This window comes from Mycobacterium sp. NGS66 (genome assembly GCF_059812225.1).
In genome coordinates, this window is sequence record NZ_JCALCG010000009.1 from 1 (window position 1) to 115,343 (window position 115,343).

General features: G+C 64.8%; 101 protein-coding genes and 5 pseudogenes (1 of these 106 running past the window's edge). 64 read left to right on the forward strand and 42 right to left on the reverse strand.

What is annotated here, in order from left to right; all coding sequences use genetic code 11:
• Positions 1–433: 433 nt before the first annotated feature.
• Both AC5Y2L_RS16925 and AC5Y2L_RS16930 read right to left on the reverse strand, forming a co-directional pair.
• A complete protein-coding gene (locus AC5Y2L_RS16925; protein ID WP_499937135.1) occupies positions 434–1,204 on the reverse strand; it encodes a YoaK family protein in 771 nt (256 codons plus the stop codon).
• 445 nt (positions 1,205–1,649) lie between these two features.
• Positions 1,650–2,462 carry an alpha/beta fold hydrolase gene (locus tag AC5Y2L_RS16930; protein WP_499937170.1) on the reverse strand — a complete coding sequence of 271 codons (813 nt, stop codon included), beginning with the start codon at positions 2,460–2,462 and terminating at the stop codon, positions 1,650–1,652.
• Positions 2,463–3,254: 792 nt separating this feature from the next.
• Between AC5Y2L_RS16930 and lpqS (AC5Y2L_RS16935) the strand changes: the two are divergent.
• From lpqS (AC5Y2L_RS16935) to AC5Y2L_RS16950, 4 genes and pseudogenes are all read left to right on the forward strand, one after another.
• Positions 3,255–3,347, forward strand: a pseudogene (gene lpqS / locus AC5Y2L_RS16935) (putative copper homeostasis (lipo)protein LpqS); the annotation flags it as partial.
• A 452-nt stretch (positions 3,348–3,799) separates the two neighbouring features.
• A complete protein-coding gene (locus tag AC5Y2L_RS16940; protein ID WP_499937134.1) occupies positions 3,800–4,906 on the forward strand; it encodes a PPE family protein in 1,107 nt (368 codons plus the stop codon).
• 2 nt (positions 4,907–4,908) lie between these two features.
• Positions 4,909–5,046: a hypothetical protein gene (locus AC5Y2L_RS16945; RefSeq protein WP_499937133.1), complete on the forward strand. Its 138-nt coding sequence runs from the start codon at positions 4,909–4,911 to the stop codon at positions 5,044–5,046.
• Positions 5,043–6,293 (forward strand): threonine synthase, encoded by a 1,251-nt coding sequence (locus AC5Y2L_RS16950; RefSeq protein ID WP_499937131.1) that lies wholly within the window; start codon positions 5,043–5,045, stop codon positions 6,291–6,293. The genes AC5Y2L_RS16945 and AC5Y2L_RS16950 overlap by 4 nt, the downstream gene beginning before the upstream one ends.
• A gap of 726 nt (positions 6,294–7,019) precedes the next feature.
• Here the strand turns inward: AC5Y2L_RS16950 and AC5Y2L_RS16955 are convergent.
• From AC5Y2L_RS16955 to AC5Y2L_RS16965, 3 genes are all read right to left on the reverse strand, one after another.
• Positions 7,020–7,310 carry a hypothetical protein gene (locus AC5Y2L_RS16955; protein ID WP_499937130.1) on the reverse strand — a complete coding sequence of 97 codons (291 nt, stop codon included), beginning with the start codon at positions 7,308–7,310 and terminating at the stop codon, positions 7,020–7,022.
• A 264-nt stretch (positions 7,311–7,574) separates the two neighbouring features.
• Positions 7,575–8,276 carry a cation efflux transmembrane domain-containing protein gene (locus AC5Y2L_RS16960; RefSeq protein WP_499937129.1) on the reverse strand — a complete coding sequence of 234 codons (702 nt, stop codon included), beginning with the start codon at positions 8,274–8,276 and terminating at the stop codon, positions 7,575–7,577.
• Entirely contained in the window at positions 8,276–8,605 is a 330-nt protein-coding gene (locus tag AC5Y2L_RS16965; RefSeq protein ID WP_499937127.1) for an ArsR/SmtB family transcription factor, read from the reverse strand. The genes AC5Y2L_RS16960 and AC5Y2L_RS16965 overlap by 1 nt, the downstream gene beginning before the upstream one ends.
• 372 nt (positions 8,606–8,977) lie before the next feature.
• Here AC5Y2L_RS16965 and AC5Y2L_RS16970 point away from each other — a divergent pair, with 372 nt between their 5' ends.
• The 7 genes from AC5Y2L_RS16970 to AC5Y2L_RS17000 all read left to right on the forward strand — a co-directional run bounded on the left by AC5Y2L_RS16970 (position 8,978) and on the right by AC5Y2L_RS17000 (position 16,383).
• A complete protein-coding gene (locus AC5Y2L_RS16970) occupies positions 8,978–9,256 on the forward strand; it encodes a DUF1490 family protein (RefSeq protein WP_499937125.1) in 279 nt (92 codons plus the stop codon).
• 8 nt (positions 9,257–9,264) lie between these two features.
• Positions 9,265–11,415: a manganese-exporting P-type ATPase CtpC gene (ctpC, locus tag AC5Y2L_RS16975; RefSeq protein WP_499937123.1), complete on the forward strand. Its 2,151-nt coding sequence runs from the start codon at positions 9,265–9,267 to the stop codon at positions 11,413–11,415.
• 286 nt (positions 11,416–11,701) lie between these two features.
• Positions 11,702–12,664, forward strand: a complete 963-nt coding sequence (locus tag AC5Y2L_RS16980; protein WP_499937121.1) for a cation diffusion facilitator family transporter — start codon at positions 11,702–11,704, stop codon at positions 12,662–12,664.
• A gap of 774 nt (positions 12,665–13,438) precedes the next feature.
• Positions 13,439–13,834, forward strand: coding sequence for a putative copper homeostasis (lipo)protein LpqS (gene lpqS / locus AC5Y2L_RS16985; RefSeq protein WP_499937119.1), 396 nt, complete (start codon positions 13,439–13,441; stop codon positions 13,832–13,834).
• Positions 13,835–14,076: 242 nt separating this feature from the next.
• Positions 14,077–14,328 (forward strand): hypothetical protein, encoded by a 252-nt coding sequence (locus AC5Y2L_RS16990; protein WP_499937117.1) that lies wholly within the window; start codon positions 14,077–14,079, stop codon positions 14,326–14,328.
• A gap of 17 nt (positions 14,329–14,345) precedes the next feature.
• On the forward strand, positions 14,346–15,428 hold the full coding sequence (locus tag AC5Y2L_RS16995; RefSeq protein ID WP_499937115.1) for a PPE family protein: 1,083 nt from the start codon (positions 14,346–14,348) through the stop codon (positions 15,426–15,428).
• 253 nt (positions 15,429–15,681) lie between these two features.
• Entirely contained in the window at positions 15,682–16,383 is a 702-nt protein-coding gene (locus AC5Y2L_RS17000; RefSeq protein WP_499937113.1) for a cation efflux transmembrane domain-containing protein, read from the forward strand.
• Between the two features lie 299 nt (positions 16,384–16,682).
• Here the strand turns inward: AC5Y2L_RS17000 and AC5Y2L_RS17005 are convergent, their stop codons facing one another.
• Positions 16,683–18,356 carry an Nramp family divalent metal transporter gene (locus AC5Y2L_RS17005; RefSeq protein ID WP_499937111.1) on the reverse strand — a complete coding sequence of 558 codons (1,674 nt, stop codon included), beginning with the start codon at positions 18,354–18,356 and terminating at the stop codon, positions 16,683–16,685.
• Entirely contained in the window at positions 18,353–19,708 is a 1,356-nt protein-coding gene (locus AC5Y2L_RS17010) for a magnesium transporter MgtE N-terminal domain-containing protein (protein WP_499937109.1), read from the reverse strand. Before AC5Y2L_RS17010 ends, AC5Y2L_RS17005 begins: the two co-directional genes overlap by 4 nt.
• A gap of 345 nt (positions 19,709–20,053) precedes the next feature.
• Between AC5Y2L_RS17010 and AC5Y2L_RS17015 the strand changes: the two genes are divergently transcribed.
• Positions 20,054–21,805: an NRAMP family divalent metal transporter gene (locus tag AC5Y2L_RS17015; RefSeq protein ID WP_499937108.1), complete on the forward strand. Its 1,752-nt coding sequence runs from the start codon at positions 20,054–20,056 to the stop codon at positions 21,803–21,805.
• A gap of 102 nt (positions 21,806–21,907) precedes the next feature.
• Here the strand turns inward: AC5Y2L_RS17015 and AC5Y2L_RS17020 are convergent, their stop codons facing one another.
• Together AC5Y2L_RS17020 and AC5Y2L_RS17025 are read right to left on the reverse strand one after the other, a co-directional pair.
• Positions 21,908–22,816, reverse strand: coding sequence for a cation diffusion facilitator family transporter (locus tag AC5Y2L_RS17020; RefSeq protein ID WP_499937168.1), 909 nt, complete (start codon positions 22,814–22,816; stop codon positions 21,908–21,910).
• 76 nt (positions 22,817–22,892) lie between these two features.
• Positions 22,893–23,249, reverse strand: a complete 357-nt coding sequence (locus tag AC5Y2L_RS17025) for a TFIIB-type zinc ribbon-containing protein (protein WP_499937106.1) — start codon at positions 23,247–23,249, stop codon at positions 22,893–22,895.
• A gap of 321 nt (positions 23,250–23,570) precedes the next feature.
• On the opposite strand from AC5Y2L_RS17025, the gene AC5Y2L_RS17030 reads away from it, so the two are divergent.
• Positions 23,571–24,173: a methyltransferase family protein gene (locus AC5Y2L_RS17030; RefSeq protein ID WP_499937105.1), complete on the forward strand. Its 603-nt coding sequence runs from the start codon at positions 23,571–23,573 to the stop codon at positions 24,171–24,173.
• 113 nt (positions 24,174–24,286) lie between these two features.
• Here AC5Y2L_RS17030 and AC5Y2L_RS17035 read toward each other — a convergent pair whose 3' ends face one another.
• The gene (locus tag AC5Y2L_RS17035; RefSeq protein WP_499937104.1) at positions 24,287–25,594 is read right to left on the reverse strand and encodes a calcium:cation antiporter family protein; all 1,308 of its coding nucleotides are present in this window, start codon (positions 25,592–25,594) and stop codon (positions 24,287–24,289) included.
• Between the two features lie 116 nt (positions 25,595–25,710).
• The gene (locus AC5Y2L_RS17040) at positions 25,711–26,085 is read right to left on the reverse strand and encodes an ArsR/SmtB family transcription factor (RefSeq protein ID WP_499937103.1); all 375 of its coding nucleotides are present in this window, start codon (positions 26,083–26,085) and stop codon (positions 25,711–25,713) included.
• 93 nt (positions 26,086–26,178) lie between these two features.
• Between AC5Y2L_RS17040 and AC5Y2L_RS17045 the strand changes: the two genes are divergently transcribed.
• Together AC5Y2L_RS17045 and AC5Y2L_RS17050 are read left to right on the forward strand one after the other, a co-directional pair.
• Entirely contained in the window at positions 26,179–26,805 is a 627-nt protein-coding gene (locus tag AC5Y2L_RS17045) for a class I SAM-dependent methyltransferase (protein ID WP_499937101.1), read from the forward strand.
• Complete coding sequence (locus tag AC5Y2L_RS17050; RefSeq protein ID WP_499937100.1) at positions 26,805–27,431, forward strand: methyltransferase family protein; 627 nt, start codon at positions 26,805–26,807, stop codon at positions 27,429–27,431. Before AC5Y2L_RS17045 ends, AC5Y2L_RS17050 begins: the two co-directional genes overlap by 1 nt.
• Before the next feature lie 384 nt (positions 27,432–27,815).
• Here AC5Y2L_RS17050 and AC5Y2L_RS17055 read toward each other — a convergent pair whose 3' ends face one another.
• The gene (locus AC5Y2L_RS17055; RefSeq protein WP_499944227.1) at positions 27,816–28,034 is read right to left on the reverse strand and encodes a PPE family protein, SVP subgroup; all 219 of its coding nucleotides are present in this window, start codon (positions 28,032–28,034) and stop codon (positions 27,816–27,818) included.
• Positions 28,035–28,118: 84 nt separating this feature from the next.
• Between AC5Y2L_RS17055 and AC5Y2L_RS17060 the strand changes: the two genes are divergently transcribed.
• The 7 genes and pseudogenes from AC5Y2L_RS17060 (at position 28,119) to ctpC (AC5Y2L_RS17090) (ending at position 34,795) form a co-directional block, all read left to right on the forward strand.
• Positions 28,119–28,367, forward strand: a complete 249-nt coding sequence (locus tag AC5Y2L_RS17060) for a hypothetical protein (RefSeq protein WP_499944242.1) — start codon at positions 28,119–28,121, stop codon at positions 28,365–28,367.
• Positions 28,368–28,598: 231 nt separating this feature from the next.
• On the forward strand, positions 28,599–28,958 hold the full coding sequence (cmtR, locus tag AC5Y2L_RS17065) for a Cd(II)/Pb(II)-sensing metalloregulatory transcriptional regulator CmtR (protein ID WP_499937096.1): 360 nt from the start codon (positions 28,599–28,601) through the stop codon (positions 28,956–28,958).
• Positions 28,959–29,031: 73 nt separating this feature from the next.
• Positions 29,032–29,310, forward strand: a complete 279-nt coding sequence (locus tag AC5Y2L_RS17070; RefSeq protein ID WP_499937095.1) for a DUF1490 family protein — start codon at positions 29,032–29,034, stop codon at positions 29,308–29,310.
• Positions 29,311–29,342: 32 nt separating this feature from the next.
• Positions 29,343–29,483: a DUF1490 family protein gene (locus AC5Y2L_RS17075; protein ID WP_499944228.1), complete on the forward strand. Its 141-nt coding sequence runs from the start codon at positions 29,343–29,345 to the stop codon at positions 29,481–29,483.
• A pseudogene (locus AC5Y2L_RS17080) lies at positions 29,467–31,819 on the forward strand (heavy metal translocating P-type ATPase). The gene AC5Y2L_RS17075 and the pseudogene AC5Y2L_RS17080 overlap by 17 nt, the downstream one beginning before the upstream one ends.
• A gap of 470 nt (positions 31,820–32,289) precedes the next feature.
• Positions 32,290–32,569, forward strand: a pseudogene (locus AC5Y2L_RS17085) (DUF1490 family protein).
• A gap of 9 nt (positions 32,570–32,578) precedes the next feature.
• Positions 32,579–34,795 (forward strand): manganese-exporting P-type ATPase CtpC, encoded by a 2,217-nt coding sequence (gene ctpC / locus AC5Y2L_RS17090; RefSeq protein WP_499937093.1) that lies wholly within the window; start codon positions 32,579–32,581, stop codon positions 34,793–34,795.
• A 79-nt stretch (positions 34,796–34,874) separates the two neighbouring features.
• Here the strand turns inward: ctpC (AC5Y2L_RS17090) and AC5Y2L_RS17095 are convergent, their stop codons facing one another.
• The 3 genes and pseudogenes from AC5Y2L_RS17095 to AC5Y2L_RS17105 all read right to left on the reverse strand — a co-directional run.
• Positions 34,875–35,132: a hypothetical protein gene (locus AC5Y2L_RS17095; protein ID WP_499937092.1), complete on the reverse strand. Its 258-nt coding sequence runs from the start codon at positions 35,130–35,132 to the stop codon at positions 34,875–34,877.
• 305 nt (positions 35,133–35,437) lie between these two features.
• Positions 35,438–36,820 (reverse strand): bifunctional DedA family/phosphatase PAP2 family protein, encoded by a 1,383-nt coding sequence (locus AC5Y2L_RS17100; protein WP_499937091.1) that lies wholly within the window; start codon positions 36,818–36,820, stop codon positions 35,438–35,440.
• 24 nt (positions 36,821–36,844) lie between these two features.
• Positions 36,845–37,105, reverse strand: a pseudogene (locus tag AC5Y2L_RS17105) (ArsR/SmtB family transcription factor); the annotation flags it as partial.
• 515 nt (positions 37,106–37,620) lie between these two features.
• On the opposite strand from AC5Y2L_RS17105, the gene AC5Y2L_RS17110 reads away from it, so the two are divergent.
• On the forward strand, positions 37,621–38,952 hold the full coding sequence (locus AC5Y2L_RS17110) for an ATP-binding protein (RefSeq protein WP_499937165.1): 1,332 nt from the start codon (positions 37,621–37,623) through the stop codon (positions 38,950–38,952).
• Here the strand turns inward: AC5Y2L_RS17110 and AC5Y2L_RS17115 are convergent.
• Complete coding sequence (locus tag AC5Y2L_RS17115) at positions 38,936–39,613, reverse strand: response regulator transcription factor (RefSeq protein ID WP_499937089.1); 678 nt, start codon at positions 39,611–39,613, stop codon at positions 38,936–38,938. The genes AC5Y2L_RS17110 and AC5Y2L_RS17115 overlap by 17 nt on opposite strands.
• 292 nt (positions 39,614–39,905) lie before the next feature.
• Here AC5Y2L_RS17115 and AC5Y2L_RS17120 point away from each other — a divergent pair, with 292 nt between their 5' ends.
• From AC5Y2L_RS17120 to AC5Y2L_RS17130, 3 genes are all read left to right on the forward strand, one after another.
• A complete protein-coding gene (locus AC5Y2L_RS17120) occupies positions 39,906–41,075 on the forward strand; it encodes a fatty acid desaturase family protein (RefSeq protein ID WP_499937088.1) in 1,170 nt (389 codons plus the stop codon).
• A 724-nt stretch (positions 41,076–41,799) separates the two neighbouring features.
• Positions 41,800–42,681: a DedA family protein gene (locus tag AC5Y2L_RS17125; RefSeq protein WP_499937087.1), complete on the forward strand. Its 882-nt coding sequence runs from the start codon at positions 41,800–41,802 to the stop codon at positions 42,679–42,681.
• Between the two features lie 41 nt (positions 42,682–42,722).
• On the forward strand, positions 42,723–43,496 hold the full coding sequence (locus tag AC5Y2L_RS17130) for an FHA domain-containing protein (RefSeq protein WP_499937085.1): 774 nt from the start codon (positions 42,723–42,725) through the stop codon (positions 43,494–43,496).
• 264 nt (positions 43,497–43,760) lie between these two features.
• On the opposite strand, the gene AC5Y2L_RS17135 is transcribed toward AC5Y2L_RS17130, so the two are convergent.
• From AC5Y2L_RS17135 to ricR, 4 genes are all read right to left on the reverse strand, one after another.
• Positions 43,761–44,093, reverse strand: a complete 333-nt coding sequence (locus tag AC5Y2L_RS17135) for a hypothetical protein (RefSeq protein ID WP_499937084.1) — start codon at positions 44,091–44,093, stop codon at positions 43,761–43,763.
• 75 nt (positions 44,094–44,168) lie between these two features.
• Positions 44,169–45,209 (reverse strand): Nickel transporter NicT, encoded by a 1,041-nt coding sequence (gene nicT / locus AC5Y2L_RS17140; protein WP_499937083.1) that lies wholly within the window; start codon positions 45,207–45,209, stop codon positions 44,169–44,171.
• 552 nt (positions 45,210–45,761) lie between these two features.
• Complete coding sequence (locus AC5Y2L_RS17145) at positions 45,762–46,550, reverse strand: DUF1326 domain-containing protein (RefSeq protein ID WP_499937081.1); 789 nt, start codon at positions 46,548–46,550, stop codon at positions 45,762–45,764.
• Positions 46,551–46,681: 131 nt separating this feature from the next.
• On the reverse strand, positions 46,682–46,972 hold the full coding sequence (gene ricR, locus AC5Y2L_RS17150; protein WP_499937080.1) for a copper-sensing transcriptional repressor RicR: 291 nt from the start codon (positions 46,970–46,972) through the stop codon (positions 46,682–46,684).
• A gap of 790 nt (positions 46,973–47,762) precedes the next feature.
• Here ricR and AC5Y2L_RS17155 point away from each other — a divergent pair.
• The 9 genes from AC5Y2L_RS17155 to AC5Y2L_RS17195 all read left to right on the forward strand — a co-directional run bounded on the left by AC5Y2L_RS17155 (position 47,763) and on the right by AC5Y2L_RS17195 (position 58,790).
• Complete coding sequence (locus AC5Y2L_RS17155) at positions 47,763–48,437, forward strand: TetR/AcrR family transcriptional regulator (RefSeq protein WP_499937078.1); 675 nt, start codon at positions 47,763–47,765, stop codon at positions 48,435–48,437.
• 526 nt (positions 48,438–48,963) lie between these two features.
• Complete coding sequence (locus AC5Y2L_RS17160; protein ID WP_499937163.1) at positions 48,964–49,680, forward strand: MlaE family ABC transporter permease; 717 nt, start codon at positions 48,964–48,966, stop codon at positions 49,678–49,680.
• A 1-nt stretch (position 49,681) separates the two neighbouring features.
• Complete coding sequence (locus tag AC5Y2L_RS17165; protein ID WP_499937076.1) at positions 49,682–50,548, forward strand: ABC transporter permease; 867 nt, start codon at positions 49,682–49,684, stop codon at positions 50,546–50,548.
• 5 nt (positions 50,549–50,553) lie between these two features.
• Positions 50,554–51,780: an MCE family protein gene (locus AC5Y2L_RS17170; protein WP_499937075.1), complete on the forward strand. Its 1,227-nt coding sequence runs from the start codon at positions 50,554–50,556 to the stop codon at positions 51,778–51,780.
• Positions 51,777–52,817 carry a virulence factor Mce family protein gene (locus AC5Y2L_RS17175; protein WP_499937074.1) on the forward strand — a complete coding sequence of 347 codons (1,041 nt, stop codon included), beginning with the start codon at positions 51,777–51,779 and terminating at the stop codon, positions 52,815–52,817. Before AC5Y2L_RS17170 ends, AC5Y2L_RS17175 begins: the two co-directional genes overlap by 4 nt.
• On the forward strand, positions 52,814–54,373 hold the full coding sequence (locus AC5Y2L_RS17180) for a virulence factor Mce family protein (RefSeq protein WP_499937072.1): 1,560 nt from the start codon (positions 52,814–52,816) through the stop codon (positions 54,371–54,373). The genes AC5Y2L_RS17175 and AC5Y2L_RS17180 overlap by 4 nt, the downstream gene beginning before the upstream one ends.
• Entirely contained in the window at positions 54,370–55,935 is a 1,566-nt protein-coding gene (locus AC5Y2L_RS17185; RefSeq protein WP_499937071.1) for a virulence factor Mce family protein, read from the forward strand. Before AC5Y2L_RS17180 ends, AC5Y2L_RS17185 begins: the two co-directional genes overlap by 4 nt.
• Positions 55,936–56,099: 164 nt before the next feature.
• Complete coding sequence (locus tag AC5Y2L_RS17190; protein ID WP_499937162.1) at positions 56,100–57,236, forward strand: MCE family protein; 1,137 nt, start codon at positions 56,100–56,102, stop codon at positions 57,234–57,236.
• Positions 57,237–57,239: 3 nt separating this feature from the next.
• Positions 57,240–58,790, forward strand: a complete 1,551-nt coding sequence (locus AC5Y2L_RS17195; protein WP_499937069.1) for a virulence factor Mce family protein — start codon at positions 57,240–57,242, stop codon at positions 58,788–58,790.
• A gap of 42 nt (positions 58,791–58,832) precedes the next feature.
• Here AC5Y2L_RS17195 and AC5Y2L_RS17200 read toward each other — a convergent pair whose 3' ends face one another.
• Together AC5Y2L_RS17200 and AC5Y2L_RS17205 are read right to left on the reverse strand one after the other, a co-directional pair.
• Complete coding sequence (locus AC5Y2L_RS17200) at positions 58,833–60,095, reverse strand: DUF445 domain-containing protein (protein WP_499937068.1); 1,263 nt, start codon at positions 60,093–60,095, stop codon at positions 58,833–58,835.
• The gene (locus tag AC5Y2L_RS17205; RefSeq protein WP_499937067.1) at positions 60,095–60,826 is read right to left on the reverse strand and encodes an Abi-alpha family protein; all 732 of its coding nucleotides are present in this window, start codon (positions 60,824–60,826) and stop codon (positions 60,095–60,097) included. Before AC5Y2L_RS17205 ends, AC5Y2L_RS17200 begins: the two co-directional genes overlap by 1 nt.
• Before the next feature lie 335 nt (positions 60,827–61,161).
• Here AC5Y2L_RS17205 and AC5Y2L_RS17210 point away from each other — a divergent pair, with 335 nt between their 5' ends.
• Entirely contained in the window at positions 61,162–61,740 is a 579-nt protein-coding gene (locus AC5Y2L_RS17210; protein ID WP_499937066.1) for a type II toxin-antitoxin system Phd/YefM family antitoxin, read from the forward strand.
• A gap of 114 nt (positions 61,741–61,854) precedes the next feature.
• On the opposite strand, the gene AC5Y2L_RS17215 is transcribed toward AC5Y2L_RS17210, so the two are convergent.
• The 4 genes from AC5Y2L_RS17215 to AC5Y2L_RS17230 form a co-directional block, all read right to left on the reverse strand.
• Positions 61,855–62,253, reverse strand: a complete 399-nt coding sequence (locus AC5Y2L_RS17215) for a hypothetical protein (RefSeq protein WP_499937064.1) — start codon at positions 62,251–62,253, stop codon at positions 61,855–61,857.
• A gap of 156 nt (positions 62,254–62,409) precedes the next feature.
• The gene (locus AC5Y2L_RS17220) at positions 62,410–63,255 is read right to left on the reverse strand and encodes an SDR family oxidoreductase (RefSeq protein ID WP_499937063.1); all 846 of its coding nucleotides are present in this window, start codon (positions 63,253–63,255) and stop codon (positions 62,410–62,412) included.
• 14 nt (positions 63,256–63,269) lie between these two features.
• Positions 63,270–63,770 carry an ester cyclase gene (locus AC5Y2L_RS17225; protein ID WP_499937061.1) on the reverse strand — a complete coding sequence of 167 codons (501 nt, stop codon included), beginning with the start codon at positions 63,768–63,770 and terminating at the stop codon, positions 63,270–63,272.
• Positions 63,767–65,320: an aldehyde dehydrogenase family protein gene (locus AC5Y2L_RS17230; protein WP_499937060.1), complete on the reverse strand. Its 1,554-nt coding sequence runs from the start codon at positions 65,318–65,320 to the stop codon at positions 63,767–63,769. Before AC5Y2L_RS17230 ends, AC5Y2L_RS17225 begins: the two co-directional genes overlap by 4 nt.
• A gap of 139 nt (positions 65,321–65,459) precedes the next feature.
• On the opposite strand from AC5Y2L_RS17230, the gene AC5Y2L_RS17235 reads away from it, so the two are divergent.
• The gene (locus AC5Y2L_RS17235; protein ID WP_499937059.1) at positions 65,460–66,110 is read left to right on the forward strand and encodes a TetR/AcrR family transcriptional regulator; all 651 of its coding nucleotides are present in this window, start codon (positions 65,460–65,462) and stop codon (positions 66,108–66,110) included.
• Here AC5Y2L_RS17235 and AC5Y2L_RS17240 read toward each other — a convergent pair.
• Positions 66,107–67,111, reverse strand: coding sequence for an alpha/beta fold hydrolase (locus AC5Y2L_RS17240; protein ID WP_499937058.1), 1,005 nt, complete (start codon positions 67,109–67,111; stop codon positions 66,107–66,109). The two genes, AC5Y2L_RS17235 and AC5Y2L_RS17240, sit on opposite strands and share 4 nt — an antisense overlap.
• Before the next feature lie 194 nt (positions 67,112–67,305).
• Here AC5Y2L_RS17240 and AC5Y2L_RS17245 point away from each other — a divergent pair, with 194 nt between their 5' ends.
• Positions 67,306–69,039, forward strand: a complete 1,734-nt coding sequence (locus AC5Y2L_RS17245; RefSeq protein WP_499937056.1) for an AMP-binding protein — start codon at positions 67,306–67,308, stop codon at positions 69,037–69,039.
• A gap of 19 nt (positions 69,040–69,058) precedes the next feature.
• Positions 69,059–70,453: a wax ester/triacylglycerol synthase family O-acyltransferase gene (locus tag AC5Y2L_RS17250; protein ID WP_499937054.1), complete on the forward strand. Its 1,395-nt coding sequence runs from the start codon at positions 69,059–69,061 to the stop codon at positions 70,451–70,453.
• Positions 70,454–70,463: 10 nt separating this feature from the next.
• Here AC5Y2L_RS17250 and AC5Y2L_RS17255 read toward each other — a convergent pair whose 3' ends face one another.
• A complete protein-coding gene (locus AC5Y2L_RS17255; protein ID WP_499937053.1) occupies positions 70,464–70,940 on the reverse strand; it encodes an SCP2 sterol-binding domain-containing protein in 477 nt (158 codons plus the stop codon).
• Positions 70,941–71,008: 68 nt separating this feature from the next.
• On the opposite strand from AC5Y2L_RS17255, the gene AC5Y2L_RS17260 reads away from it, so the two are divergent.
• The 6 genes from AC5Y2L_RS17260 to AC5Y2L_RS17285 all read left to right on the forward strand — a co-directional run bounded on the left by AC5Y2L_RS17260 (position 71,009) and on the right by AC5Y2L_RS17285 (position 78,710).
• The gene (locus tag AC5Y2L_RS17260; RefSeq protein WP_499937051.1) at positions 71,009–72,496 is read left to right on the forward strand and encodes a UbiD family decarboxylase; all 1,488 of its coding nucleotides are present in this window, start codon (positions 71,009–71,011) and stop codon (positions 72,494–72,496) included.
• Positions 72,493–73,053 carry a UbiX family flavin prenyltransferase gene (locus AC5Y2L_RS17265; RefSeq protein ID WP_499937050.1) on the forward strand — a complete coding sequence of 187 codons (561 nt, stop codon included), beginning with the start codon at positions 72,493–72,495 and terminating at the stop codon, positions 73,051–73,053. Before AC5Y2L_RS17260 ends, AC5Y2L_RS17265 begins: the two co-directional genes overlap by 4 nt.
• Positions 73,054–73,127: 74 nt before the next feature.
• Positions 73,128–73,559, forward strand: coding sequence for a hypothetical protein (locus AC5Y2L_RS17270; RefSeq protein ID WP_499937048.1), 432 nt, complete (start codon positions 73,128–73,130; stop codon positions 73,557–73,559).
• Positions 73,546–75,111, forward strand: a complete 1,566-nt coding sequence (locus tag AC5Y2L_RS17275) for a long-chain-fatty-acid--CoA ligase (RefSeq protein ID WP_499937047.1) — start codon at positions 73,546–73,548, stop codon at positions 75,109–75,111. Before AC5Y2L_RS17270 ends, AC5Y2L_RS17275 begins: the two co-directional genes overlap by 14 nt.
• Positions 75,112–75,196: 85 nt before the next feature.
• A complete protein-coding gene (locus tag AC5Y2L_RS17280) occupies positions 75,197–76,663 on the forward strand; it encodes a cytochrome P450 (RefSeq protein WP_499937046.1) in 1,467 nt (488 codons plus the stop codon).
• Between the two features lie 1,198 nt (positions 76,664–77,861).
• On the forward strand, positions 77,862–78,710 hold the full coding sequence (locus tag AC5Y2L_RS17285) for an adenylate/guanylate cyclase domain-containing protein (protein ID WP_499937045.1): 849 nt from the start codon (positions 77,862–77,864) through the stop codon (positions 78,708–78,710).
• A gap of 169 nt (positions 78,711–78,879) precedes the next feature.
• Here AC5Y2L_RS17285 and AC5Y2L_RS17290 read toward each other — a convergent pair whose 3' ends face one another.
• From AC5Y2L_RS17290 to AC5Y2L_RS17305, 4 genes are all read right to left on the reverse strand, one after another.
• A complete protein-coding gene (locus tag AC5Y2L_RS17290; protein WP_499937043.1) occupies positions 78,880–79,494 on the reverse strand; it encodes an aldehyde dehydrogenase family protein in 615 nt (204 codons plus the stop codon).
• On the reverse strand, positions 79,439–80,170 hold the full coding sequence (locus AC5Y2L_RS17295; RefSeq protein ID WP_499937160.1) for an aldehyde dehydrogenase family protein: 732 nt from the start codon (positions 80,168–80,170) through the stop codon (positions 79,439–79,441). The genes AC5Y2L_RS17290 and AC5Y2L_RS17295 overlap by 56 nt, the downstream gene beginning before the upstream one ends.
• A gap of 137 nt (positions 80,171–80,307) precedes the next feature.
• Complete coding sequence (locus AC5Y2L_RS17300) at positions 80,308–80,958, reverse strand: RES family NAD+ phosphorylase (protein ID WP_499937042.1); 651 nt, start codon at positions 80,956–80,958, stop codon at positions 80,308–80,310.
• Positions 80,955–81,542: a DNA-binding protein gene (locus tag AC5Y2L_RS17305; RefSeq protein WP_499937041.1), complete on the reverse strand. Its 588-nt coding sequence runs from the start codon at positions 81,540–81,542 to the stop codon at positions 80,955–80,957. The genes AC5Y2L_RS17300 and AC5Y2L_RS17305 overlap by 4 nt, the downstream gene beginning before the upstream one ends.
• A gap of 652 nt (positions 81,543–82,194) precedes the next feature.
• On the opposite strand from AC5Y2L_RS17305, the gene AC5Y2L_RS17310 reads away from it, so the two are divergent.
• The 8 genes from AC5Y2L_RS17310 (at position 82,195) to AC5Y2L_RS17345 (ending at position 89,403) form a co-directional block, all read left to right on the forward strand.
• The gene (locus tag AC5Y2L_RS17310) at positions 82,195–83,265 is read left to right on the forward strand and encodes a tyrosine-type recombinase/integrase (protein ID WP_499937039.1); all 1,071 of its coding nucleotides are present in this window, start codon (positions 82,195–82,197) and stop codon (positions 83,263–83,265) included.
• A 164-nt stretch (positions 83,266–83,429) separates the two neighbouring features.
• Positions 83,430–84,629, forward strand: coding sequence for a helix-turn-helix domain-containing protein (locus tag AC5Y2L_RS17315; protein ID WP_499937038.1), 1,200 nt, complete (start codon positions 83,430–83,432; stop codon positions 84,627–84,629).
• A 267-nt stretch (positions 84,630–84,896) separates the two neighbouring features.
• A complete protein-coding gene (locus AC5Y2L_RS17320; protein WP_499937036.1) occupies positions 84,897–85,484 on the forward strand; it encodes a helix-turn-helix domain-containing protein in 588 nt (195 codons plus the stop codon).
• Positions 85,481–86,113, forward strand: coding sequence for an RES family NAD+ phosphorylase (locus AC5Y2L_RS17325; RefSeq protein WP_499937034.1), 633 nt, complete (start codon positions 85,481–85,483; stop codon positions 86,111–86,113). Before AC5Y2L_RS17320 ends, AC5Y2L_RS17325 begins: the two co-directional genes overlap by 4 nt.
• A gap of 260 nt (positions 86,114–86,373) precedes the next feature.
• The gene (locus AC5Y2L_RS17330) at positions 86,374–87,327 is read left to right on the forward strand and encodes an ATP-dependent DNA ligase (protein ID WP_499937032.1); all 954 of its coding nucleotides are present in this window, start codon (positions 86,374–86,376) and stop codon (positions 87,325–87,327) included.
• A gap of 195 nt (positions 87,328–87,522) precedes the next feature.
• Entirely contained in the window at positions 87,523–87,882 is a 360-nt protein-coding gene (locus tag AC5Y2L_RS17335; RefSeq protein WP_499937158.1) for a helix-turn-helix domain-containing protein, read from the forward strand.
• A gap of 103 nt (positions 87,883–87,985) precedes the next feature.
• Positions 87,986–89,008, forward strand: a complete 1,023-nt coding sequence (locus AC5Y2L_RS17340) for a hypothetical protein (RefSeq protein ID WP_499937031.1) — start codon at positions 87,986–87,988, stop codon at positions 89,006–89,008.
• A gap of 245 nt (positions 89,009–89,253) precedes the next feature.
• The gene (locus AC5Y2L_RS17345) at positions 89,254–89,403 is read left to right on the forward strand and encodes a hypothetical protein (protein ID WP_499937029.1); all 150 of its coding nucleotides are present in this window, start codon (positions 89,254–89,256) and stop codon (positions 89,401–89,403) included.
• A 37-nt stretch (positions 89,404–89,440) separates the two neighbouring features.
• Here AC5Y2L_RS17345 and AC5Y2L_RS17350 read toward each other — a convergent pair whose 3' ends face one another.
• Entirely contained in the window at positions 89,441–90,646 is a 1,206-nt protein-coding gene (locus AC5Y2L_RS17350; RefSeq protein ID WP_499937027.1) for a hypothetical protein, read from the reverse strand.
• 628 nt (positions 90,647–91,274) lie between these two features.
• Positions 91,275–91,517 (reverse strand): helix-turn-helix domain-containing protein, encoded by a 243-nt coding sequence (locus AC5Y2L_RS17355; protein WP_499937026.1) that lies wholly within the window; start codon positions 91,515–91,517, stop codon positions 91,275–91,277.
• Between the two features lie 226 nt (positions 91,518–91,743).
• Between AC5Y2L_RS17355 and AC5Y2L_RS17360 the strand changes: the two genes are divergently transcribed.
• Positions 91,744–93,357, forward strand: coding sequence for a ParB/RepB/Spo0J family partition protein (locus AC5Y2L_RS17360; RefSeq protein ID WP_499937024.1), 1,614 nt, complete (start codon positions 91,744–91,746; stop codon positions 93,355–93,357).
• 18 nt (positions 93,358–93,375) lie between these two features.
• Here AC5Y2L_RS17360 and AC5Y2L_RS17365 read toward each other — a convergent pair whose 3' ends face one another.
• Positions 93,376–94,155 (reverse strand): coiled-coil domain-containing protein, encoded by a 780-nt coding sequence (locus tag AC5Y2L_RS17365; RefSeq protein ID WP_499937023.1) that lies wholly within the window; start codon positions 94,153–94,155, stop codon positions 93,376–93,378.
• A 474-nt stretch (positions 94,156–94,629) separates the two neighbouring features.
• Here AC5Y2L_RS17365 and AC5Y2L_RS17370 point away from each other — a divergent pair, with 474 nt between their 5' ends.
• Both AC5Y2L_RS17370 and AC5Y2L_RS17375 read left to right on the forward strand, forming a co-directional pair.
• On the forward strand, positions 94,630–95,178 hold the full coding sequence (locus AC5Y2L_RS17370) for a hypothetical protein (protein WP_499937021.1): 549 nt from the start codon (positions 94,630–94,632) through the stop codon (positions 95,176–95,178).
• Between the two features lie 132 nt (positions 95,179–95,310).
• A complete protein-coding gene (locus tag AC5Y2L_RS17375; protein ID WP_499937019.1) occupies positions 95,311–95,667 on the forward strand; it encodes a hypothetical protein in 357 nt (118 codons plus the stop codon).
• A gap of 221 nt (positions 95,668–95,888) precedes the next feature.
• Here the strand turns inward: AC5Y2L_RS17375 and AC5Y2L_RS17380 are convergent, their stop codons facing one another.
• From AC5Y2L_RS17380 to AC5Y2L_RS17390, 3 genes are all read right to left on the reverse strand, one after another.
• Positions 95,889–96,128: a helix-turn-helix domain-containing protein gene (locus AC5Y2L_RS17380; RefSeq protein ID WP_499937017.1), complete on the reverse strand. Its 240-nt coding sequence runs from the start codon at positions 96,126–96,128 to the stop codon at positions 95,889–95,891.
• Between the two features lie 73 nt (positions 96,129–96,201).
• Positions 96,202–96,429 (reverse strand): hypothetical protein, encoded by a 228-nt coding sequence (locus AC5Y2L_RS17385; RefSeq protein WP_499937015.1) that lies wholly within the window; start codon positions 96,427–96,429, stop codon positions 96,202–96,204.
• A 69-nt stretch (positions 96,430–96,498) separates the two neighbouring features.
• Positions 96,499–97,398, reverse strand: coding sequence for a hypothetical protein (locus tag AC5Y2L_RS17390; protein ID WP_499937013.1), 900 nt, complete (start codon positions 97,396–97,398; stop codon positions 96,499–96,501).
• 86 nt (positions 97,399–97,484) lie between these two features.
• Between AC5Y2L_RS17390 and AC5Y2L_RS17395 the strand changes: the two genes are divergently transcribed.
• The 5 genes and pseudogenes from AC5Y2L_RS17395 to AC5Y2L_RS17415 all read left to right on the forward strand — a co-directional run bounded on the left by AC5Y2L_RS17395 (position 97,485) and on the right by AC5Y2L_RS17415 (position 102,200).
• Positions 97,485–98,003: a hypothetical protein gene (locus tag AC5Y2L_RS17395; protein WP_499937011.1), complete on the forward strand. Its 519-nt coding sequence runs from the start codon at positions 97,485–97,487 to the stop codon at positions 98,001–98,003.
• A gap of 22 nt (positions 98,004–98,025) precedes the next feature.
• On the forward strand, positions 98,026–98,934 hold the full coding sequence (locus tag AC5Y2L_RS17400; RefSeq protein ID WP_499937009.1) for a phosphoadenosine phosphosulfate reductase domain-containing protein: 909 nt from the start codon (positions 98,026–98,028) through the stop codon (positions 98,932–98,934).
• 59 nt (positions 98,935–98,993) lie between these two features.
• On the forward strand, positions 98,994–100,820 hold the full coding sequence (locus AC5Y2L_RS17405; RefSeq protein ID WP_499937008.1) for a DNA cytosine methyltransferase: 1,827 nt from the start codon (positions 98,994–98,996) through the stop codon (positions 100,818–100,820).
• Between the two features lie 248 nt (positions 100,821–101,068).
• Positions 101,069–101,287, forward strand: a pseudogene (gene nrdH / locus AC5Y2L_RS17410) (glutaredoxin-like protein NrdH); the annotation flags it as partial.
• A 136-nt stretch (positions 101,288–101,423) separates the two neighbouring features.
• On the forward strand, positions 101,424–102,200 hold the full coding sequence (locus AC5Y2L_RS17415; RefSeq protein WP_499937006.1) for a hypothetical protein: 777 nt from the start codon (positions 101,424–101,426) through the stop codon (positions 102,198–102,200).
• 340 nt (positions 102,201–102,540) lie between these two features.
• On the opposite strand, the gene AC5Y2L_RS17420 is transcribed toward AC5Y2L_RS17415, so the two are convergent.
• Complete coding sequence (locus AC5Y2L_RS17420; RefSeq protein ID WP_499937004.1) at positions 102,541–102,924, reverse strand: hypothetical protein; 384 nt, start codon at positions 102,922–102,924, stop codon at positions 102,541–102,543.
• 348 nt (positions 102,925–103,272) lie between these two features.
• On the opposite strand from AC5Y2L_RS17420, the gene mobF reads away from it, so the two are divergent.
• The 3 genes from mobF (at position 103,273) to AC5Y2L_RS17435 (ending at position 110,732) form a co-directional block, all read left to right on the forward strand.
• Positions 103,273–109,092, forward strand: coding sequence for a MobF family relaxase (mobF, locus tag AC5Y2L_RS17425; protein ID WP_499937002.1), 5,820 nt, complete (start codon positions 103,273–103,275; stop codon positions 109,090–109,092).
• Positions 109,093–109,604: 512 nt separating this feature from the next.
• A complete protein-coding gene (locus AC5Y2L_RS17430; protein ID WP_499937001.1) occupies positions 109,605–110,258 on the forward strand; it encodes a TetR/AcrR family transcriptional regulator in 654 nt (217 codons plus the stop codon).
• Between the two features lie 126 nt (positions 110,259–110,384).
• A complete protein-coding gene (locus AC5Y2L_RS17435) occupies positions 110,385–110,732 on the forward strand; it encodes an STAS domain-containing protein (protein ID WP_499944231.1) in 348 nt (115 codons plus the stop codon).
• A 413-nt stretch (positions 110,733–111,145) separates the two neighbouring features.
• Here AC5Y2L_RS17435 and AC5Y2L_RS17440 read toward each other — a convergent pair whose 3' ends face one another.
• The 3 genes from AC5Y2L_RS17440 to AC5Y2L_RS17450 all read right to left on the reverse strand — a co-directional run.
• Positions 111,146–112,933, reverse strand: coding sequence for a hypothetical protein (locus AC5Y2L_RS17440; protein ID WP_499937000.1), 1,788 nt, complete (start codon positions 112,931–112,933; stop codon positions 111,146–111,148).
• A 474-nt stretch (positions 112,934–113,407) separates the two neighbouring features.
• The gene (locus tag AC5Y2L_RS17445) at positions 113,408–115,216 is read right to left on the reverse strand and encodes an AAA family ATPase (RefSeq protein ID WP_499936998.1); all 1,809 of its coding nucleotides are present in this window, start codon (positions 115,214–115,216) and stop codon (positions 113,408–113,410) included.
• A 6-nt stretch (positions 115,217–115,222) separates the two neighbouring features.
• A protein-coding gene (locus tag AC5Y2L_RS17450; RefSeq protein ID WP_499936997.1) for a hypothetical protein crosses the window boundary here: on the reverse strand, positions 115,223–115,343 show its 3' end. 1,991 nt of this gene lie beyond the right edge of the window; the window shows 121 of its 2,112 coding nt (coding positions 1,992–2,112); the start codon falls outside the window, past its right edge — the gene reads right to left on this strand; its stop codon occupies positions 115,223–115,225.

The following is a 115,343-nucleotide window of genomic DNA, read 5'->3' on the forward strand; positions in this document are numbered from 1 at the left end:
CTGTACCCCCTCCGGGTATCGTTACCCCGCGGGTACGGTATCAAACAGCCAGCAGTGTCAGCGAACCCGTCGCTTTCGTATCCCCATCTCTACGGTCGGGACTACGGCGGTGATCACGAGGTCCCTGAGTCCGCACAGCACATCAAGCTGTGCGGCCTGCTGCCGGGACAGCGCGGGCATGGTCGTCCAGCCGAACCGCCGCTCTCGTCTTCGACGAGCACAGTGACGGTCAGCAACCCGGGCTCGTCGGGCACCGTTGTGGCGCAACACAATTTACCCTCGAACGGTTCAGCAGGGCGATCACCGACCGATAGCGCCCACCGGAACCGGGTGCCATCGCGGACCGGCCGGTCCAGTGCCACATGCAATTCGGCGGGCTGGAACCGGCCACAAATAACAAGGGATGCTCAGAATCGAATCTGCCCCCCAACCGTCACCCGGAATTAGCCTGCATCAGTTCGGGCTTCGCAAGATCGAGCAATGTTCGCCGCCTGCGACTATGCAACGTGCTGGCCACTGCGACGGCCAGGCAGCCCGCCGCCGGGACGACCAGTGCATATCCACCGAGCCGATTGCCGATCAGCAGCCCAGCTACACCGCCGATAAGAAACAGCACCAACGTCGCTGTCAAGACGGCGGCCTTCCATTTGTCGATGCCATGCCGACGGCTACGGCCGAGCATCAGCCCGAGGTCAGTGACGGTGCCAGTGAAGTGGGTGGTGCGGATCGCCATACCACGCATGCTCGAGGTCAACCCATTTTGCAGGCCAAGGGCCGCGGCCGCGAACAGCGCCTGAACGACGCCTGGATGAATCCCGACCGCGGCGATCTGCGCCTTTACCGCGGTGTCCTCCAATCCGCCGGCGACAAAAAGCAGCAACCCGGCCTCTGCGATCAGGACAGCCGCATGCCGTGAGCCGGTCTGGGTTTGACTAACCGCGAGGATTGCGCCAGCCGCGGTGGTGCCGGCTAAAAATCCCAATAAAATTGCGGCCAGCACATGGCCCTCATAAAGCAACGGGTTGGCCGCGTCCATGCCTAATTGGGTGGTAACGCCGGTCACGTTACCCACCGGAAACGCCAACACCAGAACGCCCACCGCGTTGACGAAACCGGCAACCGAGGCGAGCAGCCCGCTGTAGCCGAGCAAAAGTGCCTGTGGTGGCAACCAACGTCCGAATCTACGCGTCTGTGGCAGCATCATCTCCTTCGGTCCTCGCCGGTACAAGAGGCGAGTCTAACGTGCGTGGCCCTCCAGTCAGCGCACCGAAAGTGTTGTGAAGGCTGTCGACGATCTATGACAGAGACGCTGTGCGGATCCGCGCGGCCGCCACCTCGATCGCCCGCGGCATGCCTTCCAGGCGCCGGCAGATCTCAGCGACCCACCCGAATTCTGTTCGGTTAAGCCCAAATCGGGACGCGCTGCGACGGACCCGGTCGACGAACAATTCCACGGTCGATGCCAGGCTGCCGACAATGGCCTCCGGTCACCTCACCGACCCAAGGAGGCGCACCGCATCATCGCAGACGCCCGGCAGCACGGACCGATCACGTCGGGTGCACTGCCACAACACCCACCACCACAACGCCGGCAACTACACCACCTGGTGACATGGTCAGCTAGTACTGATCGTTTTGTTGTCGACGGGCTAGTCGTGGACTGCCACCTTGCGGCGGTGGCCGGCGATCCGGGTGATCTCGTCAGCGACCAGTTGTGGTTCGGTAACGACCACTTGATGATTCGACCGCAGCGCCTTCACGTGACGCGCATCCAGTCGGGCTGCCGCCCGACGGTGCGCCGCCACGAACGCCTTACGGATGGACCTGTCGAAAATCGTCGACCTCATCCCTGAGATGACAGCGATCGGAATGTCGCCGAGCGCGGGCCGACTACGCCGCAGACTTCGCAGACCCTCGATGAAGAACCGTTCCTCCTCGTCGGCCGCCCGGACGGCACGCACGGTGAGGTCTTCGGTAACCAGATCGTGCACCACGTCCGCGGGCATTCCCGGCATGGCTCGCCGGACGGCCAGCGGTAGCAGACGCAGGCGCCTCAGGACGGCGAGCGCCGAGCGGCCGGCCAGCACGATCATCCGCAGGTGTTTTAGCGACGACCCGCAGCACACGTCGAGATGTTCATCAGCGTGGTCGATGAGCACTAGCCCTGCGATCCGGCACGGATTCGCGACGGCAGCAGCCAGGGCGATCGTTCCGCCGTAACTGTGCCCGGCCAGGATGTACGGGCCAGCATCCAGCGTCGACAGCAGCTGGTCGAGGTCGTCGGTGATGCGTTCCAGCGTGCGTGGTTCTGGGTCATCGTCACTGCGCCCCAGATTGGCCCGGTCATACACCACGGTCCGGAATCGTTGTGCCACAAGCGGTTGCACGAGTCCCCATTCCGATCGGGAAGCGCCTAAACCGGATTCGAACACCACGGTGGGGCTACCGGTGCCTGCCGTCATGTAGTGCAGGTTGCGGCCGTCGGAAAGGCGGACAAAATGACTGCTGCCCAGAGTAGGTGTCACCTATCTATTCCCGTCCAGAACGCTCCAGCCACCGTGGTAGCCCTCACTATGACTGCGACTATCGCTGGGGTCGTGCGCGCGGTGACTTTTGTGGTGGTGTTTCTGGTCGCGTCGGGGGAATCCGCCCATGATCCGCAGCATAGCGATGCTGTCGGAGCGCAAGAGTTGGACCATCTTTCGGCCAGATCAGGAAGGTGATGTCGAGGAGAATGACTGTGCGTAATTAATTGTGACGCTTGACGATTGCCTGCGCTGCCTGCGGACCACGTCACTCAAGGGATCCCAGTTTCATGGCATCACAAACGCGGCCGCCCCGGTAAACGCAGGCCACAACAAAGCAACACCTCTCCTCCAATCCACGCCCCCCGCCTGAGGCTCGTTGGGTCACCGAAGCGGAGTCGTGGCACTACGGCGCCGAAACACAAGCGTTGATTCCGTTGGGGACGGGGCAGATGGTAGCCTACCCTCTAGGGGTATCGGCCACATTCGATGGCAGTCGGATGTCCTTATTTTGCTTGCAGATCGCGGCGGTTGGCTGTCGCCGTGCTGGCGGGTGTAGGTGCCCCCGCCATCAATGCGGCCCAGCCGCAACTTGTGCAAGGGCTGCCCACATGCAAAGCGTCCCAATTGCTGGCGATAGCTGCGCTTGCCGAATCTGCGGCTGGGCCGCATCGGTTGCTTGGCGCCGTTTTAGCCCGACTGCTCGGAATGGGTTGGCTGGCGTAGCTTGTCGTGCCAGCGGGGCGGGGCCCGCCGGGTGCAGCGGCTGTCGCCCTCACCGGTCAAGATCTCTTGACGCGGTTCTGCCTAGCTCGTCGCTGACTGGTCAATATACGAGGCCAAGCCCACAAGCGCGATCAAAGGGGAGCTTAAGGACCGTGGTCCACGACCGCGCCTCGCGGGGACGTGCGGATTACCCCGATGAGCTCGATGCTCGTCGGCGTTTGCAGCGCAGCGCCGGTTTGACGTGCCTGGATTGCGGAGAGTACACGTCGTGAAAGGAAGTAATCCATGTCATTTGACACCATGGAGCCGCAGTTACATGCATCGTTGGCTAACACTCCGGACCGTACCGACCGCCGCAAACGCGGTTGAGGCACCAATTGCCCCCCGCCGACCGCACACCCATAAGGGGTCAGGCGGTCCGCTCGCCCGCACCGCAGGAATTGTCCGCCAGACCTTGGCGGTCCCCGGCCAGGACGACCCCAACGCGTATGCGAGATCCGACGCAGCGGCCGCATCGACGGTCCGCTGAGGCCACAGAAGGCACAGGAATGGACTTTGGGGCGTTACCGCCGGAGATCAACTCCGTACGGATGTATTTGGGTGCCGGCTCGGGGCCGATGTTGTTCGCGGCTGCGGGCTGGGATTTTCTCGCGGGCAAGCTTTACGCCGCAGCGACTTCCATTCGATCTGCAGTGGCCGGTCTGACAAGCGAACAAGGGCAAGGTCGCGCAGCGTCGTTGATGGCGGATGTGGCCACGCCGTACTTGACATGGCTCGCGGTCACCGCTGAGCGTGCTGAACAGGCAGCCGTGCACGCCCGGGCCGCAGTCGCTGCCTACGAAGCCGCACACGCGCTGACCGTGCCCCCCGCAACCGTCTTAGCCAACCGCAACATGTTGAAATCGCTGGTGGCCACGAACTTCTTGAGTCAAAACACACCGGCAATCGCGGTGGTCGAGGCCGACTACAGCGAAATGTGGGCCCAAGACGCCGCCGCGATGTACAGCTATGCAGCCCGCTCAGCGGCCGCTTGCCAGGTGACACAGTTCGTCCCGCCACCAGCGGAGTTGCTCGCTGAAACCCTGGCCCGACACGGCGCATGCCCTTTGGACGTGACGACCACAGAATCGGTGAGCAACACCGACTCCCAGGGGCCGCCCGCGGTGGCGTCCGCCCTGATGCGGCCCCTCTCGCCCCCATCGCCACCCGCCTTCCCTTCCTCGGCTTCAGAGACGCTGATTCCCACGGACGATCCGGTGCAGCCGGACGCCAACACCGACCCATCGGACTCCGATTCGGCGATGTCGACGGCGATGTCGACCACGCAATCGCTTACTGCGCCCGCGGTGCCTACGGACAGAAAACGCAGCGTCGACAGCAACCACCTTCGGCCAGGCGGACAATCCGTATCGATGCGCGCTTGGTTCGGAGGCGACCCTGCCGCCCGGCAAAGCCGAGAGCGCAGGCACCCTCGATGGACCGCTAAAGAGGCGGCACACCAAGACTTGGGCCCGGCCACCAGGATCGGCGAATTGTCGGTGCCGCAAACCTGGGCGGCAACGACCGGGGCACAAGCTGCCGCTGTTGCGGCGTGGCCGAAGGCCGCGGTGCGCGACACCTCGACAACAGGTACAAATGACGGCCCGGAGACCTAAACATGTTGAAAGATCCGCACGTCAAGATCCACCCGGTTGAGGTGGAAGAAATGATGGTCGCGGACGCCGGGGCGGTGACCGACAACGTGTGCGAGCTGTTCACGGCGCTCGACAGGAAATTCGCGGTGGCGCAGCTATGAACGCGCGTTATCTCGGGTTTCTCCGTTGTCCCCGATGCGGACGAGAAGCATCCGAAGAGCAAGCATCGTTCGGATGTCCCGACTGCGCCTGCCGCGGCATCGGCGTCAACCTCACCCCCGCATACACATTGACGGCCGGGTCCTTGCCGTGGGAGACCTCCCAGTGCGGCATCTTCGGCTTCCGCGGATTGTTGCCGTTGGCGCCCGACGACGTCCCGGTGAGCCTGGGCGAAGGCGCGACGCCCTTGGTTCCGTTGAAACGGCTGGGACCTCGACTGGGATTGCACAGACTCATGCTCAAAGACGAAGCGCGCAATCCGACGTGGTCATACAAGGACAGGCTCGCGGCGGTCGCCGTTACCAAAGCGGCGGCGTCGGGAGCTTCGACCGTCATTGTGTCCTCAACTGGGAACCACGGCGCAGCGGTCGCCGCCTACGCCGCCGCGGCGGGACTTGGCTGTGTGGTGCTCACCGTATCGTCCGTGCCGCGCGAGATGCGCGTACTCATGCAGGCATACGGCGCATGCGTGGTCGCGTACGAGAATGGCCCGGACCGGTGGACGGTGCTTCGCGCAGCGGTCGAGGCGTTCGGCTGGACTCCGATATCCGGGCTTGGAAGACCCCCGATCGGTTCCAACCCGTTTGGCATAGAGGGATACAAGACGATCGCCTACGAACTGTGGCGCCAACTCGGCCAGACCCCAGCGGTTGTGGTAGTGCCGACCGCCTATGGTGATGGGCTGGCCGGTATCCGCCGCGGATTTTCCGACCTCGTTGGTTTGGGTCTTACCAGCGGCATGCCCAGGCTGGTCGCGGTCGACCCGTTCGGCGCCTATGCCCGCGGATTGCAGTCCCCAGAGGGAAAGCAGCCAACCGTTGCCACACAGCCGTCACTCGCGTTCTCGGTTGCGGCGCGCGTGGCAACTTATCAGGGGTTGGACGCCGTGCGAGCCACAAACGGGACGGCAGTCGCCGAGCCAAGCAATGACGCGATCACCCGTATGCAACTCGAAATGGCCTCCACAGAAGGCCTTTACGCAGAAAGTGCGTCTGTGTTGACGGTGCTCGCCGCTCAACAACTCGCCGTGCGCAAGTGGATCGATCCGGATGAGAGCGTCGTGCTGCTGTCGACGTCGACCGGGTTGAAGGATCCCGGCTCGTCCCTGAGCCACCTGCCCGATCTCCCGGTTCTCGATCCCACGCTGGCCGCTCTCGAGCGGGCGCTTCCCCCGGGCATGTGCAGCTGACATACGGACGGCCTCGTCATCGGCTGGCCTCGAGATGCCGGAAGCGGCGTCGGCCCCGGGGCCGCCGTGGTAGCGGAGGTACTCGCTCTCGATGATATCTCGCACGCGGCCGTGACTTTGACCTATCGCGAATCGCTTAACCAGAGGCGGGCGATCAACGGGGGCGGCCGCCGAGCCGATTGGATCGGGCTGATCGGAGCCAAGTCTCTCGCGCTGCCGGCGTTGCTGAGGCGCACCAACAGGTACCGCCGGGGATGTTGTGGGTCGCGTGGCGTTCTCCTGAGGCGGGGTTGTCAGCCGAGTACGGGCTGCGACTGTCGGCGGGAGACTTTCACCACGGCCAAGATGTCGCAGACACAGGCCTCGCCCGCCGGCGCGGCGGGCGATGGCCGAACACAACTGCAGCCGCACCGGATCGGCCTGTGCCGCTCGAGGCGGATCATGCCGAGTCATCGCCGTGGTGTCGGCCGTGGCGCTCCCGCACGCCTTGAGTTTGACCGCCGCAACCGCTGCCGCCGCAGCCGACAGTGGCTCGCGGAGCAGCGCCTCGGGAGGCCAATAAATCGGATCAGTCCATAACTCCCACGACTTCGACATACGTCGATATTGAGAGACGTCGAATCGGCACTTGGCGGGGCCGGCGTGGTGTGACAGCGGCTCCCGCGCTGGCTCACACCCCCGCCGCCACTCTTCTCGAGACGCCCCCTGCCGCAGTCCAAGAGGCGGTCATTGCCAGCCGCGAAGTTGGTAGTAGCGGTCTCGCGGTTCGGCGGTGAGCGGGTGGATCTGATGGCGGTGGCACCACATGAAGTGGAATGTGGCGCCGATCAACGGCAGCGCGAACACCCACAGCCAGGTCCAGGGCCGGCCTACGGTTAGTTCGATAGCTAGCAGAATGGCCAAATAACTCAGCCATCGCGCAATGCGGGTCCACACTGGCGACCTGGCTTCGAAATGCCCGAAGAGCGGCGTCAATACGGCGATTAGCGCCGCCGCTGTCATCCATTCCGTTTCCACTTGGTTGTTTCTGCGTGGTGCGTCGATCTGGATCGGTTAGCCGACCGGCGGGCTCACGCGGCTCGCCGTAGAGCCGCGGCAAGGTCGGTCGCGAGGGCATGGGTGTCATCAGCCCGGCTGCCGTGCGCTCGTGTTGCCTTCCGGGGTAGCGAGGTGGCACAGCGGGCATCGGCAGTTTCCGAGTTGCGCGCTGCTGCCATTTCGTGCCGATATAGGTCGCGGTCCGCATCAATCATCTGGGTCACCGAAAAATTTCCTTGTCCGCTAGTCGTTGCAGCAGTTGCAGTCGTGCTCACCCGCAGTGCTGCCGGTGACGACCGGTGCCGGGCAGCAGGGCCGGCCCTTCCAGGCGTTGAGGCCTTCCCTGACCGCGATCACGGCGATTGCTAGGGCTGCGATCGGGTCGGCCCAGGACCACCCGAACAAGCTGTTGAGCAACAACCCGGCCAAAAGGATTGCTGACAAGTAGGTGCACAGCAGGGTTTGTTTGGAGTCGGCGACCGCGGACAAGGAGCCGAGTTCGCGTCCGGCGCGGCGTTGGGCCCACGACAGTATCGGCATGATCACCAGACTGGCCGCGGCCAAAGCGATCCCGGTCGGCGAAGGCCGAGCTTGGCTAAATCCGAACAGGCTGCGGATCGACTCGGCCGCCACGTAAGCGGCCAGCGCGAAAAACGACCACGCGATGATCCGCAGCGTAATCTTTTCGCGCGCTTGCGGGTCACGGCCGGCGAACTGCCACGCCACCGCGACCGCTGAGGACACCTCTATAACCGAGTCAAGTCCAAAGCCAATCAGCGCAGTCGAGGCGGCTCTGGTGCCCAACAAGAGCGCAATACCGGCCTCGATGATGTTGTAGGTGATCGTGGCGGCAACGACCAATCGGATTCGCTGCGATAACGCAGCCCGCCGCTGCGACGACAGTGCCCGCGGGGGCGGCGAGGGCGTGCCCAGGTTGAAGGACATCAGCAGCTTCCATCAGAACTGAAAGTTGAGCAGCGATCAGAATCGGCGGCCAACACCACCTGCACCAGATCATCGAGGGCGCGCGTCAAGTTGGGGTCGGCAAGTTCATAGCGGGTGCGCCTGCCTTCGGGCACCGCCACGACTAGGCCGCAGCCCCGCAGGCAGGCGAGGTGATTGGACATGTTCTGCCGTGACACCCCAGCGTAGTCGGCCAGTTCGGCCGGGTAGCGGGGGCCGTCTTTGAGCGCCAGCAGAATCTGGGTCCGGGTCTCATCCGCGAGGGCCTGGCCGAACCGGGCCAGGACTGACACCCGAGTCAGAGTTTCCACCCCACGCACGTTACACCCACTCCTGTATTCAGGATTCAATGAACCATAGCGGTGCAGTCACGCTCACCCGCTCGAACGAGGGATCGCCGTCGGAGTCGTTCGGCGGGCGGTCGTAGTCGATCCCAGCTGCCGTCGAACAATCACCGCATGCGGTGGTGATACGGCGACGGCGGCGGAAACCGGGCACCGTGCAGTTTCGAACTGCGTTCTTACCCGAGCAGAACGCGGCACAAGTAGAAGTGATAATCCGGATCCATGGCTGCAATCGCAAAGCGGCGCGACATATGTTGACATACTAATATGACGATGTTAGCGTGGGTTTGTATACGCAGAGACATACGCACCGAACTGGTACGGGAGGTTGGTTAGACCATGCTGCATGGACTTGTGGCGAAGGCGGGCGCTGCGGTGTTCACCGGACTCGTGGGGGTAAGTGCCTACGAGGTGCTGAAGAAGGCGGTGGGGAAGGCGCCGGTTCGCCGCAGCGCGGTCGCGGTGACGGAGTTGGGTTTGCGTGGGACTCGGCGTGCTGAGGTGGTAGCGGAGTCGGCGCGGTTGAAGGTCTCGGATGTGGTCGCCGAGGCGCGTGAGCGCATCGGGGAAGAAACGCCGCCCCCGGCCGCCGCCGATGTCCACAATCACGACCATTGATCGCTGGTATGACTGTTGCGCTCGACCCTGAGGTGGTCGTTGTCTCCGATGCTGCTGGGCGGATGCGGGCGTTGGTTCCGTGGGTCCGTTCGAACTCGCGGCGTGCCGTGGCTGTGGAAGAGTCGGTAGGCCGACAGCACGGTGTGCGGGCGGTCCACGCCTATCCGCGGACCGGATCTGTGGTGGTGTGGTATTCACCGAGGCGCTGCGACCGATCGTCGCTGTTGGCGGCGATATCTGCGGGTGCCGACATCGCCGATAATTTGATTCCGGCGCGCAGTCCCCGCTCTTCGGATGTCCGCAACACCGACGTGCTGCGGATGGTGATTGGCGGGGCCGCGCTGGCCGTACTCGGGATTCGGCGCTACGGCTTCGGGCGCCCACCGCTGCTGGGTGCGAGTGGTCAGCTCGTGGCAACGGGTGTGACGATCTTTACCGGGTATCCATTCCTGCGCGGCGCGCTGCGCTCGCTGCGTTCGGGTCGCGCCGGCACCGATGCGTTGGTGTCGGCGGCCACCATCGCCAGTTTGGTGCTGCGCGAAAATGTGGTCGCACTCACGGTGCTGTGGTTGCTCAATATCGGCGAGTATCTGCAGGATCTGACGGTGCGGCGCACGCGGCGGGCCATCTCGGAGCTGCTGCGTGGGACACAGGACACGGCCTGGATTCGGCTGGACGACGACACTGAGGTGCAAGTACCCATCGATACGGTGGAGATCGGCGACGCCGTGGTGGTGCACGATCATGTAGCGATCCCGGTCGATGGTGAGGTAGTCGACGGGGAGGCGATCGTCGACCAGTCCGCGATCACCGGGGAGAATCTGCCGGTCAGCATCGTGGTCGGTGCCCAGGTGCACGCCGGTTCGGTGGTGGTGCGGGGGCGACTGGTCGTGCGTGCCAGCGCCGTGGGCAGCCAAACCGTGATCGGACGCATCATCACCAGAGTCGAAGAGGCTCAGCATGATCGGGCGCCCATTCAGACGGTCGGTGAAAACTTCTCCCGCCGCTTTGTCCCCGCATCGTTCATCTTGTCGGCGATCACCTTGGTGCTCACCGGAGACGTCCGGCGCGCCATGACCATGCTGCTGATCGCCTGCCCGTGCGCGGTAGGTCTGTCCACTCCGACAGCAATCAGCGCCGCCATCGGCAATGGTGCGCGCCGAGGCATTTTGATCAAGGGCGGCTCGCACCTCGAGCAGGCCGGCCGGGTGGACGCGATCGTGTTCGACAAGACGGGCACACTCACGATCGGGCGGCCGGTCGTCACGAACATCGTTGCCTTGCACAAGGATTGGCAGCCAGAAGAGGTTCTGGCCTATGCGGCCAGTTCGGAGATCCATTCCCGTCATCCGCTGGCCGAGGCGGTGATCCGTTCCACCGAGGAACGCCGCATCACCATTCCGCCACATGAAGAATGCGAGGTGCTGGTCGGACTTGGCATGCGCACCTGGGCTGACGGGCGGATTCTGCTGCTGGGTAGCCCCTCGCTGCTGCGCGGCGAACGTGTCCGGGTGTCCAAGAAGGCAACCGAATGGGTCGACAAGCTGCGCAAACAGGCCGAAACCCCGCTATTGCTAGCCGTCGATGGCAAGCTGGTCGGGTTGATCAGCCTGCGTGATGAAGTGCGGCCCGAGGCGGCTGAGGTCCTAACCAAGCTGCGGTCCAAGGGGATACGCCGCATCGTCATGCTCACCGGCGACCATCCCGAGACTGCTGAGGCGGTCGCCAATGAACTCGGTATCGATGAGTGGCGCGCCGAGGTACTGCCCGACGACAAACTTGAGGTAGTGCGCGCCCTGCAAAGCGAGGGCTACGTGGTGGGCATGGTCGGCGACGGCGTCAACGACGCCCCCGCGCTGGCAACCGCCGATATCGGTATCGCGATGGGCCTGGCTGGAACCGATGTCGCCGTCGAGACCGCCGACGTCGCGTTGGCCAACGATAATCTGCACCGCCTGCTCGATGTGAGTGATCTCGGTGCCAGGGCTGTTGAAGTGATCCGCCAGAACTACGGCATGTCGATTGCGGTCAACGCCGCAGGACTGCTGATCGGTGCCGGCGGCGCGCTGTCCCCGGTGATCGCCGCGATCCTGCATAACGCGTCCTCGGTGGCCGTCGTCACTAACAGCTCGCGCCTCATCCGCTACCGCCTGACGTGATGCTGCCGGTACTCGGCTCACATGTTGCCCAAAACCGCTTGCGCATCGCCAGCTGCGACTGTCCCGGCGAGGCGTTTCGCCCTCAGTGTTCACACGGAGGTTTTCCCGGTATGGGCCGGTCGCCACGTGCACGCCCGCGCGATCCGCGTCCTGGCAAAGGAGGCCTGAGGTGAATGTGAATGCCTCGTGAATTCTGCTGTCCGATGAGAGTTTCGTGGACCCGGATATTGAGAAATATCGTGATACGACCATAGATTGCACGCATGACGGACGTGAGAATGCGATTGTGAGCGGCGGCCACACCCATGCGCACGCCACGGCCGACAGCGATCGTCGCTGGCTGGCCGGCGCGCTGGCGGTAATCGTGGCGTTCATGCTGGGCGAGGTCGTTGTTGGAGTTGTCGCCCGCTCGTTGGCGTTGATTTCCGATGCTGCGCACATGCTCACCGACGCCGCCTCCATCGCGTTGGCGCTGTGGGCGATTCGGCTGGCGGCTCGCCCCGCGATGGGCCGGATGACCTACGGGTGGAAACGTGTGGAGATTCTGTCCGCACAGGCTAACGGGCTCACGCTGCTGCTGTTGGCGATCTGGCTGGCGTATGAAGCGATTCGACGCCTGATCCACCCGCCGCAGGTCACCGGCGCGCTGGTGCTGATCACCGCGCTGGTCGGCGTGGTTGTGAATATCGCCGCGACCTGGATGATCAGCAGAGCCGACCGAAGCAGCCTCAATGTCGAGGGCGCCTTTCAGCACATCCTCAACGACTTGTTCGCCTTCATCGCTACCGCCGTCGCCGGGGTGATCATCCTGACCACCGGTATCTGGCGCGCTGATGCGGTCGCGACCCTGGTCGTCGTGGCGTTAATGATCAAGGCCGGTTTTGGCCTGGTGGGCCAAGCCAGCCGAATCTTTTTGGAAGCCGCGCCGAAAGATTTGGATCCCGCCGCGGTCGGGCAGGCGATGGCAGCGTGCGACGCGGTCGTCGAGGTGCACGACCTTCACATCTGGGAGATCACCTCCGGCTCGCCGGCGCTTTCGGCGCACGTGTTGGTCGAACCTGGCCGCGACTGCCACGCAGTTCGCACCGAATTGGCCCAGATACTCGCCGAGCGATACCACATCGAGCATGCCACCTTGCAGGTCGACCACGCTCATTCTCAACGCGTGGAGTTCGGTGCACCTAGCACCGACGCCCGGCACTGCGAGCATCCACACGGCCCGGTCCACCGGCGCACCGAGATCATCTGAATCTCATCGACGACCGCCGACCGTCCTTTTGGCACGCGACCGGCGGCGGTATCGCCGAGCGCCGGCTGTGTCGCTGTGTCGTCAATCGCGGCATGTCGACACATGGTGCAGCGTCTGCACTTTCATCGTCGGTAATTAAACGCAATCACCTTTCCCGCACCGACCAGCTGTCACGCACCTCGACCCTGCAGCTGGCCACCGCCAATCAGCGGTCCGGCGCACGGCGACCGCGACAGCCTCGACGCTCGGTGCTGCTCCGGCGCGCCGTAGCGCTTTTAGACCTCGACAGCTGTAGTCGGCGCCCCCGGCGTATTTCACCGGCAATGACGATCAGATATGTGGTAGGGCTAAGCGATCTTTGCCACTGGATAGCCTCGCCCAGCACAACGGGGTTGTGTCGCGCACGCAGTACTCGGTAACAAATGGCTTGGCGACAATTGTCGTATTCAACAAGACCGTGGGGGACTAATGTCGAATACAATTCGAACTCCGCCGCACCGTTTGAAAGACAAACTGTAATGTGCTGCGCCGCAGTCGATGCCGCGACGATCGATCAATGAGCGGTGAATATTCCCGCAACGCCCCACGACTATCATGAGGCGATTAGGCCGGCCCTTAGTACTGAATACCCATAATGCTTCAGGTGCACTCACGTGTCCAGCGCGGGCCGGGGTGTGGAATGCCATTTTCAGTTCGACACAGACGGCATCCGAGCCAGAGCGTCCTTGTCTAGGCTGCGTCGGCTGCTACATTTGAGGCACTGTGCTTTGCAACATGAGTAGGCAGCCATGGCCGCGATCGGTCATTGCCATCGCGGCCATATTATGGCTGCTGCTCGGCGGCGTCGGTGAGCCACAGCGGTCGGTGGCCCCCGGCTCGGACGCAGTGCACACCGCCGCTGCTTCACTTGGCAAAGTGGTGGCTGTCAACGCCGACCACACGCGGGTTGACCACGATTCGCTATCGGCGTCCCCCAAAGTGTTTGTGACGGTGGCTGTCCCAAGGTGGGCGATCACACTGGTCGCCCTTGGGCTGCTCGCCGCAGTGGCCAACATCGCCGCCTCATTCGCTGACCGGGTGCTGCCTCCTGGGCGCGGCCCTCCTTTTGAATTCACCACTGCCCGTTGCGGTCAAGACCTTTTGACGCGGTTCTGCCTGTCCCGTCGCTGATCGGACAGCGTCAGGCCGTCGTGCGTTGCAGCGCGGCCGGTGACCGCTGGCCCAAGTTGATAGCCGCCTGTAGCTGTAATGCTGCACGTGACGCGACGACTCAGCATCCACCCCGAGCGAGTCGACGCGTCTGCGGCACACCCTCCGCGGCTGTCAACGCCACCGGCACGCCCTGAGATCAGCCAAGCACCGGAGTTGGTTCCCGCGATCCGAGGACGTGCATGTCGTACAGAAAGCCATCCATGTCATTCCACATCATCGAGCCGCGGCGACACGCAGTGGTGATCGACAAGCTAACGATCGGGTTCATGACCACCGCCGGGTGCACGATTGTGCCGCCGACTACCGCGCCGCCAGCCGCACCCGCCCACCAGGATCGGGGGATCGGCGCCCGCACCCCAGCAGTCGCCCTGGGCGGGTGGGCGGTCGCCGTGCAGGGCGGGTGCAACGCGCATGTCGGCACCCAGGTGGCGACCGCGTCGTCGGCGCGCTGAGCACACCGGAGTCACATATGGATTTCGGGGCGTTACCTCCGGAGATCAACTCCCTCAGGATGTATTTGGGTCCAGGCTCGGGGCCGATGTTGGTGGCCGCCGCCGCCTGGGACTCTCTGGCTGACAAGCTTTATTCCACAGCGACATCGATCCGGTCGGTAATGGATGGTCTGACCAGCGAACAATGGAAGGGTCCCGCAGCCTCGTTGATGGCGGATGCGGTCACGTCGTACTTGACATGGCTGGCGGTCACCGAAGAGCGTGCGGAACAGGCCGCCGCGCACGCCAGGGATGCGGTAGCTGCCTACGAAGCCGCTCACGCGATGACGGTGCCCCCCGCGGTCGTCTTGGCCAACCGCAGCATGTTGACATCGCTGGTGGCCACGAACTTCTTGAGTCAAAACACGCCGGCGATCGCGGCGGTCGAGGCCGACTACAGCGAGATGTGGGCCCAAGACGCCGCTGCGATGTACAGCTATGCAAGCCGCTCAGCGGCCGCCTGCAAGCTAACGATGTTCACCCCGCCGCCCGCGGAGTTGTTAGCTCTGGCCGCATTAGCCCAGCGATCCGCGGGCGCAACCGCGGTGACGACCACAGCCCCGGTGAGCGCCACCGACTCACCGGGGCTGTCGGCGGTGCCTTCGGCCCTGCTGCGGCTCCTCTCACCCTCATCGCCGCCCGCCGCTCCTGCCGAGATGCTGGGTGCCACGGATGATCCGATGCCTTCCGACGCCGCCACCGACACCTCGGATATTGATTCCGCGATGTCGGCGATGCAATCGCTGATTCCGCCTCTGCGGCCTGTACGCAAAAGGCGCAGCCCCGACAGCAACGACGTTCGACAACGCGGACAGGCGATATCGATGCGGGCCTGGTTCGGCGGCAACCGTGCTGCCTGGAAAACCCGACAGGGCGGGCGCCTTGGATGGACCGCTGAAACGGCGGCACACCAGGACATTGTCTCGGCCACCACGATCGGCCGACTGTCGGTGCCGCAAACCTGGGTGGCAACGACCGGGGTACACCCTGCCCCTGTTGCGGCGTGGCCGAGACCCGCGCGCGACACCTCGACATCAGGCAGAAATGGGCCGGAGGTCTAACCATGCGGAACAGGCCCGCGCGCCAAGTCTGGACCATGCCCGCCGGCAGCGGCTTGCCGGCACCACAACGCCAGTGTCAGCCGCCATATCCCGAAAACCCGTGCAAACCACACCAGCCGGCGCCGCTCGGCGCCGCGCGAGAGGCCACAGTGACCGTGCTCTACCGGCCTACCGTATCGGAGGCGGTCGACGGCTGCACCGTGCCCTTATGTCCTGCCTGCGTTGAGGGCCCCCTAAGACCGGAGCTGACCGCATGACCCCGGCCAGCTCGCCGGGCGATCCCGCTACAGTCGTCGAGGACTCCTGTCGTGCCACCACGTGTTCGGCAGCTGAACCGCATCCCCAGCGAAACGCCGGATGGCATCGCGCCGCGCGGTGGGCACGGGGGCTGGCCTTCGCCAGCCTGCTCTTTGTCATCGTCCAGGGCGCGATCGGCGTATGGCAGGGGGTGATGGCCGATTCTATTGCGCTGACCGGGTGGGCGTTGGGAAGCGCCCCAGAGGCTTTGGGGAGTTTGATCCTGATATGGCGGTTCAGCGGCTGGCGCACGCTATCCGAGACCGCCGAGCGGCGCGCTCAACGCGGCGTCGCGGTGTCATTCTGGCTCACTGCCCCCTACATTGCCGCCGACTCGATTCACCACCTACTCAGCGAACATGAAACGCACGCCGCCCTAGTCGGGATAGTGCTGACCGCCGTCGCATTGGTGCAGATGCCGATCCTGGGTCGCGCTCAACACGCACTCGGCAACCGATTGGGCTCAGCAGCCACCGTCGGCAAAGGTATCCAAAATTACTTGTGCGCTGCTGAAGCGGCCGCGGTTTTGATCGGTCTGGCCGTCACCGCCAACTGGCCGAGCGGACGGTGGCTGGATCCCACGATCGGACTGCTCATCGCCGCGATCGCGTTCTGGCAAGGCATCCGGTCTTGGCGCGGACAGGACTGCGGATGCTAATGCGGCTGGCGCCGGGAATCGGCTCCTCGGTCGGGCCCGTACCCAGCTGCTGTCAAGGCTGTAGCCAAATACGCCAGCCCGACCCAGGTGCTCAGCGACCATCAGGAAACTTCCACCCATGTCGCCGCGGTGGCCGGTGAGAGGAAGCAGAAAGGACGCCCGCTCCCTAGGCCGAGGCCGGCCCCTGTGGCGTGCCCAGACCCCGCATCACCCCACCCGGCGGCTGTATCAGCGACAGTCAATAGGGAGGCCCGGGTTGACCGTCCCATCGACGGTTGGGCCAACACCGAAACTAACGCTCACGCGCGACCGAGTTCGATGGCTTTAACGAGGAGCAGGATCACGCCGACGACCAGATACCCGCGCAGGGCGAGCATGCCCAGCTTTGTGCCGGCCGACCACGTGACCGGCTCGAGCAGGGTCAGCCGTGGCATTCGCCATGTTTTCCGGTCTTCACCCGTTATCGCGGGTGAGACCGATTGGGGCGTGGTTGGTTGCGGCTGGCGGCGGGCCACCAAGCGCAGGATGGAGATCGCGGCTATAGCGAGCAGAACGAGGCCGTTAGCAAGGTGACCGGTGAAATCAACGATGTCAAGGCGGGGAAACAGGGTGCTTGCCATCAGTAACCCAGACAACAGCAGCAGGACGCCGACGACGAGGCTGGCCACCGCGTTGAGCCAAGGGCGATTCACCCACGGCCCCAAGACTTCCCGGTCATTGCACAATAGCAGCAGAAAGACGGTCGCGCTGGGCAGCAACAGCCCGGCCAGGGCTTGCACGGCGGTGGTGATCAAACCCAGCGGTGCGCCGGGAATGAGCACGATCACCGCGGCGAGCACCACCATCGCGGTGTAGGAGAAGTAGAACTGTTTGGCGTCGCCGAAACCGCGGTGCAGCGAATGCTTGAGACCGAACGTGTCGCCGAAAGCATAGCTAGTGGCCAGCGTTACCGCGGCCGCGCCGAGGATCGATGCGTCGAGCAACACGACCGCGAACAACGAGCCCAAAGTGTTGTGGTATTCGCCGAGTAGCCGCGCGACAGTACCGGCGTCGACGAATCCGCCGCGGCTGTTGGTAGCGCGCGCGGCCCAGTCGCCGGTGATGATCAGCGCCGCCGCCCCGCTCACGACGACAACGGCACCCACCGTGGTGTCGGCGCGTTCGTAACCGATGAAGCGGGGGGTGATGCGCTTGTCCACGACGTTGGACTGCTGAAAGAACAGCTGCCAGGGGGCGACCGTGGTGCCGACGATCGCGATGATCAGCAGCACCCCGTCCGAGGTGACTCCACCCGACACGCTGGGGATAACGAACGACTTGGCCGCCCGTCCCCAGTCCGGGTGTGACATCAACAGCATCGGTACCTGCAGCAGGGTAATCGCGACGAACACGAACATGGCGCGTTCCCAACGCCGGAAGCTGCCGGTGGCCATGATCGCGATCAGCGCGACCGCAGCGGTCGGCACGACTACATACTTGGAGATGCCGAAATAGTTGGCCGCCAAGGTGATTCCGATGAATTCGGCGACCAGTGTGAGGAAGTTCAGCAAGAACAGGTCCCCTACGGAGAACCATCCCCAACCGCGTCCGAAGCGTTCGTTGATCAGCCGGGCGTGACCTACGCCGGTGACCGCGCCCAGCCGAACCACCATCTCCTGGTTGACGATCAGCACCGGAATCAACAACACCAGCACCCATAGCAGGCTGTAACCGTGGTTTTGCCCTGCCTGCACATAGGTCGCCACACCTCCCGCGTCGTTGTCGCCGACCATCACGATCAAACCGGGCCCGATGATCGCCAGCAGGGTCGCCAGGCGGGACTTCACGGTGCGCGGATGCTCCGTGTCGGTGAGCCTGATCCGACCCAGGGCGCCTTCGATATCACCCAGGTGCGCACTGTCGAGCACCGCGCTGCGGTGCGGCACCGTGGCCTGCGCCGTCCTGCCGACGGTGGTGCTGTCGTTGCTGCTCATGGCCGATCACCGCTGTCACCGCTGATCCCTGCCGGGTCGTCGGCGGCGGCGATGCCGTTGGTTTCGCGCACCGGGTGCGGGGCGGGTTCTCGTCGACGCCAGTCTTCGGGAATGGTGGCCGCCAGCACATCGTCGACGGTGACGACGCCAAGCACCCGATCGTCGTCATCGACGACCGGAATGGTGTAGAGGTTATAGTCGGCCATCAGCAATGCGACGTCGGTCAGATCGGCATCTGCGCCCACCCTGACCGGATCCGGATCCATCAGTGTCGCAACGGTGTCCGCCGCATCAGCCTGCACGAGAGTGATCACCGACACCGCGCCGGCCAGCTGTCCGCGCTCGCTGAGGATGTGCATCTGCAGCAGCGCCTCGGGCTGCATGGCCTGTGCGCGGCCGATGACTGCCAGCGCCTCGCCCGCTGTCGCCTCTGCTCGACACGAGGCGACATCGAGGTTCATCAGCCCGCCCGCGCTGTCGGGATTAAACCCCATCAAGGTAATCACCTTGGTGCGCTGCGGTGCCGGTATCAGGTCCAGAACTCGCCGGCGCCGGGACTGACGCAGATCGACGATCGCGTCGGCGGCGTCGTCAGCGCGCATCCGACCGAGCAGCGCGGCGACGTCGCGGTCGGACATGTCGTCGAGCAGCCGACTGGCCTTGTCGGGGTCGAGTTCCTCGAACACGTCGGCTTCCAGTTCTGGGTCGCTGCGTACCCGGTCGAGTATTTCGCCGCCCTCTGCCTTGTCGGCGTCTTCGAGCAGGTCGGCGATTTGCGCGGGCTTGAGCGTTCCTACCCGCCCAGAAACCAGGCGCACCGCCAGTGAGCGGACATCGCCGATCAAGGGTTCGAACGCTTTCCAGTCGCGGGCCGGATGGCCGCCGGGCGTCTTGAGCAATCCGAAAAACCGGGGCGGGCGGCGGGTGTCCAGGTGTGCCAGCACCCACCCGTCTGCTCTGCGTTCGAGTTCAACATCGTAGGCGCGCACCAATTCACCTGCGGCAACGTCGATCAATCGATGCCCCAGCACGTCGCCGCGCAACAGCACCTCACCCTCACGGCGCTCGAACCGCCGCAGGTCAATCTCGTTTTTCGTCAGTACGATCCGGTCTGAGTCGTAGCGCTGGACGGATCCGCTGCCGACAAACACCCGCCGGCCCCCGACCCCGGCCACGATGCCCGTCACCAGCGGGTAGGTGTCTGCACCGCGCAGCCGGACGATGACGTCCTCGGCCCGACCCACCACCTCGCCGGAACGCGTCTCCACGGGGGCCCGCAATAACTCAGACAAATGGATCGACGGGACTCCGACACCGGGACCGGCGGGACCGGTGGTGGATGAGTTGCCCATGAGTTTCTCCCTTGACTAGCTGCGCTGCTGCGAATCCGAACGCACGGAACGGCAGAAGCGCAGAACGCGCTGATAGTTACCGACGATGCCGACGCGAGGGCAAGCAAACATTAATACATAGCAATGTATGCATGCAATATGTTACGGTGGATGGGTCTAATGGGGTGAACTAGGAAGTCAGGTGCCTGTGGGCTGCGTCACACCCGAAAGTTTGGGGCTTCAACCCTTATAGTTCGTCCATCCATACTTTAGGCCCGTGCCGAAGGGTGATGGTGTCGGGGGCTCGGGCGGATCACCGCATCCGGTGCCGCAGCTGGGGTCGCGCCACCGCGTCGCTGGCGTGCGATGACCACGCAGGACGTGGCCTTCACGGCGTGGGCGGGCGAGGACACCGCCCGCTCAAACGATCGTGCACGGGTGCATCGGGCTCGGGCGAGTGGCAAACGCCGGCACCTGGCGTGGCTCCTCGTGGGCCCCGGAATCCTGGCCATGCTGGGGGAGAACGATGGTCCGAGCATGATCTCCTACGCGGCCGACGGGGCGAGCTACGGGCTGGGGTTCTTCCTGCCATTCATCGTCGTGCTGTTCGCCATGGCATACGTGTGCCAGGAGATGTGCATGCGGGTCGGCGCCGTCACCCACCGGGGATACGGCCAGCTTGTACTGCAGCGTTTCGGCCCGGTGTGGGGCTGGTTCGGGGCTGCTGATTTGGCTGCCACCAACCTGGCGACCCTGATCGCCGAGTTCGTCGTGATCCGGGTGGGGCTGGCCTACTTCGGGTTGGCAGCGCCGGTCGCGGCGCTGCTCGGGGTGGCGCTGGTCATGCTGACACTCAGCGGGGGCCGCTACTGGCGGTGGGAGCGGGCAGTGCTCGGCCTGGCGGTGTTCAATGGGTTGTTCCTGGTAGCCGCTATTTTGGTGCGCCCAGACATGGGCGCGATTGCCCACGCGTTCGCGACATTCGGGCCGATGCCTACCGGAAATCTCACCACCATTCTGTTGCTGGTGGCCTCGACGATCGGGGCGACCGTGACGCCGTGGATGGTGTTCTTCCAACAGAGCGCGTCCGCGGACAAGGGCATGACCGCTCACGATCTTGCGCACGGGCGGTTCGACACCGCGCTTGGCGCGGTGGTGGCGGCGGTCTTCGGCTGTGGCGCGCTCGTGGCGGGGTCGGCGCTGGCCGGCGGTGGCGGCTCGGCGATCCAGGGTCTGGCCGGCGCCGGTTTTCCCGCCGCGCTGAGCACACGCATCGGGGGTGCGGTGGGGACGGTTTTCGCGCTCGGGTTGATCGAGGCCGGGGCTGTGGCAGTTCTGACCATCTCCGCCAGCACCGCCTACGCCATCGGCGAATGCGTCGGCGTATCGCACAGCTTCAACGCCCCACCGCGGCGTGCCAGGCTGTTCTATGGGGTGAACGTGGCCTGCGCCCTGCTCGCCGCGGGCGTCATTCTCATCCCCGGCGCCCCGCTGCTAGCGATCGCGCTCAACGCCAACGTTCTCGCGACCGAGCTGGTGCCGGTCACGCTGATTTTCGTGATGATGCTGGCCCGCGACCGCGCGTTGATGGGGCCGTGGGTCAACACCAGGTTGAACCACTGTGCTCGGTTGCGCGGTGATCGCCATGGTCGCCGCTTGCGGGGCCGCCTATGGCATCGCCTCGTTCCTGCAAACCACCCACTTGCTTCACACCCCGTAGCCCAGGAGGAACTTTCACATGCCCCCGCCCGAAATCAACGCGGACGAACTGGTGGCCTTTCTCGAATCCGGGCAGCTGACCACCGCCCGATCCCGACCGGTGCCTCGTGCGCACCTGAGCACCGGCACGCAGGTCGCGCTGTGGGCACTGCGGATCATTGCGGTGCTGCTCACCGTTATCGTCACCTATACCTTCATCGCCCAGCTCACCTGACATGCTCACAGCCCAGCAACGCTGGGTTCGCATGGGGGCCCAGCACCTCACACCACACCTGGCCGAACTATTCGGCGACCAGGGCCCGCGGCGTGGGCAAGATGGTGCACGCTCGCGGCGAGCATGTTAAGCGAAGGTGTAACAGGCCGTCGATTTGCCAACGCCGCCACGAGCATTGGGTGTGAGCGGCGGCATCAACGCGAGCCGTCGTGATTGTGACAATGGGCCACGCTGAGGCCAGCGAGGCGGTCGCGCTGTGCGGTCGCCTGGCGTGGTTGATCCTCGGATCAGGGGCGGTGCACCGGCCCGTGTGGTTCGGCGCAGTGCTCGTCGCCGGTCTGTCCGTCATCGGCGACGGCGTGGTCGACTTGCAAGGTGGTGTGCTCGACCCCGAACTCGTCGTGCAGCACCGTTTCGATGCGGGAGCGGACGGTGCGAGCGTCGGCGTCGTCAGCGACGAGCACGTGTGCTGACAGCGACGGCTGACCGGAGGTGATCTGCCAAATGTGGAGGTCATGCACCTCAGCCACGTGTGGTACCGCGACAATCTTGGCGCCGATCTCCGCCGGATCTAGGTGTGCCGGGGCGGCCTCTAAAAAGATTCGACCCGACTCGCGCACCAGGGCCCACCCGGCCTTGGCCATTAGCCCTGCGACTACTAGGGCCGCGATGGCGTCGGCGCGGGCGAAGCCAGTCGCCCACACCACCGCACCGGCGATCGCGGTGCCGATGAACGCATACAGGTCGTTGAGGATGTGCTGAAAAGCGCCCTCCACATTCAAGCTGGAGCGGTTCGCGCGACTGATCGACCACGTGGCGACGATGTTGATGACAATGCCGGCCAGTGCGGTGAACAGCACCAGCGGTCCCGCCACCTGCGGCGGGGTGATCAGCCGACGCACTCCCTCGTAGAGGAACCACACCGTCAGCAGCAGCAAGGTGATCCCGTTGGCCTGCGCGGAAAGGATCTCCACCCGCTTGAACCCGTAGGTGTAGCGGCCCCGCGCCGGTCGCCGCGCCAGCCGGATCGCGATCAGGGCCAGAACGATCGACGCCGCGTCGGTAAGCATGTGACCGGCATCGGAGATCAATGCCAGCGAGTTCGCCACCAGGCCGATAACCACCTCGATGGCCATGAACACGACGATCAGCCCCAGCGCGATCGCTAACCATTTGCCATCCGCATCCGCCGACATCCCATGCCGGTGGTCACCGCCGTGGCCATGTGCGTTGGTCCGCTCGGGTGTTGCCGGCTCCGCGTCGCGCTTGCGATCAGTGGTGTCCGCCACGATAGCCTCCGTGGTGGCCGCCGTAGTAGCCCTCACCGAACAGCCCGCCGAGAAAGCCCCTGGGGCGGGGAGCCTCGACATATGCCGGCTGCGCCGGGTACTGCTGCTGAGGCGGATAAGTTCCCGGAGGCGGCTGCGGGGGTTGCGATTGGGCGGCGTAAAACTTTCCTTCGGCCTCAGAGAGCTGCTCCAGCTCTCCGCGGTCAAGGAAAATGCCGCCGCAGCCGGTGCACTGATCGATCGTGACCCCAAACCGCTGTACGGGCAGCATCTGTGAAACACACCGCGGACACAGCAGCGTCGACTCCCTGGTTTCGGTTGATTCGCGCTTTTGCTCCATATGCCCTCCTTGGTAGGTACCTGGCCTGCCGCCAGGCTAACAAAAGATAACCGCATGCGCATGTATGCATTAAAACAACTTAGGAGCTGGCTTGGCTCGGCTCGGTCAGCGGTGGGGAGTATGCGCGCGGGCGCGAATACCGCGAGCCGCCGCGCTGGTGGGCCGCCGGGTATCAGGCTGGCGGCCGCGACGACCCGGCAGGCGGCCACGGGCAGGATCAGCGCGTGGTCGTGCACAAGTGACCAGCGCACGTCGAGGCCAAGCCTTGCATGCGTTAATTGCTATGTATTAATATGATGATCCCACCGTGAGGAATCGTTGATGGCTTTGATCGCAGTTCTGCTGTATGTCCTGTTTGGTGCGCTCGGGTTTGGCTGGCGCAGCTGGCGGCAGTGGCGCATGACCGGATCGACCGGCTTCCGCGGTGTCGGTGGCCGGTTCGGATCGCTCGAGTGGACCGCCGGCGCAGGGTTCGTCGCGGCCATCATCATCGGTCTCACAGCACCGCTGCTGCAACTGGCCGGCGCGCTTTCCCCGCTCGATGTGCTGCACGCGACCTGGATACAGACAACCGGCATCGTCGTCGCTGTAGTCGGGATCGGCGCCACCGTCTACGCGCAGAACGACATGGGCGAGTCCTGGCGGATCGGGGTCGATCCTAGCGAGACCACGACCTTGGTGCGTCACGGCGTGTTTGCAGTAGTCCGCAACCCGATCTTCTCCGCGATGCTGGTTTTCGCCGCTGGCATTGCGCTCATGACGCCCAATCCGCTTGCGCTCGCCGGTTTTGTGCTCTTGACCGCGGCAATCGAGCTGCAGGTCCGTGGTGTCGAAGAGCCCTACCTTCGCACCGTGCACGATCAGCAATATGGCGAGTACACCGCCACAGTCGGGCGATTCGTTCCCCGAGTCGGGTTGTCCTGACGTCGAGCAGTCGGTGATGGGACGTCCGTCAGCGGCGCAGGCAGCCGGCGACGCCATCAAGTCGCACCGGCCTACCATCATCACGGGCGCGGGTCGATCACAAGCGCCCTAAATCAGGCCGATCGCTCCTGTGACAGGGCGTTGGGCTGTGGTTTTCGTACCGCAGCAGTAGCCAGCGACCGAAGGTTACGACGGTGGGCGACGAAGAACACTGCGGCGACGAGAACATAGACGACGGAGATGACGTAACGGGCCTGCTCGCTAGGAAGAATGAACTGGGCGGCGAACAAACCGAACAGCAGCAGGGCCTTGGCTCCGGTCAGACGCAGGTTGAGCAGCACCGCGATGCCCAGCACCGTCTGGGCGGTGGTCAAAACGAACTCTTCGACCTGGCGCGCGTCCAGAGGCAGCCCCGCTGTTACGCCGCCACCCAGGTAGTAGGCGATCGGCAGGCAGGCGATTAACAGCGTCCACTGGTTGAACTTCGCGGCGAGCAAGGCACCCATGCCGTCATCGGCACGACCACGCAGGGCGAAGGTGATCGCCACCAGAACCTCGGGGGATTCCGAAGCGATCGGCGCCAGCCACTGCACGAGCAGGAACCGGTCGATGCCCAACTGGCTGCCGGCGTCGACTAATGCGTTTCCGAACGGCTCTGCCGCTGAAAGTATCACCACGGCGGCGGCGGCGAACAGCAGCGTGACCAGCAATCGGCGGCGTACTCGCGGCTGCGCGGCCACTTTAGCCGCCACCCCGGACAACTCCTCCTGCGATTCGGCGCTACCACGAATGCGCCACAGATATGCACCGAATATGCTTCCGAGGACTACGGCGTCGTACCAAGCCAGGCGTCCGGTCAACGGAATGATCAGCGCATAAACGGTGGCCGTGCCCAAAAACAGTAATTCCACGCGACGGTGCGCGGTCACGCTCGCCGCTCCGCTCAGCCAGCCGGTGGGCTCGCCGCTAGTGTCGATGCCGGCATGGCGTCGGCGCAGCGCCCAGATCGCGGTGAACGCCAGCAGCGGCCAGGCCACACCGATGAGCAAGCGGTTGGCGCCGGTCATGTTCGCGGTGGCAAACGCGGCGTACTCCGGGCGGTGCCCAGCGCTGTAGGCGAAGAAGATGTCCACCGCGTACTCGGGCAGGATCGCGACCAGCGCAAGCAGGGCCAGCGCCAGACTGCCGGAAATGTCTGCACGAGCCGCTTCGGCCGCCCACATCAGCAGCGCTACCGATGCCAGCACGCCCGCACCGAATACCGCGACTGCGATCGGTGCAGGTAACGCGATTCCGCTCAGCCGCAGCACAACCGCGGGCGCGGCCACCAGCAACGCCACCACCACTCGCGTGGCCGCCGTGCGCCCGGACAGCACGTCGCCTATATCGGGTTCAGCGGCATTGCCCACGAAGGTACCCACAGAACTTGACTGATGGCTTTACCTGATGACTGACCGAGCGGCAGGCGGCTTCCCATGGCCGTTCGGGTTTCCTGGTCGATCCCGCTGCTCGTCATGACCTCCACCGTGCATGTCGGTCATCCGGCGGCCTCCCCAGCACGTGAGTGGCCATAATTCGGGCACAACGCGACCGCGCTGCCGGCCGCGTCCAGCAGCGCCTCGGCGGCCCGGAACAGCTCCAGCAGCTCCACCCGGGTGAGCCGATACACCGACGCGCGGCCCTGCGGGCGGTAGTCGATCAGCCCACATTCGCGCAGGCAGGCCAGATGCGCCGACACCGTCGATTGTGCCAACCCCAGTTCGCCGGTCAGATCCACCACACGTGCCTCACCGACGGCCAGCCGGCGCAGAATCGCCAACCGCGTCGCGTCGGAAAGGCCGTGAAACAACGCCGTCGCCGCATCCAAAGCCCCTGGGTGCACCGCGGTCGTCACATCACTTGTCATCGCCATGCAGCGATGATAACGTATCGGATAATTGATCGTCGAAAGGCGACATTATCGAAAGATAGCGATGGTTAAGAAGCGAGCCACCAATAGATGTTGATGAATCGGGTGGAAACCGCGCTTGTGAACTCCCCGCCGCGGCGATGGCTGCAACGCAGCTACGAAGTGCCGGTGCTACTAAGACTGGGCGGCCGGCTCATGCCAGGGTCACGGGCCCTGGAGATCGGATGTGGCTCCGGATACGGTTCACAGCTCATACTGGAGCGCTTCGGTGCCGCTTGCGTCAACGCCGTGGACCTGGAGCCGGCCATGATCCGGCGGGCCAGCCGGCGGCTGGCGCGCTACGGCGACCGGGTGCGGCTCGCCCAAGGCAGCGCCACCGAGCTGCGTGCGGCGCTGGACGCCCAAGACGTCAGCTACAACGCTGTGTTCGACTTCGGCATCGTCCACCACATCCCGGACTGGCGCAACGCCCTCGACGAGGTCGCCCGAGTGCTGACCCCCGGTGGGCGGTTCTACTTCGAAGAAGTCACCGCCCACGCCCTGGCCCGTCCCACCTACCAGTTGCTGTTTGATCACCCCAGCAATGACCGGTTCACCGCAGGCGAGTTCCTGGATGAACTCGCCCAGCGCGGCCTGGTGGTCCTCGGCTCGATCACCCGCATCCAGGCCGACTACCTGCTTGGCGTGGCCGCCAAGCCGATCCCAACCGGGGGTGCCGCGTGATGGCCGTCGCTGCGCTGGTCCTCTTCGCTGCGACGATGCTGGTGCTCGGTGCGGTCCGTAGGCAGATTGAGCTGCATCGCACCGGCGACACCGGCAACCGGCGCACCTTGCGCCCAGATGGCTCGCTGGAATGGTGGGCACTCGCCGTGGCCGACGTCGGGTACCTAATGGTGGGTGTTGGCGGCCCCGTCTCGCATCTGGCCGGTCTGCCGCCCCTCGCGGTGCTGGATCACCCGATGGCGCGCGGTGTCGGTGTCGCCATCGCGGTACTCGGTATCGTCTTGGCCTTCGGCGCGCAGCTTTCGCTTGGTGATTCCTGGCGGATCGGGATCGACGAGGCAGAACGCACTTCCCTGATCACCGCCGGTGCATTCCGGGTCGTGCGCAACCCGATCTTCACCGCCGTGATCGTCGCGTTCCTGGGCCTGGCGTTGATGGCGCCCAACCCGGTTGCCGTCGCAGGGTTGGGGGTCACGGTGATTGGAATCGGGGTGCAGGTGCGCCTCGTCGAAGAGCCCTACCTGCGCCGTATCCACGGCGTCGCCTACGCGGACTACGCCGCCCGCGTCGGCCGCTTCTTACCCGGTCTGGGCCGACTGCAGCCCGACCGCCAGTACCGGACATAACCAAGCATCAGGCACCCCGCATGCATTCGACCCGCCGCCGCCGCCAACGCTGGGCACGCGCTGGCGAGGACGGCGACGATAACCCCACTCGGATTCCGGTCCAGCTCCAACGATCGCCTGAAACCGTCTGCAGCAACCCCGGATTCGATCGGGCCGCAATCAGCCTGACCAAGATTTTAGCAAGGCCGCGGGCCCATCTGTGCGCCATGAAATGCGTTCGCCGACTGCTCTCGGTTGCATACAAAACACGAAACATCGTCGTGATGGTTGCTGACGGTCGGCTAAAGGGGCTGACAAACCGCCCGTAGCGGCCGGACCGAGCTGGCGTTGACAGTTGGTTCCCTACGGCTATCCGACGGTTGATCAAGGGGCACCATGGGGGTTCTAGGAACCGGGCGTCGGGCACGCGATACCGGTCGCGCCGCGCCCGGGCCCTTCCAGTGGTAGCCCGCCCAGCAGTCCCGCTGGCCCGCCCGCGGTGCCTTCCGGAACAGCGCCCAAGCCGGTGCACGGCAACACGGTTGCGACAGGGCTGATCGCTGGGGCGGCGGTGGCCCAGCTCTGCGGCATCGTCACGGCGCCGATTGAGGCCGCCCGGCCCATGCTCGCCGTCACCGCCGCACCGGTCCCGCCGACGCTCAGTCCAGGCAAACCGGCCGAGTCCACCGCGCCCAACCGAGCCCGCCGATGATGGCCGGCGCGTTCTTACCCGAGACGTTCGTCGCGATCCGTGCGATCCGTGACATCAACGTCGCGCGGTTGGCCGCGATCACCGGGGTGCCGTACCGGTTGATCACCGCCGCTGCCCGCCCGTTGGGGTCAAACCTGAAGTGGTTCATCCAGCGTTCAGTCCGCCCTGCGTGGCGAATGCTCTTCCCGTACCGCAGCCAGCACTTCCGCCAGCATCCTCCTCGCTCGGCGCACCGTCGGGCCTGATGCCGGCCCCGATCCGCCAGACGGTCCCGGCGAATCCCAGATGACGCCTCAACGCTCCTCGTATTCGCACTTGGTGCTTCGGCCCGGTGTTTTGGTCGGAAAGTGGCGCTTGGCTGTCTCGTTTCTAGTAGCGAGACGAACACACGGATGCTCGTAATGGCTGGCGGTGCCATTGCCGAGCGGACGATTCAGCCCTTGCTGTTATATCAGGCGGACTGTACTGTTTTCTGCATGCTGACATGTGAGAAGCGGGAATCGGCGCTGGCGCGGCTGGGGCGGGCGCTGGCTGATCCGACGCGGTGCCGGATTCTTGTGGCGCTGCTTGATGGAGTTTGTTATCCCGGTCAGCTGGCTTCACACCTCGGGTTGACGCGATCGAATGTGTCCAATCATCTGTCGTGTTTGCGGGCCTGCGGACTGGTCATCGCGACCTATGAGGGCCGCCAGGTTCGCTACGCGTTGGCCGACAGTCACCTCGCCCGTGCCCTGGGCGAGTTGGTCCAGGTCGTTCTCGCAGTGGATACCGACCAGCCCTGCGCCACCGAGCAAGCCACCTTCCCGGGGGCGGTTGAGATGGCCATTAGCCCATGAGCAGGCACGGTCCGGGGGCACCGAAGAGCCATGTGATTGGTACTGATACGGCAGAACAGGAGGAGGGTTAGCAGTGGAAGAGCTATTGGTTAAGGCGGCCGGGACAGTGTTCACCGGGCTGGTCGGGGTGAGCGCCTATGAGGCGCTGCGCAAGGCGGTGGGCGCTGCTCCTGTTCACCGAGCAGCGGTGACCGCCACGGAGTGGGGTCTGCGGGGCACCCGGCGTGCGGAGGCGGCCGCCGAGTCGGCCCGGCTGAAGGTCGCCGACGTGGTCGCCGAGGCCCGCGAGCGGATCGGTGACGAAGCCTCCCCGCCGGCTCCCACCAAAGCCGACGATGACGACTGCTGCTGACATGCGCGCTGTCGCCGCCTGTCGCCTGGAGTCTGCGCGTTGCCCGCAAGGCCGAGAAAAGCGCAGAGCAGGCTCGACTGCCAGTCGCCGACGCGCTCGCCGGGCCGATAGGGCGCATCGGGACGGAGTGGCGTCGGCCCCGACCGCCAGTCGCGGATGATGCAGACCACTGATACTGCCCCTGATGCCGGGGGCAAGCTAACCGTGGTATCCGCCGGGGCGGGGCGGATGCGTGTGCGCGCCAGTGGGTTTCGATTCGACGCGGTGCGGGCTGTCGCCATCGAGGACACGGTGGCCAAGGTGCGCGGTGTGCGGGCCGTGCAGGCCTATCCGCGCACGGCCTCGGTGGTGATCTGGTATTCGCCCGCGCGTTGCGACGCCGCTGTTATCCTCTCGGCGATAGGTGATGCCGAGCGGATCCCTGCGGCGTCGGTGCCCGCACGTACCCCGCACTCGGTTGATAGCCGCAGGCCCGGTGTCGTGCACAAGGTCTTCGACTGGGCCACGCGGACGCTGTCAGGTCAGCGCAATGAGGTGCTAGGCCGGTCGCGGGCGGAAAGCGATACCTGCGGCTGCGACCACGACGTTGACGATGATCGCGGGCCGCAACGGCTCTGGCAAGTGGTCAGGCTGCGGCGCGCCGCGTTGTCGGGGGTGCTGCTGACCGCCTCGGCGGTTACCGCATGGATTAGTCCACTCGGCCCGGTCGCGCTGGGCTTGAAGGTTCTTGCGCTCGCTGTGGGCGCTTCGACGTTCGTGCCCTCCAGTCTCAAGCGGCTGACCCAGGGCCGCATCGGTGTCGGCACCCTGATGACCATTGCCGCGGCCGGGGCTGTCGCGCTCGGTCAGGTCGGCGAGGCCGCCGTGCTGGCATTTTTGTTTTCGATCAGCGAGGGCTTGGAAGAGTACGCGGTGGCGCGTACCCGCCGCGGCTTGCGCGCCCTGCTGGCGCTGGTGCCGGATCAGGCCACGGTGCTGCGCGAGGATAGCGAAACCGTGGTGGCCACAGCCGATCTGCGCGTGGGGGATCAGATGCTCGTCAAGCCGGGGGAACGCCTGGCCACCGATGGCATCATTCGTGCCGGGCGCAGCGCGCTGGACGTCTCAGCGATCACCGGCGAATCGGTGCCGGTGGAGGCCGGGCCTGGTGACGAGGTGTTCGCCGGGTCGATTAACGGCTCCGGGGTGCTGCAGGTGGAGGTCACCGCGACCGCGGAGGACAATTCGCTGGCGCGCATCGTGCACATCGTGGAAGCCGAGCAGGCCCGCAAGGGTGCTAGCCAGCGGCTGGCCGACCGTATCGCGCGGCCATTGGTGCCGGGCATCATGATGGCCGGGGCGCTGATCGCCGTCACGGGCGGCGTTTTGGGTAGCCCGGTGGTCTGGATTGAACGCGCTCTGGTGGTGTTGGTCGCGGCCTCCCCGTGCGCGCTGGCCATTGCCGTGCCGGTGTCTGTGGTGGCGGCCATCGGTGCTGCCTCCAAATTCGGCGTACTCATCAAAGGCGGGGCCGCGCTGGAAGCCTTGGGCACCATCGGCGGGATCGCCCTGGACAAGACCGGAACGTTGACGGCAAACCGGCCCGCGGTCATCGACGTCGCTACCACCAACGGCGCCAGCCGCGAGGAGGTGCTGGCGGTGGCGGCCGCGCTGGAGGCCCGAAGCGAACACCCCCTGGCCGCGGCCATCCTCGCCGCGACCCAAGCCCCGATCGCCGCCGCCAGCGACGTGCAAGCCGTCCCCGGGGCCGGGCTGACCGGTCACCTCGACGGGCATGCCCTCCGACTAGGGCGGCCTGGCTGGCTCGACCCCGCCGGCCTCGCCGATCAGGTGGCACGCATGCAACACGCCGGGGCGACAGCGGTTCTCGTCGAACGCGACAACCAGCTGCTCGGTGCCATCGCCGTGCGCGACGAACTACGCCCCGAAGCCGCCGAAGTCGTCGCCTCGCTCAGCGCCGACGGCTACCTGGTGGCGATGTTGACCGGCGACAACCACGCCACCGCCGCCGCCCTGGCCGCCCAAGCCGGAATCGAACACGTGTATGCCGAGCTGCGGCCCGAGGACAAAGCCCACCTGGTCGGAGAGCTGCGTGCTCAGCGACCCACCGCGATGGTGGGCGACGGCGTCAACGATGCTCCGGCCCTGGCCGCCGCCGACCTGGGCATTGCGATGGGCGCCATGGGAACCGACGTCGCCATCGAAGCCGCCGACCTCGCGCTGATGGGCCAAGACCTGCGGCACCTGCCCCAAGCGCTTGAGCACGCCCGCCGCTCCCGGCAGATCATGCTGCAAAACGTGGGACTGTCGCTGGGCATCATCACCGTGCTGATGCCCCTGGCGTTGTTCGGAACCCTCGGCCTGGCCGCGGTCGTGCTCGTGCACGAGCTCACCGAGGTCATTGTCATCGCCAACGGCGTGCGCGCCGGACGCGTCAAACCACTGACGGCGCCAACCCAAGACACCCGACCGCGTCACGAAAAAAGGCAATTTTGAGTCTGCTCGGTAGCGGCGATGGCGCAGCTCGCGATAGAACGAAGCGGTGTCTAACAAACTCACCGCGATCGGCTATCGGGTCACCATCGAACCCGCCGCCTAGCATTGACAGCCCCCAATGCAGCTTCGGCCCGCCAGGCCCGTCGGGGAAGTTGGTGTCGCCTGCCCACACACCTTGGGTAATTCTCCGGTCAGACAACAGTCAGGGTCGTGCGGAGGTGAAGCCCTTACCGAATTCTTTACGCGCTGCACAATCGGCACATGAGAGTGAAGATTGTCTGTTTCGACGGTGCCCGAAGGGCCGGGAAGCCGATGCCCGTGTGGTGCGGCAGCGGCAGGATTGGCCGACGTCGAGATCGCGTATCGGCGGGTCACCTACGGACCAAGAGGCGGCGGCCTTGCCGTTCGCGGGCTCTCCAACCGGCGACAGGGCTCGGCTGAGCCGCGCCGGACAGGGCGGAATTTGAACGGGTGCTGGTAGCGATGTTGCATGGGTTATTGGGTAAGGCAGGGTCGGCGGTGTTCACCGGGCTGGTTGGGGTGAGCGCCTACGAGGTAGTGAAGAAGGCGGTGGGCAAGGCTTCCGTGTCGCCGGGCCACGGTCGCAACGACGGAGTGAAGTTGGCGCGGAATCCGGCGCGCCGAGGTGGCCGCGGAGTCGGTGCGGCTGAAGGTCTCCGATGTGGTGGTCGAGGCCCGGGAATGGATCGGCGAAGAGGTCCCTGCGCCAGCCGCCGCCGAAGTGCACGACCACGAGCACTGACCTGTTGACATGACTGTTGTCGATGACTCTGCGTGGGGGATTGTTTCGGATGCCGCTGGGCGGATGCGGGTCAAGGTTGCGTGGGTGTGCTCGGATTCGCGCCGCGCCGTGGCGGTCGAGGAGTCGGTGGGTCGCCAGCGCGGGGTGCGGGCGGTGCACGCCTATCCGCACACCGGATCTGTCGTGGTGTGGTATTCGCCGAAGCGCTGCGACCGCGCCGCAGTGCTGGAGGCGATCTCGGCAGCCAAGCATGTCGCCGCCGAGCTGATCCCCGCGCGCACCCCGCGGTCGTCCGATGTCCGCAACACCGACGTGCTGCGCATGGTGATCGGCGGCGCGGCGCTGGCGTTGCTCGGGATCCGCCGATATGGGTTCGGGCGGCCGCCGCTGCTGAGCTCGACCGGACAGCTGGTGGCTACCGGGGTGACCATCTTCACCGGGCATCCGTTCCTGCGCGGCGCGCTGCGCTCGTTGCGGTCCGGTCGCACTGGCACCGATGCCTTGGTGACAGCGGCCATGGTGGCCAGCCTGGTGCTGCGCGAGAGCGTGGTCGCACTCACCGTGCTGTGGCTGCTGAATATTGGCGAATATCTACAGGATCTGACCGTGCGGCGCACACGGCGGGCCATTTCGGATCTGCTGCGCGGCACCCAGGACAGCGCATGGATTCGCCTTGCCGATGGCACCGAGGTGCAGGTGCCCATTGACACGGTGGAGATCGGCGACGCGGTGGTGGTGCGCGATCACGTCGCGATTCCGGTCGACGGCGAGGTGATCGACGGGGAGGCGAGTGTCGACCAATCCGCGATCACCGGGGAAAACCTGCCAGTCAGCATCATCGTGGGCTCAGCGGTGCATGCCGGTTCGGTGGTGGTGCGCGGACGGCTGGTGGTGCGCGCCAGCGCCGTTGGTAAGGACACTGTTATGGGCCGCATCATTTCCCGGGTCGAGGACGCCCAGCACGATCGGGCACCCATCCAGACCGTCGGGGAGGACTTCACCCGGCGCTTCGTGCCGGCCTCGTTCATCCTGTCGGCGTTCACCCTCGCGCTCACCGGGGATGTCGGGCGGGCGATGACTATGCTGTTGATCGCGTGCCCGTGCGCGGTGGGGCAGTCCGCGCCGACGGCGATCAGTGCGGCGATCGGCAACGGGGCGCGCCGCGGCATCCTGATCAAGGGCGGCTCGCATCTCGAACAGGCGGGCCGGGTGGATGCGATGATATTCGACAAGACCGGCACGCTCACGGTGGGGCGCCCAGTGGTGACGAATATCGTTGCGCTGCATAAGGATTGGCAGCCGGAAGAGGTTCTGGCCTATGCGGCCAGCTCCGAGATCCATTCGCGTCATCCGCTGGCCGAAGCGGTGATCCGCTCGACCGAGGAACGCGGCATCAGCATCCCGCCGCATGAGCAATGCGAGGTGCTGGTCGGGCTGGGCATGCGCACCTGGGCTGACGGGCGGATCCTGCTGCTGGGTAGCCCGTCGCTGCTGCGCGGCGAGAAGGTCAGAGTCTCGAAGAAGGCCTCAAAGTGGATTGACGAATTGGGTAAGCAGGCCGAAACCCCACTTCTGCTCGCGGTGGATGGCGATCTGGTGGGGTTGATCAGTCTGCGCGACGAGGTCCGCCCCGAGGCGGCCGTGGTCCTGACGAAGCTGCGAGCCAACGGGATACGGCGAATCGTCATGCTCACCGGCGATCATCCCGAGACCGCCGAGGCGGTCGCCGCCGAACTCGGCATCGACGAATGGCGCGCCGAAGTGTTGCCCGACGACAAACTCGAGGCGGTCCGCGCGTTGCAGGCCGAGGGGTACGTGGTCGGGATGGTCGGTGACGGGGTCAATGACGGGCCGGCCCTGTCGGCCGCCGACATCGGGATCGCCATGGGGCTGGCCGGCGCCGATGTGGCCGTCGAGACCGCCGACGTCGCACTGGCCGACGACAATCTGCAACGGGTGCTCGACGTGCCCGACCTAGGCGCCCGCGCCAACCGAGTAATCCGGCAGAACTACGGCATGTCGATCACGGTCAACGCCGCCGGACTGCTGATCGGCGCCGGCGGCGCACTGTCCCCGGTGCTCGCCGCGATCTTGCACAACGCGTCCTCGGTGGCCGTGGCCACCAACAGCTCCCGGCTGATCCACTACCGCCTCGCGCCAAATGGGCAACGCATCACCGCATCCGGGGGATCTGGCCCGATCGAAGGCGTCGACGCGGAAATTTAGGTAGATACCGAGGATGGACGTCGATGCGGCCCAGACGAGGCGGCGCGACGACGAGTGCAGCGGGCGTCTCGCTTCCCAGTCAAGAGCGGTGCACTGGCCCGTGTAGTTCTACACGGTGCTGGTCGCGGGTGTGACGATCGCTGGTGACGGCGTCCACCTGCAAGGCGGTGTGCTCGAGCGCGAACTCATCGTGTAGCACCGATTCGATGTATGAACGCGCCGCGCGACAAGCAACGCCGCCGCCAATAAGCGCGTGTGCCGACCGCGACAACTGGCCGGAAATGATCTGCCAAACGTGCAGGTCGTGCAGTTCGACCACCTGCGGTCTCGCAACCATCCGGGTGCCGATCGCGGCGGGATCCAGGTCCCAGCGGCTGGAAGGCGTCGACGTTGTCGGGGCCTGGTGTGCTGATTGGGATTCCAGGCCTCGGGGTCGGTGGCCAAAAGCTCGGCGACACGGTCGTTGCGGGCCTGCTGCCACCGCGAACCAACACCCCTCGCGCGCGTTGGTTTGGCCTTCTTGAGCATACGCATCACCCGGTACTGCAGTGTGCTCCCGGTTGACGTGTCTCCGAGAACCACCTCGGCGGCGGCGTGGGATCCTTGAGTCCCTGCCGCGGAACCGTTGTCACCACAGGTGCATCAGTCCAGGTTGCCAACCGCCTCGGCCTCTCGACTTGGCCTGCGGTGCTGCCGCGCCGCCCCGAAATGGGGCGGCAACAATGACAGCCCGCTGAGGGCCAGGGTGAGCAGCAAGCCGCCGAGCGCCCAGCCACCGACTACGTCCGATGGCCAGTCAACGCCGAGGTAGGCCCGCGTCGCACCGGCGACAACGGAGATTGCGACGCCGGCAATAACTGCGGTCACTCGGTGGCCACGGCCGCACAACCAAGGCCAGGCTAGGGCGATCACCAGCCCCCAAACCAGGACCGACATGCCCGCATGGGCCGAGGGGAAGGCGTAGCCCTCAGCGCTGGTCAGCCAGTCAACCTGGGGCGGGCGCTGCCGGTGCACCAGCAACGACACACCGGTGCAGATCAATTGCCCGACCATCAGGGCCGGTAGTGCGAAGACAGCTTCCCAGTAACGCGTGCGCCAGACGACCAACACCACCGCGATGACGAGCACCACATAGGCGACAGGAGTACTGCCCAGGTAGGTAAGGAAGCGTGAAAGGTCCGAGAGGGCCGCCGAGCGATGATCAACAAGGAATGCGTGCCAGCGCGGATCTGCGCGTGCTAGCCCTTCGTGGTCGCCTAGATCTTCTAGGACGCCGCCGAACAACCAGCCGGCCCCTGCAGCGGCCGCGATTGCCAAGGTCAGAGGACGCCCCGTCCACGTCTCGGTTGACAGTCGCGCATCGACGAGCGGCGCCACCCGCGGGTGCCGCCGCAGGTGGCCCACGAGGTAGCCGCCGATAATCAGCGCGAGCACACCGAGGCCGATGATGCTCACGCGTTGTTCAGCGGCGTGGTAGCTCTTTGCGGCGATGTATCCCACACTGGCCGCTGCCCCGGCCCAGGCGATGCCGCCGACGACGTTGAATATCAGAAATGTCGCGTACGGTAGCCGGCTCACACCAGCCATCCCGGGTACCAGGACCCGAAGTGCTGTGGTGAACCGCCCGACAACGACGGCCCACCCTGGACGCCGCCGCAACAACGCACTCGTGCGTTCGACGTGTTGCGGCTTGACGAGCCGTTTCGGCAGCCGATCGAGCAGGCGCTGGCCGTAGCGCCTCCCGACCTCGTAGCCGATACTGTCGCCGATAATCGCGCCAGCTGACGCCACGAGAATTACGAGCCAAAGCGGCAAAGCGCCTTGGCTGGCAACGACCCCGGCAACGAGCACCGCGGTCTCCCCGGGAACGACAATGCCGACGAACGCCGAGGACTCCAGCAGCGGAAGCAGAAAAACGGCGCCGAGAACCCACATCGGTGGTAGCTTGACGAGCCAGTCGATGACGTAATTCATCGCGTCACCTGCGAGCGCGGCGGCGCGCATCCGAGCCACAGCCGCAGGCATCGCTCATCCCGCGGCCTCCCCGGCACGTGAGAGCCGATACACCGACGCGCGGCCCTGCGGGCGGTAGTCAATCAGCCCACATTCGCGCAGGCAGGCCAGATGGGCCGACCCCGTCGATTGGGCCAACCCCAGTTCGCCGGTCAGATTCACCACACGTGCCTCACCGACGGCCAGCCGGCGCAGAATCGCCAACCGCGTCGCGTCGGAAAGGCCATGACACAACGCCGTCGCCGCATCCAAAGCCCCTAGCTCCGCCGCGGTCGTCACATCACTTGTCATCGCCATAGCGTAGGCACCCCCTGTTGATCGATCATATTCAGCATTATCGCAATATAACGATGATTGGCTGTAAAGGGGGAAGGGCCGAATATCTTGCTGAACCTGGCGGAACAGTGCTGGTGAAGTCCTCCGCGGCACTGGATGCAACGCTGCTACCAGGCGCCGGTGCGGCGCGGTCGAGAGTGTTCGTACTCGCACTCGTCGTAGGCCGCGCCCCGCCAGCCGCGGGGGAGAAGGTGACAAATTGCAGCCCCGTAACGCATCGCGCCGGGCATGGGCTACATGTGGCAGGGTGTCCTTTGGGACGCTGACCACCGTTCGGGCCAACGGCGGTGTGTCAGCGGCGGCCGGTCTGTCACCATGACGGGCGTAAACCACGAGACGCCCACGGCGCCCGGCGAGGGAGGGAGTGGGTGAAGGCGTCAGCGTTGCGCGCAGCCCGCTGGGTCGTGATCGGAGGCCGGCTTAATCCGACGCGCGCGAGCGTGCGGACCCGCTCGGCGCTAGCGGCCGCAGTGGTGATGACGGTGTGTTTGGCCATCGCCAGCGGAGCTCTGTCACTAATCTTGTACCGATCGTTGGCGTCCAGCGCCCGGCACGCGGCGGCTGTACGCGCAGAGCAGATCAGCGCACAATTGCGCACCCATACCCCCGGGGAGCTGGAATCGGCGCTGTTGGCCACCGACAGCCAGATCGGTGCGGTTCAAATCCTCGACAACACCGGAACGCTGCTGGCCGCGTCAGCCGGAGCCCCACGATCGCCGCTGGCCACCGTGTCGTTGACCCCAGGGCAGGCCCGCAACGTGGGCCGGGTGAAAGGCCCCCGCGAAGACTATGACTATTGGCTGTTCGCGCGCGCGGCCAAAACGTCCAGCGGCACCGTCACCATCCTGGTCGGCGCTGACCAAGAACGGGTGGAATCGGTGGTGAGGAAGGTTGCGGCCCTCCTGGCGATCGGCTCTCCGGTCATTGTGGCATTGGTCGTGATAGGCACCTACCGGCTGGTGAGCGCGGCGTTACGGCCGGTGGAAGCGATGCGTGCCCGGGTGGCGTCGATCTCCAGCACCGACCTTTCCAAACGGGTACCGGTACCGCATACCCGTGACGAAATCGCCCAGCTCGCCACCACGATGAACGCCATGCTCGCCCGGCTGGAGCGCGGCCGAGCCGCCCAGCACCGATTCGTCAGTGACGCCTCCCATGAACTGCGCAGCCCCCTGGCCACCATCACGGCCGCCCTCGAGATGGCGGTCAGCCGGCCCGAACTCATGGACAACCAGCTGATCGACGAATCGCTGCTGCCCGAAGCCCGCCGCATGCACCAGCTGATCGAGAATCTGCTATTGCTGGCCCGCTCGGATGAAGATGCGCTGGACCTGCGTCACGACGACGTCGACCTCGACGATCTGCTGGTGGCCGAAGGGAACCGGCTACGCGCCCTCGGGTCGGTGCACATCGTCACCCACATCGAGGCGTGCCGCACCGTCGGCGACCGCGCCGCCTTGGCCCAGGTGATCCGCAATCTGGTCGACAACGCCGCGCGGCACGCCGCGAGTAGGGTCGATGTGGGCTGCCACTCCGACGCCGCGCACGCCGTAGTCACGATCGCCGATGACGGGCCCGGCATCCCGACTCAGGAGCGGGCACGCATCTTCGAACGGTTCGTCCGCCTCGATCCCACCCGCACCCGGTCCTCCGGTGGATCCGGTCTGGGCCTGTCCATCGTGGCAGAGGTCGTGCGCGCCCATCACGGGGACATCACAATCGCCGACGCGCCTCAAGGTGGTGCGATGTTCACTCTGACATTGCCGCTGCCTCAGCGTGATTCGGACGCAACTAGCACGGATCGGTGAGCAGCCGGTACCCGACGCCGCGCACCGTTTCGATGGTGGCCAGCCCGAACGGGGTGTCGATTTTGCGCCGCAGATAGCCGATGTAGATTTCCACGACGTTGTCATCGCCCTCATAGTGCGAATCCCACACCGAGCGCAGGATCGCTGACTTGCTGACCACATCTCCCTTATGGCGCAACAAGAATTCCAGCAACCCGAATTCACGGGGAGTCAACTCCAGCACCGCCTGGCCACGGGTCACCCGTCGCCGAGCCGGATCCAATGCCAAGGTGCCCGCGGTCAACACGGTCGGGCGTTCGGGGGCCCCACGCCGCACCAGAGCCCGCAGACGGGCCACCAGGACCACGAAAGAGAACGGTTTGGTCAGGTAGTCATCGGCCCCGATGTCGAACGCGTCGGCCAAATCGTATTCGCCGTCCTTGGCAGACAACATCAACACCGGTGTCCACACCTGACGCGTCCGCATCTCCCGCACTATCTGATAGCCACTGAGCCCGGGCAGCATGATGTCGAGCACCACCACGTCGAATTCTCCGGTCGTGGCGGCAGCCAACCCCTGCAAGCCGTCGGGCTCGACGTCGACAACGAATCCTTCAGCGACCAGCCCACGACGCACCGTCTCGGCGAACCGGGGTTCGTCCTCGACCAACAGCACGCGCACGACACCTCACCTCCGGTCTGTTGCTGATGTCCAGTAGAGCAGAAGCGCCGACGGGTCTCAGCGTCCTCACAGCCGCCAGCGGCAAGGCTGTTTTCATGACCAATCTGCGAGCGGCACCATAAGAGCAGGAAGCAATCGCCGGCACCACCGCGGCGGCGGCATCGCCTGCCGCGTTCGGCGTCGTCGAGTTTCTTCCCGGCTCGCGCCCGACGGCGTCCAGATCCTGACCTGCATCTCCGCGGCCGCCAGCGACTGCGACATCGAACTTTAAATCCCTAGGGAGACATCTCAAATGACTGCTATCCAACGCAAACACGACGATCCGACCGCGCATCTGAGCGCCCAGGACATCGAAGACATCGGCGTTGAACTCGATGCCATCCGGGCCGCGGTGATCGCCAGTCGGGGTGAGCGCGACGCCGCTTACATCCGCAAGGTCATCGACGGCCAGCGCAAGCTCGAATTGAGCAGCCGCGTGTTGCTGCTTTTTTCGCTGTTCCCGCCCGCCTGGATTCTTGGGACCGCCGGGTTGTCGGTCTCCAAGATCGTCGAGAACATGGAGCTCGGCCACAACGTCATGCACGGTCAGTGGGACTGGATGCGCGATCCCAAGATTCACTCGACCACCTGGGAGTGGGACAACGCCTGTCCGTCGGAGATGTGGAAACACTCGCACAACGAGCTGCACCACACCTGGACCAACGTGCTGGGCAAGGACCACGACCTCGGCTTTCGCATCATGCGGGTCGACGAGGATCAGCCCTGGAATCCGTTCTATTTGATTCAGCCGCTGACCAACGTCGCCAACGCGTGCATCTTCCAGTACGGAATCGCCATCTACGACCTGGAGATCAGCGCCTATCTGAAGGGCAAGGCCGACAAGGACGTGTTCCGGCGCCAGGGCAAGGAGGTGCTGACCAAGATCGGGCGCCAAGTGCGCAAAGACTATGTGCTGCACCCGTTGCTGTCGGGTCCATCGGCCGTCACCACCTTTACCGCCAACCTGACGGCCGACCTGGTGCGCAACCTGTGGACGCATGCGGTCATCATGTGCGGGCACTTCCCCGAGGGCGTCCAGACCTATGAGAAATCCTCCATCGACGGTGAGACGCGCGGCCAGTGGTACCTGCGGCAGATGCTCGGCTCGGCCAACATCAGCGGTAGCCCGCTGATGCACTTCATGACCGGTAACCTGTCGTTCCAGATCGAACACCACCTCTTCCCAGATCTGCCCAGCAACCGCTACCAGGAGATCGCGCCGAAGGTGCAGGATCTCTTCGAGCGCTACGGACTCACCTATACCAGCGGTCCATTGTCGAAACAGGTTGCCTCGGCGTGGAGGAAGGTGTTCCGACTGTCGCTGCCCAACGACTTCGCACGCAAGGCTACGGCGGCACTTTCACCGGCCACCGTCACGCGTGCCGTCTTCGGTAAGCCGAGCGGTGCCGCCGCAGCCGCCTAGCCCAGCGCCCTGAACTGGCCCTGGTCCGCCATCGCTTTGGCCCAGTGCTGGCGCTACTACTCACCGTCTCCGGTGTCGCGCTGATGTCCCGGCAACCAAATATGTGGGGGTATGTACGGCCGCCCGGTGGTGGTACCGGCCTCAGCCCGACCGCACAATGCGGCGGACTCACAATGGCAGAACCGGGTTGCGAGGAAGGTGACGAATTTTCTCGATCAGCTTGCTACCGATGATCTTCACCGACAATCAGGGCGGCACCCGTCCATAACACGCCGGGCGACCACCGCAACAACGGCGCCGATCACCACCACTGCCAGCACGTTGCGCGGGTCTCACCTGTCCACGCAGCCATCGGAGATCACGCCGCCATCGCTACCGTCAATAATCACGCTGCCATCGCTACCGAACCGCGCCGGGCGCCCCAACATCGGATGTCGCTGACTCGGTTTCACCACACCGCCTCGCTATTGACCGACCGTAGGTGCTGGCCGCCGGCGGCTAAGGCCAAAACTTGCCCGGGCCACCCCCCGAAACCCGGTCTCATGGCCCTCGCTTCCGCTGCCGGACTGCCAGACTGCGACGATGTGGTGGCCCGCTTCGAGCCGATTCTTAAGCCTGCAGTGCATGTCGAGCTGTCCCCTTTTGTCTGTTGTTGATCTCCGGCAGAGCAGAAGCCCCGACGGGTCTCAGCGTCCTCACAGCCGCCAGCGCCAACGCTGTTTCCATGACCGATGTTCGAGCGGCACTAGAGCAGGAAGCAATTGCCGGCACCACAGCTACCGCCGCATCGCCGGCCGCGTTCATCGCCGCCCCAGCCATTTTCCCTGCCCAGGTACTCCTATCGGCCGGCCGTTATATCGCCGCCGCAACCGCGTTAGGGTTGGTCGGATTGTTCCTGCCCGGCGATTCGCTGCTGTTCACCACTGGTGTCCTGGCCGCGCAGACCGACCTCGTCGTTCCGCTGTGGATGCTGCTAATCACCGTCCCGGTCGCCGCCGTCGCCGGTGATCAGTGCGGTTTCCTCGTCGGCACCAAGGCGGGACATACGGTATTTGACCGGCCCAGGGTCAAACGCTTAGGACCCGACCAGCTAGCCCGCGCCCAGGCGTTCTTCACCACCGACCGCGCATTAGCCGTGGTGTGGGCCCGATTTGTTCCCACCCTGACATCGGCTATCGCGGGCGCATCCCGAATGCCCTACCGCACCTTTGTTGCCTACAGCGTGGTCGGCGCGCTGGCCTGGGGAGCGGGAGTGCCGACAGCGGGATACCTGTTCGGTCCGATCGGCTTCGTCGCAGCCCACATCGGGGCGATGTTCATCACGGTCGCCATCGTCTCGGTCCTACCGCTGCTGCTCGGCTACAACCGTACCCGGCTGCGCCGCCGGCCAGCAGACCAACCCACGACGCGCACCCCGCTGGACGGCGCAACTGCGCTCGCCCTATGCCGATCAGGCTGCCCAGGTCGTGTCTCGACGCCGGAGCTAAACCGGCAAAATCATCATGGCCCGCGCCAGCTGAGGTGCGGGCACAGCCAGACCGCCCTGGCAGGCATCACACTGGCCGCACCGATTGTTCGACCGCCCTCGGGGGTATGCGTCGAATGACAATGGCCGGTTACCGCAGCACGCCCCATGGCCTAAGAAACGTGAGCGAGGGCAGCCCCTCCCGGCTGACTGTCTGGCTCGGTGCGGCGATGTACACCTTCCACGCCGGTGATGTCACCGTGGGCCGCGACCGCGATTGCGACATCTGTGTGTCCGGCGGCCCGGCCCGCGAACTGATATCGCGCAGGCATGCGATCTTGCGCTTCGACGGCACGCACTGGCAGGTAGTCGACACCAGCCGAAACGGCGTTTTCGTCGGCGGTACTCGCGTCGGCGCATTGGTCATCCGTGACCGGCAAAACATCACGCTCGGTGGTCCGCACGGGCCGCGGTTGATGTTCCGGGTCGGCACCTTTACCGAACCGTCCACCCCCGGCAACCCGCCCAGCCTGGAGTTCACACCCACCTCGACACGCACGCCGCGCCTTGAGACGCCCAGCACGACCCGATTCGCCTTGATCGAGCCGCGTCGGGGCGAACCGGACTTCGAACGTGTCGGCGACACGATGCGTCTCTCGCCCCCACCGCCATTCGTCGGGGGGACGATCGGTCGCGCCATGACCAATCACCTCGTCGTCGAGGATGCGTGGGTATCACGCATGCACGCGCTGCTGGTGCCGAACCCCGCGGGTCTGGAGATCCGTGACGTAAATAGCCGCAACGGCACATTCGTCAACGGCGTACCGATCACTCGTGCATTGTTGCGCGACGGTGACAACGTTACCGTCGGCAACACCGACTTCGTAGTATCGGGTAACACCCTGGTACCGCACCCGCGCCCTTCAGCGGGTCCAGCGCCCTCGCACTGGCGCTGACACTCCCTCCCCGTTGAGTCGGTCATGGTGTCACCGACCGAGCGACGCCCTGGACGGCGCGAAGCCGTCCGTCGGCCGGGGCGACGGCGAGATTTCGAGCGCGCGAAATCCGCGACGAACACGTGCACGCCCAGCCCGTTGGGCTTGAGCCGCAAACTGCGCTGGCAACGCCTGCATCAACGCGCGCGCAAAGCATCGGCCTGACGGCGTTTGGCCGCAGCTTCAGGTGATGCTGTCTGCTCAGTACCGTGCGACCGTGCTCGGTCATGCACCTCCGCGGCCAGGTCTTTGCTGTGACAGCCGACGAGCTGCCAGATCGGCCATCTCGGTGGATTCGCACGCCAGTAGCACATCCTTGCCCGCCGAGACATCGGCGCGGTGGGCGGCCAGAGCGTCGGCGGCCATGGCCACCGGATCCCCAGTGTGCAATCGCTGGTGGCCGCGGTACCACTCGACGGCGCGGCGCGCTGGTGCCGGGCCGCCGTCCCGCAGCGCCAGAGACGCTGAGCATTCTTCGGAGTCCACACACCCGCCATACCTCGACAGCTTTTGCGTCCACGGCAGGTCGGTGCAGAGTTGGGCGAACATGCCGGACATGCGCGGAATGATGACCGTCCGCTCCCACATCCCTTAACGCCCAACGATTTAGGGAAGTGCACGGGCCCGGCGTGTTTAGTCCGCTGTTGTTGTTCGTGGGGCACGCCAGCGTTCTTCGATGCGCCCGAAGCGCCAGACCGTCAGCGCGATCAGCCAGGTGACGAGGAAGAGGCCGACGACGGTATAGCCGATGGCGCCGAGTTCAAGGGATGCGACCCAGCCCAGGAAACCGGAGTCGATGCCGAGCTTCTCGGCGAGCAGTCCGAAGAGCTCGATAAGTCCGATGATCAAGGCGATCGCCACCGACAGCGCAGTGATGGTCAGGTTGTAGAACACCTTGCGGACGGGTTTAAGGAACGCCCAGCCGTAGGCGCGGGACATGAACACCCCGTCGAGGGTGTCGAAGAAGCACATCCCGGCCGCAAAGAGGATCGGCAGGACCAGCACCGCGTACCAGGGCAGCGCGAACGCGGCCGAGCCCGCGGCCAGCACCAGCAACGCGACCTGGCTGGCGGTGTCGAATCCCAGCCCGAACAACAACCCCACCGGGTACATCTGCCAGGGCTTGGTGACCGAACGCATGATCGGCCCGAGGACGCGGGCCATGAAGCCGCGAGAGTTGAGCTGGCGTTCCATCTCAGCCTCGTCGAGCGCGCCGCCGCGCATCTGGCGGAACACTTTGACGATGCCAGCGAGGGCCACCAGGTTGATCAGCCCGATGAGCACCAGGAACGTCCCGGAGACGATAGTGCCCACCAGGCTCAGGTTCTCCTGCAACACCGACCTGTTTTTCTCGGCCCCGATTTGCCCGGCGAGTGCGCGGATTCCCAGGGCCAGCAGCAGCGAAACGGTAAACACGACCGTGGAGTGGCCCAGGGAAAAAAAGAACCCCACCGACAATGCGCGTCGGTTCTCCCCGACCAGCTTGCGGGTGGTGTTGTCGATGGCGGCGATGTGATCGGCGTCGAAGGCGTGGCGCGACCCCAGCAGGAACGCGGTGACACCCAGACCCCCACCGAACACCCCCGAGGGGCCCAGGTCATAATGCCGCGGCGTGATGAACAACGCCAACACACCCCAGCCGAGAACGTTGAGCAGCAGGATAAACCCGGCCATCCCGGCCAGCGATACCCAGTCCTGGCCGGACAGGCTAGCGTGGAACCGGGCAAATCGGGATCCGTCAGCCTCACAACAGGGGCGTGGGTCATGGGTTCCATCACCTCGTCGAGTCACGCTGCGCGCCGACCACCATAGTGGAGCCGTACTACTGCAACAGAGCACGATGACGCTAAGCCACGCCCGAGGTGAATTGCACTGGGACTTGCAATTCTTCTTGCGAATTAGCGGCTTGTGCGTCGGGGCGTCATAGACACTAATCAACGCACGGGACGGACACTGAATCATGGGGGGCGCTTGGGCGGGCGGCCCGCCTTCGGCGCCACCGTGTGGCAGTGAGTTGTTCACGGTGGCTCTCGCTTGAGGCTGGCCGGACCGGCGCTGCAGCTCACCGGAACTGTGGCGGTAGCCAGGATTTGCTCATGCTTTCATCGTAGCCCTACGGGTACAGCTGAGCTGACCGCCATCGCGCGTCGCTCGTACGCCGCATCGACCAGTCGGTTGAGGCAGCGACGCGGTGCGGCGCATCAGCGCACCGAGGTCTCGAAGTGGTCACGCCACCGGTGGAGAGCGCTTCACGTGGTAGTACCGGCATTGTGTTCCCTCGCTTCGGATGCCGGACATCATCTGACTGGTGCCGGTGCTGGCCGTGTGCTGTCGCCAGTCAAACGAGAAGTGTTTACTGGACTGGCCCCGATGCTCATGAGACCAGTCGAATCCGACTGCATGGTCGCGTTTGACCACTCCCCAGGTGGCGATCTGACCGGGCCCCACCTCTGCTCCCGGCGCGTTGACGGTCGTCACCCGTCGGTTTGGATCTGCGGTAGGCCCGGTCAACGCCTCGACGCGCAAATCGACTTTGCCGGGAATCTCGGCGCGCCAGTAGGCGAGGTCTTCGGCAGCGTCAAATGTGACCGGGGCGTATTCGATGCCGCGCAATTCCTGGATCAAGCTGGCGAATTCACCGGGCCAGCCGCCCTCCTTGCCGGTAAAGATCTGTTCGAGCGCAGCCCGCTGATCAGCGTCGGCGTTGGAGTCGATGTAAAACATCAGTCTCATCTTCGCGTTGGGATCGCTGACCCACATGTTGCCGGCGAATTCGCCGAGCGAGATCACGCTCAGTCCAGTCAGGTCGACATCACCGAAGTGTCCTTCACGGATGTGCCACACCAAGGTAAAGAGGCAATCTCCGTGGGTCGGTTCTTGCGCAAAGCTGCACGGGCACGGCAGTTTGCAACTGCACACATCGAACCAATCGCCACGCAAATACCACTCAGATGTCCCCGCAGCCACCAGTTCTCCCTTCACCCATACCCTATAGGGGTATCCACACCCCCGCATGACGATAGCGTGCATGCATCGCATTCGCAAGTACCCCTATGGGGTATCAATCCGTTTGCTTCGCGCTGGGAACTGGCTTGCGGGGCGCGGTCAAGTCCGGCCCAGCTGTTACCCCAATTAGGCCGTCGCGATCATGAGCGTACGAGGCGCGCGATGGCGGCGGAAGCTTCAGCCAGCTTGGTCTGAGCCTCGTCGCCGCCCTCGGCGACCGCGCGCGATATGCAATGATCCAAGTGCTCATCGAGCAGGTTCAGTGCCACCGCGCGCATGGCACTGTTGACGGCGCTGATCTGGGTGAGTACATCGATGCAGTACTTGTCTTCCTCGATCATCTTGGCGATGCCGCGGACCTGACCTTCGATGCGGCGCAGCCGCTTGGCGTAGTTGTCCTTCTGAGCTGAATATCCGTATCGGGTTGGCATCTAACCTCCTGGGGCCTTCCTCGGTGACCTCGGCGAGCTTCGGCCAGCTCGGTTGCTTTCCGTGGCGGCCAATCATCGACTGCAGCCACAGCGTATTGAGGCGCGCGCCGCATGGACGACGTGCTGAACGTTGTTGTCGCTGCTTGTGAAGTGGCTCAAGACATCGCAATGCGGCTCGTCGGGCTGACGGGGAAGGAAAACCCCTAATAAGTGATCCGCCCCTGCCACCGGCCAGGTCCACTCGACCGTGCTAGGCCGCTGGAATACGCCCGTGAAAGTGTGCGCCAAATCTGTCATTCGGTCAGCATAGGAGTTGTCCCGAGTGGCCGGTTACGAATTCCGCTGCTTCCCGCCATTCGGGGTTGTCCTCGCCTGAAGCATGCGGCGGTCCAGCAAGCAGTCTGGCCACATCACAACCCGGGCAGCAGTGAATGTCAATTGCTAAATACAACATCGGCAACTGGGTGGCAACCGGACGAATTGCGTCGCCGAGCTGCCGCGGCACTCGAACGGTCATGATGACGTTTCGACGTCCGGCCTGGGCCGCCCCGGCGACATCCAAGCGCCGCGACCGCTTGATGATCCGATCCACCGTCGGGAGATGGGAGTGGCGAAGAAAAGGGGCCGGGATCGGCGCTCTGGTGGCTCAGACAGCATCAGTGCAATTCAGAGCGCCGACGATATGGCGGGAATCTGCTCACGATGGCGCCGCTGCGACGGCGGCTATGTCCTCATCGCACACATGTGGACTAGATTGACCGCTCGTACGGTTATGGAGTGCGGAGGTTACATGCCAAGATCTGTAGGCCGGCGGGCGGAGATCCTCGATGCGTTCATCCGCCACGTCGCCGAGCGAGGCTACGACAGAGCCAACATGGGCGATATCGCCAACGAGCTGGGTATGTCGAAGGGCACCATCGTTCACCACTTCGGCAGCAAAGCGCAGATGCTTCGCGAATTCGAGGAGAACCACCTGCGCCACCAACTCGAAGTGACCCGCAAACTGTGGGAACGATTCAGTGCCCCGCAAGAACGCATCGCCGCAATCATCTACGCCTTGATATTCATGCAAGTGATCCGGCGTGACGCGGCGGTGGCCAGCCAGCGCGAAGTTGTTCAATTGACCGATGATCCGCATATGCGTGAAGTCCACAAGCTTCGCGGTGAACTACATGGGCTCATCACTGCCGAATTGCGCAGCGCTATCGACGCCGGCGTGTTTCGCAGCGTCGATGTCGAACTGGCCGCGCTACAGCTCTGGGGAGCCGTGCAATGGATGTGGGTGTGGTTCGACCCGGATGGTCCTCGCAAACCGGAAGAGGTGGGCGCCGCCTTCGTCGACGTGGTCCTTGGCGGCCTCCTGCTCGATAGGCTCGGTCTCAACCGATGGACCGACCCGCGCGGCGAGGTGGTAACTGCGGTACGGGAATGCCTTGCGGCCGTGGTGGATACCACCGATCGTTGACGCGGTAGCGAGGCTTCGACTCTGCGCGTAGCTTCACGATTCCGAATGCGAGCAATGCGAACTTTGTCCTCGCGCCAAATAGGCACGGGCGTAAACCATTCGTGTGCTAACTGTACGTACGGTTAGTAAAAACCGCCTCACGCGAGACCAGCCCCGTCCGGCATGCCGACGCAGATATCTCGAATTGCACCCCGAATCCGCTGGCCACACCCCCTCTCTCACGGGGCCTGCGTCGGCCAGCATCCCCACGCTGGCTCACTCAAATGTTACAAACGAGCGCCCTATTTGACTGTACGACCGGTCAGTCTCGTTGTAAGCTGCGTTTCGCGCACGGAGAAAGGACCAGCCTCGACATGACGACCGCCAAGCCGCGGCTTCGCAGAGATGACACTGGTCGGCTGCGACGTGATGAGCGTGCTTCCAGGTTCGCAGCGGCGGTGCGGGGGTGAGCACATCGGCAGCGCTGACCAGCCGCCTGAGGGCTCAGGCGACGCCGGCCCTGACGGCGGTCGGTGGCTTCGCCCGGATGTGTGTACTGGCGGCTAAGGCGTTGTTCCGCAGCCCATTTCAGTGGCGCGAGTTCATCTTGCAGGGCTGGTTCATCGTGCGGGTCGCCATCATGCCGACGGTTGCGGTGTCCATACCGCTGACCATCCTCATCATCTTCACGCTCAACATCCTGCTGGCTCAGTTCGGCGCCGCCGACCTCTCGGGAGCGGGTGCCGCGCTCGGCGCGGTGACCCAGCTCGGTCCGCTGACCACGGTGCTGGTGGTGGCCGGTGCGGGCTCGACTGCCATCTGCGCCGACCTGGGCGCACGCACCATCCGCGAGGAGATCGACGCCATGGAGGTCCTCGGCATCGACCCCATTCACCGGCTGGTGGTGCCTCGCGTGCTCGCCGCAACCATGGTCGCCACGTTGCTGAACGCCTTGGTGATCGCCGTCGGCCTAGTCGGCGGCTTCCTCTTCGGTGTTTATCTGCAGCATGTGTCCGGCGGGGCCTACCTTGCAACGCTGACTACCATCACCGGCCTTCCGGAGGTGGTCATCGCGATAGTCAAGTCCGCGGTGTTCGGGCTGATCGCCGGCTTGGTCGGCTGCTATCGCGGGCTGACCGTTCGCGGTGGGTCTAAGGGACTGGGTGTGGCGGTCAACGAAACGGTGGTGTTGTGCGTGCTTGCGCTGTTCGCGGTGAACGTGGTGCTGACCACCATCGGTGTGCGGTTCGGAACAGGACACTGACATGACCGCCACCGTCCTACGTGCCCGCTATCCCCGGACCGCCGCCAACCTTCAGCGCTACGGCGGTGCCGCCGGCCGCGGACTCGCCGAGGCTGGGCAGCTGGCGTCGTTCACGCGGATCAGCATCGGACAGATCTGGCACGCGTTGCGCAACTACCGCACGGAGACGCTGCGGCTGATCGCCCAGATTGGCATGGGCACCGGTGCGATGGCGGTGATCGGCGGCACTATCGCGATTATCAGTTTCGTCACACTGTCCACCGGGTCGTTGATCGCGATCCAGGGCTTCGCGTCGCTCGGCAATATCGGTGTCGAGTCGTTCACCGGTTTCTTTGCCGCCCTCGTGAACGTCCGCATCGGGGGACCTGTGGTGAGCGGCATCGCGCTGGCGGCCACGGTGGGTGCCGGCGCCACCGCTGAGCTGGGTGCCATGCGGATCAGCGAGGAGATCGACGCGCTGGAAGTCATGGGCATCAAATCGATTTCGTACCTGACGTCCACCCGGATCATCGCCGGCCTGGCGGCGATCACCCCACTGTATGCGATGGGTCTGATCATGGCGTTCTTGTCCCCGCGGGTGGTCACGACCGTGCTGTACGGACAGTCAAGCGGCACCTACGAGCACTACTTTCGGACATTCCTTCGCCCCGAAGACGTGGGCTGGTCGTTCGCGGAGGTCATCGTCATCTCCGTAGTCGTGATGATCAGCCACTGCTATTACGGCTACACCGCCAGCGGCGGTCCGGTTGGGGTCGGTGAGGCGGTCGGCCGATCGATGCGTTTCTCGCTGGTTTCGGTACAGATCGTCGCGCTGATGGCCGCTTTGGCGCTCTACGGCGTCAATCCGAACTTCAACCTCACGGTGTAACCGCCATGACGACGCAGCGACCGGGCAAGGAGAACAAGCCCCGCACACCGCACTACAAGGTCGAGGGCGCCATCTTGCTGTTGGTGGGGGCGCTGGTATTTGCCTTGGTGTACAAGCAGTTTCGAGGCGAATTTATCCCGACGACCACGTTGACGATGCTGGCGCCGCGGTCGGGCCTGGTGATGGATGCCGGTTCGAAGGTCACCTACAACGGGGTGGAGATCGGCCGGGTGGCAGGCATTTCCGAGGTCAAGAAGGACGGCCAGCCGGCGGCGAAGTTCCTGTTGGATGTCTACCCCCGCTATCTCAAGCTGATCCCGGCCAATGTCGACGCAAATATCAAGGCCACCACGGTGTTTGGCGGCAAGTACGTGTCATTCACCACTCCGAAACATCCCACTGCGCAACGGATCACGCCGCAGCACGTGATTGATGCGAGGTCGGTGACGACGGAGGTCAATGCCTTGTTGCAGACGATCAGCGGGATTGCCGAGAAGCTGGATCCGGTCAAGGTGAACCTGACGTTGAGTGCCACCGCCCAAGCGTTGACCGGATTGGGCGACAAGTTCGGCGCTTCGCTGGTGAACGGGAACACGATACTCGACGACATCAATCCGCAGATGCCCAAGATTCGCTATGACATACGGCAATTGGCGAATCTGGGCGATATCTACGCCAACGCATCGCCCGACCTGTGGGACTTTCTCAACAATGCCGTGACCACGGCGCGCACCCTGACCGGTCAGCAGAACGACTTGGATGCCGCGTTGTTGGCGGCGGTCGGGTTCGGCAATACCGGCGGGGACGTCATCGAGCGCGGCGGGCCCTATCTGGTGCGCGGGGCCGCAGACTTGGTACCGACCGCCCGGCTCCTCGACTACTACAGTCCCGAATTGCTCTGCACCATACGCAATTTCGCCGACGTCGGGCAGAGCGCGAACGGTCCCGTCGGGGGCGCCAACGGATATTCGTTGCTTGCCACGGTCGAGATCCTGGGCGCGGAGAACCCGTACGTCTACCCGGACAACCTGCCGCGGATGAACGCCAAGGGCGGCCCGGGCGGCCGCCCAGGGTGCTGGCAACCGATCACGCGTGACCTGTGGCCGGCGCCGTATCTGGTGGCCGACACCGGCAACAGCATCGCTCCGTACAACCACTTCGAAATCGGCTCACCCTGGGCCATCGAATACGTCTGGGGTCGGCAAATGGGGGAGAACACGATCAACCCATGAAAATCACCGGCACAGCCATCAAACTCGGCATCTTCTCCTTGGTGCTGCTGCTGATCACCGCGACGATCATCGTCGTGTTCGGTCAGATCCGCTTCGATCGCTCCTACACCTACTCCGCGGAGTTCAGCACGGCCAGCGGGCTGCGCAACGGTCAGTTCGTGCGGGCCTCGGGGGTCGAGGTCGGCAAGGTCAAGAAGATACGCCTCGTCGACGGCGGCAAACGGGTCGCGGTGGACTTCGATGTCGAGCGCTCACTGCCGCTGTATCAGTCGACGACCGCATACATCCGCTACGCCGACCTGATCGGTAACCGCTACGTGGAACTCAAGCGCGGCGAGGGCGAGGGCGCTGACCGAATCCTGCCGCCGGGTGGATTCATCCCGCTCTCCCGTACCCAACCCGCATTGGATCTCGACGCCTTGATCGGTGGTTTCAAACCGTTGTTTCGGGCGCTGGATCCACACAAGGTCAACGCCATTGCGTCATCGATCGTCACCGTCTTCCAGGGTCAAGGCGGCACCATCAACGACATCCTTGACCAAACCGCGCAACTGACCGCCCACATCGCCGAACGCGATCAAGCAATCGGCGAGGTGATCAACAACCTGGACACCGTGCTGGACACGACGGTTCGGCACCGCAACGACTTCGACCAAACCGTCAACAATTTCGAGATTCTCATCACCGGACTGCGTAACCACGCCGACCCGCTGGCTGAGGCCACCGCGCGGATCAGCAACGCCGGTGGAAGCGTGGGCGACCTGCTGGCCGACGACCGGCCGGTCCTCAAGGACGACATCGCTCGCCTGCAAGGCGTGCTCCAGCCGCTGGTCGACCAGCGCAGCGATCTTGACAATCTGTTGACGAAGCTTCCAATAGTTGAACAATCCATCGCCCGCGTCGTGGGTACCTACGGTGATTTCGCCAACTTGTATCTATGCGACATCACGCTGAAGCTGAACGGTCTGCAGCCCGGCGGCCCGGTCCGCACAGTCAGGCTCACGCAGCAGCCCACGGGTAGGTGCACGCCCCAATGAGAACGCTGGAGCCTCCTAACCGGGTCCGGGTCGGACTGATGGCCATTGTGGTGGTGGCGCTCGTCGTCGCTGTGGGCCAAACGTTCACTAGCGTGCCGATGTTGTTCGCCCAGCCCACCTATTACGCCCAATTCGCCGACACCGGTCAACTGAACAAGGGCGACAAAGTACGCATCGCCGGCATGGATGTCGGGAAGGTCGAGGCTATCGCGATCGACGGTGATCACGTGGTCATGAAGTTCTCCATGGGCACCAACACAATTGGCACCGAAAGCCGACTCGCGATCAAGACCGACACCATCCTGGGCAAGAAGGTGCTCGAGATCGAGCCGCGAGGCAACCGAACGCTACGCCCCAACGGTGTACTGCCGCTAGGCCAAAGCACCACCCCGTACCAGATCTACGACGCATTCTTCGACGTCACCACGGCGGCCTCGGGCTGGGACATCGACTCGGTGAAGCGATCGCTGAATGTGTTGTCGCAGACCATCAACCAAACCTACCCGCACCTGAGTGCCGCCCTGGACGGCGTGGCCAAGTTCTCCGACACCATCGGCAAACGCGACGAACAGATCAAACACCTGCTCGCCCAAGCCAATCAGGTGGCCAGTGTCCTTGGCGAACGCAGCCAGCAGGTCAACACCCTGTTCGTCAACGCCAACACTCTGCTGGCCGCCGTCAACGAACGCAGCCGCGCGATCGACGCGCTGCTCGACAATGTGTCCAAGTTCTCGGCGCAGGTGCAAGGGCTAATCAACGACAACCCGAACCTGCATCAGGTGCTCGAGCAACTGCGCACGGTCAGCGACCTGCTGGACAAACACCGCAACGACCTGGTCACCTTTTTGGCCGCCGGCAAAAACTACGTCACCGGGCTGGCCGAGGCCAGCGCGTCGGGCCCGTATCTCAAGGCGATGATTGTCAACCTGCTGCCGTATCAGATTCTGCAGCCGTGGGTGGATGCGGCGTTCAAGAAGCGCGGCATCGATCCGGAAAACTTCTGGCGCGGTGCGGGACTGCCGGCGTTCCGGTTCCCCGACCCCAATGGCACCCGGTTCCCCAACGGCGCGCCGCCGCCCGCGCCGCCGGTACTGGAGGGGACCCCGGATCATCCCGGCCCGGCGGTGCCGCCAGGATCGCCATGCTCGTACACCCCGGCGGCCGACGGCCTCCCGCGGCCCTGGAACCCACTGCCGTGCGCCGGGCTGAGCATCGGCCCGTTCGGCGACAACCCCTTCGGAGCACCCGGCTATGTGCCGCCGACCGATGTCATGACGTCGCCGCCGAACCCCGATGGGCTGCCCCCGACACCGGGGATCCCGATCGCCGGGCGGCCGGGCGCTGCGCCGCCAAACCTGCCGGGCACCCCAGTGCCGCTGCCGCCCAACGCGCCACCCGGCGCACGTAGTGAAAATCTGGCACCGCCCGGTCCCACTGCGCCGCCGTCAACCATCGCGCCCGGGCTTCCGCCGGCACCACCGGCGCCGCCGGGACCCGGACCGCAGCTGCCGGCTCCGTTCATCACGCCAGGTGGAACGGGAGGTAGCAGCCAATGAGCACCATCTTCGATATCCGCAGCCTGCGGCTGCCGAACATGTCGCGGGCGTCGATAGTCGTCGGATCGCTCGTGGTGGTGCTGGGTCTGGTCGCCCTGTTCATCGGCCGGGAGCTCTTCACCAAGCTGACGACCAACACTGTGGTCGCCTACTTCGCGGAGGCAAACGCGCTGTATGCCGGGGACAAGGTCGAGATCATGGGCGTGAAGGTCGGTGCGATCGACAACATCGAGCCGTCCGGCGACAAGATGAAAGTGACCTTCCACTACAGCAATAAGTACAAAGTGCCCGCCGACGCGTCAGCGGTGATCGTCAACCCCACCCTGGTGGCCTCCCGCAGCATCGTGCTGACACCGCCCTACAAAGGCGGCCCGGTGTTGGCCGATCACGCGACGATCCCGATCAATCGCACGCAGGTGCCGACGGAGTGGGACTCGGTGCGCAACAGCATCACCAACATCATCGACAAACTCGGCCCGACACCCGATCAGCCCAAGGGCCCCTTCGGCGACGTTGTCGAGTCGTTCGCCGACGGACTGGCCGGCAAGGGTAAGCAGATCAACACCACGCTGAACAATCTGTCGCAGGCATTGACCGCCCTCAACGAAGGCCGCGGCGACTTCTTCGCCGTGTTGCGCAGCTTGGCGCTGTTCGTCAACGCGCTGCATCAAGACGACCAGCAGTTCGTCGCGCTGAACAAGAACCTGGCCCAGCTCACCAACAGTTTCACCCACTCCACCCATGGGCTGGCCGACGCGCTGCAGCAGACCGACGAACTACTCCGCACGGCCCGCAAGTTCTTCGCCGAGAACCGCGAGGTCCTGGCCCACGACGTCAACAACCTGGCCGACGTGACCAACACCCTCGTGCAACCGGCCCCGTTCGATTCATTGGAGACCCTCCTGCATGTGTTGCCGAATACGGCCAGCAACGTCCTCGGTATCTACGAACCGACGCACGGCGCGCTAACCGGCGCTCCCGCGGTCATCAACTTCGCGAACCCAATGCAGTTCCTCTGCAGCAGCATTCAGGCCTCGAGCCGGCTCGGTTATCAAGAATCCGCCGAGCTGTGTGCCCAGTACCTCGCGCCGGTGCTCGACGCGATCAAGTTCAACTACCCGCCGTTCGGCCTGAACTTGTTCTCAACGGCCAGCACTTTGCCCAAGTACGTCGCCTACTCCGAGGAGCGGCTGCGACCGCCACCGGGATACAAGGACACCACGGTGCCCGGCATCTTCGCCCCCGACACGATGCTCTCGCACGGCAACCACGAAGCGGGCTGGATCGTCGGACCCGGCATGCAGGGCGCGCAAGTCCAGCCGTTCACGCAGAACTTGTTGACGCCGGATTCGCTGGCCGAACTCATGGGCGGACCCGATGCTGCGCCGCCGCCGCCGGCGCCGAACCTGGCCGGACCGCCCAATGCCTACGACCAGAACAATCCGTTGCCGCCGCCGTGGTATCCGCAACCCCTGCCCTCACCGGCGCCGGGCCCCCCAGGTCCGCCGGCTGAGGCGCCGCTCGCCGCTGAAGCGCCCGCACCGACGGGGCCGGGCCGGTGAGGCGTGCGACGAGCGCGTTGCGCGCGAGAAGTGAGCCGAGCCAACAGGTTCCGAGGCGTGCGACGAGCGCGTTGCGCGCGAGAAGTGAGCCGAGCCAACAGGTTCCGAGGCGTGCGACGAGCGCGTTGCGCGCGAGAAGTGAGCCGAGCCAACAGGTTTCGGGGCTGGCGGTGGGTGGTGCCCGTTGCTGGGCTTGGCGGGGACTGGTTCTCCTGTTTGCGGCATTGATCCTGACCTCGTGCGAATGGCGCGGAATCGCCAACGTGCCAGTTCCCGGTGGTCCGGGTACCGGACCCGGCGCCTACACGGTCTATGTCCAGATGCCGGACACGCTGGCGCTCAACGGCAACAGCCGAGTGCTGGTGGCCGATGTTTTCGTCGGCCGGGTGCGCGCGATCAACATGAAGAATTGGACCGCCACCCTGACGCTCAATCTGGACAAGGACGTTCGGTTACCGAAGAACGCCACCGCCAAGATCGGTCTGACCAGCCTGCTGGGGACTCAGCATATTGAGCTGGCCCCTCCGCCCGACCCGTCCCCGGAGCCGTTGAAGAACGGCGACACCATCCCGCTGAAGAATTCGTCGGCGTATCCCACCGTGGAACGCACCCTGGCCAGCCTCTCGTTAGTGCTGACCGGCGGCGGCATCCCCAACCTGGAGGTCATTCAAAACGAGGCCTACAACATCCTCACCGGCCGCGCCGACCAGATTCGGCATTTTTTGTCCAAGTTGGACACCTTCACCGACCAGTTGAACCAGCAACGCGACGACGTCACCCGCGCGATTGATTCGACGAATCGTCTGCTGACCTACGTTGCGCGCAGGAACGACACCCTGGACCGGGTGCTGACCGAATTCCCGCCGCTGATAAAGCATTTCGCGGATACGCGCGAGTTGTTCGTCCAGGCGGTCGAGGCAGCGGGAAGGATCAGCGCCGCCACCGACACGACGGTGTCGGCCGCACGCGCCAATTTGGACCAGAACCTGCGGCTGTTGTTGCGTCCGCTCAAACAGATCGGCCTTGCCGCGCCGTATTTGGTTCCCGGGCTGAAATGGATATTCACCCAGCCCTTCACCGTCGACAGTGCAGGCAAGCTGGTGCGTGGCGATTTCGCCAACGGCTCCGCGACGTTCGACCTGACGTTGAGCGCAATCGACAACGGGTTTCTGACCGGGACCGGTTTCTCCGGGGCGTTGCGTGCGCTGGAACAATCCTGGGGTCGCGACCCAGGCACGATGATTCCGGACGTGCGCTACAACCCGAATCCGGCCGATGCCCCGGTGGAACGGGGTGAATGAGCGATGATCACCGCGTTCATCCGCAGGCAGCTGATACTGTTTTCCGTCTTGACCGTGATCGCGGTGGTCGTGCTGGGCTGGTATTACCTGCGCATCCCTACCTTGATGGGCGTCGGCCAGTACACGTTGAACGCTGATCTGCCCGCCTCCGGTGGGCTGTACCGGACCTCCAACGTCACCTACCGCGGTATCACCATCGGCAAGGTGACCAACATCCAGCCGACCGAGACCGGTGCGCGGGCAACCCTGAGTATCGACAGCAAATACAAGATTCCGATCGACGCGACAGCCAACGTCCACTCGGTGTCGGCGGTTGGCGAGCAGTATCTGGACCTGGTGTCAGCCGGAAATCCCGGGGCGTTTTTCTCACCGGGACAGACCATCACCAAGGGCACCGTACCCAGCGACATCGGGCCGGCGCTTGATGCCGCCAACCGCGGCCTGGCGGCATTGCCCAGGGACAAGATCGCCACGCTGCTCGACGAGACAGCCCAAGCGGTCGGCGGCCTGGGGCCCGCGCTACAAAGGCTGGTCAACTCGACCCAGGCTTTGGTGGGTGACTTCAGGACCAACCTGGGGGACGTCAACGACATCATCCAGCATTCGGCGCCGATCCTCGACAGCCAGGTGAACTCCGGTGACGCCATCGAGCGGTGGGCCCATAACCTGAATCTCTTGGCTGCCCAAACCGCTGAGCGGGACCGGACGCTGAGAAGCATCCTGTCCCAGCTGGCCCCCACCGCCGACCAGGTCACCGAGGTGTTCAGCGACGTCCGCCAGTCGCTGCCCCAGACCTTGGCGAACCTCGAGATCGTGCTCGACCTGGCCAAGCGCTACCACAAGGCCCTCGAGCAGGGCTTGACGCTCCTGCCGGAGGCCGCCTCAGCCGAAAAGACCGTTCTTGTCGGGTTTCCCGGCCGGGTCGCGCTGGACTTCAACCTGACGGTCAATCAGCCGCCGCCCTGCTTTACCGGCTTCTTGCCGCCCTCCCAATGGCGCTCCCCGGCCGACACACGACCCGGCCCGGTGCCCCCCAACACGCTGTACTGCAAGATTCCGAAAGAAACCCCCGGATACGTGCGCGGGGCACGCAACTTCCCCTGTATGGACTTTCCCGGCAAGCGCGCCGCCACACCGGGGGAGTGCCGCAGCAAAGACCCATACGTTCCGTTGGGCACCAACCCCTGGTACGGCGAACCGAACCAGCTGCTCACCTGTCCGGCTCCCGGTGCGCGGTGCGATCAGCCGGTGAAGCCGGGACTGGTCATACCGGCGCCGCCGGTGAACAACGGCCTGAACCCGGCGCCGGCCGACCAGGTAGCCGGGACACCGCCACCGGTGAGCGATCCGCTGCAGCGGCCGGGATCGGGCACGGTGCAGTGCAACGGGCAACAGCCCAACCCGTGCGTATACACGCCCAACGCCGGTCCGCCGGCAATCTATCTGCCACAAAGCGGCGAGGTGGTGACGCCAGACGGCGTCCGGTACACCGTGGAGAACTCAGGGCACACCGGAGACGACGGATGGAAGGCCATGCTGGCGCCAGTCCGCTGACCCCTGGTGCGCCAAGCCGGGCCGGTTGACGGGTGATCCGAACTAGCGGGAGAGGTGTTCGACGAGCACCACCTGCAGCTCACCTACCAGGAGGCCGAGGATGGCGCCGACCATGACCATCAGCATCTCGTCATCCTTGAAGACCGGCCGCAGGATGGACTCGTACTCATCTGGCGTGAGCCCGTTCATCTTCTCGACGATCAGGTTTTCGATGTCCAGGGTTTTGGCGGTGTAGTCCTTGGCTTCGGCCATCGTTTCCGGTAGGCGATCAAGCAGCATCCGCACAACAGTGTCCTTCGCCTGCCGATAACGCTTGGTGCCGATCGCCAGCGTGATCAGCGGCCGCGCCACCCCGGCCTGCTCGTCGAGTGCCGCCGAGACTTCTTTCTCGATAGCCGCGAAGAGCCGTTCGGAGGTCGGGCCGTGCAGGATCGCTTCGAGCAGCACATCGGCCGAGAACAAGTCGTTGGCCAGCAGCCGCGCATAGTCGCGAGTCACGTTTTCGCGCTCGGCGTGCAGCACACCGTGCACCGGTATGAAACCCAACAGCTTCTTCGGCTCGCGCGGAATGAAGATCAGGTTCAACGCCAGCCAGTCGCTGGCGAAACCGGTGACGAAACCAAACCCCGGCATGATCCACGGGTTGTGCAGCACGCCCCAGGCCACCATCTGCACGGCGCCGATCACCAAGCCGAAATAGATCCCGCTGCGACGAATGAACTTCATCGCCGCCCCGCCCATACCCTTCATCAACTCATTGAGCTGTGCCTTGTTCTTGACCAAGGTGGTGATCGCGAGGTACTGCAGGTCGACGAACCGCGGCAGATCCGACCTCATTTCGGCGAGAAGATTGTCGACCACGCCGGGGGCCGCGGCATGCACGCGCGACAGCACGGCGTTGCGGCCGGCGGCCGGTATCGAGTCCCACAGACCGGGGCGCACCTGCTCGGCGATGTCGCGCGCCATGGCGTCGACGGTGCGGGTGAGCGGCTCGCGAAGATCCTCCACCGCCTGCTTGGCGTCGATCTTGTCCAGGATCTCCTCGGGCTTGAGCAGCTTGTCGGTGAGCATCTGGATGGTCAGCGCCGCAGTCTTTCCGGCGCGGCGCGGAACCACGCCCTGCCACCCGATGGGCCCGATCCCGACGAATTCGATTGGGCGGTAGAGCATTTGCAGCGCGACGAGCTTGGTGGTGTACCCGACGAAGGCGGCCACCAGCGGCATGGACAGGTAAATGAACCAGTTCAGTTTGACGTCGGCTGCGAGCTGGCCCCACGAATGCGCCCACGCGACAACGGAAATCACTACCGCTCCCGTGGTGCGCTCGCCGCGGCCCACAGTTCGAGGCCAAGCCCGGACAACCGCAAGGTGTACTTCTCGACCGGGGCCGGAATCGGACCGCGGCCGGCGCTTTTGATGGCCCGCAACACGGCAGTGTCGGCGGCGAGGATCTCGTAGTCGTCCTTCAGCCCAGCGTCCTCCGGTCCGGTCTCCACCAGTCCGAGTGACAGCAGATGGCTGACATAGGTGGGGGTCAAGTGGGGTAACGCGAGGTTGGCGGTCTTGCCGATCAACGACATGTTCTCCAGCACCACCTCACCCACCAGCCCGGCGCGGGTACGGGCGTAGACGTTCAGCAGTGGGGATGCCGAACCGTCGGAGAGCGCGCTGATGATGCGTGCCTCGTCGGGCACGATTTGGTCGAGGATTTTGTGGAAAAGCTCCTGGCGGCTCGAGGCGGTGTTCTGTCCGACGGCGCGCTCGAGCAGGTGGTGCATCTTGGCGTCGAGGCTCTCGGGGTCCTCGACCGCAGGCGCCGACGGTGGCGGTGGCGGCGCCGCAGCAGGGGAGGTGGCGCCGATCCGCGACCGGATCAGCCCGAAGATCTGCCGTTCGGTCCAAGTTGCTGCCTTGAGATACGTGTCCACCGCCTGCTCTGCCATATCGACCAGGCCGGCGGGATCGAAGGAAGCAATGGACTGAATGCTGCGAACCGCTCGCGTCGCTTTCGCAGCTTCGTCAGCAATAACCGTCATGATTTCGGCAATCCGCGCACGAACGTCGATCCGCAGACCCTCAGCCCCCATCCCTTCACCGCCTAACCGCCTGCATCGCTCGGTTTGAAGGTGGCTGACCGCCATGACGACCGGCACGCACCGGGCTGGGCGTCAAGGCCGGGCTCGTCCGCTGGTCCCACGAGACCGCCACGCATGAGACTGACCGCACGTACAGTTATCACCCTGGATATGCTACTACCCGGACGCCGGTTGCGGCCCGAATAATTCTGCTGGATTTGCGGCTGTCACGTGAGTTTGCCGGTGTGCTCACAGAGTTGTATTAGCTTGCTGGACAAGGAAGAGTTAGCCATCGGGTGCAGCGACGGCAGCTCCACATCGCGGCAGAAGCTGCTGGTCGAGAGGTGGGGCTTTCGCGTATTGATACTGACCGTACGTACAGTCATAGTGGTGGAATGCCGGACGTGATTGGCCTGAGTCAACTGCGCAACCACGCTTGTGCGTATTTCGATCGCGTGGTGGCAGGAGAGGCCATCGAGGTGATCCGTCGCGGCCGGCTGTCGGCTCGTATCGTCCCCATCGACGGTGGTCCCAAGGAGCCGCCGATCCTGCGATCGGTCGACGCGGGAATGTGCGGGCTTCACGACCTGCGAACGCGCGCAGGGCGATTATTTGATCGTGTCGCAGGCGGCGAGCCGATCGAGGTCGTCTGGCGCGGTCTCTTGGTGGCCCGGATCGTTGCGGCTGACGACGGTACCCAAGCGCCGATGCTGCGATCCGTCGATGCGGGTGTTTGCGAGCTCGATGACCTGCGAAAGCGCGCTGGAGGCTACTTCGACCGGGTTGCCGCCGGAGAGACCATCGAAGTCACCCGTGGTGGCAAATTGGTGGCAAAGATCGTGTCGGCCGACGCGGATGCGCGGGAAAGCGCCTAGGGCGCTACGGATCTGACAACCACCGGCGTTGATCGGCTGTCACACAGGCCCCTGGCGACCAGGACTCACGGCCATCCAGGATCGTCAATTGCCAAGCCCGAATGGTGAATTCGATCAGCCCGGGAATCCGTTTGACGTGACACCGGGTTCGGTCAACGCCGGGGCGAACCCGGCGCCGGGCGACCACGTGGGCCGGCTCCGATGCGCAGCTGGTTTGCGGGCCACATGAGAGCTACCCGGCGCGGTCACCACCCACCGATCAGTGGCGCCGTCCGGCTTGACCTCACCTTGGGTGTAGATCGTCATGACCTCGCCGCCGTCGGGATCGGCCAGGCAGACATAGGTATCGGTGTCCGCGTCGTATCCAAAACTGTCCCACGCCAATAGGTATGCCAAGCAATTGCCGTCACGATCGGTAATTGCGAGCTTGTGTACGCCGGACTCCTTGAGCAACTGCGCGTCGTGCGCTCGCTGAGCGCTCCGGTCCTGGTGGGTTGCCTTGCCGTTGTGCATGTGCGTGTCCCCTTTTCTTGCGCCATGAGGTTCAACCCCCGTTGTGTTGAATCCGAGGCGCAGATGACCCGCCCCGGACGGAATAGGTTGCTCGGTCGGCCCACAACCGGCGGATGTGGGGTGCAACGCTTTGCGCCGACGGCAACGGATTACCTTTTAGTCTTGCCGCTTCGCTGTGGTGATGCGTTCGACGTACGCTTTGCGCGCTGCCTCATCGCTGTGCAGGCTCGCGTGCAGGCCGAGCGCCTTGTAGAGCGGATTGCGGACGCGTTCCGGCAGCGCGGTCGTCGTCTTCATGACGCTGCCCATCGCGCCGGGCACGGGGGCGAGGCCGCCACGGCCCGACGCCACCTTGCGCACGATCGTGGCCGCCACATCCTCAGGATCGATCGTGGCGAGTTTGTCGGTCAACTTGTTGGTCGAGATACCGCTGACCAACTCGGTGCGGGTCAGGGACGGGGCAACCGTGCTGACCTGAACGCCGAAGGGCGGCAATTCTTGGTTGAGCGCATCACCGAGTGCTACGACCGCCGCCTTTGTAGCGCAATACACTGCGACCCCAGGGGCGGCGACGATGCCGGCCAGGGACGCGATGTTGACGATGTGACCGCTGCCCTGCGCAATGAAACGTGTTGCAGCAAGCTTGGATCCGATGACCACGCCACGCAGGTTGATGTCGATCTGACGGTCCGAAACGGCCTCGGGTTCGTCGACGAACGCGCCGGTCGGCATGATTCCTGCATTGTTGACCACTACGTCCAGCCCACCGAGCTCGCCGGCTGCTGCGTCGAGGAAGGCCGAGAAGCTCGCCGAGTCGGTGACATCGAGACCAAAGCCCAAGGCACCGATTTCGTCCGCGGTTTGTTTGGCCAGCACCGCGTCGATATCGCCGATCGTGACCCGCGCGCCGGCAGCTATGAACGCCTCGGCAGTGGCCCTGCCGATGCCGCGGGCGCCACCGGTGATTGCGACCTTACGTCCGGTCAGAGTGTGACTTGCCATCGAATTACCGTCCTTTACTTGGTTTTCCGGGCGCGAATCACCCTCGCCAGCGGCGCAACGGAGTTGGCGAGGCCAAACATGACTCGTTCGGCTAGCGATCCCTGCGGCGGCATAATGGCCAGCTGCCGGGCGAATTCGAGGGCGTTGGATATCGAGGTGTTCGAAACGATCTTCCCGTTTCGGATTTCGAGTACGTCGACGCCGAGGATGTCGAACGGGCGGCCGTTGGGAGCCAGACCGATCAGTGTGCCCCTGCCGTTGAACGTCCCGCGCATCCGCCATAGCACAACGGCTCCTTGGTCATCGGCGGTGACGGAAATAACCTCACCCCGCAGATCGGGAACGGCCTTGAAGAACTCCTTGAAGTACTCGACCACTTCGCTGGGAGCGCGCAGCTCGGCAATACCGACGAGGCGGTCGATGCCACCAGGCATCCATAGCGCGCCTGCGGTTTCCAGGTCTCGCGCGGAAATTGCCTCCACGTACTTGCGGCCGATTGCGGCGTTGTCGGTCATCGTTGTCCTCTCGTGATGCCCAAGCGGCGCAGGCCGCGAGCATGGCTGAAACGCAACGCCTTAGCGACAAGACTTTGCTTGGTCGGTGTGTAGGGGAACCACCAGGGTTCGCTGGCCAACGTGGGGATACGCGGACTGGAAATCGTCTTCTCCCGGGTGTATTTGAGCAACCCGTGTTCACCGGAGCGAGCACCGCCGAGTCCCGACTTCTTCCAGCCACCCATCGGCACGTCGAGGCACATGGTGGCGATCGCATAGTCGTTCACGTTCACCGTGCCGGCATCGATTTGCCGCGCCACCCGTTCGCCACGCCTGACGTCGCCGGAGAATACCGTTGCCGCAAGCCCGAATTCGGAGTCATTAGCCATCCGGATGGCCTGCTGCTCGTCGGTGACCCGCATGATCGGCAGCACCGGCCCGAACGTCTCCTCGACCATGATCTTCATCGAGTGGTCGACATCGACAAGCACGGTGGGCTCGTACCAATCGCCTTCGCGGTCAACCCGATTGCCTCCGGTGAGCACCTTGGCGCCCTTGGCTACCGCGTCGGCGACATGGGTCTCGACGATCCCGATCTGCCCGGGGGCGGTCATCGCACCGACGTCGGCGCCGATCCGGGGCCCGTCGACCCCCTGCTTGAGCGACTTGACCTTGGCGACCACCTTGTCGACGAACTCGTCGTAGATCGGCGCCTCGACGTAGACGCGTTCGGTCGCGATGCACACCTGGCCGTTGTTGCCGAAGCCGCCCACCACCACGCAGTTGGCGGCGCGGTTGACGTCAGAGTCGGCGAGTACGACGAACGGATCCTTGCCGCCGAGTTCCAGGCTGCACGGAATCATCGATCTCATCGCCCGCTCACCCACCAGTTGACCGGTGCGCACCGAGCCGGTGAACTGCACGAAATCCACGGCGTCGATCAACGCCGTCCCGGTCTCACCGGCACCCATCACGATGTCAAGCACCGGTGGGGCCCCGATATCTTCCTTCCATGCGCGCACGATCTCGCGCACCGCGACCGGGGTGACCTCGGAGGGCTTGAGCAAAACCGCCGCGCCCGCGAACAGGGCTGGCAGGCCGTCGCCCAGACAGAGCACGATCGGGAAGTTCCACGGGCCGATGACCCCTACGAGCGGGTAGGGCCGGCGCACGATGGTGAATTTCTTCGCCGCCAGGAACCTCAGATGAGGCCGCACCGGGTGGTCGGCCAACAGCTTGGGTGCGGTCGCGGCATAGGTGTTGATGATGTCAAGCACCCAGCTCAGCTCGAGCGTCGCCTCGGCGCGCACCTTGCCGGCTTCGGCCTGCATCAGATCAGCAACCCGATTCTGGTTGTCCAGCAGCCAATCCCGCAGCTTCTCCAGGTATTTGGTGCGGCCGTTGACTCCCAGCGCCTCCCACTCGGGCTGGGCGGCACGCAGCGCCGCGGCCACCTGCTGCACTCGCGCCGGCGAGTCGACGGGAATGTCTTCAAGCGTGGTTCCGTCCGCGGGCCGACGGACGTGGATGACCGCGTCGGCGGTCTTTCTTGCGCGTATCCCGGTCGCCATCGAACCTCGATCTCGTGAACCCGACCGAAACGGATGTACGGTCTGTCGAACAGTGTGTTCGATTTTAGGCATGGTGTCAAGGACGAATTGTCGAACGCAATGTTCGAAAATGGAGTTCAGCCGCGGTAACCTTTTCAGCATGGCATCGGTAACCCGTAGTAAGGGCGCCCATCGGGAGCGCAGATCCGCCGCGGCCCAACGGATCGTCGAAGCCGCTGAGTCCTTGTTGCGTGGCGGTGAACGCTTCACCGAGATCCCGGTGGAGCGCTTGCTGGCCGAAGCCGACGTGTCCCGGTCGACGTTCTATGTCCACTTCGCCGACAAGTCGGCTCTGCTCGCTCAGCTCGCCGAACGCGCGTTGGACGACGTCAGGGCGTCGGCAGAGGTCTGGTGGCATCTGGATCACACGGTGGGTCCCGAACCGGCCGAAAAGACGATCCGCGGCATGATCAAGGCCTATCGCAATCACGGCGCGGTGTTGCGGGCGCTGGCGGAGGTTTCGTCCTACGACGAGATGGCAAATGGATTGTGGCGCAAGCGCATAGCTGAATATACCGCGACCACGACAGCGCGGATGAAGGCCGAGCAGGAGGAGGGACTGATCCCACCCGACGTCGACGTGGAATATGCCGCGGCTACCGTGATTCGGCTGATCGACGGGGCGATACTCGACCACATCTTCCACGGGTCGCCGCGTGACGACGCCCGGCTGGCCAGGTCACTGGCCAGGTCCGGCTGGCTCGCTCGGTACGGGCGCATTCCCGAGCGCGGCGTTCGCGCGGCCTCCTAGCTGGTAGTGCAGGGGCCGGCCGCACGCCGCGCCACGTCATGGATCGCATCGAGGGTTGCCGTCACGTAGGCGTCTCTCGCCGCGAGTGGCGCATCGTGGTCGGCCGCTAACTGGATGACGTGCGCGTCAATCAACGTGGCAAGCCCACGCTGGAGCGGCGGTCGGCAGATCCGATCACGTGTGGTGAGCACATAGGCGGCCGGCACCGGCAAGGCTTGAGTGAGCATCTCCCGAAGGTCGCCGGTACGTGTCGCTGCCGCGACGGTGACCACGTCGCGTGCCGAATTGCGTTGCAGCTCGCTCAGAATCCAGGGCCAATGTGCCGCCAGCTGCGGATCGCGCCGCGCAGCGGGTGCGCCGTAGCGTGCCATCATCGTGCGCCCGAACGGCCCATCACCCGCCAGCGGCGTCACTAGGCGCAGGAATCCGAATATCGCCGCGTCCCGGGCCAGCCCCAGGTAGTACGCGGCGGCGGCCTGTGGCACAACGCCGGCGACTCGGTCCGGATGGCGCAGTGTCGTCATCACCGCGGTGACGCCGCCCAGTGAATAGCCACAGACGATCGCGCGTTCAACGCCGAGCAGGTCGAGCAGCGCCACAGCGTCGTCGGCGGAGTCCTCGACGCGGAATCCGCCGGCGGGCCGCACGCTACGGCCATGGAAACGGGCATCGAAAGCGATCACCGGGTGGCTATGCGACAGCGCCTGGTAGAGCGGGAAGAAGTTGAAGTCGGCGGTGAGCCCCCACCCGTGCATCAGGACTACCGGTAGGGCGCCGCTTGGTCCGTCGCAGGTCCGAACGAAAAACCGTCCGCGCTGCGGCAATTCCGCGAAGCGACCGGGCGGAAGTGGAGGGGAGGTGCCGCGACGCGGAAGCCCATGGTTCCACTGGGGCATTGCTGCCGCCGCGAGGTGCCGAACATCGTTGACAATCAGCCGACAGTCGCGGATGACGGCCCGCATCGGTCGGCCACGGGCGGCGGCAGTAGTTGGATCCGGCACGCGCGCCTCCTCGCTCACTGCTCCGTGATCACACCGTAGTAGACGACCTGTCGTACAGTATGTTCGCGTCTGATGAAGGATTCAAGTAGCGGCTCAGCACCGCTCAGCATTGACAACCCGCCTAGAATCGAACACTATGTATGACAATATGTACGCTAGCCGGTAGCCGGCTCTCCTGAATCGGAGAATTTCTGATGGCCAAACCGTCGACCCTGTGTGCGGCATTCCAGCGCACCGCCACGGTCGAACCCACCGCCGCAGCCTTGCAGGCCGCCGGCACGGATAACCGATTCACTTGGCGGGAATATGCCGAGCGCATCCAACAGATCGCGGGAGGCCTCGCGGCGCTGGGGGTGCGGCGCGGTGACACCGTCGGGCTGATGATGGGCAACCGGGCCGAGTTCCACCTTGTGGACACGGCCGTGCTTCACCTGGGGGCCGCCACCTTCTCGATCTATAACAGCGCGTCGCAGCCTCAGATCGCACACGTGCTCGAGCACGCTGCACCGCGCGTCGTGGTGTGCGAAAAGCAGTTCGCCGAGCCCATCCTCAAGGCGGGCAGCCTCGAACATGTTCTGTGCCTAGAGGACGCTGCGCTCGATGAGCTGCATCCCGACCACGACTTTGACTTCGCCGCCACCTGGCGCGCTGTCGAACCCGACGACGTCGCCACGCTCATCTATACCTCAGGGACTACGGGTGCACCGAAGGGGGTGGAGATCACCCACGCCAACGTGCTGGCCCAATTGGAGGCCTTCACGTCACGGCTGGACATCGTGCGGGGCGACCGGGTCGTGTCCTACCTACCGATGGCGCACATCGCCGAGCGCCTGATATCCCATTACGCTGCAATGGTTTACGGTGCGCAGGTCACGACCATCGCCGACATGGGCGCGCTCGCCGATGTGCTGGCGCAGGTGCGTCCGACGATCTTCGGTGCGGTTCCGCGGGTGTGGGAGAAGATGAAGGCCAAGATCGACGCTGCCGTCGCGGCGGAGACCAGCATGGTCAAGCGCCGGGTGTACTCGCGCGCGATGGATCTGGCGTATCGCAGGCTCTGGGCGCTCGAGGACGGCCGAGATCTCGATCCGATCCGCAAGGCCGCCTGGCAAGTAAGCGATGCCACCGTGCTAGCCAAAGTAAGGGCGCAGCTTGGCCTGGATCACATGCGGTGGGCGATGTCAGGATCGGCGGCGATCCCCGAGGAGACTCTCGAGTTCTTCATGGCGCTGGGCTTGCGGATCAGCGAGGTATGGGGCATGTCGGAATGCGGTTGCGCCCTGGCCAATCCGCTCGATGAGGTCAGGGTCGGCACGGTCGGCGTACCGCTACCCGGCATAGAGGTGAAAACAGCGGCCGACGGCGAACTTCTGGTGCGTGGTCGAACGGTCATGAAGGGCTACCGCGGCGACCCGAAGCGTACCGCCGAGGCAGTCGACAACGAGGGGTGGCTGCACTCGGGCGACATCGCCGAGATCGACGACCAGGGCTACATCAGGATCGTCGACCGCAAGAAGGAGTTGATCATCAACGCCGCCGGGAAGAACATGTCGCCGACCAATATCGAAAATGCCGTGAAAAGCGACTGTCCATTGATCGGTGGCGTCGCGGTAATCGGCGACGGCCGCCCGTACAACACGGCATTGGTGGTGCTCGACCCAGAGGTCGCGGTGGACTTCGCCGGGCAGCACGGCATTGCCGATTCATCGCCTGAGGTGCTGGCGAACGACCCCGCGGTGCAAGCCGAAGTGAAGGCGGCTATCGAGGCCGGGAACGCCAAGCTGTCCCGCGTCGAGCAGGTCAAACGCTACGAAATCCTGCCATTCTCATGGGAACCCGGCGGCGACGAGATAACTCCCACCATGAAGCTCAAACGCAAGGCGATCGCCGAGAAGTACGCACACGTCATCGAAAAGCTGTACGCCTGAGGAATCAAGGACGAACGTCATGCCCACTCCGAACCTCGTCGACCGGCTGTTCTTTGCCATCGAGCCGGCACACGGCGCGCTGTTGGCGACGTTTGCCGTCCCGTCGAACGCATCTCCGGGTTTTGTCGACGACCTGGCGGCGAGTTGGCGCAGCGTGCGCGAGTTCGCGGTGCCGTTCAACTACCGACTCAGAAATCCTGCGCTGCGGCGGGTGGCCCCGCAGTTCGAGATCGTGCCCGACGCCGACATTGATCTCGACTATCACCTGCGGCGCATCACCCTTGACCACCTGGCTGGTGATCGCGAGCTGGACGAGTTGGCTTCCGCGCTGCAATCCGAACCAATGGATATGTCCAAGCCACTGTGGGAACTCCACCTGATCGATGGCTTGTCCGACAACCGGTTTGCCCTCTACATCAAAGTCCACCACGGGATGATGGACGGAGTGGGCGCGATGCGGCGCTTCGAGCGGATGGTCGGAGCGAAACATGATCAGCCCGCCCCACCGTTGTGGGTACCCGCGCGCACCCGACCGGCCAAGCCCACCACAACCACATCGCCGATCCGACAGCTGGCCGGCTCGGTACGTGGGGTGGCTACCGGCGCGGCATCGGCAGCCGCCCTGGCCGGGGCGACGGTTCGTGCGGTGAAAGATGCTGTAGCGCCGCCTAATCCCGCTGTCGGCGCGCCCTTCGCCGCGCCCAAATCGGTGTTGAACAACCGGATAGGAACCGCCCGCGCCATCGCGACCAAGAACTATGACATCCGACGAATCGAAGCTCTCGCCAAGGGCTTTGAAGTCACCGTCAACGACGTGTTTCTCACGATCTGCGCGGGCGCGCTGCGCCGCTACCTCGCCGCACGGGACGCGCTCCCCACGGCGAGCCTGACCGCCGGGGCGCCCGTGTCGGTGCGCAAGGCCGGCGACGATAGAGCGGCGAACGCCATCACCATGATTCTGGTCAAGCTCGGCACCGACATCGCCGACCCGGTAGCCCGTCTGGACACGGTCGCTCGCAGCAGCCGATACGCGAAGCACAACCTGCGCTCATTACCGCAGGGCGCCGCTAATCTCTATGGCGCGCTGCTGATGGGTCCAGTTCTGGCGCAAGTCATCACCCATACGTCCGGACTGACCCGACCGCCCTTCAATCTGCTGGTCACCAATGTCGCGGGCGATCCACAGCCGAAATACCTCGGCGACGCACGGCTGCTGGCGGTGTACGGATTTACCGTGATCTCTGACGGTCAGGCCCTCAACATCGCGGCCGGCTCGGTCGGGGGCGGATTCAACATCTCATTCCTGGGTGATCGTGACACCGTTCCGGATCTGCAGCGCCTGGCCGAATTCAGTGGTGCGGCATTGGAGGAACTCGAGCAGGCGCTGCGCGCCCGCAGCACCGCGGGGCGCTAGGCGACCGGGGTTAGATCAGCTTTCGATTGGCGAGTCCGAACAGGTTGGGAAACGCGAGCATCAGAAAGGGATCGCCGGTCAGCTCGACGCGCCCGGCGCCAATTCCCTCCGCCAGAAACTTACCCGGGTCGACCGAGCCACTGCCCAGGCGGATCATGTCGGCCAGGCTGATCGTGACGCTCGCGTCGGGACGGGCATTCCTTCCCCGCGAAACCTCGCACCCATCGCCGTCGAAAACCACGCTGAACGTGTCGACACCCGCTCCGTCCAGCTTACGCAAGTTCAATTCGAGTGTGCCGGACAGTGGTTCGCCGCCGAGGGCACGAGTGCAATCCCTGCGGAACAGCCTGGGCATCAGGACGGGCAGCACCGCGAGAAGTGCCGCTCGTACGGGTCCGCATTCGATCAGCCCGAGCCGTGCGCCCGCCGGCCCCGCGATCAGTTGCGCGTTCGCCTTCTGAAAGGTCGCCTTGACCCCAGCTACCATGAAGCCCACCTTGATTATCGAACACTATGTACGATACAGTGTACACCACACCCGGTGGAGGAGCCAGTATGAACCCCTTTCCGAGCCTGCGCGACTACCTCGATGCGCTTGTCAAGATCGGCGAGCTCGTCGAGGTGGACCGCGAGGTGGACTGGAATTTGGAGATGGGGGCAATCTCGCGGCGGATCTATGAAACCGGCGCTCCCGCTGCCCTGTTCACCACAGTGAAAGATGCGCCGGGATTCCGAGCGCTGACCGCGCCGGTCGGCACCAGTGCCGTCCCGGGGCAGAAACTGTCCCGGGTCGCGCTCACCCTGGGGCTCGACGCCGGCGCGACGGCTCAGGAAATCGTCGATGCTCTCGTCGCCGCCCGCGGTCGTGAGCTGATCCCGCCGGTGCGACTTGAAACCGGGCCGTGTAAGGAAAACATTCTGCTCGGCGACGATGTCGATCTCACCCGGCTGCCGACTCCGCTGCTGCACGACGGTGACGGCGGGCGTTACCTGAACACGCTCGGCATCATCGTTGTGCGCAGCCCCGACGGGCGCTGGACCAACTGGTCGGTGGCGCGGATCCAGCTGCTCGACGAGCGCCGGGCCACCGGCGTCATCGTTCCGTTCCAGCACATCGGCCAGATCCACGCGCAGTGGCGAAAAGCAGGACAGGACATGCCGTTTGCGCTCGCGCTCGGGGTCGAACCGATGGCGTTGTTCGCGGCCGGCTCACCGTTGCCACGCGATTTGAACGAGGTCGAATTCGTCGGAGCCCACTACGGCGAGCCGGTGCACGTTGTCAAGTGCGAGACCAATGATCTAGAGGTTCCGGCGACCTCGGAGATCGTGATCGAGGGTCGGGTATCCATTACCGAGCTTGCCCTTGAAGGTCCGTACGGAGATTACGGCGGCTACATGTATCCCGACGTGCCGGCGCCCGAGCCGGTGTACTACGTCGACGCGATGACGCACCGCGACGATCCGATCTTTCCGTTCTCGGCGTCCGGTGAACCCGTCGACGAGACGCACACCATCATCATGACCGGCTGGGTCGCCGAGACAGTCGTTGCCATGCGCGCGAAAGGATTACCCGTAGCGCGGGTATGGTCACCGTACGAATCCGCCTGCGGCTGGCTGGTGGTGACGGTCAGCGAGGACTGGCGCGAGATCGAACCCGACGGCCGCGCGCTGTCGCGGCACATCGGCGAGGCGGCGCTGGGCCTGCGGGGCCACGGGACACCGGTGAACACGATCATCGTGGTCGAAGACGACGTCGACCCGTCGAACCTGGCCGAGGTGGTCTGGGCGTTGCAGGGCCGCAACGACAACCGGCCCGAGAATCAGATCCTGATCGAGGGCGTGCTCAACTGGCCCACTATGCCGTATGTGTTTCCGGCCATCGGCGACTACCCGCAGGGGTGGATGAATCCGCGCGCCGTGCACAACTGCCTCCCGCCGGCCGGTGTGACGCTGCCGGTACGCACCGGATTCTCACACAACTACCCCGAGCCGGTCCGCAAACAGGTGCTCGATTGCTGGGAAAGCGACGGTTTCCCGCCATGACGCGCCGTCTTGTCGTCGGCATCACCGGATCCAGCGCGCCGCAGCTGGGTTACGCGATGCTCGAAGCGCTGCACGGCCGCGACGACGTCGAAACACATCTTGTGCTGTCCCGTGGCGCAGAACTGAGCATCAAACTCGAAATGAACATGGCTGCAGGGGAATTCGAGGCGCTCGCCGATGTTGTGCACGATCCGGCGAACCTGGGCTCGTCGATCTCGTCCGGGTCGTTCCGGACTTGCGGAATGGTTGTCATCCCATGCTCGATGAAGACGCTCGGCACGATCGCTCACGGCACCAGCCCCGACCTCATCGGGCGTGCCGCCGACGTCTGTCTGAAGGAGCGGCGTCGGTTGGTGCTGGTCACTCGCGAGACTCCGCTGAACCTGATCCACATCCGGAACATGGAGACGGTGACACTCGCCGGCGCGACGGTGCTCCCGCCGGTACCGGCGTTCTACCACAAGCCGAAAACCATCGAGGATCTCCTGAATCAAACCGTCGGAAAGGTATTGGACCAGTTCGACATCGAGCACGACCTGTTTAAGCGATGGACGTAATTCCAGTGCCGGCGATGGTCCGTCAGGCGCTCGCCGGACGCCCTGATGTCGGCGACTGGGACCCGATATTCCCGTTGCTGACCGTCGACGGATCCGGGTTCCCGCACGTATGCCTGCTGGGCCGCGCAGAACTCGATACCGACGATGCTCATGTACATGTGGTATTGGCCGGCCCGACCACGATTGCCAACGTGCACCGCAGCGGGAAGGCGACGCTGATCGTCTTCGGAATCAACTCCGCAACGTACTGCAAATTGGAGGCGGTGGGGAACGCGGCCCGCAACGCCCCCTTCGAAGCGTTTGTGTTCCGAGTCTCATCCGTGAAGCAAGACGACGCAGGCGTCTCGCTGCAAAAGCCGAATTTTCTTGTGATGAAGCCGATCACGATCTCCGAGCGTTGGGAAGTAACCGCTGAATTGCTGTCAGAGCTTCGGCGACGACGCGGTTCGCGGGCCGTTGCCTCATCGAACGGGCCAGTGAAAGGAGCGCACGATGACAGGCACTGAATCCCACGATCGCATCCTCACCGACCGACTCGAGCACTGGGCGGACACCAAACCCGATGACGTCGCGATCAGTTACCAGGGTGTGAACTGGACCTGGAACCAGTGGCGTAACCGGATCCGTCGGTTAGCCGGCGCGCTTGCCGAACTGGGTGTCGGCCGCGGCGACATCGTCAGCTTCCTCGACAAGAACAGTCCCGCATGCCTGGAAGTCCTGCTCGCCACCGCATCGATCGGCGCCGCGACCGCGGTCATTAACTGGCGCCTCGCCGGCGACGAACTCGACTATGTGATCAATGACGTCGGCTCACGGGTGCTGTTTACCGGCGCACAGTTTGGCGCATCCATCGACGCGATCCGAAAAAGGCTCACCAATGTCGGTTCAGTGGTCACTGTCGGCGGCACAGCCGACGCGTATGAGCAGCTGGTCGGCGCGGCTGCGCCCATCGATCGCCGGGCCGACATCGACGAGGACGATGTCTGCCTCGTTACCTACAGCTCGGGAACCACCGGACGACCCAAGGGAGTCATGCTCACCCACCGCAACGTCGTGGCCCACACCCGCAATGTCGGAGCAGTGTTGCCCTTTGAGGCCGGCGATGCCAACCTCGTCGCGATGCCGTTGTTTCACGTTGGCGGAACGTCCTATTCGCTGTTCGGTATACACGCCGGAGCACCAACGATCATGACCCGCGAACCCGACATACCCACACTCCTCGGCGCCATCGGCGACGGCGCCACACACGCATTCTTGGTTCCGGCGGTGATCGCCGGCATTCTGGCTGCGGACGATCGAACGGTCACGGCCGTGTCCTCGCTGAAGTACCTCGTGTACGGCGCCGCGCCAATGCCGTTGCCGCTGTTGACGAAAGCGCTTGCGGCCTGGCCACGGCTGAAGTTCGTGCAGGTATACGGACAGACCGAGCTGACCGGTGTGATCGCCACCCTGCATCCCGCCGACCATCGTCAGTCCGAACGACCCGAGCGGCTCGGTTCGGCTGGCCGATTAGTGGAAGGAGCCGAAATCCGTGTCGTTGACCCGGCCACCGGGTACGACGCTGGACCCGGCCAGGCCGGCGAATTATGGTTCCGCTCCGCCCAATGCATGAAGGGTTATCTTGACCGCCCCGACGCCACCGCCGAGACCATCACAGCCGACGGCTGGTTGCGCACCGGCGATGTCGGCCGGATCGACGACGGTGGATACCTCTTCATCGAGGACCGCCTCAAAGACATGATCATCACCGGCGGCGAAAACGTTTACTGTGCAGAGGTCGAACGCGTGATCGCGGGCAATCCCGCTGTGCGTGAGGCCACCGTCTTCGGGATCCCTGACGACCATTGGGGCGAATCGGTCGCCGCCGTCGTCGTACCCGAGCCGGAAACGCAGCTGACTGCAAAAACACTTATCGCATACGCCGCCGAGCGGTTGGCGCGTTACAAAGTGCCCAAGACCATCGAGTTCCGCGACGAACTACCGCGAAACGCAAACGGAAAAATCCTCAAACGCGAACTGCGTCAGCCCTACTGGCGCGGCCGGACACGTCAGGTGTGATCTTCGGGCCTGCAACCCTTATCAATCTTGAAAGTCCACGAGTTGGTCCCGCCGAGCGGGAAGCCAGGTACGAAGGAGTCAGATCATGAAGGCGCTTTTCCTCGGCATCGACGAAAACTCGCCTGAAAAAGCTACTTTCGACGATGCGGACCGTGCGCGTGTGGTGGCCCGGGTAATGCAACGGGTAGCTCAGGCCGTGCTGCGCCTGCCCGTCACACCCCGCGTGTTCGCCGAGCCGCCCGTACACAGCGCGCTGCTACCCGTGCGGGGCGACGGCGGCCCACCGGTAGTCGGCTATTCGGTCAACGTTTTGCACGATCTGCTCGAGCTGATCCGCATCAAGACGGCCGCCTACGGTCCCGTGCACTGGTTCAACGCATTTCGCACCCGGCTGGTGGTGCTGGTCGGGCAAGAGGCCGTTGACGAGGTACTGCGCAACCGCAACAAGGCCTTCGCCAACGCGGGTTGGGAATATTTCCTCGGGCCGTTCTTCCCGCGTGGGCTGATGCTCCTCGACTTCGACGAGCACCTTTACCACAAGCGGATCATGCAGCAGGCGTTCACCCGGCCACGGCTCATCGGCTACCTCGACACCATGAACCCCGCAATCCAGCGTGCGCTGGACACCTGGCAGGACGGCGAACTGGCGATGTACACCACCGCCAAGCAGCTCACGCTCGACATCGCGACCGAGGTGTTCGTCGGCGGCCGGCTGGGGGCCGAGGCCACCGAGCTGCATCATGCGTTCACCAGCGTCGTCGAAGCGGCGACGGCCGTGATCCGACACAACATTCCGGGCGGACGCTGGCACGCGGGTCTCAAAGGGCGGCGCGTACTCGAGGACTACTTCCGCAACCAGATTCCGGCCAAGCGGACCGATCCAGGCTCGGACATGTTCAGCGTGCTGTGCCAGTCGCAGGACGAGACCGGGGCCACCTTCACCGACGACGACGTGGTCAACCACATGATCTTCTTGATGATGGCTGCGCACGACACCACGACGACGTCCATGTCGATGATGACCTACTACTTGGCCAAACACCCCGAGTGGCAAGAGCGCGTCCGCGCCGAGAGCCTGGCGCTGGGCAAACCCGCCATCGCCTACGACGACCTCGAGGACCTCCGAGCGCTGGATCTGGTGTTCAAGGAATCGCTGCGCCTGTGTGCTCCGGTCGGCTTGTTGGCCCGCCAGACCGTCACGGACACCGACATCCTCGGCCACTACATTCCGGCCGGAACACGAATCGCCGTTGCCCTTTCCGCGTCACATCGCATGGAGCAATGGTGGAAGGACCCCGACACCTTCGACCCCGAACGCTTCGACGAACCTCGCCGCGAGGACAAAGCCCACCGCGGCGCGTTCGCCCCATTCGGATCCGGGGCCCACAAGTGCATCGGCATGTATTTCGGCGGAATGGAAGCCAAAGCGGTTCTGCATCAAATGGTGTTGCGGTTTAGCTGGTCGGTTCCGCCGGGCTACGAACCGCCGATCGCCTACGGCACCGGGCCCTACCCCAGCGACGGGCTTCCCATTCGGCTGACCCGCCACTAATGAGATTCGGGACGTCGCTGCCCGACAGGAGGAACCTTGTTGGCATCGCCGAGCGCCCTGCTTGCCCGGCACCGCTGGAAGCTGGCACCCGCCCACACACTGCGCGCTCGCCAGCGCCTCGGCTCGACAACCCTAGGTTCCCCGCCGGTGACGCGCTTGTCGCCAGGTACGGAGAGACGCTCGCCTGCCTCGCGCCGAGCGAAGTTGAGCCGATCGCTGCCCGCGCCAGCGCGCAAACTGCGATCGAGCACACAGTGATCGGAACCCTGAGCCGCTATTGGCCAGCGTGCGCCGCATGGCGCACCAACGCCGATCGGCCCGCCGAGCCGGACGTAATTGACTCTTCCGACCCGGTAGTCGCAGGCAAGACTCACGGAGACAAACAAGGCCGATTCAGATTCGGTCTGAAGAGGTGCGAACCACCCAGTGGTACCTGGCTCGGTGCGGCCGGCCCGCGCCGGGCGTCGGAACCGTATCGGCGGGCGTCGGGCGGCCACTACCCGTGCGACCTCTGCGGCGTCGTGCTGTGATGCAATGCTGAGCCATGCGCCGACGCATAACAATAGAGGTTTTAGTCCGCCTGGCATTGGTGGGACTGTTTGGCAACGCCAGCAGCGCCGCCGCGGTCACTGTTTTTGGGCTGTATTTGGCGCCGACGGTACTGGCGGCGGACCAATACGCGGCGCTGCAGCGGCGCAGTCTTCCAGTCCTGGTGATCTTTACCCTCACTGCCCTGATCTTCGCGGCGTGGTGGGTCGTGTGGCATCCATTTGCATCGATCGCACGATGGCTCGGCGAAGACCGTCAGCCAAGTGAATCCGAACGCGAACGTGTGTTGCGATATCCGCGCGATTGGGCGGTGAGGGTATTCGTGATCTGGCTGGTTGCCGCCGCAGTCGCAACGGCAGCCGGCGCGAGTGTTTCCACTAGAGCGATCCCAGCCAGTGTTTTTCCCACCGTGCTGGGCGCCGCCATGACGTGTGCGGTGCAGTATTTGATGGTCGAGCGCGCGATGCGTCCGATCACCGCGTTGGCGCTCGCCGGCCGCGAGCCACCGCCGTCCGGTGGCCCCGGAGTCAGAGCGCGGTTAAGCGCATTCTGGGGGTTGGCAACGGCAGTACCGCTGCTGGGCATCGCCATCTTCGCCGGGCTCGACCTGACGGGGGTCGGGTTCGCTCGGTCCCGCGTTGTCGCGGCGGTGCTCTTCCTCGCGGCGCTGGGTTTGATCGTGGGATTTGCGGCGACGCATTTTGCCGCTACGTCGGTGGCCGATCCGCTTGCCGCGCTAAGGATGGCCCAGGAGCAGATCCGAGCGGGACACTTCGATGCGCGGGTCGCGGTGGAGGATGGCAGCGAGATCGGCTTGCTGCAGGCGGGTTTCAACCACATGGCCAACGGCCTGGGCGAACGGGAACGCTTGCGCCACGCCTTTGGCGCGTTCGTCGATCCCATGCTCACCGAACGCGTTTTGGAAGAGGGCACCGATCTTGCCGGTGAGGATGTCGAGGTCTCGCTTCTATTCACCGACGTTTGTGGGTTTACCGCCTACGCGGAAATCGCTGCCGCGAGCGAGGTCGTTTCGCGGTTGAACGAGCTCTACGACCACATCGTTCCGATCATCCTTCGCCACGGCGGCCACGCGAACAAGTTCATCGGTGATGGCTTGCTGGCAGTGTTCGGCGCCCCCGAGCGCCTTCCCGACCATGCGCATCGTGCGGTCGCCGCCGGCCGCGAGATCGTCGACACGATCCGCCGCCACCGCGATGGGCTGCGCATCGGTGTCGGCATCAACTCCGGGACTGTCGTTGCAGGCACGATCGGCGGTGGCGGCAGAGTCGACTTCACCGTCATTGGTGACGCCGTGAATACCGCAGCTCGCGTCGAGTCGGCCACTCGAGACACCGGAGACGACCTCCTGATCACCCACGCAACACGGGTCAGGCTCGACGACGACAACGCATGGATCGAGCGTGCAGCCGTGCCGCTGAAAGGCAAATCCCAACCGATCAGAATCTACGCCGACCTCATGCCTCGTAAAGAGGTGTAAGTTACCGCGGTCAATCCGAACGCGCCGCGCTGGACGTTAAAAGCGCCGCATGGCGGCATGTTTCGTCACGGCCGGTGTGCCCACCAACCGATCAACGAGTAGGCGCGGTGCTGATTCATCTGCTGAAACGGCGAGACGTTTGGTTCATGGATGATGACGTTGGCGGCTGTCAAAGCCGCAGCAAGCGGCGCACGTCGTGTCCGGCGACGAACTGGAAAGCTTTTTGTACCAACCGCATTCGTCGTGGAGCGTAGGGGAACCAAAGCGGTTCTTTCTTCATCAGCGAGACTCGCGGCACGGTGATGGCCTTGTCCCGGGTGTATCTGCGTACCCCGTGCGCGCCGCCGAACCGCGCACCGGTGCCCGACGCTTTCCAGCCGCCATGAGACAGGGTAAGGGCAAACAGGTTAGTGGCGGCGTCGTTGATGTTGACCGCTCCGGCATCGAGGCGGCGAGCGATCTGCTCCCCGCGTACCCGGTCCCGGGTCCACACTGTCGCCGATAACCCGTATGCGGAATCGTTGGCCAGCCCAATGGCTTCGTCGGCGTCGGCGACCTTGACGAGCGGGATGATCGGCCCAAACGTTTCCTCACACATGCACGCCATCGAGTGGTCGACGTCGATGAGCACCGTCGGCTCGAAGCCCAGTCCTTCACTGGTTGGCGCGCCGCCGATGGTCGCCGTGGCCCCGCGGGCGAGTGCGTCGGCGACGTGGCCCGCGACGATGTCACGCGGGGCAGCCGGTGGCCATCGACGCGACGTCGACGGTGAAACCGTCAGCATCCCAGCCATGCCGCAGCTTGCTTACGGCATCGGTGAGGCGGGCGACCAATTCGTCGTAGACGGGGGCTTCAACGTAGACCCGTTCGATCGACACGCAGGCCTGGCCGGCGTTGAACAGTGCGCCCCAGGCGATGCCAGCCACGGCGCGGTCCAGGTCGGCGTCGGCGAGCACGATCGCGGGATCCTTGCCGCCGAGTTCGAGGCTGTAGGGGATCCGCCGGTCGATCGCGCGGTGCGCGACGATCTGGCCGGTGCGCGTGGATCCGGTGAACTGTACGTAGTCGACATTGTCGACGAGGGCCTGACCGGTCTGCCCGCTGCCGGTCACGACCTCGAACACCTGCGGGGCCCCGATTTCTCGCCATCCGCGCGCCATCTCCAGGGCCGACAACGGCGTGAATTCCGACGGCTTGAGCAGGACCGCGGCCCCGGCCTGCAGCGCCGGCAGAACGTCGAAGCCTGGGGTCAGGACGGGGAAGTTCCACGGCGTGATCACGCCGACCAGCGGATAGGGCTGACGCACCACAGTGAGCTTCTTGGGCGCCGAGAGCAGGCCCGAGGGCTTGACCGTGTCGTCGGCGAGGAACTTTGCTGCGTTGGCGGCGTAATAGTTGAGCACTTCGCAGATCGCGGGCACCTCGATGACCGCCTCTGCGCGCGGCTTGCCTGACCTCATCACGCTGTGATTTTGTGATCGGATTAGCAAACCTCAGATCGGCGCGAGCGAAACGGCACACGCACGAGCTTCGATGGCGTCCGTTCATCCGCCACTGGTCGTCACGGCCGGGGGGAGGTTATCGACCTTGTCGCGGCTCAGATGACGGAGTAGCCGAGTCGTTCTGCGGCACCGGCAAGCCGGGAGATCAACGCCGGATGGGTAAGGGGCAGGGCGATGATCGGACGGCGGGGCATCGCGGTGCCGGCGGGCAAGAAGAGCGCGGCGCACGGGTGTCCGGCGAATCGGCTGTTGTAGCGCACGCCATCGAGATCGGGGAAGGCATCGACGATGGCGCGCGCCCAGCGTTGTGTGATCAGATGAGGCGCGGTCGAGATCGCGAAGGTCCCTCCGGCTCGGGTCGCCCAGGCCCCCCTGCTGTCGGCGGCAAGGTCCAGTAAGTACAACGGCCGGGTGAACGCCAGCCCGGCCAGGTAGGGACGCTCGCGAATACGATCGATGGTGCGATCGCCCTGGAACGCCTCGGCCAGGGCTGCATCGAGGGTGGCTGCTCCGTACCACACCGCGCAGTCGGCATGTTCGCGGACAGGCTCTGGATGCGGATCAAAGCGCAGCACGGGGCCGTAGTGACGAAATTCCTTCCACCCCAAGACAAAATCGCCCTCGGTGCGGTGTACGCGCCACCAGATCTCCGAAGTCGCCACAATGCGTAGCTCGTTGTCGTGGATGCCGATTTCGCGCAGCCGCAATCCAGGCGGCGGTTCGGGCAACGTGGCGTCACGGGTCACCGGCTGGCCCAGTCGCCCGCCTCCACGAGACGCAGGACCGGGTCGACGTCGCCGCCGCTTTGCAGCCACTGCAGCGGGGGTACGGGCCGACCTCCCAGCGCCAGATCCGGATGAGGGGTGCGCAGGAACCCCGCCACCGCCACTGGATGCAGGCTAGGGGCCAGCGCGGCGAATACCCGGTCCAAACCCCGAATCTGCTTGTGTGGCAGCCCGGTCTGGGGGTCAGTCTCGAATTGCAGCGCCGGAAACACCCACGTGCCGTTGTCGTTGATCGCCCACAGCGTTCGGGCAAGCCGGCGCTGGCGTACGCGCGACTCATTGACGTTCAACGCCGTCGCCACTTGGCGAGCCGGGTAGGCGGTGTTGACCAACAGCGCCATGTGAGCCACCGTGTCGGCGGCGACTCGAGCGTAGGCGTCGGGGTCTTCGGTGAAACCGGCGTCGTCGAGCAGACGCGCCTCCTCAGGGGATAGTTCTGCCGCCCAGGGTCTGATGGCCGGCAACGTTTTGAGCGCGGCGAGCATATCTTCGCGGCGAAGCCCGAACTTCTGATACAACAGGGTGTCGAGTTCGTCGGCACTCATTGACCAGCCCTCCATAGCTAACGTCGACTAACAACGTAGTCTCACGTTAGCAGATCCGCAAGGCCACGGACGCCACACGCACCAGCAGCTAATCATGCGACCATCGACCCGGGGGGAGAGGGCTACGGCATACGATTGGGACACAGTGCGCCGACGTCGAAACGATCGACCGCGCGTCCATGGTCTTGCCGGTATGTCGACTACTCTAGTACTGGTTCAAATCGCGGCACATAGCTTGGCGTCCAAAAGGGTGGAAGTAATTGCGCTGTCGGCAGTTTCATGGTGTTTTACTCCGCCCTGGATTACGTCACTGTGACGAAAGATGGTCGGCCGCAGGGGTTTCCACTCCGCGGGCTGCTGAGCGTGTTCTCGTGCTGCAGGGAGCACATGCGGCCAAACAACTGAATGCACCAGCGCACCAGCGGCAACCTCTCGGCCTCGGTTAGCCAATAACGTCGATCTGTTGACCGAACCACGATCGTGTCGCTTAGGTCCCCAACCAAACTCGGCAGGCCTTTCGATTCGTCACGGTGACGCGCTTTACGCTTGGCTCCAGCGCATGCCGCGTGGAAGGCACAGTACAACAGCAACAGGTCACGATCGTTTTGATGGATAAGATAGATTATCCATCTTTTTGCGGTAGCGTGCAGGGATGCCCGACCACCGCGCTGCCGCACTCCAGACGCTCCATGATCGCGCGGAAACCTCGGCGCCCGAGGCGGATCCGTTCCCGGACTGGTTCACCGCGTTCCTGCAGGATCGTCAGACCCGCAAACCCTCGGCGCACACGATGAAGGCGTACCGCCAGGACTTCGTGGCCATCGCCAGCCTCGTCACTGAGGGCGATCCCGCGTCGATGGCCATAGCTGACATAACGAAGGAATCGATGCGAGCGGCGTTTGCCACCTACGCCGAAGGTCACGAAGCCGCATCGATCCGCCGCTGCTGGTCGACGTGGAATGTGTTGTGCACCTTCCTGTACACCGGCGAGCAGCTGACCGCCAATCCGATGCAGCTGGTCGGTCGACCCAAACTGGCCAAGGCCCTCCCGAAGGCCCTCCCCCGCAGCGCCGTCGAAGCCCTGTTGGAGACTGTCGCGCAGGATCGCAACTCGAAGCGTCAAACCGACTGGGCTGAGAGAGATCTCGCCATCATCCTCACAGCCCTGCTGGCCGGACTGCGTGCCGAGGAACTCCGCGGGGCCAATGTCGGCGACATCCGCACAACCGACCACGGCGCGGCAATCATCCACGTCAAGGGCAAAGGTGGCAAGCAGCGCAGCGTCCCGATCGAAGCCGAACTACTCGCGGTCATCGAAAGCTACCTCGATAGCCGGGCTGTGCGCTTTCCTGATCCTGAAAAGCGCAGAGCCACAACAGGATCTGGACTCACGCGATGGTCGGCGAGGTCCCCGCTTTTCGTTGGGCGCGATGGTCAGCGCATCACCCAGGGAACCTTGCAGTCGCGCATCAAGCGGGCGTTCAAACGCGCCGGCCCCGACGCCCAACCGGTCCCCGGCGCCCTGATACACGGACTACGGCACACCTACGCCACCGAGCTCGCGAGTGCAGACGTCTCTGTTTACACGCTGATGAAGCTGCTTGGGCACGAATCAATGAGCACGTCGCAGCGATACGTCACCGCAGCCGGCAGCGAAACGCGCAGCGCCGCAGCACAAAATCCGCTATACGCGCTGATTCCGGATGAGGGTGAGAACTGCTAGGTGTGCGAAAGGCTTGCGTGTCATTCCGTCCCATTTAAGGATTCATGACTCCGGACGACCACTTCGCCGCCAGGGCATGATATTAGCGATTATGTCAAGTCACCCTTGGCAGATACGCATATTCATGCTTGACTACCTATGACGGTCGCACAATACTTGGCGGTATGGCAAGCCCCCGCCTCGTGGCGCTGATCGATCACTACAAGAATGCGCACGGCGTCAGTGACGCCGAACTAGCCCGCCGGATCGGGATTACCCGGGAAAATCTCCGGTTGTGGCGCGTCAATGGCGTGCGACGCCTACCTGAGCGAGACAATCTGGCCGCGGTCGCACGCATCATCGGCCGGCCCTATCGCCAGGTCCTCTCAGCGGCGCTGTTCGACACCGGTTATCTGACAGCACCCGAGACGACGGCTCCCCGCCCGTACGACGAAGTCCTCTACGACGCCATCGGCGCCTTAACCGAAGCTGCTCATCTGACGAATCAGCCGATGCGCCAAACCAGTTCAAGCCAATGGGAACCTGATCCCGACCCCCGCGCTGCACTGCCGATCGACTGGGCCGAGTTCGTCACCCACGCCCTGGCCGGCGCCGCGGCCAACGTCGGCAGCACAGAGCAGATCCTCGCCGGCCGACCCGGCTCCTGGGAAGCTGAGCGGGTCCGCGAAACCCTCCAGTCCACAGTCGGCGTCGACGACGAATACCTGCTAGAGCACCGCACCGAACCCGTCATTATCGACCTGTGGGCCGAAAGCATCCTGGACCACATCAACGACACCACCTACGACGATTACCGGGAGGCGGAGCTGGAACTCGCCGCGCGCGAAGAAGCTATCCCCGAGCCCAATGACCTGCCCCCAGGCCCCTTCGCTGCCGATGATCCGCGCATCGCCGGCGTGGACTGGCTGAGCGTAGACGACAACGGCTATCTCGTCGTCCAGCCCACGGCGGGCTGGAGCGACGATCCCGCCGACATCGCACTCCTCACCGAACTCACGAACGAGGCACAGACCAGCCGGCCTCCCACTGCGGGAGAAATCGCTTACGACGAAGCCCACCAAGCCATTACGGACCTCTGGGATGCGCTGGCGGCACAAGAACGCCGCGAGTACGCCGACTATGCCGAGCGGCTCACCAACGCTGTACAGACTCGCCTCGCGGCCCTGAACCTCCCTACCCCGAGCATCGTCAGCATCACCGTCGCACCCGAGGGCGCGCGCTCCGATGACTTCGACGCGCACGCCCCAGCCACATACCCGCGCAACGCAATCGAGGCGGCGATCCACGACGCGATTGTCCAGACCCCTACTCCCTCGACACTGGCCGGCACTCCTCTAGCTCGGCTCGGGCTAGCTCAGCAGTGATGCGGTCACCGTAGCCCCCTGGGAGGACGACAGCTGTGAGTTGGCTGCGAAGGTCGAGCAGTCGTTCCACAACTTCATTGGCGTGGACGAATATTCACTTCGAGAGTCTCATCGTTGACTCGGACCGGCCGACGACTAAACCTGCCACGCGAGCCCATCGGTGCAGAGATGACCGGCGCCAGACGGCCAGTTCGCCCCAGGGTGGCCCCCCGTCTCCGATTCACAGCGTGGCGCACATCAGCGCATCTGTATGCTAGGATGTGCGGTATGAAGGGATCTGCTGCTCCTGCGTTGAACGCTCTATTGGCCAAGCACCAGATTGACCTGACCGTCGAAGAGGTCCTCGACGAGCTGGACTCCGCATTTGCGGCAATCCCCGGGCCAACCAGCCTGTCGAGCACAGAATTGGACTTCCTTCGCACGCACGCCGGGCCCGGTGCAGCAGCAATGATCGACGCCTGGTCGCTGGAGGACGAACGTCAGGCCCGCGCCCGCATCGCGGTGCGCCAGCTCACCGGCGCGCTCTCAGGATCAGTCAGCATAAAAGAAGCCGCCACCATCCTCGGCGTCGACCGCTCCCGCGTGTCGCGGCGCATCACCGGACAAGCATTATGGGCCTTCGATCTTCAAGGAAGCCGGCGCATCCCGAGATGGCAGTTCCTTGGTGATGAACTGCTTCCCGGTTTAGACGTCGTCGTCCCCGCCATACCACGTGGCACCACCCCCGCGGTTCTAGAAGTGTTCATGCATACCCCGCAGCCCGACTTCGATCAACGGACGCCGATCGAGCATCTGGCCGCTGGCGGCGACCCCGCGTTGGTTGCCGGATTCATCGCGGATCTCGGCCGCTGGTGAGCCCCGGGCCCAAACCGAAGGCGCCACGAACGCCGCCAGAACAGCTCAGCAGGGAACCTGCCGACATTGCCCACTACACCGGCACCCTATGGCGGGTCCACCGCACCCAAGGCGAGTACGTACTGCCATGGAACAAGCTGCGAACCTACGGGCCACTGCCGTCGATGCGCTGGGACCCCCACCCAGGCCAGGAGCCCAGCTCGACCGCTGAAGGCGTCCTGTACGCCGCCACCGATGTCGCAACCAGCCTCGCCGAGGTCTACCAGACAACACGTGTGATCGACACCCGCGTCGGCGCACCGGCCCTCACCGCCTGGCAACCCCAACGCAGACTGCTTCTGCTCGACTTGTCCGGAACGTGGCTGCTCCGCAACACTGCGTCAGCTGCACTGCTGGCCGCACCGCGAGCCATCTGCCGACGGTGGGCCCGCGCGATCCACATGACCTGGCCCGAACTCGACGGCCTATACGTCCCCTCGACAATGACTGGGGGCCCGAACATCGTGCTGTGGAGCGCCGCCGCGGACTCGATCCCCGCGATGCCGTCGTTCTCCCGCCCACTTTCTCACCCGCTCGTGTGGTCGATCGCGCGCGCGGCAGCCGCCGAGATCGGCTACCGCATCCTTTGACCTCCCCCGCGCCCCGAGGCTCATCGCCGGCGCGGCAGAACCGGATCGCCACGCACGGACCACCGATGGCGGCCTCCCATAGCGCAACTCGCATCACTTCACTTGCGCGCCAAAGTAACCTGGTCAGGATTCCGATATACACTGCCGCCCACCATTAACTCGGCCCGCAGGTGTTACACCCAAGGATCCGATGGCCCAGCCCCCGACCGCGAACAGAGATCCAACTCATGGATATATCCAGGATAATGGGCACGTGAATTGTGGTCCTCCCCCGTTTCCGGCCGGTCCGATGCTGGCCACCGCTGGTCGACCACCCGCGGGCCCAGGTTGGGTCGCCGAGGCCAAGTGGGACGTCGCTGTATTGCTCGAGTCCACCCGGGAGGCGTCGACTGGTCAGCAGGCCAGGCAATAACCTGGTGCCTCGTTTTCCCGATCTGGTCGCCGCATTGAAAACGGTCGTGCGCGGGCACACCGTGCTTTTGGATGGCGAAATCATCGCTGCCGGCCAGGACGGGCGGCCCGACTTCGGGCGCCTACAGCGGCGCTTGCGCGTTATGAAACCAACTGCCGGCCTTCGCGCCGCTGTCCCGGCGAACTACTACTTGTTTGACATCTTGCATCTCGACGGAACAGAGCTCACAAAGCAGCCGTTTGCCGAGCGGCGCGCCGTGCTGGAAAGTCTTGGGATAGGTCGGGGTGACACGATCGCTGTACCGCCGTCCTGGGCCGACCTCGACGGCCGCGTATTGCTCGATGTAGCAACGGATTTAGGGCTTGAAGGCACGGTGTTCAAGCGTGCAGATTCGACGTATCAGCCTGGCCGGCGCTCACGGTCATGGGTGAAGACCGTCATCCGTCGCAGCACGGTGGTGGTGGTGATTGGCTGGGTGTCCGGCCGAAGCGAACCTGTTGGTGGCCTGGTCTTGGCTGCTTACGACGACACTGGAGCGCTGGTTAATGTCGGCGCCGTCAGTTCGGGGCTAACCGCCGTAGCTAAGAAGTTGCTCTATAAGACCTTGTGCGACCTGGAAGTTCGGCTGCCACCATTCTCGAATCCCGGCAAGGGAATGACGTCTGGTCGCGTCCATTGGGTACGTCCAAAGCTCGTCGGCATAGTCGAGTATCGAGATTTCACCGGGCGTTTGCGGCACCCAGCATGGAAAGGCCTGATCGACGTTGCCGCCACGGAGGCGCATCTGCCGCCGTCAAGCTAGATCCTGCGGAGCGCCGTAATGAACTGCGGCACAGTGACCTTCACTTGGGGCCTCATCTGCAGATAAGCCAGCCTGGGGACTTGCATCGGCGCCGATTTTTTCGGCGGAAGCGGCATCCCCGGCGAGCCAACTAGCGCGCGTCGCACTAGCAGCTGGGTGTGCGCCCTTTTAGGGTAGCATGGGTGCGTGGCTACTATGAGTCCTCGAACGCAGCAAAGCGTTGACGCATGGGCTGGCAGTGTTCTGCGAATAGCCCGCGCGAAGACAGGCTTGACGCAGCGCCAGTTGGCCGCAAAGGCGGGGGTTCCCTACAGCACCATCGCCAAGATCGAGTCGGGTACGCGCCAGCCTACTCATCCCACCATGGCGAAACTCCTTGCGGCCGTTGATCTGGCGCTGTCCACACGTCTGGTGCCCTACGACGATCACGACGACGTATTGTGGCACCAGGAGCAGCGGCGCACCCCCTCGGAGCGCGAGCAGATGAAGGCCGAACAGGACCGGCATGGCTCGCGAGGCAACAAGTGCCTGACTCTGACCCCGCATCCATTTTGAAGATGCTCGCCCGCCACGACGTCGGCTACGTGCTGATCGGCGGTTACGCCGACGGAGAGCTGCACCGACTCCGCAACGGCGGCCATCCACAACGAGGAACGTCATGAAATTCAAACGGCGAAACGCCGCCGACCTCGCCGACTTAATCTGCGGAAACCTCGGCTCCGACAATCCAGGCTTCGGCGAGAAGCCCAAATACTTCCCCTACCGGTCAAGCAGCTACATCACCGAATTCTTCGCCGACCTCGATACCGACTGGGTGCATGACGGCTCGACTCGACAATGGTGGGTTACCGACGTCATCGAATCCATCCTCAACGAACCCCACGACGGGCCGCACCAACCTTCGCAGACCTTCTGCCGCCTGATCGACCAACTCATGGACCCACGCGAGGCCCTCAACGAAGGCGCCGACCGTCCTAACGCGCTAGCGCAACTCAACGAGGTACTCACTCGAGAAGGATTCGAAGCCTTCTACGCCGACGACCGCCACTGCTATCTACGCCACCTCGGCAACAACACCGTCACCAACCTGCAAGCCAACCCCCACCGGCCGCTCACATCTGCCGAAACCCAAAGGCGCACAGACTTATCCGCATACCTCGAGACCTGCAGCGAAGACGAACTCATCGAGCACATCCTTCTGCCGCTTTTCCGCCAACTCGGCTTTCACCGCATCACCGCGGCAGGCCACAAAGACAAAGCACTGGAATACGGCAAGGACATCTGGATGCGCTACACCCTGCCCACCCAGCACCGCCTCTACTTCGGAATACAAGCCAAGAAAGGCAAACTCGACGCCTCCGGAGTCACCAAGACCGGCAACGCCAACATCGCCGAAATCCACAACGAGGCACTGATGATGCTGGCCCACGAGATCTTCGACCCTGAACACAACAAACGAGTCCTGGTCGACCACGCCTTCATCGTCGCCGGCGGCGAAATCACCAAGGCAGCACGGAACTGGATCGGCAACGCCCTCGACGCTTCCAAACGCAGCCAAATCATGTTCATCGACCGCGACGACATCCTCAACCTTTACGTCGTAACGAACCTGCCGCTGCCAGCCGCAGCGTTGCCCGACACCCCCGACCCGTGGACTACCGGAGAGGAACCACCCTTCTAGACGGCATCCCCGTGGGGACACCGTTACAGATAAGACTGTTACCAACGACATGCACGAGCACTCGCAGTCACGTGGGTAACCGTCTTACACACCCTGTTCGCCGTTACAGATAAGTCCTTGCAGGGCATTGGCATTCTCAACTTGACGACCCGTTTCGGGGATCTCGACCTCACGTTTGCGCCCTCCGGCTTTGCCGAGGGCTTTGATGCATTGCAGGCGGGCGCTGCGGCGATGACATCGAGGGTGTGCGTGTTCTCGCCGCAAGCATCGCCGACGTCATCGCGTCGAAGGAAGCCGCGGGGCGTGACAAAGACATCGGGGCAGTGCCCCGGCTTTTCCGGCTGCGTCAGCAACGGGCTGCGCCCGAGCGGTCGCCAGGGCTGGAAATCGACTGAAACGTCAACGGTCACATGCTAATCCGCGTGCGCCGAGTTACTGCGTTGCGCTCACCAATCGGTCAATATCGTTGCGATGCAGTGTGAGTGGGGATTTCAGAGTGATGAGAACGTCGCGTAGTGCGCATGGTTCTTCGCGATCGTCTATAAATTCGAATTGGTCATTTCCCGACAGTGTTGTGTTGATGTCGGCGCAGAGTTCTTTGATGGCGATGGCCAGCCCTCGAGCACCCGAACCGTCGTATCCGAGAAGGTAGGGTTCACCCTTAGTTTCGGGCATGATCCACGGTGTGCCGTTCTGGTCGGCGGCAAAGACGAAGTAGTCACTCCTGAATTGACCTGGCGTCAGACCGATATCGATACTTTGCAACGGCCCGACGGCGTGGCGAAGCCGTGATCCCGTGGTCGCATAGATCGTAGTCGGCGTTTCCACGATCCAGCAGTCTGGCTGCAACGGGTCATATAAACACTGACGAGGGCATGCCCGGTCGCTTTCGGGAATCCTTGCGTAGATCCAGCTGAATCCGAGTTCGTCGCTTCGCCGTGGATGCTTTAGCGGACGCAAGCGCTCGCGCCACCGCTGGGCAAGTGGCCCAAGTTGGCTTCGGTCGATGGTGCTCATTGAACCGAGGACGGGTTTCCACAAGCCCCAATAACCCCAGGAACCATCCCCGAGCGAGCCGATCAGAAGCGCAGTTTCCGCGTGTCGGGGATCGGCGCGAAGGTGCAGAAGCCTGGCGCGTTCGTCTTCGGAAAGCGGCGGCGGCGCAGTTGTGTCGACGTCGGGGGTGGCCGCCAGCAGCAGACCGGTCTGACTTGTCATGGCGCTCGCGGACTGCGGAATCAGTTGCAGGTTTTGGGCCGCGGCGTAATTGATGATGCGGCATGCGCGGCCAAGAAGTCGTAGCAGATCTGAATCGTCTTTGCATGCGTCGATAAGGGCTGCAGAAAAATACCTGATCTGGTACTCGGAGCGATACCGCGGCGTGATCTTGCGAACCTGGCCAGGTCGCCAGGCCGTGATGACGTCCGCGTCGATGAGACCTGCCGGCCAGTACGGGACATCGGTGCGCAGTAGGTATGCCAGATCCGACCACGAGAAGTCGTGGCGCCAACGGCTAAGCGGGTCATCGTCGGATCGCGTGTTGTTGTCGCAAAATCCAATCCCACGGTGCCGTCTTGGCTCATTTCGGCTGGGGTACAGGGGGTCGGGTGTACGGCTTTCGACGTCGGTGACCACCACGACAGTCGGCGCATCTTGGCGCTGGCTGGCGATTTCTCCGGCGAGCTGGTGGGCGACGTCGATGCTCCATGGTTGGTCTGGATAGGCGACGATGACGCGGCCACGGCCATCGGATGGCTGCCAGAAGTGCAATACCCCCTGGTTCCATCTCCAGCCTTTGCAAACTTCGAAACGCTCAGCCCCCAAGAAGGCAGCCGGCTCACCACAAGACGATGACGGTAGCGGATATAACCGAGGGACTCGTCCGCGTAAGCGAGGCCGGTATCTGTCGATGAAGTCATAAACGGTGGCCAGCCGCCAGTAGTTCTTCCCGTCAACTTTCTCATCCGGGGCGGGAAACCCTTCGGCGCCGCCGACCGCAAGATATTGCCGGATTGACTGCGGTTTGACCTGTAGGAGGGTGGCTACAGAGTCCGCTGACAGTCGCATGGTGTGCCAGGAAGTCCTCCGTCGCACGTCATCCCAAGTCATGCCCGGGACTATATGGGGGCGGATAAGGTGCGGCTAGTCGGGTGCGATGCCGCCGCCAGACAGGCCCGCGGCCCCGCATGATCCATGACGGAAGGGTGCGGCCCGACGCAAAGCGCTTCTGTGTCACCGGGGCCAAAGGTCCCTTGCTGATCCCGTGCTATGTGACGTCTTTGAGCAGGGCCGCTGGCGTCACGCCGAAGTGGTCGGCGATGTCGAACAGTCGCACGATGGAGATGTTGCGTTGTCCGGCTTCCACTCCGGTGAGAAACCAGCGGTCGATACCGGTGGCTTGTGACATTGCACTCTTGGTTTCCCCAGCCGCTTCTCGCAAGGCGGTGATGGCCATTCCCAGGGCGGCCAGACGCTGCTGGTCACGCTCCGCTCGTTCACTTCCGCCCATGGATGCCTACTATAAGCCACAGTTCGGCGCGTTCGCAGACGCTACTTCCGAGTGGCCAGGGAAAGCTCAATTTTCGGTCAGGCCTGTTACCTGAAAACGGTTTATCCACAGTGGATTTCAGTCCGTCCACAGCTGCGGTTTCGTCGTCGGTCGTTTAACCCGCCGCACTCCGCGCCGCTGCTAATATGACTACTATAGTAGTCACCACGACAGGAGGGTACCCATCATGACCGAAGCCGCATCCACATCTGGCACACACGCCCCGCACCCGCGGGGCGTGCTAGAGCATCTGGATCCGAACACACTCGCGCTCGAGGACAACGTGCGCGACGGCGCCACCGCCGGCCCCCGCTATGCCGAATTGGTGGCCAGTGTCGGACAATATGGAGTCCTGTCGGCACTTACCGGGGTGCGCAGCGCCCAAGGTGTGGTGAGGGTACGCGATGGGCAGCGCCGGCTGCTGGCCGCGCGCGACGCGGGCCTCACCAGCGTGCCGGTGTACGTGACTGCGGATACCGCCGAAAACGAGCGGACGCGCACCGTGGCGCGCATCACCGAGCAAATCGTGGCCAATGATCACCGTGCACCCCTGACGGAAACCCAACGCGCCAAAGGCATTCAGCAACTCCTGCTAGAAGGGCTGACACCAGCCAAGGTCGCCAAGTCGTTGACCGTCCCCAAAACGCTGGTTGAGGCCGCCGCCACGGCCACGGCGTCCGAGCAGGCGATGGTCGCCTTGTCAGCCGGCGCCCAGCTCACCATCGCCCAAGCCGCCGTCCTGGCCGAGTTCGACGGCAACCACGAGGCGGTGCAATATCTCGTCGCGGCTGCCAGCCACGGTGAGTTCGACCACCGGGTGGCCGAGCTGCGGCACAAAGCCGCCGCCCATGCGGCACGCGAGACCGCGCTAAAGCCGTTGCGCGACACCGGGTATCGCATCCTCGAGGAGAGGCCAGGTTGGTCATCGGAGCTGATGGCCACTCGGCTAGACCGCCTGTGTGATGATCACGGCAACACCGTCTCGGCCCAGTCCACCCAACGGTGTCCGCAGGCGTGGGCCGTCTGGCTTGAAGAAGTCGAGATCTATTTGGACAACCGCACCGGCGAGGAGGTCGACGAGGGTGACGTCGACTGGGACATCGACGCCGCCGACCACGACGCCACGCCGGATGACGGCTATGTTCATCCCCGATTCATCGAGCAGCGCAACATTTTTGAACCCGAGTTCTTCTGCCTGGACACCGACACCGCCGGCGTGCTGACCCGCTCGCAGTACTACCAGCGCGCCCACCACGGCGGCGCCGCAACCGCAGGCCAGGACGCCGAGGAACGCAAAGAGGCCGAGCGCCGCGAAAAGCGCAAAGTCGTGGCGCTCAACAAACTCGGCCACGCCGCCATCGAGGTCCGCCGCGCCTGGGTCAAAGAGCGCCTACTGGCCCGCAAGACACCCCCAACCGGTGCAGCTTTGTTCGTCGCGGCCCAGCTGTGCGAGCACCCCAGCCTGCTCAGCGCCCCAAACGCCGCCTCGACCGCCGCCGAACTGTTAGGCATTACCCCGCCCGACACCACCGCGGCCACGATCGCCGCACTGCCACCCACCGGCGACCCCCGCGCCACCGTGCTCATCCTGGGCCTGGTGCTCGGTGCGCTCGAAGCGGAAACCCCCAAAGACGCCTGGCGGCGCCGCTACACCAACTACAGCAAGGACTACCTGCTGTTCTTGTCCGACAACGGCTACGAACTGTCCGACATCGAAAAAGTCATCGCTGGCAAAGCAAAAGCCGAAACTCTTTACGCCACAATCGCCAAGACCGCATCCAAACCGCCAAACGGGCGCTGATCCCGCCTGGGGCGGCGGTTACTCGCGGCCCCAGGGAACCGGCCCTGAGATCCGCATCGCCAACGGATCGACCCCTTCGGCAGGCTCAGCGAAAGCCCGCCACCCGAAGATGGGCGGTTCGCCAGGTGGTAAATCGGCAGCGAGCCGATCCGCACGGCTGACGAACAACGCGTTGAGCGCTTTTATGTCGGCCCGCCGGTCACTGAGGGATCTGACTTCGTCGCGCATGACGAGCACCTCAACCTCGCGAACCTGACACCGGCTGTTGGTGCAGCACAAGCGGATGCGTGCATCGTCAGCAGCAACGTCGTGTTGTGACACCAGGCAGGTGTGCTCGCCGCAGAACAAGCACCCGACGGGCTCGCGATGGGTGCGCACGTAGGGTGGCGTACCCGCCGCCCAGCCCTGACCCGGCCCAGTCCCCCACACTGGCCGCACGTACTGCGGCGCGAAGTGGGCCAGGATGCGCACATCGGTGCGGTTCTGGGTAGCCGCGGTGCCGTCGTCGACAATGATGACCTCGACCTCCCGGGCGTCGCAGTCCGGGCTGTCGCAGTACACCGCCACCCGGCCGGGGTCCGCCGGCATATCGGTTGCTGAGGTGATGACGTTGTCCTCTCCGCAGAAGTAGCATGTGGCGTCTTGGCCGCGGCGCCGGATGGCCGGCGTGTCCCCCCGGCGCCACCGGGCCAGGCCGGTGCTGTCGGTCACGGCGCGTAGCGCATCGGCCAGTCTGGTGTTGGGATGGTCTTGCTGGTAGACGCGCGCGGCCCTCTTGATAGCCGAATTCTTGGTCACGAGATGTCTTCCTCACTTGGAATTAGCGGCATGCCCCGTACCCATGCCGCCACTCAACAAGTGACAGGCGAACCGCGGATCCAGTGGACCTTGCCCTCAAATGCCGGAGGCCCGTACGGGTGCCTATGCGACTCGGGGTAGCTGCGCGGAGCAGCCGGTCCCACCTTACGCCCGCTGGCAGGCGACGGCACCCGCTTGGCGGGCGTTCGTCCGGTAACTGACCCGGCGCACGAGGAGCCGGTAAGGCAACACGGCGCGGGCGGCTGCGTCATCCCGCGCCAGCACGGTCCCGTTCCCCTTGCTCGATGGTGTTTGCCGATAATCGGGCATCGCTTCGGCACGCCGTTGAAAGCGACTGTCCTAACAGCAATTTGGCATCCCGACGCATGTATTAGGGCGGCTATTAGGGTTGCTGACGGCGCCACACTCCGATAGACTGACTACTATAGTCGTCATCCATCGAGGAGGGTTCTTATGTCCAGCAAGCCGAGCGTCAACCCCGCCCAGGCCACCCCGGCCGCGGTCATCACCCACACCCTGGTCCGCGTCCAGGGCGCCCAGGACGGCGATATCACCGTCTTTCACGCCTGCACATCAACCGCTCGGTTAACCATGAGGTGGGGCGGCATTCTCATGACGTTTTGGTCAGCGCAGGCCTCCCAGAGCGTTCTGGAGGCGTTCGCGGCAGCACGTCCGCTGCTGGCCCCGCTGCTGCGACGCATCCCGCCGCCACCGGCGCCCGCCCTCGAGCCGTTCGCGACCCAAACCATCGCCCTGGACTGGACTCGGCGGGCCAGCTACGCCGTCGTTGCCCGCCAAGAACTTGCCCGTGATCGCCGCCGCCAGTTGCGCTGGATCGACATCCACTGCGGTCCGTGCACCTGGCAGATCCTCGACCAGGACGGCTACGCCAGCGCCCTGGAATTACTGCGCCGGGCGCACTCTACGGCCTGCCACGTCTTCTCCGATGGCCCCCAGTTCAGCGCCGACCCCACCCTCGACGATTACCGACCTTCTGGGTAATCCACAGCATGACGGACGCGGGCCGCACTTATCCACAGCGGAGAGTGCGGTCCGCGCTTTGCTGTGTCCAGCCTGTCGATAATGGGCGCACCCACACAGTGGTTCCCGACAGAGAAGGATTGGTCTGCGCTCATGACGACCTGGAGTGTCACCCTTACCCACCGCAGCGGAGTTGAGATCTACAGTGGCACCGCCCTTGCTCCGGGAGCCGCCCGTGTGGCCGCGCGCGCGGCCGCCCGGGAGTGCCATAGGCACCGGGCCGTTGCCCCGGGACGCTGCTACACCCTGCACATCGACGGACAGACGGTGGCGATCATCGCCGCCGGTCTCGACGAATCAGGCGAACCCGCCCACGGCGACGTCGCCCAGCTACTCGACCGCCTCGACACCCCGCCGCTTCCCCCAGCGCTGGAGCCCGCCGCCGTGCTGTCCCGCAATCAGCCGGCGCCGCTGAGTGGCCGGCAATCTGGCCCCAGCGCCGGGGCGTAGGTGACCGACCCGCACGTGCGACAGCACCACGACCGGTGGCCCCCGCGTCGAGCGCACAAGCAAGGCTGATACCCCACCAGCACCTGCCCCGGCCCGAGCGAGTGGCCGTTGCAACACACGCCCGGGGCCGGTTCTGCCCAGCCACCACGCATGCGTCGCGCATACCCTAGGCCCACCTGCCCAGGGTATGCCCTCAGACGCTTCAGGCCGCGACGATGTGCCTAGGCAATCCCCCGCAGCAGCGCAGACGGGCTGGTGTTCAGCGCACGGGCTAGACGGACCAGCACGACGGCAGTGGCCGCTTTGTGGCCATGCTCAACCTGGTTGAGATAGGTGCGATGAATTTGGGCACGCTCGGCGAGGACCGCCTGCGTCAAGCCGGCCTTGGTCCGATGTTCTCTGATCGCCGCGCCAAGACGCCGCTGAATGGCTGTATCGTCAAGTACGCCTTCGTCTTCCACGCGAATCCTTTGCCGCGCCGGCTTTGTGCAGAACTGTCGTCGATAGTCTACAAGACCGTCACTACGGCTGCGCTCAGAACAGGCCCTCACCAGTCGCCTCCTGCCACCACTGCTCAAAGCCCGGACGCTGTTTGTTCCGCGCGCCCGCTGGCGCCGCTACAAACAGGTGGTCCACCGCGTCGCGGGCACGTCCGCGCAGCACATGACGCACCACGCCATCGCTGCCCTGAATCCGTCGGCCCGGCTGTGCGGCCAGTAGCGCGTCCATGTCGGCGCGAGGGCCGGTGGCTGCGACGCGCACCGATCGCGCGGTGATGCCTTTTTTACCTTCCCGCCCGGGTCGCTGCAGCCGGCGAACCTCATAGAGCGCCTACGGCGACTCCTCTACGCGCGCTTCGAACCTGGCGAGCACCTCGTGCAGCCCCGCTTCGGCGACCAGTTCGGCGGCGCCGCTAGCCTCGATCAGCGTTTGGGCCGGATTGAGGCTGCGCGCAACGAATTCCAGAAACAGCGCCTCGGCCCCACGGTCGGGCTCGACCCGGTACCGCTCGATCTGCTGGGCACGCGCCGAGGCGGTGGCCATCGAAAAGGGGCAAAACCCGCACGCCGACTTGGGGATCGTCACCCCGAGGGTGTCCAGGACGTAACGCTGGCAATCCGAGCGTGTCCACCCCCATTCCAGCAGGGGATACCAGCCAGTACGAGTCGCGGTGTTATAGGCGCGGTCTTTGGCTGCGCGCCCGGATTCGTCGGCCTCAAAGCCAATAGCATGCCGGAAGGGATGTCCCTGAGTAATGCGCGCGATCACCGGATCCAGGCAATCGCCTTTGGCGTGCATCGAGCACGCCCTAATCCCGCCGCGCTGCGGCAGCGTTCCCGCCGCGAGCATCTCCTGGCCCAGCGTGTAGTCTCCCTCGGCGAAAATCCGTGTGGGCGCGCGCGAGTCATCAAGAACCACTACCCCATCGCCTGCTCGCGTCGTCCGGCGCTGTGAGCGCGTAACCTGGATGAACCGCACCCCGTGGCGGGCGAACAACGGCAGCACCAGCCGTGAGACCGCCTCGATTGTGGCCGCGAACTCATGGCCAGTCATCGCGGTCACCACGGCCAGCTCCTCAAGATCGAAGTCGCGCGATCCGGGATCGGTCAACCAGCGCACCAGCATCGCGGTGGAGTCCAGGCCCATCCCAAACGACGCGCACACCCGGGGCGCTGCGGCTGCAGTATCGAGCCCAGCCAGGCGCAAAACCGTAGGCGCACAATCACTCACGTCCCAGCCCCCTGATCCTTGTGTTGCCTATAGTCTATATCAGGTGTAGACTATAGACAACATCAACGGGCGGGGAAGGGAACGCGATGGCCACCACCTTGACCACCGAGCAGCGCTGGCTGTTATGGGCAATCGGCGGATGGGAAATGCGCGACTGCCTGCTGGGACCCGCTGGCACCGACCACTTCATGACCTCGATGTCCAGCCGTCACGGATCCAGCGCCCCCCAGGGCGCCCCGACCTGGCTGACCGGCTGGAACACCGCAAGCCGCAAGATCACCGCGCCAAGCCTCGGCCAGACCCGTGTTGTGGTCACCGCCACTCAGATCAACTCCTACGCCCGCCAACTTCCCGCCGACATCCGAGCCGACCTGCAAGCCTGCCGCGACGCCGCTCACGCCGAAATGAACCGCACAGCTGGATGGTGCCACTGCCCCTGGGCACACCAAGCGCCCAACGCCCACAGCGGCCCCTGTCGGCGCTACCACCCCACCGACGGCGAGGACCTCGACCACCACGCCACCACAGCCCGTATCGACGCGCACACCCGCGCGGTATTGCGCCGCGCGCTCGGCATCCACAGCGACCAACTCGCCCTGTTCTGAACCTCGGAAAGGACACCACCCAATGACATCGACCGCCCCCAGCGCCCAGATGCAGCTCGCCTGGGACACCGCGCCCAGCACCCCCCACCATCGGGCCACCATGACCGCCGCCGCGGCTCCCAACCTGTGCGACTACGACCGCATCCTGATCAATTCCAGTGCCGGCAAAGACTCCCAAGCCAGCCTCGATGTCGTCGCCGAAGCCGCCAGCACCGCCGGTGTCAGCGACCGACTCGTCGTCGTGCACGCCGACCTCGGCGACGCTGAATGGGACGGCGTGCCGCAACTGGCCGCCGAACACGCCGCCCACTACGGCCTGCGATTTGAGATCGTCGGGCGCGCCCACCACGGGCAACTCGAAACCATCCTCGACCGCGTCGCCCAACGCGGCAAATGGCCCGACGCGGCGCGCCGCTGGTGCACCAGCGACCACAAACGCGGCCCCATCCGCACCCTGATGACGCGCCTCGTCGCCGAACTGCGCGACTCAGGCCAGGTCGTCGACCGGCCCGCTGCCCTGCTCAACGTCATGGGACTGCGCGCCGAGGAAAGCCCCGCGCGCAGCCGCCGAATCCCCTACGCGCACAATCCCTCAGCCAGCAACGGCCGCCGCCGCGTCGACGACTGGTACCCCATCCACGACTGGCCACTGGCCCGCGTCTGGGATCGCATCAGCGCCGCAGGCACCCGGCCCCACCCCGCATATCAGGCCGGCATGTCCAGGCTGTCCTGCCGATTCTGCGTCCTCGCATCACGCGCTGACCTCATCTGCTCGGCACGCCTGAATCCTGAACTGGCCCAACGCTACGCCGCCGTCGAACAACAAACCGGGCACCGCTTCCGCGGCGACCTAAGCATGGCCGAGGTCATCGCCGCCGCCGCGGGCCACTCCACCGAGCCCGCAGACCAGCTCACCCTGCTGACCATCTAGCCCCGACACCACACCCAGACACGCGACACCGCCCACCCATCCACAAAGGAGCACCCACCATGAACGCCACCCCCACCGCCCCCGAAGGGACCGGCCTCGCCACACCACAACTCGGCCGCGTGCAGGCCCCCGGACTCAGCAGCGAACAGCTCGCCGAAATCCGCGCTGTCGCGTCGGCGGAACCCAGTGCCAGGCGCCCCACCGGACAACCCACCGGCATCACTTATACCGACATCTTCTGCGGATTCGGCGGATCGAGCATCGGCTTGACCAACGCCGGCCTGACTCTGGCCCTGGGCGCAAACCACTGGGACAAAGCGATTTTGACCCATGCGCTCAATTTCCCTCACGCCGATCACCTGATCGCCGACGTCTCCAACTACGACATGCGCCGCCTACCGCGCACCGACGTGCTATGGGCGTCTCCCATCTGCACCGAGTTGTCCCCGGCCGGCGGCCGCCCGCGCCGCCAGGCCCAACTCTCACTGCTCGAGCCCCACGGACACGTCCCCACTGCCGCGCTCGACCGCACCCGCGCCACCTTCTGGGATGTCGTGCGCGCCACCGAAGTCCACCGTTACAAGGTCGTGTGTGTCGAAAACGTCGTCGAAGCCGCCAGCTGGGAACTATTCGACGTATGGCTCTCGGCGATGAACACCCTCGGCTACACCCACCAGTTCGTCTCGGTGTCCTCAGCCCACATCGGGGATGACACCAACCCACATGCCCCGCAATGGCGAGACCGCCTGTACATCTTTTTCACGGCGCTCGGCCTGCCTCACATCGAAATTCGTCCACGTCCGCTGGCCTGGTGCCTCGACTGCGACGAAATCAACCCTGCCGTGCAATCCTGGAAACGTCCGGCCGCCCGCCGCATCGGCAAATACCGCACGCAATACAGCTACCGCTGCCCCAACACCGCGTGCCGCAACCGTATCGTGGAGCCCTTCGTCCGGCCCGCCGCCGCCGCAATCGACTGGAGCGATCTGGGCCAGCGCATCGGTGATCGCCCCAAACCGCTTGCCGCGGCCACGATGCGCCGCATCCGTATCGGGTTGCAGCAGTTCGCCCAGCCCTCCCCCGCCACCACCCACCACGGCGAGGAGCGCAGCGTGCCCACCCCTTCCACCCAGATCGGCAACGCATCGACTGCCCGCTCGTCGTGCTCAACCGCCGCGCCTAGCGCGCCGGCGATGCTCGCCGCAGCAAGCCAACCATCACCACCCACCGAACGACCCCACAGCGTGCCCTGCCCGCCGATGATCGTGCCCGCCGGCGGCTCCTGGAACGAGCACATCACCACCACCGATGACCCCAGGCGCACGCGCATGACCCGCGAGAGCGACGCCTTGTGCACACCACAGCCCTGGATCACCGTGCTGCGCAACCACGCCGACGTCGCACCGCTCACCGACCCACTGGCGGCCGTGGCCACCGGCGGCGGAACCGGCGGCGGACATCAAGCCCTCACCACGCCCCCCGGCGCATTCATCCAAAAGCACCACGGCGGCATCGATTACACCGCGATCGGACACATGACCAAAAGTGTGCGCGAGCCGCTGCCGGGAATCGTCGCACGCCCCAACCTGTCCCTAGTCATCCCCTACCGCAAAGGCTCCGCGAAAACCACCGGCGAGCCCCTGCACACCGTCGCAACCCGCGATTCAGCCGCCCTGCTTGCCGCGCCCGACCCGATCGACATCAGCGAATGCCGCTTCCGGATGCTCACACCGCGCGAACATGGCCGCGCCCAACGATTCTCCGACGACTACCGCGTGATCGGCAACCGCTCCGAGCAGACCATGGGCTTCGGCAACGCCGTCAGCGCCAACGTCGCCCAATGGCTGGGCGCCATCATCGCCCACCTGCTCTCAGACACGTCCTGATCTCCCGTCAATTCCCACAGCGCGCCACGTCGAACGAAACTCAAATTACCCCGCAATTTCTGTTGATCCGACATGAATTACAAACGTTTCCTGCGCTTCCAAATAAATCCGCTGCACAATACCGGACCGGTAGGAAAAAGTCTGTAAACACGCCGTTCAATTGATGGGCAAGTCTAGGAATACGCGCGTTAACGCATTACAATTGAATTGACACCAAATTGCATCCACCAGCCATTCTGGAGGCCACCATGAATATCATTGTGTACACCAAGCCAAATTGCGTCCAGTGCGACGCGACCAAACGTGCACTCATTAAACATGGCATCCCCCACGAACTGATCGACCTCACCGCCGCACCCGACGCCCGCGATCACCTGCGTCACCTGGGGTACCAGCAGGCTCCCGTTGTCGTCGCAGGCACCCAGCACTGGTCGGGCTATCGGCCCGACCGCATCCGCATGGTCGCCAACCATGCAAACGCCGGCGCCGCAGCCGCGGGTGTCGACACGAGTTGGCCCGCCAGCTCGCCGCGGCGGATTCGCGCCGCCGCTCGCGACGCCACGGATCTGCCTGATCCACCCGTTGTCTGAAGGGACCTTCCCCATGAAGACCACCGACCTACGCATCGGCTGCCTCGTTCGCCCCGCCGCCACCGCGGTCGATCACCTCGGCGCGGGCTCTGCGACCCGCTACGGCGGCACCGCGCGCGGCGTTGTCGTAAGCATCCCCGACGAGCGCCACGTCGTCGTGCGCTGGATTGACTACCGCGGGCCGCAATGGGAGACGTATCTGCTGGACGCCTCGCTACTGACCGCGGTCGCCGGCGCAGTCCCCCAAGTGATGCTGGCCGCACCCGCCAGCACGCCGCCCACGCCCGCCTTTGAAATCCGCGAGCACATCCACTACGGCAGCGTTTCGCGAGAGCGCACCACCGGACTGCGGTTTCACACGGTCTGCGAGGCCAATGCGGCATTGCGTGCGATCGCCGCCGCCCACGCACCCTTGAGTTCGAGCTGCGGGCCCGACGTGGCGGGCCCCGTACCCGGCGGCTACCTCGTCAGCGTCCAATGGAGCATGCACACGGCCATCTACCGTCTGCACCGCGCGTGCGCTACCAGCCGGCCGCCGCATCCGAGGTCGGCGCCCGGCCAGCAGGCCGTCCAACATCATCACCACAGGCGAGGATGGCTGTGGCCCAGCAAGGCGTCGTTCACCCGCGTCGCATCCCAGCCCCCTCGCACGGCCTCACGCAACGCCACCGAACGCGCACGCCGCCGCTGGACACCGCCACCGCCGATCGGGCCCGACCGGCCTCCTCCACGTCCCATGCGCGCCATGCGGATCATGTTGTCGCGTTGGCTCCCCGCCACCACGTGCTGATAGCGCGCACCTGCAGGGCTCACCTTCACGCACAGCGGGTTATCGCATTCGTGCAACGCGAACACATCGGCAGGCAACGGCGCGTCCAGCGAGCGGGCCAGTGCGTACCGATTCGCCCGCACGCACAGCCCCACGCCGCCGCGGTAGATGTAGTAGCGGCCGTACCCATCGGCGCCGATCCCGCCGACAAACAAACTGCAGTCCTGCTCGCGCGGCCCCTCGACAACACGCGCGTCAAACCGCCGACACTCCTCGGCATGCACCACCGGGTCCACCCACAGCGACGCGCCAGCTCTGCTCGCCATGCGCGCACGGTAAGCCAGACCACCGACATCCAAGCTCAGCCCTTGCCCAGTACTTGCGGCGCCGCGCCGCTGACACCGGGCGCCGGCGCGTGCCTAAGTAGCGCGCGCAGCTCGCCCACGCTCATCTCGGCCAGCTCGGCAATCGTTTGCAACGATTCACCGCGCTGCTGCAGACGCCCGATCGCGGCCACCGCTTGCGGGCGACGAGATTCGCGCCGCCGCTCCGCCTCGGCGCGAATCTGACCGATACGGTCTGCCTCCCACTGATCAATACCGCCGAGCCTGCGGTGCGCCACCACCAACGTGGCGATGTCCTCCACATTGTCCTGCTCACGACGAACTCGGGCCTCATTGGCCCGGGCCTGGGCTTGCCGTACCCGCCGCCGAGCCAGCCTCTTCGCATTCGTAGTGCCGCCCATGCCCGCACCATAGAACCCGCCGGCCTCGCCTAGCTACCGCCACCGCCAACTTCGCCCAAAACTGCTTCTCGGATCCACGTCAGGCCCTTCACAACGCCTTAAAGCACCGCGCCCACCCCGTTCCCACGCCAAACCCATTCCCCGCTACACCGCCACCCAAAACCACACACCACGCATCCCCGCATCACCAATGAGCCCCGCCCCGCCTATCGCCCCCTGCGCGCGCCCCCTCTCAAGTCCCACACACCTCTTGCATGAAGGTCACGTTTGGATAACGGTCGCCGGACGGCGTTGGATTTGACGGCCGTCAAATTTCTAGCGTCCGCGGCAAGAGGTGATCCGGACGTGATGAGCTTGCACAAGCTGACCGCCGGGGACGGGTATGAATACCTGACCCGGCAGGTCGCGGCCGCCGATTCCACAGACCTAGGACGCACCAGGCTCGCCGACTACTACTCGGCCAAAGGGGAAGCCCCAGGCCGCTGGATGGGCTCAGGATTAGCCTCGCTGTCCGATACCGGCGCACGCCCAATACCACCTCAAGCAGTCCAAAAACTGTGGACCGTCCAGGCGGGCTCGGAGGTGACCGCCGAACAAATGCGGGCACTGTTCGGGGAGGGCAGACACCCCAACGCCGAAGCGATCACCGCCTACATCACCGCCCGCGGAGTTCACGCTCGAGCGGCCCAAGACGCCGCAAAACTGGGCCGCGAGTTCTACATCCGCACCGGGGAAACCGGCTTCACTCGCGCCTTGGCGGTGGCTTACCGCGAGCACAACCAAGCGGCCGGACGTGAGTGGAACGCGCCGATCGACGCGCCGACGCGCGCCGCGCTGCGCACCGCGCTCGCGCGCGACAAATTCGCCGAACAATACGGGCGCGCGCCCGCCGACGACCGCGAGCTATCCGGCTACATCGCGCGCAATACGCGGGCGCGCAGCACCGCAGTAGCCGGCTATGACCTCACGTTCAGCCCGGTCAAATCGGTGTCGGCACTGTGGGCGATCGCCCCCCCGGCGACGATGCGAGCCATCGAAGCAGCCCACGATGCGGCGGTGGCCGACGCGCTGGCCTTCCTTGAGGAGCACGCCGCGTTCACCCGCTCAGGCACCAACGGGGTCGCCCAGCTCAACACCACCGGGCTCATCGGCGCGGCGTTCACCCACCGCGACTCGCGCGCCGGCGACCCCGACCTGCACACCCACGTGGCGATCTCCAATAAAGTCGCCGCCGCAGACGCCGAGGGCGCCACACGCTGGCTCGCACTGGATGGACAACCCCTGCATCGGCTGGTCGTCGCAGCCTCCGAGCTCTACAACACCCGCCTAGAAGCCCACCTAGGGGCGGCATTGGGGCTGCGGTTCGCCGAGCAAGCACCCACTGAACGCGGGAAGCGGCCGGTGCGCGAAATCGTCGGTATGTCCCACGAGTTGATGCGGCGGTGGTCCTCGCGCCGCGCAGCGATCGAGGCACGCACCGCCGAACTGTCCAAGGAGTTTCAGGGCACCCACGGTCGTGAACCGACCGTGGTGGAGATGATTGCGCTCGCCCAACAGGCCACCCTGGAGTCGCGCGACGCCAAACACGCACCACGCTCGCTGGCAGAGCAGCGCCATACCTGGCGCAGCCAAGCCATCGACGTGCTCGGCGGCATCCGCCCATTAACCGCGATGCTCGGCATGGTTCTGTCCAGTCCGGCCGTCCGGGTTGAACCGGCCAGCGCCGAATGGATCGCCGCCCGAGCCGCCGACGTCATCGCCACCATCTCGGCCGCACGCGCCACCTGGCACGCCCACCACGTGCTCGCCGAAGCCCAACGACTGGTGCGCCGCACGGGGCATGCCGCCGACCCCCGGCTGGCCCAGCGCATCACCGACGTCGCCTTATCGGAGCCGCTGTCGCTGCCGCACGCCCGAATCACCGACGCCGACATGGGTGAGCCCACACTGTTGCGGCGCCGCGACGGCGCCAGCGTCTACACCGGACACGGCACCGACACCTACACCAGCGCCGCAATCGTCGCCGCCGAACGCCGCATCCTGGCCGCCGCCCACCAACGCGGCGGACACGCCGTCGCCGATACCGATGTAGAACTGGCCCTGCAGGATTCCGCCGCGCGCGGCAAACCACTCAACCCGGGGCAAATCGCCCTGCTCACCGAAATGGCTACCAGCGGCCGGCGCCTGCAGCTGGCACTGGCCCCGGCCGGCAGCGGCAAAACCACCGCCATGGCTGCCCTCTCCCATGCCTGGCGGTCCTCAGGCGGACAAGTCATCGGGCTAGCCCCCACCGCAGCGGCGGCCATCGAACTCGGCGATGACTTGTCCGCCCCCACCGACACCCTGGCCAAACTGGTCTGGTCCACCACTGTCGACAGCCATGCCGCGTCCACGCAGCCGTGCTGGCTGCACCGCATCGGGCGCGACACGCTGATCATCATCGACGAGGCCGGCAAAGCCGGCACCCTCGAACTCGATCACGCCATCGCCTTCGCGCTCGCACGCGGGGCCTGCGTGCGACTGGTCGGCGACGAGTGCCAACTCGGCTCCATCTCAGCCGGCGGCGTGCTGCGAGACATCGCCGCCGACACCGACGCCCTCACCCTGTCCGAACTGGTCCGTTTCACCTCTCACAGCGAAGCAGCAGCCACGCTCGCCATCCGCGCCGGCGACCCGGCGGGCCTGGCGTACTACATCGACCACCACCGCGTACACGTGGGCTCCGATGACACGGCCGCGGACATGGCCTACACGCGATGGCGCACCGATGTGGCTGCCGGACGCGAGAGCATGCTGCTGGCACCGACCAACCCCGTGGTCAGCGAACTCAACGCCCGCGCCCGCCGCGACCGCATCGCCGATGCAGCCGACCAAACGGTGGGCCGCGAAACAGTGCTGGTCGACGGCCTGGCCGCCAGTGCCGGCGACCGCATCCGCACCCGCGAAAACAACAGATCGCTACGAATTGGGCACACCGACTTCGTCCGTAACGGCTACCAATACACCATTGTCGAAGTCCGCGAAAACGGTGCCTTAAAAGTGCGGCACGACAAGTCCGGACGCACCCTCATATTGCCTCCCGAATATGTCGCACAACACGTAACCCTAGGATATGCGCGCACCATCGATTCGGCACAGGGGCTAACCGCCCAATATTCGTGCCATATTGTCGGCGCCGGTACCTTAACCCGGCAATTACTGTATGTGGCACTCACCCGTGGACGCACCGAAAACCACATTTATCTGTCCACCGCGGAATCCGACCCGCACCGGATCCTCTCACCCAAGGCCACCCACCCCGATACCGCCGTCGACGTCCTGAGCAAAGCACTCGCCCGCGATGGCGCCCAACTCTCGGCCACCAGCGCAGCCAGAGCCACCCAAGACTCCTTCACCCGCCTAGGCCCCGCCGCCGACATGTATTACGACGCCCTGGGAACAGCCGCCGAGCACCGCGCAGGCAAACAGCTGATGGCCGCCATCGGCACCCAGGCCGAAACCATCCACCCCGGCCTCACCCAGATGCCGGCCTGGCCCATCCTGCGCAAACACCTCGCTATCCTGGCCGCCCACGGTGCAGACCCCCTGGCCAAGCTCACCCACGCCGCCACGCAAGGCGAACTGGACACCGCCGCCGACGTCGCCGCCGTCCTGGACTGGCGCCTAGACACCAGCGGACACCACAGCGCCGGCACCGGACCGCTGGACTGGCTACCCGCCATCCCCCAGCCCCTGCGCGCCGACCGCCGATTCGGCCCTTACCTGAAGCGCCGCGCCCATCTCATCACCGAGCTCGCCGAACAAATCCAGATCGCCGTACAAGCCTGGACCCCGGCCACCGCACCCGCCTGGGCGCGCCCGCTCATCGCCACCGATTCCCAGCTGGTGGCCGACATCGCCGTTTTCCGCGCCGCCCACCGTGTCACACCCGACGACACCCGGACCCTAGGACCACCTCAATACGCCGCGCGCTCCAACACGATCCAACAGCTCCTCCAACAGCGCGCCCAGCACGCGATCACCGCACAACACCCGCACACCGAACGATGGAAACAACTCGCCAATTCCATCGACCCACGCATCACGACCGACAGCTATTGGCCGCAGCTGGCCACCCGCCTTGCCGATGCCGCCCGCACCCGAACCGACCTCGCCGCCTTGGTCACCCGCGCCGCCGCGACCCGCCCCCTGCCCGATGAATTACCCGCCGCCGCACTATGGTGGCGGGTTTCCGCAGAACTGACTTCCACCGCCACACTCGAAACCACCCACGCGGGCCTTCGCCCATCCTGGGTCCGCGACCTGCACGCCGTATTCGGCTCAGCGATCGCCCAAACCATCACCAGCGACCCCGCCTGGCCCGCACTCGTGGCCGCGATCGCCGCCGCCGATCCCGCCCGATGGACCCCACGCGACCTGCTCCATCTCGCCGCAGAACACCTCGCCGACGCCGGCACCGACCACACCATCGACGTCTACGACTACGCGCGCCTCATCACCTACACCGTCGACCTGTTCTGCGGCGCCGACCACGGCCTCGACATCCCCGACCCCGAACACCCCCCGATCCACCCCGACGACGAAGAACAGCTCCCTCCAGACCCGCACGACCCCCGAAACCACCCTGAATCATCACACCCAGACCCCCACCCTTTCCTGGCCGACCCCCCCGCCGCGCGCCTGCCAGAAACCCAGCGCCTGCCCTTCGACCACCTAGCGGCAGCGCCCGCCGCGCCGGCGCTCAAACCAGCCCTCGCCGACTTGTACGCGCTGCGCGACCGCTACGGCGCCGCCCAGAACGAACTGGCCGCCCTCGAGAATGCTGTCCGCATCAATAACGGCCCCGCCATGCAAGCCGCCATGGCTGAAATACGCGAACTACGCGCCCGCGCCGACGCCGACCGCCCCTACCTCCGAGCCATCCAAGACGTCGTCGACGCCTGGGCTGATGCCGACCACTGCTACGAGCAGGCACTTCACCAACTCACCTGGGCGCGCAACCAACTCGCGCAACTACGCGCCGACCCGGCCGCCGACCCCCTCGACCTCCAATCAGCGCGCCTTGCGATCCGGCTGGCCGCCATGGCCGTTCCCCAGACCAGTCCAGCCGAGATCTACCAGCAGCACCTGCTCGCGGCTGCCGAAGCCCGCGCCCAAGCCGCAGGCGGTTCCCACCGCGTCGTCAGCGACGCCGACGTCGATGCCCACATCGCCGCCGCTAGCCACAGCGACTGGCAAGCTGTGCGCCGGGCCCGCCACCACCTTGCCCACCTCCGCTCCGAACTCGACAGCGCTGAAGCCCTCACCGCCGCCGCATTCGCCGCCGCCGAAACCCGCACCGCAGAACACCTCGCCGATCAACGCGACCAGCTGGCCACCGAACTACGCATCCTCGAAGTCGCCGGCACCAACCGCCCCGAACACGCACTGGCCATCCCTCAAATAGCCCTCACAAGCCTGCCGCCACAAGCTGCCGCCGCGGTCACCCGGCTAGCCGAACTACCCTTCACCGTCGCCGCCCTCCACGCCCCGCCGAGCAAAGACCGCACCGCGGCCCTGCACACCCTACGCTCCGCCCACACCGCCGCCGGACGAAACGTGCTGTGGTGCACCAGCACTGATGAATATGCCCGCACCGCACTCGACGACGAACTGGCCGACACCGCCACCACCATCACCGACGCGCACACCAAGCTGACCACCGGCCAATGGCAGATGCCCGCCCACACCTTGCTCGTCGTCGACGACGCCGCCACCGCCGATCCCCACATCCTGGCCGATCTTGCCGAAAACGCCGACAAATCCCAGGCACGAATCATCCTCATCGACACCACCACCCGCCCCTGGCCACCCCAGCCCTCCCAGCGGCTTCTACGCCTCCTACAAGCTGAGCTCCCGTGGAGCGCCACCCTAGCCCTGGCCCCCAGCCCTCCAATCCGCCATGCCCACCGCTCCCCCGACCTCGACCCCATCCTCACCCAAGCCCGCCGCCTAAACCCGCAACTACTCGATGATCAACTCCGCCAAACCCTCACCCGCGCAGACCAACTTCGCACCACGCACCGCAACTCATACCAACGCCACCTCACCATCACCTGGACCCGCCACCACCACACCCACGCCCGCAGTCGCGGCCGCGACACCAGCCGGGACTTATCAGACCCGTAAAGCGTGTCCAGCACTCACTTGTGAGTTGTTGACACGCTTTGAGGCGTTTCGGAACCCAATAAGCACACACGGGCGCATATGGGGCTGGCTCAGATGAGCTTCTTCAACGTGATTCACCCGCGCCAGGAGGCGCGGCATCTACGCTCTACGATTGCAACCATCTACGGTTGCTTAAAAGTTTTGTCTTGATTAGCGTAATAGTTAAAGCCGCTTAAGTAATTACCCATGTGGCAAATACGGTTACACGGAGATGGGCCGGTCAGCGAGGCAAACGATCTGCCGACGCCCAACGATTCTATCGTTCTCACCTGCCCGGGGGACGCGAGAGTCAGGGGGAGCTCTTGGCGGCGAAGAGTTATCCCGACATCGGCGCTCGGCGTAGTGACGAGCGCGGCCGCACGAACCCACCCGAGTCGTCATGGTGGTGGCCCGAAGCGCCTGGCGAGTGCAGCTGTCGGGAATCCGGATCAAGCGCGCAGCGCCCAGTCGCGGATTCTGACAGTCACAGCCGGGTGAACCACTGCGACGATTCGTCGATCAACGGGCGGTCCTGTCGCGAGTCGCTGATCGTCGCGACGCTGAGGCTGTGCGCCAAGCAGGGATATGAGGCCACGACGGTCGAGCAGATCGTCGCTGCCGCCGGTGTGAGGCCAGTTGAGTTCACTCGCTACTTCGCGTCCAAGGATGCGGTGATCATGTCGCTGGTCGAGGACGCGCTTTATGCCACCGTCGCGGCGCTTGCGCAGGTGCACATAGCCGTCGAACCGACTGAGGCACTGTCGATCGCGACCATGGAAATGCTGACCGCCATCACCCGGGGCGGCGGTGTCATGACGAGTGATCGGATGCTGGCGATGGCCCACGTCGTCGCCTCCAGCCGGCATTTGCAACAGCTGGCATCAGCAGCCCGCAGGCAGGTCCTGGCACGGGGCCTTGCCGAGCGCTTCGGAGTAGACCCGCACAATCAGCGGGTGCAGCGCGCCGTCACAAGGTGGTCGGCGATCGCGGCCGGGCTCTACATCGGACGCCAATACATGCCTGCCGACTACGATCCGTTGCACGATGATCAACTGCCCGAGCGGATAAGTTCGCGGCTGGCCGAGACCTTCGATCAGGTGATGGGCCAGGCCCCCTCGCACCAAAGTATCGCCCGCCGCCCCCAATGAACGCATTGTCGACACGGCGCAACGACCACCGCTGCTTGACTGCCTCGAACAGCGGCCGGGATCAGCGAGCGATCGTTAATCGTTGTTCGTCGGGTCGACCGTTGCTGGGAGGAGCATCCGATCAGTATTTCCGTTGAGCACCGCGAGGGCGTGACAGTCCTTTCGATAAGCGGCGAAATCGACATGGCCAACACCCCCATGCTCGAGGAGGCCGTCACCGCCGTTTTGACAGAACATCCAGCCGCAATTGTCATCGACTTATTGCAGGTTCAGTTTTTGGGCTCGGCGGGTTTGAGCTTTCTGGTGTCGACCCGCGAAGGAATCGGGAACTCGGCGCGCTTCGCAGTTGCCGCGCACGGTCCCATGACCAGCAGGCTTATCCAGCTAGCTCACGCGGACCAACTCCTTCCGCTCTACGAGACTCTGCAGGACGCATTGGTCGCGGTTACCAAGCCAAGGACCAGTGACGACTGACTGCGGACGTCGACATGTATGCGGTATTTGCCCGCAGCTGGCAGCACAGTGGCAGTTGGGCCCGCTTTCGTCACCCGTGACGCATTAGGGCGGCAAGAACGTACCGACGGTCAGCGCGTGTGGGGAACTCTGGTGAAGGCAATGGCGGACCGCGCGTGCGTGCGTGACGATTGCCTTAGGCCTCATCGATCGCGTGCTGAGTCCACTTGTCGAAACGCGCAGATCGCTTCGGCAGCTGCGGGATTGTCCGCTGAAAGCTGTTGAAGGTAAGTGATCACGTCGCGAACTGTGCGCAGGCTCGCTCCCCGTCTGGGATCTTCACGGAATTGTCCTCGATCTGGACCGCGATCTGCACCCTCGACTCGGCGATTTGCGTCGCCAAACCTTTGCGTGGAGTTTGGGCGGCCGGGCGGTCATCTGATGGTGTGCGAGATACCGCGGCCATCGGGGCGGGCTCGCTGCAGCATCAGTGCCGTAGCGGCATGGTCTTGGTCGTAGGTTTGGCCGCATCCATCGCACCGCACGAGCGCAGACTGATATCGGTTATCGCGGGGGTTCTCATGACCGCAGCCGTCGGCGTGGGTGCGGGACAGCCCGACGCGGCCGACCTCGACGATAGTGCAGCCTTCGCGAGCGGCGGCAACGGTGACGAGCTTGCGCAGTTGCCCGGGCGCCGCCGCGGTGCTGGCTTGGGCGATGCGTTGGTGCGCCCGGGGTGGGCGCGGGATTGAGGCGGCGGTGAGCTCGGTGAGTGCAATGTCGTCGACGATCACAGTGGCGGCCTGGCCGGCGAGCAGGGCGGCGAAGCGGCGGTAGATGTCGTCGCGGGCGGCGATGGCGTGGCGTCGCTGCCCGAGATCGGGGCCGCGGCGCAGCATGGAATCGCGCCGGTGCCAGCGCTGCAGCAGGGCCGCGATCGACGCGGTTCCGGTGGGCGGGTCCATCGCCCACGCGGCCGCCAGCGCGGCCAAAGCTGCTGTGCCGCGCCATTCTTGGACGACGCCGGCGTCAAGGTTGTTTCCGGGTTGCAGAGGGTTCGGCACGGGGCCGTGGAGGGTCAGCCAGGCGAGCAGCGACATTTTTATGGCGTGGGTGGCTTGGCCGCGTTGGGCGCGGATGGCGTCGGCGCGCTCGAATGCTTCGTGGATCGCTGTCGGCAACATGACGCGTCCGGTGGTCGAGGTTTCGCAGGTCACAACTGCCCTAAGCTCCGCCGGGACGCGCAGGGCCCGAGTCGATCTCCAGGTCGCGGCGATGATGCCGCCTTCGGAGCGCCGCCACCCCAGGTGCACCGCCACCGTGGGGCCTTTGCGGCGGATTTCCGGGTCGGGCACCGTCGCCGAGACGCTCAGCTGTGCCCGTAGTCCCGCTGGTGTCTGTTTGAGGGTGAGTTTCGCGCCGGTGATGTCGGCGTCGGCGGGCAGTTGGCGGTGCTGTTGGACCGGTAGCTCGACGAGCAGCATGTGTCCGTCGGCGCTGCGGCCGTAGCGAAAACGTGCCGTGACTCGCCCGGCGCGGCGCTTTTGGCCCGCCGACATCTGCTCCCACTGATCGGGGTCGGTCCAAGGCAGGTGTAAGTAGTTGCGGTACTTGCCGTTTGGGTCGGCCAACACTGCCGGTGTGCGCGGCGGGTCACCGGCTCGGCGGATGATCTGCACCGCCAGCGTCCCGGTTCCTTGAAAAGGGCGGCGGCGCAGCCTGGCATCGGGTCGGGTGATGCGCTGCTGACGTAGCCGCTTGACCGCGGCGCGGTGCTGGTTTACCACGTCGTTCCAGGTACACCACAGCAACCCACCGATTTGGACGTACTGGCGGTAGAGGGCACGCATCGAGTCCTTGTGCGCCGCCGTGCGCGCGGCGCGGGCCTCGAGCGCCTGCGGGTACACGTCGTTAATCGCTGCTCGCCGCTTGGCCCGCGCGGCGCGCAGCGCGGCCAGCGCGGCGCTGCGTGAGTCACTCCCCCGCTGGGGCTTTTGGCCCCCACGTTCGGATTTGACCGTTTCCGTGACGTGCGCCCAGATGGCCTCGGCTTTGGCCACTTCCTCCTCGGCGGCGGCCACCGCGGGAAAACGGGACCAGATCGCGGCGAGGTCGGCCTCATAGTCCAGATGCAGGTTCACCAATTCTTCGCGCAGCTCGTGGGCCAGGCGCAGCTGCTCGATGATCGCGTCCGGCGGACGCCACCGGTAGTGAACAGCCATTGTCACACCGCACACCGCCACGACCAGACCCTAAACGCTGTCGCCGCGGTGGTTCTGCGCAAACGGGCGCAAGTACGACGCCCTCGCGCTGGCGTGATCAACCGCGCCAATCATCTCACAGTTCCGGCGGTGCAATGGCGGGCACCAGCGCTGGCACATCGCCCATCACGACCCCGAGGATCGGCAGGGGGTCAATAGCATGCGCGGCTAGAGTCGCGGTATGCCGGATCGGACCAGACCCACCCCGGGGTATCCGGTGATTCACGTGAGGCCTCACAGTGGAGCGGTCGTTATCGCGGTTCGTTCGGTGGCCGATATCGCCGAGGTTGTCGGCGACCGCCGCGTCGATAGCGTCTGCAGCGCTGACAGGCGGATCGATTTCTGGTTTCCCCGTCGCTGCGGGACCCCGGGTTCCAAGGCGTGCCACCGAAAAGGCTGAGCGCGTCACACACCCCCCAATCAGCGGTCGGAGAGTTACGGCGTGATGATGTTGTTGGCGCTCAGGACCTCTCTGATTGCTGACTCCATATCGGAGCAGGCGATGGCACTAATGGTGTCGAGGTCCGCAGTGAGCAGGTCGACCGTGGGATCGGCGGCGTTGCGCACCTTGGCTTTTCGAGTTGCCTGTTCAACAACGCTGCGTACGAATCGACCATTGCCCGCGACATCGATGAGCCACGATGCCCCTGCGGAGCCGGTATTGGGTGTGGTACACAGCCACGCTAAGGCGGTCCTAAGGTGCTCGATCGCCTCGCGGCGAATGTTGACGTGGGAGCGCCGCGCGAACAGTTGCGCGATCGCGACAAGTTCGTCAGGGGTGTTCGATGTGAATTCGAGTTGGAACGGAAACCGTCCACGCAGGCCAGGGTTGGCGGCCAGCATGAGGTTCATGGGGTCGGCGTAGCCTGCCAGCGCGATCATGGTGTCGTCGCGATGGTCTTCGGCGAACTTCATGATGGTGTTCAAGGCGATTCGTCCGAAGTCACGTTCGAGGTCCGGCTTATACAGTTCGGGTGCTTCGTCGATGAATAGCGCACGCCCGCGTGCCTTTGCAAGGATTGCGCTGGTCTTGGCTTCGGTCTCACCGATTACCGCACCGACGAGCTGTTCGCGCGAAACCTCAAGGAACTCCGGGGATTCGAGGATGCCGAGGCCGAAATACATTTCACAGATCAGCCGGGCGATGGAGGTTTTGGCCGTGCCGGGGGGCCCTACCAGCGTCATGTGCAAGGTTTCACGCGTGCCGATCTGCACGCCGCGCTCGGCCATCTTCTGGTCGTAGATCTTGGCGTATTTCAGCTCGTTGATGTGTTCTTTGACGCGCTGCAAGCCGATAAACTCGTCGAGTTCGCGTTGGGCTTTGTCCAACGCGCCCTGTGCGGCCCGGCGCAGGTCGGCCTGGCGTAGATCGGCGCTGGAAGGGCCGGAGTCGGGGTCCCATCGGTTAGCGCGCGCGGTGATCGCTTCCGGAGTGGTCACCAATGCCCCATAGGTGGGATCGGCCAGGGCGGCCTCCGCGTCGGGCCACACCTGGCCATCGACAATCGCCGCGCTGAACTCGGCGCGCGCCGCCGTTTCGTTGTGCAGTGCCCGCTCACAGAGGCCCCGATAGAAGGCGGCCTGAGCCAAAATACGCTGGGTGTCGGCGGCTTGGAGGTCAAGGTGCGCCGCCTGGGCGCTGCGTGGCAGCGCGTGCAAAGTGGTCAAAGCCGCATCGAATGACCCCAGACCCGTCTGGGCGATCCCCTTGAGCAGCAGGGTGGCGGCGGCAACGATGCCGTTGTCGTCGCTGGCCGGGTGTGCGGTCCAGGCCAGGACGTCATACCAGCGGCGGGTCAGGTGATGCAGGGTTGCGCCCAGGAAGCGGTGGATCTGGGCCTGTTGAGGGTGTTCGCCCGTCAGGTCGATGCTGTCCAGCACGGCTTCGGCGGTGTCGTAGTCGGCGTCGCGCAGCAGCGCCGCCACGTAGGCCAGGCCGATCCCTGCGGGGGTGTGCGGGTAGAGATCGATCAGAACCGGGGCCGAGACGGTCGGCGTTAGTGCGGTGTCGCTCAGACCGATACGCCGCGTTTCTCGATGCAGTGTGGCGCGGGCCTCGTACGCGCCGCGTAGCGTGGCTGCGGTGGTGTCCCCGGCGGTGGCCAGGGCCATCCACGCATCGCACATCGTGGGATCCAGCTCGGTTGCTTGGCGTAGTGCGTCGCGGGCGGCCCAAAGATCTTTGCGGCCATTGCCAAATCCCAGGTGGGTGATGCCGAGGTCGAAATAGTCGCGGGCGGTCACGGCAGGTCATCTTTCGCTGTTCGGTGGGGCGACGTGGCGCCTAGACGGTGTCGAGGGAAATTCTAGGGCGCGATCATCTGCCGGACTGGTACTGCGCCCACCACCTCCTGCCCCGGCTGCACCGTCG

Bases quoted from the DNA above. Each gene is read 5' to 3' on its own strand.
- AC5Y2L_RS16925 (WP_499937135.1), bottom strand. From the start codon at position 1,204: ATGATGCTGCCACAGACGCGTAGATTCGGACGTTGGTTGCCACCACAG.
- AC5Y2L_RS16930 (WP_499937170.1), bottom strand. From the start codon at position 2,462: ATGACGGCAGGCACCGGTAGCCCCACCGTGGTGTTCGAATCCGGTTTA.
- AC5Y2L_RS16940 (WP_499937134.1), top strand. From the start codon at position 3,800: ATGGACTTTGGGGCGTTACCGCCGGAGATCAACTCCGTACGGATGTAT.
- AC5Y2L_RS16945 (WP_499937133.1), top strand. From the start codon at position 4,909: ATGTTGAAAGATCCGCACGTCAAGATCCACCCGGTTGAGGTGGAAGAA.
- AC5Y2L_RS16950 (WP_499937131.1), top strand. From the start codon at position 5,043: ATGAACGCGCGTTATCTCGGGTTTCTCCGTTGTCCCCGATGCGGACGA.
- AC5Y2L_RS16960 (WP_499937129.1), bottom strand. From the start codon at position 8,276: ATGTCCTTCAACCTGGGCACGCCCTCGCCGCCCCCGCGGGCACTGTCG.
- AC5Y2L_RS16970 (WP_499937125.1), top strand. From the start codon at position 8,978: ATGCTGCATGGACTTGTGGCGAAGGCGGGCGCTGCGGTGTTCACCGGA.
- ctpC (WP_499937123.1), top strand. From the start codon at position 9,265: ATGACTGTTGCGCTCGACCCTGAGGTGGTCGTTGTCTCCGATGCTGCT.
- lpqS (WP_499937119.1), top strand. From the start codon at position 13,439: ATGAGTAGGCAGCCATGGCCGCGATCGGTCATTGCCATCGCGGCCATA.
- AC5Y2L_RS16990 (WP_499937117.1), top strand. From the start codon at position 14,077: ATGTCATTCCACATCATCGAGCCGCGGCGACACGCAGTGGTGATCGAC.
- AC5Y2L_RS16995 (WP_499937115.1), top strand. From the start codon at position 14,346: ATGGATTTCGGGGCGTTACCTCCGGAGATCAACTCCCTCAGGATGTAT.
- AC5Y2L_RS17000 (WP_499937113.1), top strand. From the start codon at position 15,682: ATGACCCCGGCCAGCTCGCCGGGCGATCCCGCTACAGTCGTCGAGGAC.
- AC5Y2L_RS17005 (WP_499937111.1), bottom strand. From the start codon at position 18,356: ATGAGCAGCAACGACAGCACCACCGTCGGCAGGACGGCGCAGGCCACG.
- AC5Y2L_RS17010 (WP_499937109.1), bottom strand. From the start codon at position 19,708: ATGGGCAACTCATCCACCACCGGTCCCGCCGGTCCCGGTGTCGGAGTC.
- AC5Y2L_RS17015 (WP_499937108.1), top strand. From the start codon at position 20,054: ATGACCACGCAGGACGTGGCCTTCACGGCGTGGGCGGGCGAGGACACC.
- AC5Y2L_RS17020 (WP_499937168.1), bottom strand. From the start codon at position 22,816: ATGTCGGCGGATGCGGATGGCAAATGGTTAGCGATCGCGCTGGGGCTG.
- AC5Y2L_RS17025 (WP_499937106.1), bottom strand. From the start codon at position 23,249: ATGGAGCAAAAGCGCGAATCAACCGAAACCAGGGAGTCGACGCTGCTG.
- AC5Y2L_RS17030 (WP_499937105.1), top strand. From the start codon at position 23,571: ATGGCTTTGATCGCAGTTCTGCTGTATGTCCTGTTTGGTGCGCTCGGG.
- AC5Y2L_RS17040 (WP_499937103.1), bottom strand. From the start codon at position 26,085: ATGGCGATGACAAGTGATGTGACGACCGCGGTGCACCCAGGGGCTTTG.
- AC5Y2L_RS17045 (WP_499937101.1), top strand. From the start codon at position 26,179: ATGAATCGGGTGGAAACCGCGCTTGTGAACTCCCCGCCGCGGCGATGG.
- AC5Y2L_RS17050 (WP_499937100.1), top strand. From the start codon at position 26,805: ATGGCCGTCGCTGCGCTGGTCCTCTTCGCTGCGACGATGCTGGTGCTC.
- AC5Y2L_RS17055 (WP_499944227.1), bottom strand. From the start codon at position 28,034: ATGGGCCGGGCGGCCTCAATCGGCGCCGTGACGATGCCGCAGAGCTGG.
- AC5Y2L_RS17060 (WP_499944242.1), top strand. From the start codon at position 28,119: ATGATGGCCGGCGCGTTCTTACCCGAGACGTTCGTCGCGATCCGTGCG.
- cmtR (WP_499937096.1), top strand. From the start codon at position 28,599: ATGCTGACATGTGAGAAGCGGGAATCGGCGCTGGCGCGGCTGGGGCGG.
- ctpC (WP_499937093.1), top strand. From the start codon at position 32,579: ATGACTGTTGTCGATGACTCTGCGTGGGGGATTGTTTCGGATGCCGCT.
- AC5Y2L_RS17095 (WP_499937092.1), bottom strand. From the start codon at position 35,132: ATGGTTGCGAGACCGCAGGTGGTCGAACTGCACGACCTGCACGTTTGG.
- AC5Y2L_RS17100 (WP_499937091.1), bottom strand. From the start codon at position 36,820: ATGCCTGCGGCTGTGGCTCGGATGCGCGCCGCCGCGCTCGCAGGTGAC.
- AC5Y2L_RS17110 (WP_499937165.1), top strand. From the start codon at position 37,621: ATGACGGTGTGTTTGGCCATCGCCAGCGGAGCTCTGTCACTAATCTTG.
- AC5Y2L_RS17120 (WP_499937088.1), top strand. From the start codon at position 39,906: ATGACTGCTATCCAACGCAAACACGACGATCCGACCGCGCATCTGAGC.
- AC5Y2L_RS17125 (WP_499937087.1), top strand. From the start codon at position 41,800: ATGACCGATGTTCGAGCGGCACTAGAGCAGGAAGCAATTGCCGGCACC.
- AC5Y2L_RS17135 (WP_499937084.1), bottom strand. From the start codon at position 44,093: ATGTCCGGCATGTTCGCCCAACTCTGCACCGACCTGCCGTGGACGCAA.
- nicT (WP_499937083.1), bottom strand. From the start codon at position 45,209: ATGGCCGGGTTTATCCTGCTGCTCAACGTTCTCGGCTGGGGTGTGTTG.
- AC5Y2L_RS17145 (WP_499937081.1), bottom strand. From the start codon at position 46,550: ATGCGGGGGTGTGGATACCCCTATAGGGTATGGGTGAAGGGAGAACTG.
- ricR (WP_499937080.1), bottom strand. From the start codon at position 46,972: ATGCCAACCCGATACGGATATTCAGCTCAGAAGGACAACTACGCCAAG.
- AC5Y2L_RS17155 (WP_499937078.1), top strand. From the start codon at position 47,763: ATGCCAAGATCTGTAGGCCGGCGGGCGGAGATCCTCGATGCGTTCATC.
- AC5Y2L_RS17160 (WP_499937163.1), top strand. From the start codon at position 48,964: ATGTGTGTACTGGCGGCTAAGGCGTTGTTCCGCAGCCCATTTCAGTGG.
- AC5Y2L_RS17165 (WP_499937076.1), top strand. From the start codon at position 49,682: ATGACCGCCACCGTCCTACGTGCCCGCTATCCCCGGACCGCCGCCAAC.
- AC5Y2L_RS17170 (WP_499937075.1), top strand. From the start codon at position 50,554: ATGACGACGCAGCGACCGGGCAAGGAGAACAAGCCCCGCACACCGCAC.
- AC5Y2L_RS17175 (WP_499937074.1), top strand. From the start codon at position 51,777: ATGAAAATCACCGGCACAGCCATCAAACTCGGCATCTTCTCCTTGGTG.
- AC5Y2L_RS17180 (WP_499937072.1), top strand. From the start codon at position 52,814: ATGAGAACGCTGGAGCCTCCTAACCGGGTCCGGGTCGGACTGATGGCC.
- AC5Y2L_RS17185 (WP_499937071.1), top strand. From the start codon at position 54,370: ATGAGCACCATCTTCGATATCCGCAGCCTGCGGCTGCCGAACATGTCG.
- AC5Y2L_RS17195 (WP_499937069.1), top strand. From the start codon at position 57,240: ATGATCACCGCGTTCATCCGCAGGCAGCTGATACTGTTTTCCGTCTTG.
- AC5Y2L_RS17205 (WP_499937067.1), bottom strand. From the start codon at position 60,826: ATGACGGTTATTGCTGACGAAGCTGCGAAAGCGACGCGAGCGGTTCGC.
- AC5Y2L_RS17215 (WP_499937064.1), bottom strand. From the start codon at position 62,253: ATGCACAACGGCAAGGCAACCCACCAGGACCGGAGCGCTCAGCGAGCG.
- AC5Y2L_RS17220 (WP_499937063.1), bottom strand. From the start codon at position 63,255: ATGGCAAGTCACACTCTGACCGGACGTAAGGTCGCAATCACCGGTGGC.
- AC5Y2L_RS17225 (WP_499937061.1), bottom strand. From the start codon at position 63,770: ATGACCGACAACGCCGCAATCGGCCGCAAGTACGTGGAGGCAATTTCC.
- AC5Y2L_RS17230 (WP_499937060.1), bottom strand. From the start codon at position 65,320: ATGGCGACCGGGATACGCGCAAGAAAGACCGCCGACGCGGTCATCCAC.
- AC5Y2L_RS17235 (WP_499937059.1), top strand. From the start codon at position 65,460: ATGGCATCGGTAACCCGTAGTAAGGGCGCCCATCGGGAGCGCAGATCC.
- AC5Y2L_RS17245 (WP_499937056.1), top strand. From the start codon at position 67,306: ATGGCCAAACCGTCGACCCTGTGTGCGGCATTCCAGCGCACCGCCACG.
- AC5Y2L_RS17250 (WP_499937054.1), top strand. From the start codon at position 69,059: ATGCCCACTCCGAACCTCGTCGACCGGCTGTTCTTTGCCATCGAGCCG.
- AC5Y2L_RS17255 (WP_499937053.1), bottom strand. From the start codon at position 70,940: ATGGTAGCTGGGGTCAAGGCGACCTTTCAGAAGGCGAACGCGCAACTG.
- AC5Y2L_RS17260 (WP_499937051.1), top strand. From the start codon at position 71,009: ATGAACCCCTTTCCGAGCCTGCGCGACTACCTCGATGCGCTTGTCAAG.
- AC5Y2L_RS17265 (WP_499937050.1), top strand. From the start codon at position 72,493: ATGACGCGCCGTCTTGTCGTCGGCATCACCGGATCCAGCGCGCCGCAG.
- AC5Y2L_RS17275 (WP_499937047.1), top strand. From the start codon at position 73,546: ATGACAGGCACTGAATCCCACGATCGCATCCTCACCGACCGACTCGAG.
- AC5Y2L_RS17280 (WP_499937046.1), top strand. From the start codon at position 75,197: ATGAAGGCGCTTTTCCTCGGCATCGACGAAAACTCGCCTGAAAAAGCT.
- AC5Y2L_RS17290 (WP_499937043.1), bottom strand. From the start codon at position 79,494: ATGCTGACGGTTTCACCGTCGACGTCGCGTCGATGGCCACCGGCTGCC.
- AC5Y2L_RS17295 (WP_499937160.1), bottom strand. From the start codon at position 80,170: ATGAGGTCAGGCAAGCCGCGCGCAGAGGCGGTCATCGAGGTGCCCGCG.
- AC5Y2L_RS17305 (WP_499937041.1), bottom strand. From the start codon at position 81,542: ATGAGTGCCGACGAACTCGACACCCTGTTGTATCAGAAGTTCGGGCTT.
- AC5Y2L_RS17310 (WP_499937039.1), top strand. From the start codon at position 82,195: ATGCCCGACCACCGCGCTGCCGCACTCCAGACGCTCCATGATCGCGCG.
- AC5Y2L_RS17315 (WP_499937038.1), top strand. From the start codon at position 83,430: ATGGCAAGCCCCCGCCTCGTGGCGCTGATCGATCACTACAAGAATGCG.
- AC5Y2L_RS17320 (WP_499937036.1), top strand. From the start codon at position 84,897: ATGAAGGGATCTGCTGCTCCTGCGTTGAACGCTCTATTGGCCAAGCAC.
- AC5Y2L_RS17335 (WP_499937158.1), top strand. From the start codon at position 87,523: ATGAGTCCTCGAACGCAGCAAAGCGTTGACGCATGGGCTGGCAGTGTT.
- AC5Y2L_RS17340 (WP_499937031.1), top strand. From the start codon at position 87,986: ATGAAATTCAAACGGCGAAACGCCGCCGACCTCGCCGACTTAATCTGC.
- AC5Y2L_RS17355 (WP_499937026.1), bottom strand. From the start codon at position 91,517: ATGGGCGGAAGTGAACGAGCGGAGCGTGACCAGCAGCGTCTGGCCGCC.
- AC5Y2L_RS17360 (WP_499937024.1), top strand. From the start codon at position 91,744: ATGACCGAAGCCGCATCCACATCTGGCACACACGCCCCGCACCCGCGG.
- AC5Y2L_RS17370 (WP_499937021.1), top strand. From the start codon at position 94,630: ATGTCCAGCAAGCCGAGCGTCAACCCCGCCCAGGCCACCCCGGCCGCG.
- AC5Y2L_RS17375 (WP_499937019.1), top strand. From the start codon at position 95,311: ATGACGACCTGGAGTGTCACCCTTACCCACCGCAGCGGAGTTGAGATC.
- AC5Y2L_RS17395 (WP_499937011.1), top strand. From the start codon at position 97,485: ATGGCCACCACCTTGACCACCGAGCAGCGCTGGCTGTTATGGGCAATC.
- AC5Y2L_RS17400 (WP_499937009.1), top strand. From the start codon at position 98,026: ATGACATCGACCGCCCCCAGCGCCCAGATGCAGCTCGCCTGGGACACC.
- AC5Y2L_RS17405 (WP_499937008.1), top strand. From the start codon at position 98,994: ATGAACGCCACCCCCACCGCCCCCGAAGGGACCGGCCTCGCCACACCA.
- AC5Y2L_RS17415 (WP_499937006.1), top strand. From the start codon at position 101,424: ATGAAGACCACCGACCTACGCATCGGCTGCCTCGTTCGCCCCGCCGCC.
- AC5Y2L_RS17420 (WP_499937004.1), bottom strand. From the start codon at position 102,924: ATGGGCGGCACTACGAATGCGAAGAGGCTGGCTCGGCGGCGGGTACGG.
- mobF (WP_499937002.1), top strand. From the start codon at position 103,273: ATGAGCTTGCACAAGCTGACCGCCGGGGACGGGTATGAATACCTGACC.
- AC5Y2L_RS17440 (WP_499937000.1), bottom strand. From the start codon at position 112,933: ATGGCTGTTCACTACCGGTGGCGTCCGCCGGACGCGATCATCGAGCAG.